We start from the raw sequence: 109757 nt of genomic DNA on the forward strand, positions 1-109757 counted from the left end.
GACGCCCAGAGCGGCTCGATGGCGCATCACTAATTACCTCAAGGTCATGCAGGCGGCGGTGTCTGAAAAGCCACTACTGAAGCCGATGGGAAAGGCCTTGGCGACCCTTGAGCGGCACGCCGACGCGGTGGTCAGGCGCTGGCACTCGGGACTGACGAACGCGAGACTGGAAGGGATGAACGGTCTTTTTCAAGCGGCTCGGTCACGTGCACGTGGCTATCGAAACGAGGCTAATTTCATCGCTATGATCCACTTGATTGGCAGCCCGGTGGGCCGGCTATTCGATCAGGCCAAATCCACATGAAGTGACGAAGAGCCCAAAAATCTATCGCAGGATTGCGAGATTGAAGTATTTGTGCAGAACGTTTGTGGCGCAAACCAAGTGCGCCAACAGTGTATGCTTTAAAAAAAGGGGGCAGCATGGAAAGTAGCTACAAGGGGTTGTACGTCCAGCGGGATGAGCGTGGGGAGATAATCAGTGTTCAAGTCGTGGATACGGGCGGTAATTCTCTCCCCCTCGATCCTGAAATATACATTGAGCGTGAGGTTGAGCCGCCCATTGATGAGCTCCCCGACCAGGCCAATAGCAATCCAACCGAGGATACATAACCAGGCGGTCAACCGGACGCCAAAAGCGGGGCGCTTTTGGTTCCCTCCGCTGGCGCTCCGGCGCCGGTTACCTCGGTGTTATGGGTTCACCGATTTAAGGAGAGTATCTTGTCGGATTTGATTTCTTCTGTTTCTACAGCGATTAGTCTCGCATCTCGTCTGCGCGAAATTAGTAAGAACATTGAGGACGCTGAATTTAAGAACCTTGTAGCGGATCTGAGCCTTGAATTGGCCGATGCAAAGATGAAGATCGCTACTCTGGTTTCTGAGAATGCCGAGATGAAGGAGAAGATCCAGGCACTCACGTCAGCAACAGGTGAAGTCTGTCCGAAATGCAACAACAGAACCTTTGAGCTGATCTCGACCAGACCACACCCCACGTTCGGTGAACTAGGCTCCAAAGAGCGCCAGTACGAGTGTTCGGGTTGCGGATTTTCCGAGGCGAAGATGGTTGACCCATAACAAGGCCATTAAGTCTATTTCGGGCTTTTGGCCCTCCACTGGACGCCCTTATCAGGGCGGCACTTATGGCTGGCGTTAGGAGTTTATGATGGGATTGCTTGATCTGATTTTCGGCTCAAAGAAAAAGGAGAAAGAAAAAAGCCATCCTCAAGGTAGTGAGGCCGGAGCAGAACTGACGTTCTTGGATAACTTCATCAGAATTCAATCCATCGGTTTCTTCGGACAGTTCAAAAAATCTCCTTCGGGCGAATGGATCGTTGGCTGGAGTGACAGCGACCCAGAAGGGGGCATCGGGGGGCATCGAGAAAGCGGTCACGGAAGATATATCCTCTACAACACGGTCGAAAAAAAGTTGATCCTCCAAGGTGAATTGGAACGGCCAAACTCCGCAGACGTAGCAAACAATGGCAGCTTTTCAGTCGAAGATTGGCATTTTGGTAGTGAATTGTCTGGCACCTTTTACGTGTTCTCATGTTCTGGTGAAGAACTTGTTAAGAAGAAGTTTTCAGCAAATATCCTGAATAGCGCAATTTCAGATAATGGTTTATTGGCTATTTGCCAAACCGCAAATGCCCGTTCTGGGAATGACGGTAATCTGTTGGTTGGCTTCCGCATAAAGGAACGAGATGATGTCTTCTCCATAAACCCCTCTACGGGGTGGGCCGAGGCATATGAGTTTGATGAGGAAGACTTTAGATTTGGCGTAGTACTGAAAGGGGTTGGAACTTTCTTCTACGGCTCAGATGGGGTTCTGTTGGACCCACATAAGTTTGATCTAGCTCGCTTGCGTAGCAATAGATACGAGATTTCTTTGATTGCCTCCCAGGAAATCGTCAAATCAGATCAATCAAGCCTGGAGCAAGTGGAAGAGGCTCTCAAGGCTAGCTCAAAAGCAATCCAAGCAGGAACTGAGCGCAACGATTACTGGAAGGCTATAGCTTTGAAAGTAAATGGTTTAGCGAATGAGCGGCTCGGCAGGGACGAGGATGCGCTTGCAGCATTTGATTCCGCTATAAAACTAAACCCAAAAATCGGTGTAAAGCGCAATGCCAATGCGATCCGAAAACGGCTCAACAACAAAAGCTCCTAACAAGGCGCATCAATTCACGGCCTGCGGCCGCCGGACGCCCTTTAAATTGCGGCTTCGCCTCCATTCCGTAGCCGCGCATGCTGGCAGCATTAGCACCTCAGTTGCGACGGCTGTCGTTCACATCATCCGCAAGCCAAGCCTTGATCAGCGATTGGTAGGGCACCCGCTTGTTAGCTTCGATTTTGAACTGATCAAGCAGTGTTTCCGGCGACGCCCTTTACATTTCACCCTTGGCTCCATTTCATTGGCGCGCATGCTGCAGGCATGGGGTGGCAGTCTAATAGGAGGATTGGATGTCTATTGATCCGATTGCAGTATGGGCGAATATGAAGTTGAAAATCTGGCCCGAACGGTACTGGATGTTAGCGCTAGGAGATGTATCCGCCTCTGATGCTGCTAGCGTGTTTGTCGAATGTGATGGCCGCTATAGCTGTTTGATTCGCGACCAAGCTGGTGTGTCGGCGATAGTCGAGGAAATAGCATTTGAACGTTTAAAATCCGAAGTCCCTGTCAGGGGTTACTTCGGTCCATTCCGTGTCGTTTCAACGGATGGAGACCTTCCATTCGACGTCATCGGATTCCTTCGTCCTGTTTTAGAATTGCTAAATAATGAAGGGATCAAGGCAGGCCCCCAGTGCGGTGCCGTGTTTGATCATCTATTCATTTACGAACGAGATGTTGAGCGTGCAAACGCTCTGCTAGAGAATTTCATTAGTAAGGCTCGGGATCAATGACCCTACCCCTCACCATGGTTATAAAATAATCAATTTTATTGGTGCGTGATGCGCAACGCACTATAATATCCTCATGATCAAATCATTCCGCCACAAAGGGCTGAAGCGGTTCTACTCCACCGGTAGCACGGCGGTCATACAGTCTGACCATTCCGATAAGCTGCGTATGCAGCTAGCTGCTCTGGATACCGCCTCGTCGGTGGAAGACATGGACATTCCCGGTTTTCGGCTTCATCCCTTGAAAGGTAAAGACAAAGGACGGTGATCGATTCGGGTTAACGGAAATTGGCGCATGACGTTCGAATTTCGAGACGGCAACGCTTACATTCTTGATTATGAGGATTATCACTAATGACGATGCATAACCCGCCGCATCCTGGTGAATTCATTCGGGAGGTATACCTGGAACCTTTTGGTATCAGTTCTCGTCAGTTGGCTTCCAGTTTAGGCGTCTCGCCCTCTACGCTGTCACGGTTGCTCAAAGGGAATAGCGGTATCAGCCCGGAAATGTCTTTACGTCTGTCGAAGGTTCTCGGGCGCACTCCGGAAAGCTGGCTGGCAATGCAGGATATGTATGATCTATGGATGGCTCGCGGCACACTTAATTTGGACGATCTTCACCCTTTGGATTTTGATGCCGCTTAACGAAAGCTACTCCTGAACTCTAGAGAGACCACCAACAAGCTATGAACTTACTCTTCCTCGGCACCTCCGCCGGTGTCCCCACCAAAAGCAGAAACGTCGCCGGGGTCGCGGTGCGCGAGAGCAAGGGGAAGGGCTGGTACCTGATCGATTGTGGTGAGGGCACCCAGCATCAGGTCTTGAACACCAAGCTGTCACTGAATGCATTGAAAGCCATATTGATTACCCATGTACACGGCGACCACTGCTATGGGCTGCCGGGCCTACTGGCGAGTGCGGCCATGAACGGCCGGACGGAGCCGCTGACCATTGTGGCGCCCGCGGGCATCAAGACATGGCTGGACGCCACCTTTGAGGCCACTCAGCTATCGTTACCCTTCGCCTTGGAATTTGTCGATTCTGATGATCTGCCAAGCGTTGAGTTTGAGAACATCGCGGTTGCCACTTATAGGCTTTCACACCGGGCGCCGTCTTATGCTTATGGGTTGACGGAGAGAAAGGTGGACGCTGCCCTGGACGTGGATAAGCTGACACAAAAGGGGATTCCCAGAGGGCCGTTGTGGGGGCAGTTGAAGCAAGGGATGGATATTGAATTTGCGGGCGAGCGGTTAAAAAGCCGTGACTTCCTGATCTCGAAACACAAGCCAAGGAAAGTGCTGATCGCCGGAGATAATGACCAGCCCGACTTGTTGTCGGAGGCGTGCGCAGGGGCGCGGGTACTGGTGCATGAAGCTACCTACACCGAAGCTATGGCCGAAAAGGCCGGTGACTTTGGGCATAGCTATGCCAAGCAGGTCGCCACGTTTGCCGAGTCGATACAGCTCCCCAACCTGGTGCTGACGCACTTCAGCCCCCGTTACCAGCCCAACCCCCATGCGTTGCTTTCCATTGAGGACATTCGCAAAGAAGCCCTGAGTGTCTATTCCGGCTCGCTTTATTTAGCGCGGGATTTTGGCGAATACACCCTGGATAAATCGGGTCACTTTTCTGAGGTAGAGGGCGAGTCGCTTTCTGCGCGTTGATCAGTCGTGATATCCAAGCTGATCTTCAGTCCAACTGCTTTCTCTGTATCAGCAAGCAAAAAATGCGAGACGTACTAGGCTGGTTGCGTTTATGCGTTTCGTGGTACAAGCCAGGGCTTGGCGTTGTTTGAGCCCTGATGACCGAACCCAGGAAGGAGAGCCCTTATGCAAAAGCTGAGAATTGACCTAGTGTCCGATGTGGCATGCCCGTGGTGTGCGATCGGCTACCGGCGCTTGGAGCAAGCGCTAGACACCCTTGATGGCGAGATCGACGTTGAACTCCACTGGCAGCCTTTCGAGCTCAACCCGGACATGCCGCCCGAGGGCGAGCCGATCCTGGAGCACTTATGCCGCAAGTATGGCAAGGATGCTGCCAGCATGGAGCAGGCCCAGCACGAGATTATGGCGGTGGCCGAAGAACTTGGGCTGAATTTTCGTGGCGCCCAGGAGCGTCGAGCGAACAATACCTTCGCTGCTCACCGAGTGCTGACGTGGGCTGCAACGCAGAATCTAGAGACGCCCCTGCAATTGGCATTATTTGATGCCTACTTCGGTGAGGCGAAAAACCCTTCAGATCCCACCGTTCTGCGAGAGAAGGCCATCGAGGTTGGGCTTGACGGGGATGCTGCCGAGGCAATCGCTCGGTCTGATCAGTACGCGGACGACGTTCGTGCGGCAGAACAGCGATTCATGGAAGCAGGCGTGAGCGCCGTCCCAGGATTCATTCTCGAAGGGCGCTACCTGATTTCGGGTGCCCAGCCCGCTGACGTGCTTGTTGATGCACTGCGTCAGGTGGCTGAAGAAAACGCTAACCGTTGATTGGCATGCATATCGACTTGGTCACACAGAGCAGCCTCAGAATCCCTTGCCTGCGGTGACTCAGGGCAATACGCAAAAGCCTGCGAATGGTTAACCATCGCAGGCTCTGTGTAAATCTCTATAAAAAAACAATTCTTCGCGAAGTGCTAGCGCAAACCCAGAAAGGAAAGAATCGCTATGACGATAACGACGGCACCAACGATGTAGACGATACTGTTCATCAGTAAATACTCCTTTTGTGAATCCGAAATCCCTGTCGCGCCATCATCCCTGAGGCGCACGATCTAGCTTACATTCGAGGCAGTCCATCGCCTTATCGCCAGAGTAAGTGGCGGGCGTCGTTTGGTCTGTTGGCTAGCGCACTTAGCGGTGAAATAAACCGACTGCCGTTGTCATCATCTCAACCTCAATCGATGAACTCTAATGTTTCTTGAACGGATTCAGCCCGTTGGCCTGCTGCACCATCAACTAGACAGCAAATTTTCACCCCGCCGTAAGCATCGAAAGTCTTTGTCGTCACTAGCCTCTTAGCGAAGCCCCCCTATGCTCAGTAAATCCCAGGTGGAATTAGGTAGGTTGATGCCATATTAATGTTGTGCTATACAACTGTTGATAGCAACAACAAATTGCACTGATCGCCAGCTCAACAACATGTCGATCAACTTCAACTGCAGGGTATGGAGCAACCCTTTATGCAGATTGCGAGTGCTCAGACAATCAACAAATGGAGAAAAGGCAGATGAGAAGCAGACAAATTCGCAAGGCATTCATGCAACTGGGAACTTTAGTGGTTACCAGCACATTACTGGTTAGTACGGCCAGTGCTAATGTTCAACTGAAGATGGCAGGCATCGTCCCCGAAGGCCATCCTGCCACTGAGGCCATGAACGAGTTCGCTGTCCGCGCCGCTGAGCAATCAGGTGGGGAGATCAACATCAGGGTGTTTCCAGCAAATCAATTAGGTGATTACACTCAAATCTATGAAGAACTGCGTCGGAACACAATCGAGTTCGCTCTGATTCCCGTACCCAGTCAGTTCGACTCCCGCCTAGAACTCCCGTCGCTGAATTACGCTGTGTCATCTTGGGAGCAAGCCGAGAGCATGATGGGCCGTGATGGCTTCATCTCTAAGGAGATGGAGATTCTTCACGCTAATCTAAACGTCAAACAACTCGGGGGACTTTATGCGAATGGGTTTGGGGGCATAGGGCTAACCGAGCTTCCCAACGATATTCACGATCCGGCTTCCGAAAAGGAAGTCTTGTTGCGTGTGCCACCTATGGATGTTTTTAAGGTAGCCATGGATGACTTGGGTTTCCAGACCGTCACCGTACCTTATGCTGAGCTATACAGTGCTCTACAAACTGGCGTGGCCGAGGGTTGGATTGGTGGTCAAGCTGAAATCAACTACACCAACTTTCGAGATGTGATCGATTACTACATTCCGGTCAATCATTTCTTCGAAAGTTACGCCTTCCTGATGAGTGAAAAGACTTGGAATGAGCTCTCCACAGAACATCAGGACATTATCTCGGGTATTGCCTCTGACCTAGTGGATAAGAGCTTCGAAACGGCACGTAAGAGTGAGGAAGCCTATCTCCAGCGCTTGGACGAGTCCGGTGTAGAGGTCGTGGAATTTAGCGACAAAGACCGCGAGCGCTGGGCAGAGTATGTCCGTGAAACCAGTTGGCCGAAATTATATGAACGGCTGAGTGAAGAGTTGGTTAACCGCCTTCGCGAACAATATTAGTCATCTCGACACACGGGTGCTGGGGGTTCCCATGCCCTCAGCACATGTTTCAAATGACTATAGGTCTACTAGCATGGATGTTCTTCACAAGATTGATACGCTCATCCTGCGTATCCAGGCCACTATTATGGTGGTGGCCAACCTATTCGTTCTATTTGGCGTCAGTGCAATTGCTTTTCAACGCTATGTCTTCAGCGGCAGTCTACATGGCCTAGATGAGTTGATCGTTATCGCTGCTTTCTGGATGTACTTTATCGGCGCGGCCTATGCAACACGCTATCGCCGTAACATTTCAGCGGACATCATCTCCGTCTACCTACGTGGCCGCCTACTTGGCGACTTGGTACAACTGCTGAGCACGGCCATTTCGCTGGGCTTGTCCTGCCTATTCACTTATTGGGGGTGGGAGCTTTTCAGTTGGAGCATGGCAGAACAAGGAGCAACTCCGGTTTTCAGCATTCCCAATGTGGTATTGCATACATCTATCTTTATCGGCTTCATCTTCATGACGGTCTATTTTGCCGTAGAACTCATCGGAAAGATTGCTGAGTACTGGCAAACCGGGCATATCGAGCCAGCCATCCTCAAAGAACAAGCACCCTCTTCGTCACGCACCATCGAGGAGGGGCGATAAAACATGAGTACTCTGGCAGCCATACTGATTCTCATCCTGGCGCTCATCATCGGTATTCCGGTGCCCTTCGCCTTCCTGGCATCCACGGCCTATCTCATCTTTCATTTCGGATACGACCCGAGTTTCTTACTGCCCTACGCAGCCAGCCGAATGAACTCCATTGTGATCCTGGCAATCCCTCTGTTTATTGTGGCTGGCGGCTTGATTAATCGCGGTAACATCGGCAACCACCTAGTAGATCTTGTGGAACTGCTTGTCGGGCGCGTACGCGGTGGTCTCGGTTCCGTGATGGTCGTAGCGTGCGCTGTCTTCGGTTCGATTACTGGCAGTGCGGCGGCCACGCTCACCGCTATCGGTACGATACTTTTCCCTCGCTTGAATGAGGCTGGCTATCCACGTGGACACTCAGCGGCACTCATGGCCAGTTCCTCAGTATTGGGTATGCTGATTCCTCCTAGCTCGATGATGATCATGTATGCCTGGATTGGCCGTCAGTCAGTGCTTGCGGCATTCCTGGCCTGTTTAACGCCTGGAGTGATTCTGACTGCGTTACTGTGTTGCGTAAACGTGTGGCTGATGCGCAACCAAAAGGGCCTGGTTGGCCACACTGCCTATGAATCTCCCCGGGCGTATGTGCGTGAATTCAGTCGTCGTACTAGACGTGCCACGCCTGCACTGTTCATGCCGTTTCTTATTCTAGGCGGCATCTACGGAGGGTTCGTCACTCCTACGGAAGCTGCTGGGCTAGCTGCACTCTATGCCATTCCTGTCGGTTTCTGGGTGTATCGTGGTCTCACCATCCGAGGGTTCATCGAGACAGTGCTGGATTCGGCCGTCATGACCGGCGTCATCATGGTGATGTTATTTGCCGTACTGATGCTCAGCCGACTTTATGTGATGGAAGGGGTGCCGACCCTGATCATGGATACTTTGACCCAGATCTCCAGCAATCCGTTGGTACTGATCCTGATGATAAACCTGTTCATGATCATCATCGGCATGCTGATGGACGACCTGAGTTCGGTGATGCTTTGCACCCCTTTGCTATTGCCACTGGTCATCCAGTTGGATATCGACCCCATCCAGTTTGCAGCCATCCTCGGCGTCAACTTAGGCATGGGGAATATCACGCCCCCGACAGCACCACTTCTGTATCTTGCCGGACAATTGAACCAGGTATCCATTACGGAAACCATGCGGCCAACACTATGCATGTTGCTGTTCGCATGGCTACCCACACTGCTGTTAACCACTTATGTCCCCGAGGTATCGCTCTGGCTTCCTCATCTCCTCCTGGGATAGCAATCACAAGGGCTGACAACGATGAAGAACACTGCGCTAGGCAACTCACTGTGGCACGCCACCGCGACCTCTGCTCCGACAACGGCTCCCCTGGAAAGCGACGTCCAGGCCGACGTTTGCGTGATTGGCGGGGGCTACACCGGCCTATCCACTGCCCTGCATCTAGCCAAGTCGGGATATAGCGTCACCGTGCTGGAAGCCGAGGAGATCGGTCATGGCGGCTCGGGCCGGAACGCCGGTCACTGCACACCGACGTTCATCATGATGGAACCCGATGACGTCAAACGAAAGTTCGGTGATCCCTGGGGGGAGCGTATCCTGAGACTCCAGGCTGATGCCGCCAACCAAGTCTTCAGCCTGATCAACCGCTATGAAATGGATTGTGAGGGACAACAGAACGGTTATCTTCAGGTAGCCCATAGCCCCGCCATGGAAGCCACGATACAGGCTCGCTGCAAAAGCTATGCTGCGCTGGGTAAGGATACGACGCTATTGAGCCGGGATGACGTCGCCGAGTTGACGGGCTCCGATAAGTATTTTGGCGGCTGGCTACATCCCGAGGGAGGACACTTGAATCCGCTGGGCTATGCACGCGAATTGGCCCGCGCCTCGCTTAGCGAAGGGGCGCGTATCTACACTCGCTCCCGAGTCACCAGAATCGAAGAACAGCCTTCAGGCTGGCGAGTCTCAACCACCTATGGTTCCGTCTCCGCGGGAAAAGTCATTGTTGGTACTGGTGCTTATACTGACGATTTCTGGCCACATCTCAAAAAGAGTTTTGTGCCTCTGACGGTTGCTTGCTTCGCCAGTGAGCCACTGTCCAAAGACATCAGGCAACAAGTGCTGCCGGGAAACCACCACCTGGTGGATACACGTAAAGACCCCTGCCTGTACAAGTACAACAAGGACGGACGGTTAGTGACGTCTGTCTTTGTTGAGCGGCGGCGAGGGCGTGATGCCGATTATACGAAACGGTTACTCACCGAACGCATGAAATGGCTACACCCCCAAATTGGGGATATGGATTGGTCTTATCACTGGTTTGGCGATCTGGATATGCAGCCCGATACCTTTCCTAGGTTGTTCGAGCTGGCACCCGGGATTGTCGCTGCTCTCGGCTACTCAGGTAGGGGGGTCCCAACAGCTACGGCTATGGGGTCAGTGCTCGCCGACTGGGCTCAGGGCGTCGCTCCTGAGGATCTTCAGGTTCCCTTGCAAGCACTGAAGACAGTCCCACAAAGTGGTTGGATTGTCCCCCGGCTATTATTGCCGCTCTATCGTTATCGTGATCGAAAACTAATCCGCCAAGCAGGGCTAACCGCCCCCACATTTTGAATATTAGGTCTCAACATGCCAGAGCACGCTGATAAAGAGAATACGACTGCCACCTCCGTACCCAGTGATGATGGAGAACTCACTTCGCCTGATTTTGGTTTTTTGGCTGACTTAATCAGCTTTCACTTTCGTCTACTGAGTATTGAGCTTAACCGATCCTATGATCGTTCTTTTGTAGATACTCCATTGTCAGGAGGAACCGGCAAGTTATCTACTTTGATCGTGGTAGCAAACAACCCAGGCGTTAGCCAGACCAATGTCGCTAAAGCCCTTGGGAAAGATCGCTCAGCTATGGTCAAGCTCGTCGATAACCTGGAGTCTAAAGGACTCATCACTCGGCGAACTGCTCCCCTAGAACGTCGGGCCTATGCCCTATACCCGACAGACAAAGGGCAAGCGCTGTTGGATGAGGCCAGTGATATTGCGCGTCAGTATGACCAGGATTTCTTTGCGGTATTGACGGATAGTGAGCGCGACGAGCTTGTACACATCCTTAAGAAACTACGCCGGCATCACGAGCCTGGTACAGCGGGTTTGTAGCGCCTGCTCAAGTTATCCCAGATACATTTCACCATAAGGATCTGTTGTGTTCGAAAGAAAACATGTCGATACAGTCGTCATAGGCGGTGGCATCATTGGTTGTGCCACCGCATGGTATCTACACAAACGTGGATTCTCAGTTACGGTCATTGAGAAGGGGCGAGTGGCTGGAGAGCAATCCAGTCGAAACTGGGGGTTTGTTCGCCAACAGGGTCGCGACCTCCGAGAGCTGCCTCTGATAATGAAGAGTCTGGAGAATTGGCGTGGCATTGACGAGGCACTCGGTGAACCCACCGGTTTTGTCACCTGCGGTAACTTGGCTGTCGCCCCCAATGAAAAGAAGTTGGCCGCGATGCGGGGGTGGGCCCGTGATGTTGCTGATTTTGGCCTGGAAAGTCGAGTGGTCACTGGTGCTGAGCTTGAGGCGCTATCTCCAGCAATGGCCCGTTCATACTCTGCGGCGTTATACACTCCTTCCGATGGTCGTGCTGAACCCAGCTTGGCTACACAGGGAATTGCCACGGCGCTAAAAAAAGTCGGCCAGGAGGTCGTCGAACAGTGCATGGTGGAAGACCTTCTATTGGAAAGTGGCAAGGTCGCCGGCGTTGTCACGGAAATGGGAGAAATCCGTTGCAGCAAAGTCGTCATGGCCGGTGGTGCCTGGTCAGGCCAGTTCCTACGCAAATTGGGCCTTTCCTTGCCCCAAAGTGATCTGCGCGTCACCGTAGGTCGGACAGAAGCATTTGCACACGGAATTGAAACTCCCACATGGCTTCCAGCCGTGGCTCTTCGTCCCCGTCAAGACGGCGGCCTTAGCTTTGCCTCCGGTTCCATCATGGACCATGATCTGAATATAGATAGTTTTCGATATCTAGGCCGTTTCCTTCCTAATTTCTTGATGAATTCCTCGAGCCTTAAACTGAACCTCAATAACCGGTTTATGGAACAGCGTCGGCATGCGCGAATCTATCGCACGGCTCAAAGGGATAGCTATCAAGCAATTCGCACGTTGGATCCCACTCCTAATCACTCGCTTATCGAGCAGACTCGAAACGCCATGGTAAAGGCCTTTGACTTCCCGGAGAACTTGGCCCTTGAAGAAACCTGGGCCGGACGGATTGACGTCATGCCCGATGCCATTCCGGTCATTGATCAAGTGCCTCAAGCGAAAGGACTGATCCTTGCCACTGGCATGAGCGGGCATGGTTTTGGTATCGGCTTGGGAGTTGGCGACGTCGTAGCTGAACTTGTAGATAGAGGGACAACCGAATTGGATCTTCGCCCATTTTCCCTCTCTCGATTCTCTGAACGCTACTTCGTTACACCCAAAAACCTGCTCTAAATCAGCGCCGTTTAAACGGATTCAGCCCGTTGGCCTGCTGCATCATCATGCGTTTGGCGAAGGGGATGCGCTCGGCGATATGCAGGCTGAGATCACCCAGTTGGCGCAGCGGCTTGGCGCCGGTAAACAGATGGTGGAAGCTGTCGGTGGCGGCAATCATCGCCTGGTTAGCCGCCCGGCGCTGGCACTCGAAGCGCAGTAGGTTGAGGTAGTCGCCGGGGTCGCGACCTTGAATGATAATCTCAGCGAGGGTGTCGGCGTCGTGCAGGCCGATGTTCAGTCCCTGGCCTGCCAGCGGGTGCACCACGTGGGCGGCGTCGCCGATCAGCGCCAGGCGTTTGCCGATGTAGCGTTTGGCGTGCTGGCGTTTGATAGGGAAGCTGGCGCGCGCCACGATACGGGTGAGCTTGCCCAGCCGCTCGGGGAAGGCGTCTTCGATGGCTGTCTTGAGCGCGTCATCGTCCAGTTGTTCCCGAGCTTTGGTGGCCTCGTCGCTGTCGTACCACACAAGTGATGCACGCTGGCCGGGCAGCGGCAGCATAGCCATGGGGCCGGTGGGCGTGAAGACCTGCCAACTGACGTCTTGCTGAGGCAGCTCGGTTTCCACGTTAATGATCATCGCCCGCTGGTGGTAGTCGTAATGGGTGACGCCAATGCTGGCTAATTCGCGCAGGGTGGAACGCGCACCGTCGGCCCCGACGATCAGCGCGGCGGTTAGCGTCTTGCCGTTATCCAGCTCGAGCAGGCGCGCATCGCCCGTGGTCAGGGTGCTGATCGGCGCGCACTGGGTATAGCAGGTCACGCCGGGGAGGTCGGCCAGCCGTTGCCAGAGGGCGTACTGGAGCGTGCGGTTTTCGACAAAGATGCCGAAGTCTTCCATACCGCTGTCAGCCGCAGAGAAAAGCGAGTGGCCGGTGCCATCCTGGTTGGCCACGTCGATGTGCCGGAAGGGGCAGCAGCGTTCCTCGGGCAGGTGGGCACCGCTGGCATTGATAAACTTAAGCGAGCGCGCATTCAGCGATGAGATACGCAGGTCGTAGTCGCCCTCGGGCGCTGCGGGGGCATCGCCTTGTTCGATCAGCCCGACCGATTGGCCCGAATTGCCCAGCCGGGCTGCCAGTGCGGCGCCGACCATGCCGCCGCCGACGATAATCACATCATGATCCTGCATCGTCCGTTGATCAGATCCTTGCATAAGTGGCTCCTCGGATAAAATGCCTGGCACAGAGTAGGCGTTGCCGTTGTCATACAGTATCGTCTAGCGAGAGCAGAATTGCCTAGGGGTGAACATTTGACGCAGGCAGTGGATATGACCAACAGCGTGGCCCAGGCAGGTGAAGAGCTGGCCGGCTTTATCGTGCGTTACCCAAAACTTTGGATTCTGACCGGCGCGGGCGTGAGCACCGACAGCGGGATTCCTGACTATCGCGATGCCGATGGCCAGTGGAAGCGTTCACCGCCGGTTCAGCACGGCGATTTCATGGCCTCTCATGCGGTGCGCCAGCGCTACTGGGCGCGGGCGCTGGTCGGCTTCAAGGCGCTGAGCGGGGCCCAGGTGAGCGGTGCGCACAAGGCGCTGGCCGCGTTGGAAGCCATGGGCTATGTGGAGCTGTTGGTCACCCAGAACGTGGACCGCCTGCATCAGCGGGCGGGGTCCAAAAAGGTCATCGACCTGCACGGTCGGGCCGATACCGTCAGTTGCATGACCTGCGGCTACCATATGATGCGTCACGCCATGCACAGTGAGATGGCCCACCTCAACCCGCGTTTTGCCGCCCTGGATGCCGGTCATGCACCGGACGGCGACGCGGACCTGGAAACCGATTTTTCAGACTTTACAGTGTTCGACTGCCCGCGCTGCGGCGGCATCCTCAAGCCGGACGTGGTGTATTACGGTGATGTGGTTCCCCCAGCAAGACGGCTCGCCGCCCAGGCTGGCTTGCAGAACGCCCAGGCGGTGCTGGCCGTTGGGACGTCACTGATGGTCTATTCCGGCTACCGCTTCTGCCGCGAGGCACACGGAATGGGCCTGCCCGTTGTCTCGCTGTCGCTAGGCGTGACCCGCGCCGATGCCATGCTCTCCCACCAGTGGCGCGCGCCGTTAACACCGGTGCTGGAGGAGGCAGTCCGTTGCCTTGAGGCGCGTTAGCGGGCCTTGGGTGCCGAACGTATCGCTTTCTATGGAGAAAAGTGTCTTCACGCGCCTCTTTGCCTGACCCCGTAGCTCGCCCGCTCGATCTGCTGTTTGGCATTGTCCCAAGGTAGTCGGCGTTTGCGAGCTTTCATTAAGTCAAGGGACGCTAACCCCTTCTCATGAGTTAAGAGCCCAAACTCAATCAGCTCAGCGAGCACCCATAGTGTGCCTCTTATATCGACACCCTCATGGCCAGCAAGGGCGCGGAGGTTACTATCTCCGGTGAGTAACGGGCAGGCTTCTTGCTTGGCTAAAGACAATGCTAGCCTGTCGTAAAAGCCTGGTTCATCGCCATGTGCTTCACCCAAGGCGAGTGCATAATCAACGTACTGGGACTCAACAACGAGTGTTTTTAATCCCATATTGAGTAGGTCTGGGCTGCCGTCCTTGATTTCCTCTTCATACAGCACGTCAGGCATAGCGAAGTCGTAAGGAAGCTGAAAGAGAGCTTCCAATATGTCCCCGGCTTCCAGATCAATGATGACGTTGGCGTCACTGATGAGTAACAGCATCAGCAGACTCCATAAAGCGTTCTCGGTAGAACCGCATTCTTGGGATGCCTAGCAGCTCAGCCGCTTTCGCCTCGGAAATGAGGTCTTCTGCCAATGCCCGATATACCAGCTGCTCAAACAAAGAAGGTGCTTCATTTGGCAGCGGCTCACCTGGCTCGTTAGTTCGCCATCCTCGAGCTGAAAACATGCGCATCGCCGCCTCGCGCGCCTCGTTGTGGATAACGCCGCATTGAAACGCACGCATCACCCAACCGGTCATCGAAAGGCCGTATTCATGCTTAAGATGGTAAAGCTCCTGTGGCTCCAGGCGCTTGCGCTGAGCGCCAAGCTCCTTGATCACCGAGTCTTTCGGGGCTAAAAACGCACCGGCAAAACGGTCGCAGGCCTTTTCTTCATTTGCGTCATCCACCAAGCGACCTGCCAAGAGCACGTGGGCCAATTCGTGTGCGAGAGTAAATCGCTGGCGATCCCCAGGCCAGCGGGAAGACACCACAATCACAGGGTAATATTGCCCTTCTGCTGTTGTTGCGGTGGCGGTCATCCCTGAAAACGCTTTGTGATCAACGTCGATGGCCATTACCAGCAACCCCAGGGGCTCAAGCTCAGCGGTCAGGTCGGCAATTGGGTTCAGTCCAAGTTTCCAAGCGTGCCGAACACCCTCGGCGATGCTTTCAATCTCGTCCAAATCTTCCACCCTGGGCGGCACAAAGGCTGGGACTGCGAAACGGGGAATGGGTAATTCGGGGAACGCATTAAGCAGTTCGACGCGCTTTTCAATCAGCTCGGTAATGCGAATTTGCACAGCGTCAGAACGTTTCTTTCCAAACGTGCTGCGTTTACGAAACTCTACATTCGACAACGTGACCGTTGACTTACGGAAAAAATATTCTGTACGCACGCCACACGCTTGAGCGATCTTGAGCAATTTAGAAGAGTCGGGTGTCGCCTTACCATTTTCATACTTCTGGATTGCCGCCTTGGAAACCTCAAGTTGTTGGCCCAACGCTTCAAGCGTCAGGTCAGCGGCAAGGCGTGCCTGATGTATACGTTGTCCTAACATATCGGTCACCCGGTTTACTTTTCATGTTTATTTCCCATAAAAGTAAACCTTGTGCCGATAAATAACCAGCAGAAAAAATTCACAGAACATTTATCCAGACTGGCACGGCTAGGACACTGATGAAAGCTTGCGTGATAACTTTCCGGCTGTTTCGATGTCGTTGACCGCTAGCGCGACTTAGAGACCCACGGGTTATCCTTCAGCCACAGCCGCCAGGGGGCGTCGCGGTGCTCTGGTTTTGCATAATCGATGCCCACCCGTGGGCCCGTGGCGATCGGCCCGGTGGCGAGGCCGTCATCCTGCACGGACTGGCTTATCCACAGTCGGTTGCCTTGGGTCATGTCATGGCCGTACAGCGCCTTGTCGATACCCAGCGCACGAGTAAGCTTGCCCGGGCCATTGCTTAGCTGCTTGCCCGTCGCCTGGCGGGTCGCACGCATCGCCGCCTCGTTGACTGTGGGCTCCACGGCGCGAATCAACACTGCACAGGGCGAATCTTCCGGTTCGGTGACCACGTTGAGCAGCCAGTGCATGCCATACACCAGGTACACGTAGGCGTGGCCCGCCGGCCCGAACATGGCTTCGGTGCGCGGCGAGCGGCGGCGGTGGGCGTGGCAGGCGGAGTCTTCAGCGCCGCAATAGGCCTCGGTTTCCACAATCCGCGCGGCGATCTGCTCGCCGTTATGCTCACGCACCAGCCAGCAGCCCAGCATATCGCGGGCGACCTCAAGGGTGTCGCGGTTATAAAACGCCCGCTCAAGCGGGGCAGGGTAATGGGCTGGGGCAATCGGCATGATATAGAGGCTTCGCTTCGGCGTTTACTTGAGTAAAATGCTAGGGTATTAGCTAACGAAAGCCAATAGACGCGGAGTTAATCGTGCTGTCATTTGAACATCGCTATGCCACCTTGCCCGAACCGCTGTCGGTGGAATGCGCGGCCACTCCCGTGGCGAACCCTGAACTGATCGCGTTCAATGCGCCGCTGGCCGCCGAGCTGGGCGCTGACGAAATACCCGATGAGACGACCCTGGCCGCGTGGTTCAGCGGCAATCAGACGATGCCCAATGCGTCGCCCCGGGCGCTCGGCTATGCGGGCCACCAGTTCGGCAACTTTGTGCCGCAGCTGGGCGACGGCCGGGCGCTACTGCTCGGCGAAGTCGTCGACCAGCACGGCAAGCGCCGCGACGTGCAGTTGAAAGGCAGCGGTCGCACACCGTTCTCCCGCGGCGGCGATGGCCGCTCGCCCTTGGGGCCGGTGCTGCGGGAATATCTGGTCAGCGAGTTTATGGCCGCCGTGGGGATTCCTACCACCCGCGCGCTGGCGGCCGTTACCACCGGCGAGCGTGTGGTGCGCCAACTGCCCGAGCCGGGTGCGGTATTTACCCGCGTGGCAAGCAGCCATATTCGCATCGGGACGTTTCAATTTATCGCTGCCCGCCAGGATGAAGCGGCGCTAAAGACCCTGGCGGACCATGTCATTGAACGCCACTACCCGGAGGCTGCCAAAGCAGACGACCCCTACATGGCGCTGCTTGAGGCGGTGGTTGCCCGCCAGGCGGAATTGATTGCCCGCTGGCTGAGTATCGGCTTTATTCATGGGGTGATGAACACCGATAACTGCAGCCTGGCGGGGGAGACCATCGATTATGGCCCCTGTGCTTTTATGGAGCAGTTCAATCCGCAGAAGGTGTATAGCTCCATCGATGAAGGCCGCCGCTATGCGTTTGCCAACCAACCGGCAATTGCCCAGTGGAACCTGGCCCGCTTCGCCGAGACATTGCTGCCGCTGATAGAGGGCGAGGGCGATGCGTTGGTCGAAAAAGCCACCGATGCCATCCGCCATTTCGATACGTTGTTTAACGCCGAACAGCGCCGCTTGCATGCCGATAAGCTCGGCCTGGAAGCGGAAAGTGACCAGGCCGAGGCGTTGATGGAGGGGCTGGAAAGCCAGATGCACCAGGGGCGGATGGACATGACTGCCACCTTTGATGTGCTGACACAATACGCCGCGTCGCCCAGTGACCAGCGTCATGACGACTTGCTGGCGCTAACGCAGAACCCCGAGGCGCTAGGCGAATGGCTCAGCCAGTGGCAAGCGGCCCAGGTGGCCAGCCAAAATACCGACCGCCTGGCGGCCATGCAGCGCGCCAACCCGGTGGTGATTCCCCGCAACCATCGCGTTCAAGAGGCCATTGATGCGGCGGTCGAGGGCGATTTTACGCCGTTCCACACGCTACTCGCGGTAGTGACCAAGCCGTTTGATGATTCCGTTGAAGCGCGCCGCTTGGCGGCACCGGCGACGGAAAACGAGCAGGTGCTGCGGACGTTCTGCGGTACCTGATGCTGTGATAAGCTGTGGTTTTCTACAGTGTATAAAGGTAGCCAGTGCGCAAAATTATTCACTGCGACTGTGACTGTTTTTTCGCGGCGGTGGAGATGCGCGACAACCCGGCGCTGCGCGATATTCCCATCGCGATTGGTGGCAGCGTGGAGCAGCGCGGGGTGGTCGCCACCTGCAATTACCCCGCCCGGGAATACGGCATTCACTCGGCGATGCCCATGGCCCAGGCGCTCAAGCGCTGCCCGCATTTGACGGTCATTCGCGGCGATATGGCCAAGTATAAAGCCGTCGCGCGGCAGGTGTTTGCCATCTATCGCGACGTCACCGAGCTTATCGAGCCACTTTCATTGGATGAAGCCTTCCTGGATGTCTCCGAGGTTACCCAGCATCACGGCAGCGCGACGCTCATGGCCGAGGCGATCCGTGAGCGGGTCAGCCGCGAGGTAGGCATTACCGTCTCGGCCGGTGTGGCACCGAACAAGTTTCTGGCCAAGATTGCCAGCGACTGGAACAAGCCCGACGGCCTGTGCGTGATCACGCCTGATGAGGTGGACGGCTTCGTACAGCAGCTGTCAGTGAAAAAAATCCACGGCGTTGGCCCTCGCACGGCAGAAAAACTGGCGGGGCTTGATATCCATACATGTGCCGATTTGCGCGCCCGTACGCTGACGGATCTGGTCGAGCACTTCGGCCGTTTCGGGCGGCGGCTGCATGAACTGAGCTGGGGGCGAGACGACCGACCGGTGAAAACCCACCGTGAGCGCAAATCGATCAGCACCGAGCAAACCTATTCCCAGGACTTGCCCACTCTTGAGGCCTGCCGCCATGAACTGCCGGGGCTGATCGAGGATTTGGAGCGCCGCTACGCAAGACTGGACCCGCCGCTCGGGGTGCGCGGGCTGATCGTCAAAGTTAAGTTCAACGACTTCACCCAGACCACCGTGGAACACGCTGACCCCGCACCCAACCTGGCCCAGTTCGAAACGCTGCTGAACGTGGGCTGGCACAGGGGCGAGCGACCCGTGCGACTGCTGGGCGTAGGCTATCGGCTGGCTGAGAATACGCAGGTGCAACAGCTGGCGCTGTTTTAATTAGCCTGTTAACACCTGGTCGGATTGACGCTGCGTACAGAGTGAATTAAAACAGATGTATGATAGATAGCTTCTCACCCCTGACTTATCGACTTCACCACGAGCCTTGCCATGCCTGCTGATACCTCGTCACGCCCTCGCTTAGTATTTGCCCATGCCAATGGCTTTCCCGGTCTGAGCTATCGCAGCCTGCTTGATCCGCTGGCCGAGTCCTTTGATCTGCATCCGCTGGATCGCCTGGGGCATCATCCGGATTACCCGGTCAATCATAACTGGGGCAACCTGGTGGATGAGCTGCTGAGCTATCTTCCCGATAGCGACACGCCGCTGCTCGGCGTTGGGCATTCGCTGGGTGGGACCTTGATGGCAATGGCGGCAGATAAGCAGCCCGAGCGCTTCTGTGGCGTGATCATGCTCGATCCGCCGTTGATGCTGGGGCGGGATGCCTGGGCGATGAAGGCCGCCAAACGCTTCGGGTTTGTTGACCGGGTGACGCCTGCGGGGAAAACCCTGGGCCGACGTACGGTATGGCCGAGTCGCGAGGCCATGGCCAACTCGCTGCGCCGCCGCGGGCTGTTTCGACGCTTTACCCCGGACGCGCTCAACGACTACATTGAAGCAGGAACCCGAGTATTGGCCGACGGCAGTGCCGAGCTGACGTTTGACCCGCGCATCGAGGTAGAGATTTTCCGTCATTTGCCGGACCACCTGACCCGTTTGCCGCGTCGGTTGAGCGTGCCGGTCGAAGTCGTGGCGGGGGAGCACTCGGACCTGCTGACGGCGTCACGTATCAAGCGTTTGCAGCGTTTCGGGGTGGCGGTCAGCCGTGTTCCCGGTACGCACATGTTCCCCATGGAGCACCCTGAGGAAACCCGCGACGCTATCCTGGATGTCTGGCACCGTCTGGCCAAGACGAGTCAGTCTTCCCACACAGCGTAAGGAGACGTTATGTATCTTTCCGTACAGCTTAGCTATTACCCGCTGGCCGAGGATTTCAAGCCGGTGGTGAAAGACGTGGTAAAACGCCTGGAAGCGACAGGTCTCGAAGTACACCCTAACCGGATGAGCACCCAGGTGTTTGGTGAATTCGACGAGGTGATGGCAGCACTGAGCGATGTCATGAAGTGGTCGTTCGAGACCCATGGAAAAGCGGTATTCACCGCCAACTTTCTAGAAGGCGACCGGCGGCCTCGTTAGATTGTTTTGTGCCAACCAGGCCGCCAGGAATGTACCATTCTTAGGCGGCCGCCGTTTAGACGTTGGTATAAGGTTTAATTATTTACTTGAACGCCTTCCCAGTCGACAAAGAGAGGACAGTGTGTCGCTCTTTAGTCCGTACGCGTCGCAATGGGACATAAATGATTCCCAAATGGCTGTAGTTTAATCCCTATACCAATCAAAATAGGGGTTAAGACAATGTTCCATCCTGCTGATTTAAATAATAAATTCCCCCATTCGGGTAAGAAGCTTTCGATGGCATTGGGGATGTTGCTCGTCAGTGGCTATGCGCATTCCCAGACGGTCAGTATGGACTTCTCTAATGAATATAACTCGACCTCTATTCACGCCCAAGGCGATGCTTATTTTATTGATAAGCTTGCCGAACTAACCGATGGCGATATCAGTATCACGTTACATACAGGTGGCTCGCTAGGCTTTAATTCCAGTGATCATTTTTATGGAGTGGCAGATGGTGTGGTTGAAATAGCGGATACACTCTCTGGCACCATGAGCGGCATCGACTCTTTATTTCTACTCTCTTCTCTCCCTTTTATCGTTGAGGATGTTGAAGATGCCCGGCGGCTCTATGAAATAGCTAGGCCCCACTACGAAGACATCTTTGCCGATAATAATCAGGTTCTGCTTTATGCGTCCCCTTGGCCCCCAAGCGGTATCTGGTCAGAAGACGAAATTACTGACCAAGATGATCTTGAGAACCTGAAAATTCGCACTTTCGACCGTAACGGTACTGAAACTTTTAGAAATGTCGGTGCTTCGCCGGTCAGCTTATCCTGGGCCGATGTAGTTCCCCAGCTGGCCACCGGCGGCATTGAGGCCGTATTAACGTCGGCCGAAGCAGGAGCCAATGCCAGCTTTTGGGAGCACCAGAACTACTTTGCAGGGGTTCAGTACGCCATTCCTCTTAATATGGTGCATATGAATCGCGACACTTTCGAGTCACTTACGGAGGCTCAACAGGAGGCGGTGATGGAAGCGGCCAGTATGACGGACCAACATAATTGGGAAACGGTTGAAACGCGTACTGAAGAGAACTACAAAACGCTTCGTGAGCACGATGTTGTGATAAGCGATCCCGCCCCAGATGAATTACTAATTCCCCTTAACGAAGCGGCAGGCAGCGTTATCGAAAGCTGGCTGGAGAATACTGGGGATGTCGGTGAATCTATCTTAGCCGAGTTTCGAGGCTCTCAATGAAGGTAGTCAATATCATTGAGTCTATCTCTAAAATGCTCAATAGAGTTGGTGCGTTAATTGCCGTGATCCTCATTATTTATATGCTGGGTCATATTCTATTAGAGATAGTGCTGAGACTGTTTGGCCACTCGACGTTTATACTTGATGAGTATATCGGCTATGCCGTGGCCACGATGTCATTTTTAGGCCTGCCCTATGTACTGGAGAAGGGTGGGCTGATACGTGTCTCGCTGCTTCTGGAGCGCTTTCCTGAAACCATGCGCTGGCCGCTGGAGCTATTTAGCAGCCTGGTAACGGCAGGCTGCTTTGTGTGGCTCTCGACCTTCTGGTTTCAGAACGTTCAGCGTAGCTATAGTCGCGGCACCGTCAGTGACACCATGGCTGAGACGCCTATCTGGCTGCCGGAGAGTGCCATCCTCATAGGCATGTGGTTAATTTCCATCACGCTGTTGGTCAGAGCCCTAAAAATAATGGTTCTGCGTTCAGGCTACTCGTCTAGCGTCAATTGAAGCAACGGCTAATAGGAAAGGCGTTATGGATATTTTTTGGTCGGCCGTCGGGGTCGGTGTACTGCTGTTGTTCTTTTTGTCGATGGGTACCTGGATTTTTGCGGCCATGCTGGCCGTTTCCATTGGCTCGCTTTGGCTGTTTGGCGACTTCGGTGCTGATCGTATTGGCCTGATTTTCTCGCGGATTCTCTACCGTGCCAGTAACAGCTGGGAGTTATCGGCCATCCCGCTGTTTATATTGATGGGTGAGCTGATTTTTCGCTCCAATATTTCCGAGCGGCTTTTTAAAGGGCTGGTACCGATCACCCGCCATTTGCCGGGCGGCATTCTCCACACCAACGTGCTTGGTTGTACGCTGTTTGCGGCGGTGAGCGGCTCCAGTGCGGCGACGACCGCGACGATTGGCAAAATCACCACTCAGGAGCTGAAGACGAGGGGGTATGATCGTAATCTATCGATTGGCTCGCTGGCGGGCGCCGGAAGCCTGGGGCTGTTGATTCCGCCTTCGATCGTCATGATCGTCTATGGCGTCCAGGCGGAAGTCTCGATTAGCCAGCTGTTCATGGCGGGTGTCGTGCCGGGTCTGTTAATCGCGCTGTTGTATAGCGTATATATCAGCGCGAGGTCCTATCTATCGCCGTCGTTGGCACCCAGGCAGGCAGCATCAGGCCAAAGCGTAGGGCAATCCATTTTGTTGTTGTTGCCCTTGCTGGTACTGATTTCGATTGTCATTGGATCTATTTACAGCGGTATTGCCACCCCCTCGGAGGCGGCTGCGGTAGGCGTTGCCGCGACACTGCTGCTGTTGGGCTATGAGGGGCAGCTAAGTAATCGGCTATTCGTTGAGGCGTTTAGAGGAACGTTAATCACCAGTATCATGGTATGCAGTTTATTGATTACGGCATCCCTGCTATCCACGGCGATGGGGTACCTGCACCTGCCCCGGGAGCTTGCGGAGTGGATTGCCGCGCAAAACTTTAGCCCGATGTCGTTGTTGCTGGCGCTGGCGGTTTTCTATGTGGTGCTGGGGCTTTTTCTGGACGGTATTTCAATCACCGTCATGAGTTTGCCGATTACGTTGCCGATCGTGCTAATGGCGGGGTTCGATCCCATCTGGTTTGGCATCTTCCTGATCATCATGATCGAGCTTGGACAGATAACGCCGCCGGTTGGGTTCAACCTGTTTGTGTTGCAAAGCTTGACGGGGGAAAGCATCAGTCGGGTGGCCCTGGCAGCGCTACCCTTCTTTCTGCTGATGTGCGTGGCGGCCTTGATCATCAGCGTATGGCCGGATATTGCCTTGTGGCTACCACGCTTCATGGCGCAATAAGCCGGTTAGGAGTCGCACCAAGTAAAACGCCGCCCGATTGGGCGGCGTTTTGGTCTGGTATAAAGATAACGCTTACACCAGCGAATCCAGGCAGGACTCGATAATATCCAGCCCTTCATTGAGGACGTTGTCTTCAATGGTGACGGGCATCAAGAAGCGGATGGTGTTGCCGTACATGCCGCAGGAAAGCAGGATCAGCCCTTCTTCACGTGCTTTTTTGCACAGCGCCGCGGCCATTTCTGGGTTGGGTGTACGGTCGGTCTTGTCGGATACCAGCTCAAACGCGGCCATGGCACCCATGTTGCGGCCGTTATCAACGCAGGCGAACTTGCTTTCCCAGTTGCTGAAGCGCTGCGCCAGCTTTTCGCCCAGCGCCTGGCTCTTCTCGAGAATGTTTTCTTCTTCAAACACTTCCATTACCGCAAGGGCAGCCGCACAGGCGGTCGGGCTGCCGGTGTAGGTACCGCCCAGGGAGTTGGGGCCGGAAGCGTCCATGATCTTGTCGGTACCCACGATCGCGGAGATCGGCATGCCGTCGGCCATGCTCTTGGCCATGGTCATGATGTCGGGCTCAACACCGCTGTGCTCGATGGCAAACATCTTGCCGGTACGGCCAAAGCCCGACTGTACTTCGTCGATGATCATCAAGATGCCGTGCTCATCGCAGATTTCGCGGATCTTGGTCAGGAAGCTGGTAGAAGCTGGGTAGAAGCCGCCTTCACCGAGTACCGGTTCTAGCACGATAGCGGCGGTATCTTTGGGGTTGGCATCGGTTTTCAACGCCATCTTCAAGCCGCGGATGGCTTCGTCTTCGCTTACGCCGTGGTAGGGCACGGGGTAAGGGGCGCGGAAAACGGTGCCCGGCATCGGGCCAAAGTCGGTCTGGTAGGGCGCGACCTTGCCGTTCATGGCCATGGTGTAGAAGGTACGGCCGTGGTAGCCGCCGTCGAAGCAGACTACGTTGGAGCGTCCTGTGGCGGCGCGGGCAACCTTGATGGCGTTTTCCAGCGCTTCGGCGCCGGAGTTGGCCAGCATGACCTTGGCGTGGCCGCGCACCGGCACGATCTGGCTGAGCTTCTCGGCGACTTTTACATAGCCTTCATAGGGCATTACCGTCTGGCAGGTATGCATCACCTTGTCGAGCTGGGCTTTGACGGCCGCTACGACCTTGGGGTGGCGATGGCCCACGTTCAATACGCCAATGCCGCCGGCAAAATCGATAAAGCGATTGCCGTCGGCGTCCCATACTTCAGCGTTTTCCGCGCGGGCGGCAAAGGCAGTGGCGGGGCTTGCGGCACCAGCAGCAACATACTTGTTTTTTAACTCGTTTAACTCGGCATTACTCATAGTTCAACTCCTGAGTGGATGGGGATAGGCTTCAGCCTAGTGCGCAATAGGCAGGATTACATGGATGAAGCGACCACAACGCGATTGCGACCCGACTGTTTAGCTTGATACATGGCTTTATCGGCATGATCAAGTAACCGGGTGGTGGAGGCCTCGACATAACCTGCCACGCCTGCGGAGAGCGTAACCGTCAAGGCCCGCTGGGTAAACGTTGTCTCGGCAACGGCACTGCGCACGCGTTCCATGGCCTGCCGCGCATTTTCGGCATCCACTTCGGGCATGATGACCAGAAACTCCTCGCCGCCCAGGCGAATCTGGATATCGGTCTCGCGCAGTGTCTCGTTCACTTTCGCCGTGACTTCTTGAAGAATATTGTCTCCGACGCCGTGGCCGTAGGTATCGTTGATCGCCTTGAAATTATCCAGATCAAACATCGAAACGCTGAGGGGACTTCCATAACGCGAGCTTCGACTTAGCTCCTGCTCCAGGCGCTGCAAGCCAGCCCGCCGGTTCAGCAGGCCGGTGAGTTCGTCATGGTGGGCAAGGTAGTGCAGGCGCTCGTTGGCTTTCTGAAGGCGCTGTTCCAGCCGCTTGCGCTGGGTGATATCGACAATGAAGGTGACTTTTCGCGGTTGCCCGTCGAAGCCGATGATGCGTGCGGCTTCGGCGATAATGGTATGCGTCTTGCCGCCTTTACCTATGACTTCCCACTCCTGACGTAGCTCATGTCTCTCCTCGCCCTCTATAAACGAGTCATGTAGGTCATGGAGCGTCTCGCGGTTGGCATCGGGAACTAGCATGGTGAAGTGCTGGCCCAGCAACTCCTCTTCAGCATAACCGTAAAAGTCACAGTAAGCCGGGTTGACCATTTCAAAATAACCATGGGGGTCGGTGATGCAGATACCCAGCGGCGCCGCCTTGATGACGTTTTCCGTATTGCGTTTCGATTGGTCCAGAAGCTGATGAATATCTGGCGATGCGGAACTAGTCATTGGGTACCTGCAAGCTGGCCTGTTGTGATTCGTCGCGCAGCGCTATCAGACGCTGCGTCAAGGCTTTGTCGTCAGCCAGGGCATTGACGGCAGGTCGCGCATAGTAGAACCCCTGCTGGCAGGGAATGCCTTCACGGGCCAGCCACAATGCCTCTGCGTGGGTTTCCACGCCTTCGGCAATCAGTCTGATGGCTAGCTCATCGGCCAGTTGAATGATCGAACGAAGCAGCGACTGGCGTCTATTATCATGGTCACAGTTCATCACCAGTTCGCGGTCTATCTTGATTTTATCGGGGACGAGGTCGGTCAGCAGATCCAGATTGGCGTAGCCGTTACCGAAATCATCCAGAGCCGTCCTGAACCCCATCGAGCGATAGGCATCGATAATATTGCATAGGTGCTGGCGATCGCGCACGCGCTCGGTTTCGGTAATTTCGAAGATCAGCCGGTCGGTCGGCCAGCCGACGCGCTGAGAAACATCCAGTGTCGCCTGGATGCAGGCCCTGGGTTCATACACCGCGTTGGGTAAAAAGTTGATCGACAGCGCCGTCGGCATTTCGAGGGCGCTGGCCATTTCGATGGCTTTTACCCGGCATGCCTGGTCAAAATGATAGAGCAGGCTATCGGTCACCTGGGAAATAACGCTCCAGGCGGACTCACCTTGCGGTCCGCGTACCAGGGCCTCATAGGCGTCAATCTTGGCAAGCGATACATCCACAATAGGCTGGAAGGCCATTGTGAAATCGAAGGGCAGTTCGCCTTCACAGCGTTTGCAGGTTCCGTTCACGCGCGCGCACTGACTCATCGTGTCTCCAGGTATCTGGCGCTCGCCAATAACAAAACAAGCGCTGCATTGCTTACTTAATCCAACAATAACAGGTCAGTGTTGAAAGTTGGTCAACTTTCCGTAAGCTTTTTGTATATGTATTGTACAGCATTTAATGGCAATGAACATCAGTCAAAAAAGCGCCGGGACAGACTGTTTTTAGAGTAGCCTAATAGGTCGTTGGGTAGTGTACGGTTGAATAGACGTTTAAATGAAATCGGTCAGACTCAGATAATACCCGCATTGCGCAGTGCCTGTCGCTGTTCAGTGGTAATGCCAATATCGGTCAGCACGTCGTCGGTGTGCTCGCCGAGATAGGGCGGCGCCGTGCTGGCGCTGATGGACTTGCCGTTCATGCGAATCGGGTTGGCGACCAGATCAACCTGGCCCGCCTGAGAGTGGGGCAGCGTCTGCTTCAGTCCACGCGCCTTGACGTGGGCATCGTCGAAGACCCGATCCAGGGTATTGATCGGGCCGCTGGGCACGCCCACGGCTTCAAACCTTGCCAGCCAGTCGTCGGTGGGGCGCTGGGCAAGCGCCGCTTCGAGGACGGGCACCAGTTGGTCCCGATGCTGAACGCGCATGCCGTTGGTGTCAAAGCGGGAGTCTTCAGCCAGGGAGGACAGTGAAAGCACCGTGCAAAAGCGCTTGAACTGCTCGTCGTTACCCACGGCGACAATCATGTGGCCGTCCTGGGTGGCAAAGGCCTGGTAAGGCACGATATTGGGGTGGGCGTTACCCAGCCGCTGGGGGACGTTGCCCGAGGTTAGATAGTTCAGGGCCTGATTGGCGAGCACGCCTACCTGAACGTCCATCAGCGCCATATCGATATGGCAGCCGACACCCGTATCGCGGCGCTGGTATAGCGCCGCGAGCACCGCGTTGGCGGCGTACAGACCGGTGAAAATGTCAGTAAACGCCACGCCGCTTTTGACCGGGCCGCCGCCGGGTTCGTCATCAGGTTTGCCCGTCAGGCTCATGATTCCGCCCATGGCCTGAATCATGAAGTCGTAGCCAGCGCGGTGGGCGTAGGGGCTTTCCTGGCCGAAGCCGGTGATCGAGCAATAGACAAGGCCTGGGTTGAGCGCCTTGAGGTTTGCGTAATCCAGGCCGTACTTCTTGAGGCCGCCGACTTTGAAGTTCTCGATCACCACGTCGCTGTCAGCCGCCATCTGCTTGATGAGCGCCTGACCTTCGGGCTTCGCCATGTCCACCGTGACCGAGCGCTTGCCGCGGTTGGCGCACAGATAGTAGGCCGACTCTTCGCTGCCCGCGAGCCAGGGCGGCCCCCAGTGACGGGTGTCATCGCCGCAGCCGGGACGTTCCACCTTGATCACGTCGGCCCCCATGTCGGCGAGCATTTGCCCGCACCACGGGCCTGCCAGCACCCGGGAAATATCGAGTACTTTAATGCCCGCCAGCGGTTTGGGAGATGCGCTCATAAACGTCCTTAGAAAAACGCCTGAATACCGGTCTGGGCGCGGCCTAGAATCAGCGCGTGCACGTCGTGGGTGCCTTCGTAGGTGTTGACCGATTCCAGGTTCACCATGTGACGAATGACGCCATACTCGTCAGAAACGCCGTTACCACCGTGCATGTCGCGGGACTGACGGGCGATATCCAGCGCCTTGCCGCAGTTGTTACGCTTGATCAGCGAGACCATTTCCGGCGCCCAGTTGCCGCTATCCATCAGGCGGCCCACCTGCAGCGCTGCCTGCAGCCCCAGGGTGATTTCCGTCTGCATGTCGGCGAGTTTTTTCTGAATCAGCTGGTTGGCGGCCAGGGGGCGACCAAACTGCTTGCGGTCCAGGGTGTACTGGCGGGCAGCATGCCAGCAGAATTCAGACGTGCCCATCACGCCCCAGGCAATGCCATAGCGGGCCTTGTTCAGGCAGCCGAACGGGCCTTTCAGGCCGCTGACGTTGGGCAGCAGGTTCTCCTCGGGCACAAAGGCATTTTCAAGCACGATCTCGCCGGTAATCGACGCGCGCAGCGAGACCTTGCCGTCGATCTTCGGCGTGCTGAAGCCTTCCACGCCGCGCTCGACGATAAAGCCCTTGATCTGGTTGTCGTGGGCGGCCGACTTGGCCCATACCACGGCGATATCGGCAATCGGGCTGTTGGTGATCCACATCTTGGCGCCGGTCAGGCGGTAGCCGCCGTCAACTTTCTCAGCCCGGGTAATCATGTTGCCGGGGTCGGAGCCGTGGTCTGGCTCGGTCAGGCCGAAGCAGCCGACCATCTCGCCGCTGGCAAGCTTGGGCAGGAATTTCTGCTTCTGTTCTTCGGAGCCGTAGGTCTCGATGGGGTACATCACCAGCGACGACTGCACGCTCATGGCGGAGCGGTAGCCGGAGTCCACGCGCTCGACTTCCCGGGCGATCAGGCCGTAGGCGACGTGATTGACGCCTGCGCCGCCGTAGTCGGGGGAAACGGTCGCTCCCAGCAGGCCAAGCTCGCCCATTTCGGTCATGATCTCGCGGTCGAAGCGTTCTTCACGGAAGGCGCTGAGCACCCGGGGCTGAAGGTTTTCCTGGCAGTAGTCGTGGGCGGCGTCGCGGATTTGGCGCTCTTCGTCGCTCAGCTGGTGCTCAAGCAGCAGCGGGTCGTCCCAGTTGAAGTGTGTCATGTGAACTCCTTGGTGCAGTCCCGCAGACGCCCGCAAGCGACCACGGCAATCACGTGGCGGTCGGTGTGTTGCTGCGACCAATGTATCGCCGTTATTTTAAAATATCTACATTTTTTTAAAACGCAGAATTTATTCGATGCCGCGTGCCTTGAGCACACGGGTGATGATGGGTACCGGCGTCATCAAATGGTCGCGCATCAGGATAGACGCTCGATCTGCATCCCGGGCTAGGATAACGTCGACCAGTGCCGCATGCTCCTGGCGCTTCTGTTCCAGGGCCGTGGGCGACATGACGGTTTCCTGCAGCCAGAGATGGCGGTAGCGCTCCACCTGATTGAACAGGGTATCGCGCATTTGCAGCAAATGCGGTGAGTTGCAGCCGCTGGCAATGGCCGTATGAAAGGCTTTGTGACGCAGATCCCAGCCGTCGAGCAGCTCATCCGGCGAGCTGATGGCGGTGACCTTGGCCAGTCGGTGCGCCGCTGCCAGTACGTCGGCTTCCCAGTCATCGTCGCCGCGTTCGATGGCCAGGCGCAGAATGAGCCCCTCAAGCTGCGCGCGGGCGTCGTAGATATCGTTGAGCTCGGCAAGCGACATGGGGGCAACGCGATAGCCCCGCTGGCTGATGGCCACGACCAGGTGGTCGGCCACCAGCTGCGATAGCGCCTCGCGCAGCGGGCCGGTGCTGACGCCGTAGTCGTCTTTGAGGCGGCTCATCAGCAGCTTCTGTTCCGGCGCGAAGCGGCCGCGGATAATATCGTGCTTGAGCATTCGGTAGGCGCGAATGGCGAGGTTCTGACGCGGCGCGTCTGGCTCCATGGCGTGTGGGCTCCCTGGTAAAGGCTGGATGATATCGGCACCAGCAGAATAACGGCTATTATCAGAAAATGTTAACAATGTGGCCTGGAGGAAGAGCTTGATGTGGGATTTCATCATTATCGGTGGCGGTATCCTGGGCATGTCCACGGCGATGCAGCTCCAGCAGACCTACCCCGATAAACGGCTGCTGGTGCTCGAAAAAGAAAGTGGCCCCGCACAGCACCAGAGCGGCCATAATAGCGGCGTGATTCATGCCGGCGTGTATTACACGCCGGGCAGCTTGAAGGCCAGATTCTGCCTCGAGGGTAACCGCGCTACCCGCGAATTCTGTGACCAGCACGACATCGCCTACAACATCTGCGGCAAGTTGCTGGTCGCGACGAACGAGGTCGAAAAGCAGCGCATGGAAGCGCTTTGGGAGCGCACCGCGGCCAATGGCCTCGAGCGTGAATGGCTGGAAGCCGATGCCCTGCGCGAGCGCGAGCCGAACATTACCGGCGTGGCGGGCATCCATGTGCCTTCCAGCGGGATTGTCGATTACGCCGCAGTGACTCGGGCCATGGCCGCTGACTTTCAGCGCCTGGGCGGTGAAATCCGCTATGAGGCGGAAGTGACGGGGTTGGAGGAACGTCGCCAGGTGGTGGTGGTGAGCACAGCGGAGGCGTCGTACACCAGCCGTTACCTGGTGTCGTGTTCGGGGCTGATGGCCGACAAGGTAATCCGCATGCTGGGGCAGAAGCCCGACTTCACGATCTGCCCGTTTCGCGGCGAGTACTACCAACTGCCCGAGCAGCATAATCACATCGTGAACCACCTGATTTATCCCATTCCTGACCCGACGATGCCGTTTCTGGGCGTGCACCTGACCCGCATGATCGACGGCAGCGTGACCGTCGGGCCCAATGCAGTGCTGGCTTTAAAGCGTGAAGGCTACCGTAAGCGTGATGTATCGCTTGCCGATATGGGCCAGATGTTGACCCATCCCGGTATTCTGAAGGTGCTGGGCAGGCACTTTCGGCCGGGGCTTGTGGAAATGAAAAATTCGTTGTACAAGCGCGGCTACCTGGAACTGGTGCGCAAGTACTGCCCCAGCCTGACGGCTGATGACCTGCTGCCTTACCCGGCGGGGGTTCGGGCCCAGGCGGTCTCCAAAGACGGCAAGCTGGTGGACGACTTTCTGTTCGTCAACACCCGGCGGACGCTCAATGTGGGTAACGCGCCGTCACCGGCGGCGACCTCGGCATTGCCCATTGGCGCGCATATCGTGAAGCAGGTCGCGGCGCTGCTGATCGATTGACCCCGGCGCTTAACCAAACAGCAGACGCAGCAGGATCGCGGCGATCATCGCAAGGGTCAGGTATTTGATCCACATCGCCCCCCGCGGGCTCATGTTGACCTTTACCGCCAGCCAGGCGCCGGTCATGCTGCCCACCGCCAGCAATAGTCCGTAGCTCCAGCGCACCTGGTCAAACCACATGAACATCACAAGGGCGGGGAGGCTGTAGACGAGAATGATCAGTACCTTGAAAACATTCACCTGAGCCAGGTCGATTTTCAGCATGCGGTACAGCACGATGATAAACAGCACGCCCACGCCGACCTGAATAAAGCCGCCGTAAATGCCGATCACGAACATGGCCAGATAAATCAGCGGGGTCAGTCGTTCCTTGGTGAGCGGGCGGGTATCCAGCTTGGGTTGCGGCAGCAGCATCACCAGAGCCGAGGCGGCCATGACGGCAATCAAGATCGCCTCGAACAGCGCATCGCTAACCTGCAGGGCGAGCCAGGCACCCACCAGCGAGCCGACCACGGCCGGCACCGAAAGACACAAGCTCAGGCCGATATGCGAGGCGCCTGCGCGTCTGAAATTGCTGATGGCGGACACGCTCTGCAACACGATGGCGACGCGGTTAGTACCGTTGGCCACCTGAGTGGGCAAGCCAAGAAACATCAATAGCGGCAGTGCCAGCATCGAGCCGCCCGCCGAGAGGACGTTGATGAATCCGGCGATAATGCCAATGCCCACCAGTGCGGCGGCTTCCCAGAGCATCATGCGCGGCGCCTGCCAGGGGTGTAGTGTCGATCAAGCATGGGTAGCTCCTTTCCAGAAATGTCGATAAGCCTTTAATCATATAAGCATCGCCAGCCAAACGCACGCAGCGGCTTTTTGCTTTGGCGAAACGTTGAAGCAAGGTTGGCCTTGATGCCAAGTTATTGGCATCAAACGGCGATTGCATGCTAATTTCATTGGGACCGCTTCCATTCGATCGGAAGCTGGATGTATTACCTGCCTATCGTCAACCATACCTATAAGTCCAAACAGGACGGAGGAAACGCTTATGCGAACGCTTTCTAAAGCTGCTGCCGCTTCACTCTTGGCCGTTGCGCTGCCTGCCAGCGCCCAGCAACTGTCTATCGCCACGGGCGGTACCGGTGGTGTGTACTACCCCATCGGCGGCGGTTTCGCCGAGATGATCAATGAGCATATCGAAGGCGCTCAGGCCACCGCCGAGGTAACCGGTGCGTCGGTTGAAAACATGGGCCTGATCATGCGCGGTGACGCCGATATGGCCCTGGCCCTGGCTGACACGGTCTATCAAGCCTATACCGGTACCGGCGACTTTGAAGGCCGCCAGATCGAGAATACCCGTGCGCTGGCGTCGGTATACCCGAATGCCGTGCAGCTGGTCACCCTGGCCGACTCGGATATTGAGTCACTGGCAGACCTGGAAGGCAAGCGGGTCTCCGTGGGGGCACCGGGTAGCGGTACCGAGCTGAATGCGCGCGCCGTACTGGAAGCCAACGGCCTGAGCTATGAAGACTTCACCCCCCAGCGGCTGAACTTCAACGAAACCGCTGACGCCATCCGCGATGGCGATATCGATGCGGGCTTCTGGAGCGTTGGGCCTCCCACCAGCTCTATCATGAACCTGGCCGCCACGCGGGACATCCGTCTCATCGGCCTTTCCGATGAAGAAATGGCCAATGCTCGGGAAGCCGTCGAGGTCTTTGCGCCTTACCAGCTGCAGGCCGGTCTTTACGAAGGCATGGACGAAGGAGTGCAGACCATCGGTATTCCCAACGTCCTGGTGGTCAACTCGGATATGGATGAGGACCTGGCGTATCAGTTGACCCAGTTGTTGTTCGAAAACACCGACGAACTGATCGCGGTACATCCGGCGGCGAATAATACCACCATCGAGTTCACCATGGGGTCCACGCCGGTGCCGCTGCATCCGGGCGCCATTCGCTACTTTGAAGAAGTTGACGCCGATATTCCGGATCGTCTACGTCCCTGATCCATACGCAGGCGGTCATCATGCAACAACCACGACGCCTGCCTTGGACACTGACCGTAAGGTTAGTCCCGGTCTTTGCGCTGGGGCTAGCCGGTTCACCATTAGCCGGAGCGGAGTCTACCTCTGCTCCGGCTAATGCGTCTGAGCTTCTGGTAGTGACCAGTGAGCAGGGCGAGCAGCTCTTCCACACGCCGATGCCCGAGGGCGCGCGCTGGTGCCTGAAATGGCAGCATTCGGTAGAGACGTTTACGGTCCTGGACTGTTACCGCAATCACGCGGGCGTGATGGAACTGGAGCGCAGCCACCAACCCGACTTTGCCGCTGGCCTGGGGCATATTAATGGTCGTGGCGAGCAGGTTTCCGATGGACAGGGCGGGTATTGGATCGAACATATCGACGAACCCGTTCCGGGGAATCAGTATGTATTACGTGTCGGCGCGCCTGCCGTTAACCACCGCCTGGTGTGGCAGCGTAATGGTCAGGCACACAGCTACAGCCTGAGTCAACGCGCCGCCGGGGAGCGGGTAACGCTGCGCCTGACCGAGTCGGCTGACGCTAACACGAAAAACTAATCAGCCAGATATATCGTCTGACGAGGACTCCATGAGTGAATCAAGACAACCTTCGGTGGTAATGCCCGGCGGCAATGTGGTTCAGCCACGCGCCGTGTTGTGGTGCATTACCATCGTGGCGGTAGGGCTTTCACTGTTTCAACTTTACTCGGCGGGCATCCAGCCGCTGGGGCTGTTTTATCAGCGCAGCATTCACCTGGCGCTGATCATGATGCTGGCCTTTTTAATGTTCCCGGTATTTGGCGGCGGGCGTCCCAGAGGCATTGTGGGCTGGGGGCTCGATGCGGTGTTTTTTACCGGTGCCTTGATTACGGGCGGCTATCTGGTGCTGTATCTCGATGAGATCATCAATCGGGCCGGTTTCTGGTCTCAGACCGACATCGTGGTGGCCTGTATCGCCACGGTCACCGTTTTGGAGGCGAGCCGCCGGGCTGTCGGTCTTAGCATGACCCTGATCGGGCTGATCGCGATTCTCTATGCGATGGCAGGGCCCCGCGGTGATCTGGCCTGGCTGGGGGAGTGGCTGCCCGGCATCTTGGGGCATCGGGGGTATAGCTTTGACCGTATTGCCGGTCAGCTCTACCTCGGCCAGGAAGGCATCTTCGGCCTGCCGCTGGGCGTTGCCGCGACCTATATCTTTATTTTCGTGCTGTTTGGCGCTTTTCTGGAAAGTACCGGTGCCGGCAAGTTTTTTATCGACATGGCTTACGCGGCGACCGGTCGCCAGCGGGGCGGGCCTGCCAAGGCGGCGGTATTGGCCTCCGCAGGCATGGGCTCCATTTCAGGCAGTGCAATCGCCAATGTGGTGACCACCGGTGCCTTTACCATTCCGCTCATGAAGCGCCTGGGTTACAAGCCCAAGCAGGCCGGTGGGATCGAGGCAGCAGCTTCCACAGGGGGGCAGATCATGCCACCGCTGATGGGGGCGGGGGCGTTCCTGATCGCTGAATATACCAACACGCCGTACCTGGAAATCGTCAAGATCAGTATCCTGCCTGCGATCATGTACTTTGCAACGGTTTACCTGTTCGTGCATATCATCGCGCTCAAGCAAGGCATGCAGGGCATGGCCAGAAGTGAGCTGCCCAAGATGCGCCAGGTGATGAAGGATGGCTGGCACTTCCTGCTGCCGCTGGGGGTTCTGGTATGGCTGCTGGCAATGAGTATGTCGCCGATGCGCGTCGGCTTTTATGCCGTTGTCACCATGGTGGCGGTGGCCGTATTGCGTTACGTGTTGTGGTTCTTCTTTGTGGCCCCTCGCCAGGGGGAAACCGTGACGGCTCGCAGCATTTTGGAGTTGGCCGCTGCGGGTTTCAAGAAACTGGTGGAAGGATTGGAGCTGGGTGCGCGCAATGCCGTCGCCGTCTCCATGGCGTGTGCCGTTGCAGGGATCATCGTGGGGATTGTCGGGCTTACCGGCCTGGGGCTTAAGTTCTCGTCCATGATGATGGCGTTTTCAGGCGGCAACATTGTACTCGCGCTGATCATGGTATTGCTGGCAAGCCTGGTTCTGGGGATGGGACTGCCGGTTACCGCCAGCTATATCGTCTTGATCGTGCTGGTCGGCCCGGCGCTGACCACAGAATTCGGGATTCCGCTGCTGGTCGCCCATCTGGTGGTGTTCTGGTACTCCCAGGACTCGAATGTGACGCCGCCCATTGCCCTTGCGGGTTTCGCCGGGGCCGCTATTGCGGGTAGTAAACCCATGGAAACGAGCTTCCAGTCGTGGAAGTTTGCCAAGGGCTTGTACCTGATTCCGCTGTTCATGGTGTTTAACCCGGAAATCATCGTGGGCGGGCCGGTGCCAATCGTGATCTGGAACGCGGTGATCGCCTTGCTGGCGCTTTGCGCCTTTGCCGCCGCGCTGGAAGGTTACCTGTTCACCCGCATGGGCTGGACGTCGCGGGTGGCGATCACTATCGCCATTATCGGCGTGTTCTACCCCAGCCTGATGGCGGAAGTGGCCGGAGTGGCAGTCATGAGCGCGGCGCTTATCGCCAACTGGCTGGCCAGTCGCCGGGAGTCTGCCGTCGCCACCTAGCCTGTTAATGGGCAGGCTGGTGTATTGATTCCGTCGCATAAAAAAGGCCTGGCGATATGCCAGGCCTTTTGCGTCGAGGTTGATAGGTTGGCTAGAAAATTGATTCCGCCGTGCCTGAGCCCTGTGAGCCGCTGGCCTCTTCCAGTTCACGGCTGATCTGGCTGTTCTGGTAGTCAGGCAGGTGGTCCTGGTGAAACAGCTCAACGATACCGCCGGGCTGTCCGTCGCGCAGGCGACGGCCACTATCGGGATCGATTCGTGCGGTGATAACCGTATCCGGGCGCTCGGGCAACGCCGAGGGAGAGCCCTCCAGGGCTTGCCCCATAAAGTCGATCCAGATGGGCAAGGCTGCCTGGGAGCCATACTCGGAGAGGGTCTCGTTGCTGTCCTTGCCCACCCAGACGGTGGTAACCAGGTTGTCGTTAAAGCCGGCAAACCAGGCATCACGCTGGCTGTTGGTGGTGCCGGTTTTGCCGACGATATCGTCACGCCCAAGACTCAGCGCGGCGCTTCCGGTGCCACTCTCGATCACGTCGCGCATCATATCGCGGAGAATGTACACCGCAGCAGGGTCGGCAACCCTCTCAGCAACAGGGTAGTCGTGGCCGTCTATCTCCACCGTCTCCTGGTCGTCATCGCACCCACGGCAGGCCACTTGTGGGCTTGCTTCGTCGAGGATTTCCTCCTCGTCGTCACCTTGGCGAGCGACCTTTTCGATAAACCAGGGCGACACCTGGAAGCCACCGTTGGCCAGCACCGAGTAGGCATTGGTCATTTCCATCGGTGTCAGCGTCGCACTGCCCAGTGCCAACGAAAGGCCGTTAGGCAGACGACCTTCGGCAAAGCCAAAGCCTTTCAGGTAGTCAAGCGTGTAGTTGATGCCCATGCTTTGCAAAACGCGGATGGTCACCAGATTGCGTGAGCGGGCCAGTGCCGGGCGAAGCCGTGTGGGACCCTGGAAATCGCGGCTCGAATTCACCGGGCGCCATAGCTCGTTGCTGCCGTCATCCATCACCACGGGAGCATCGTTGACCACGCTTGCCGCGTTCATGTCGCCCTCTTCAAGGGCGGCCAGGTAGATAAACGGCTTGAAGATGGAACCGGCCTGGCGCTGGGCCTGAACGGCGCGATTAAACTTGCTGGCGTTGAAGTCGAAGCCGCCCTGAAGCGCCCGAATCGCTCCGGTACGCGGGTCCTGGGCGACCAGCGAGCCTTCTGCATCGGGGCGCTGTGATAAACGCAGCTGGCCTTCCTCGTTTTCAACGACACGAACCAGGTCGCCGCGTACCGCGATCTCCTGGGCCGAGCTGGGCTCGGCACCGCGGCTGCGCGGGCTGAGATAAGGGCGGGCCCAGCTCAAGCCTTCCCACGGGATCTGGCGCAGTTCGCCGTCAACCAGCACGTCCATTGTCCGGCCGCTGCTCTCGACGACAATTGCTGGCTCCAGCAAGCCATAGCGAGGCGTGCGGTCCAGCACTTGAAGCCAGTTGCTGACGTCACCGTCGATACCCGCGATTTCCGTCTGGCTTCGTTCGGCTGCCTGGCGGGCGGTTTGGCGAATTTCCGGCGACTCGGCAAGCTCTTCTTCCAGGCCCCGGGTTTCGGTCTCTTCCTGGGCTTCGACCAGGCTTGCGGCAATGTCACGCTCCTCTGGCCCGCGCCAGCCATGGCGTCGATCATAGGCAATCAACCCATTGGCCAGAGCGCGGCGGGCGGTGGGCTGCAGCCCGCTGTCGATGGTCGTGTAAATTCGATAGCCGCCGGTATAGGCGTTGTCCCCGAAGCGGTCGACGGCGTATTGGCGGGCCATTTCGGCCACGTAGGACGCATCCACCTCCGGCACGGTGGAATGCCGTTCTGCGGTCACCGGTGCCTGGACGGCCTCACGATAGGTCTCGTCGTCAATGTGGCCCAGCTCGCGCATGCGGAAAAGGATCCAGTTGCGGCGAATCAGCGAACGTTCGGAGTTGGCCAGGGGGTTGAACGCCGACGGGGCTTTGGGCAGGCCGGCGATCATGGCGGTTTCGGCCAGCGTCAATTCATCCAGGGGTCTGTCGTAATAGGTGTCGGCCGCCGCGGCAATTCCGTACGCCCGGTTACCCAGGAAGATTTTGTTTACATAAAGTTCAAAAATTTCTTGTTTGTTTAGCACCTGTTCCATCTGCAGGGCGAGCAGTATTTCGCGGATTTTACGCGTGAAGGTTTGGTCCAGCGTCAGCAGATAATTGCGCGCCACCTGCATGGTAATGGTGGAGCCGCCGGACTGAATGGTCCCGCCGCTGCGCATCAGTTCCAGCGAGGCACGCGCCAGGCCGCGTGGGTCCACGCCCTGGTGTTCGAAGAAACTGGCGTCTTCGGCGGCAGTCAACGCGTTGATCATCTCATCGGGAATCGCCTCGAAATCGACTTCGATGCGCCGTTCTTCGCCAAACTCCCCGATCAGGCGGCCGTCACGTGTCAGGATGCGCAAGGGGGTGTGCAATTCAAAGTTCTGCAGCTGGCGAACGTCGGGAAGGCCGGGAGAGAAGTAGATAGCGGCGCCGACCAGGGCAAGAGCGACGGCACCGGTAAGCGAGACCAGAATGCCCAACAGCGACACAATAAGGGTGCGGAGAAACGTCATGAATGGAGAGTACCCGTGGGATGAATAAAAAAGAGACGGTATCTAAACGACCGTATCACGCAACTGGCTGCCATTATAGGAAGCCAAGGCGGCCGCCACCAGTGTTGATGTGCCATGATATGGCGTGAGTGTGACTCGGCTTAAAATCATGTAACCTCAAGCAACGCGATAGGCAAGCGACTTCGGACCCATAATGCGCTTACTCAAACCCCGCAACGGGTTGATCGGCGTCGACATTACGTCGGCGACTGTCAAGCTGCTCGAACTCAAGAACGCGCATCAGAACTTTCAGGTGCAAAGTTACGCGGTGCGTCCGCTCCGTGAAGGGGCAGTAGTGGAACGTCGCATCCGCGATATCGACGATGTCGCCCAGGTGCTCAGCCGCGCGGTAGAACATGCCAGTCCATCAACGCGTAAGGCGGCGGTGGCCGTACCGGCAAGCGCCGCGATCACCAAGACGCTCAGTTTTCCGCGCTCCCTCAGCGAAGACGACATCGAAGCCCGCATCATCGACGAATCTGACCGGCATATTCCGTTTCCGTTCAATGAGGTGGCGTTTGACTTTGAGTGCCTGGGCCCATCGCCATTCGACGATGATCAGCAGCAGGTAGTGTTGGTGGCCTGCCGCCAGCAGGATGTAAGCCAGTTAACCGAGACCCTAGAGCGCGCCGGGCTTGAGCCCGCCGCCGTTGAAGTTGAAACCTTTGCCATGGAGCGATCGTTCGAAGTGTTGCGCCGCCAGCTTCAGGTTGAGGACGACCCCGACGCCTGCGTCGGCCTGGTGGATATCGGGGCTAATATGAACGCCTTTCACGTCGTGCGCGGCGGGCACATCGTCTACAGCCGCGACACCGTCTTTGGTGGCCGCCAACTGACCGATGCTATCCGCGACCGTTACCAGTTGAGCATGGAAGAAGCCGGTTTTGCCAAAAAACGCGGCGGTCTGCCGGATGATTATCATGACAGCGTACTTAACCCGTTTCTGGAAACGGTCGTGCAGCAGGTGGGGCGCTCGCTCCAGCTTTACTACACCGCGGGGCGTCAGCATGAGGTCAAGCACATTGTGCTGGCGGGCGGGTCGAGCGTGATTCCGGGCCTGGCGGAACGTATCGCCGAGGATAGCGGCATGACGGTGACCATCGCCAACCCCTTCCAGGCCATGGCGGTCAACAGGCGCCTGGATGTCGAAGCGCTCACCAACGATGCCCCAGCGATGCTGACAGCAGGTGGCCTGGCCATGAGGGTTGGGCAATGAGCATCACCATCAACCTGTTACCCTGGCGCGAGGAACAGCGCGAACGGCGCACCCGGCGTTTTTACTACTTCATGGTGCTGATGTTGCTGTTAGGCGTCGCACTCGGCTGGGGCATTGCCAAGTTTTATTCAATGCAACTGGCTGCCCAGCAACAGCGCAATGCGTTTATCGAGACCCAGGCCCGGGAGCTGACAGAGGATATCGGCAACCTGGAAGGCTATAAGGCGGACGCCCTGCGGCTAGGGGAGCAACTGGTGCTGTTTCAAACGCTGCAAACGCAGCGGGCCAGCACCGTCGAGTTGTTCAATGCGCTCGCAAGCAGCGTTGCCAGCGGTGTGGTCTACCGGCAGGTGTCGCGCACCGGTGCCCAGGTAAGCATCGAGGGGAGCGCGGCCAGCGAACGGCAGGTGTCCGAGCAGTTACGCCGCGTCGCTGACAGTGGGGCGTTGGGCGTGCCATCGCTATCCGAAGTCGAGAGCGACGCCGAGGGGGGCGGCCGACAGTTCCGTTTCGACGTTGAGCAACCGTCACTGTCAATGTCCGCCGAGGAGCAGCCATGATCTGGAAGCGGGCGCGGTGGGCGCAGGAATGGCAACAGCTGCGCGATGTCGACTGGCGAGACCTGGATGTGAAAGAAGCCGGTGGCTGGCCATTGCTGCTTAAAGCGCTGTGCGGTGGGCTGGCCCTGCTGGTGGCCGTGTTGATCATGGAATGGTTGATCATCGGCGAGCGTCGCGCTGACTTGGCCAGTGCGCGGCAGCAAGAATCGCGTTTGCTTGGCGACTACCGTCGGCAGTCGGGTGAAGCGGCTCAGCTGCCCAAGATGCGCGAGCAGCTTGCCACCCTGGAAGACCAGATGGCGCGTATACGCGCCATCCTGCCCACCGATGCGGAGATTCCATCGTTGCTCGATAGCATCAGCGATGCCGCGGTGGATAACCGGCTGACGATCGAAACCATTCGTTTGCGCCCCACCGTTACCCAACGGCACTATGTGGAGCAGCCGCTGGATATACAGGTACGCGGCGACTTTCATCAGATTGCCCGTTTTGCCGCCGATATTGCCTCGCTATCCCGGCTGGTGACCCAGCACGACTTCACATTGGCACCCGTCGATAACAGCGGAGGCAACCTGCGGCTTTCCTTGCTGGCGCGTACCTACCGGGACCGGGAGGAAAATCCATGACGTCGTTGGTGCGCCGAGGTCTGGTGGCCGGATGGCTGGCGGCTTTACTCCTGTTGACGGGCTGCGCGGACCCGGCACTCCCGCAACTGGAGGCAAGCCTTGACGATATTCGGCAAAAGGCCAGCAGCGAGCCGGTCATGGTGATTCCCTACATACCGCTTTACCCGGCACAACGCTATCAGCACAGTGACGCGCGAAGCCCCTTTTTGCCGCCGCAATCGATACAGGACAACGCCTATGGCGTGGCGGGTGAAAATGGCCCGGACCCGCAGCGACCTGCCGAACCGCTGGAGCGCTTTTCACTGCAAGAGCTGCAGCTGGTTGGCACGCTACGCATGGGCGGGCGGCAGGTGGCCATGATTGCAACCCCTGAGGGCGAGGTGGTTAATGTCAGGGAAGGTAATTATATGGGCACCAACGATGGCCGCATTGTGGCTATTTCCGCCCAGGAAATTGAGATTCGTGAACGCGTTTACACCCAGCAAAATGGCTGGCAGACACGTCCTGCTTCGCTCACCATCGACGATGAGCGCTAAATGATGACGGGCATGCGCATCACGCAGCGACCCAAAGCAAGTGGATGGAGACCCATGGCAAACACCTTGGCAAGCCGTTTTCGGCAAAGCATGCTGGCAGCAATGATGCTACTTCCCGGCTGGGCGATGGCTTCGGTGCTCACCGACCTGGATGTGCGAAAGACGCAGAGCGGTGCTGTGGCGTTGGAGTTGCGCTTCAGCGGCGATGTGCCTGAACTCAACGGCTACCCGCTGGTGGATCCACCGCGTTTGGCGCTTGACCTTGCGGCTACCCGAAACGGCCTTGCCGAACGTCGAACCCGCGTTGACCTGGGCGGCATTGAGAGCATTACCGCGCTGGAGGGCAACGGTCGCACGCGCCTCGTACTCGACCTGGAGGCACCTCGCCAGTTTCGTTCGTCGGTGTCCGGTGACCGGCTGACGGTGACCCTGGCGGCCGCCGATGCATCGAATGAGGCGCCAGTCGAACGCCTTGAAACCGTTCAGGGGCCGCAGGTGCAGGATATCGACTTTCAGCGCGGTGAGGACGGGGCAGGACGCTTGCTGGTGACCTTTGATCGCGACAGCGTCAGGCCCGAGGTGCGTGAGGGTGGACGCAATGAGGTGATTGTCGATCTGGGGGAGGTGAATGTGCCCGACGCCCTCAATCAGGTTTATGACGTGACTGACTTTGCCACGCCGATCACACGTATCACGCCGCGCCGCGGGCAACACGGCAGCGAGCTGGTGCTGGCCACCGACGGCCCCTATGCCATGGTGTCATCCCAGTCAGGCGATCAGCTGACGGTGGAAGTTCAGCCTGTCAGCGAAGCTCCCCAGCAGGCCCGTATGGATCAAGGTGAAGACTACACCGGTGAGCGCCTCAGCCTGAATTTCCAGGATATTGAAGTGCGCGCCGTGCTGGCCACCCTCGCCGATTTTACCGGCTTGAACCTGGTGGCCAGCGACAGCGTCAGCGGGCGGGTAACCCTCAACCTTAACGATGTGCCCTGGGACCAGGCGCTGGACCTGATTCTCCAGAGCCAGGGGCTTTCCAGCCGTGAAAAGGGCAACGTGATAGTCGTGGCGCCGGCGAGTGAGCTGGCTGAGCTGGAGCGACAGGAACTGGAAGCCCGCGAACAGCAGGAAACGTTGGCGCCATTGATTACCGAGTTCATCGAAGTGAAATACGCCCGTGCCGAAGACCTGTCGCAACTGCTGCGCGGTGGTGATGGCTTCGGCCTGCTCACCGAGCGTGGTCGGGTCAGCGTTGATCAACGCACTAACACGTTGCTGATTCAAGACACCCCGGATCAGGTGCGTGAAATCGTGCGCACCCTGGACCGTCTGGATGTGGCCGTTCGCCAGGTGCAGATTGAAGCCCGTATCGTGATCGCCCGTGATACGGCTTCCCGTGAGCTGGGCATTAATTGGGGAGCGTCCAGTACCCGAGGTTTCCAGGAAAGTGACAGCGGTCAATTTATTGGCCGGGATATTAACCCGCAGGGCCTGAACCGCGCTCGGGGCGGGCTGGCGGTTGATTTTGGCAACGCGTCCGACGCGGGTGCCGGGTTCAGCTTTGGCTATCTGGCAGGCGATGTGTTGCTCGACCTTGAACTGCGCGCCCTGGAAAGCGAAGGCAAGAGCCAGACCATTTCACAGCCCAAGATCATTACCGCCAACCAGCGCACCGCCACCATCAGCCAGGGCGAGGAACGCGCCTTCCAGAGCGTCGATGGTAACGATAACCCGAACACCGAATTTAAAGAAGCCGAGCTATCGCTTGAGGTCACCCCGCAGATAACGCCGGACAACCGCATCATCATGGATCTGCTGATTCGCAACGACAGCTTCCGTGAATCCGAATTTGGCGGAGAGCCCCCTATCGATACCAACCAGATCGAGACACAGGTGCTGGTCGATAATGGTCAAACCGTGGTGCTGGGCGGTATTTTAACCACCGAGGAACTGCGCCAAGTCGCCAAAACACCGCTGCTCGGCGATATTCCCTTGCTGGGTCGACTGTTTCGCTATACCGAAGAGAGCAATGAAAAGGTAGAGTTGTTAGTCTTTATTACACCACGACTTCTTGATGATGGCTTAACGGTTCGCTGATGCAGGATTTACCCAACCTTTTTCTGATTGGCCCCATGGGGGCTGGCAAAAGCACGATTGGTCGACTGCTGGCAGCCGAACTATCGCGCGACTTTTTTGATAGCGACCACGCCATTCAAGCGCGCTGCGGGGCAGATATCCCGTGGATTTTTGATGTGGAAGGCGAGCAGGGCTTTCGCCAGCGTGAGATTCACATGATCGACGAGCTGACCCAACACCATCCCGTGGTCGTCGCGACCGGCGGTGGTGCGGTGCTGCGCGAGGAAAACCGCCGCGCACTCCGCGAGCGGGGCACGGTGGTGTATCTGTTGACCACTGTCGATCAGCAGCTCCGGCGCACGGCCAAAGACCGCAACCGCCCGCTGCTGCAGTGTGCTGACCGCGAGAAGGTGCTGAACGATATGTTCGCCGCCCGAGACCCGCTATATCGCGCCACGTCGGATATTACCGTGCGTACCGACCGGCGCAGTCCGCGGGCGGTGGTCAACGAAATTGTGCGACGCGTCCGGCGCCTTGTCGACCCTCTTGAACCCATAAACTCGTCAAACAAGGTATCCCCATGACCGCAGTTGAGGGCGTACAGCGTACGCTTGAGGTAGCGCTCGGCGAGCGCAGCTATCCGATCCTTATTGGTACGGGGCTTGTGGGCAGGCCCGACCTGCTGACGCCGTATCTGGCCGGTCAGCAGGTCATGGTGGTTACCAATGAAACCATTGCCCCGCTGTATCTGGCCCGCCTCTGCGATGGTCTGCCGGATGATCTTGAGGTGCGCACGGTCGTGCTGCCCGATGGCGAACAGTACAAGACCATCGAGCAGGTAGAGCGTATCTGGAATGCACTGTTGGAAGCGGGGTTTAATCGTCGCTGCACCCTGATCGCCCTGGGCGGCGGCGTCATTGGTGACATGGTCGGCTATGCGGCCGCCGCCTACCAGCGTGGCGTGGCGTTTATTCAGGTCCCGACCACGCTGCTGTCCCAGGTGGATTCTTCGGTGGGTGGCAAGACCGGCGTCAATCACCCGCTGGGTAAGAACATGATCGGTGCCTTCTGGCAGCCCAAGGCCGTGCTGGTGGATATCGGCACGCTGACCACACTGCCCGCGAGGGAGCTGTCAGCGGGGCTCGCGGAGGTGATCAAATACGGTTTCATTCGCGATGAGACCTTCCTGGCCTGGCTGGAAGCCAACATGGCGGCATTACGCCGGGTGGAGCCCGAGGTGATTGCCGAAGCCATCGCCCGAAGCTGCCTGATAAAAGCGGATATTGTCGCTGAGGATGAAACCGAGCAGGGCGTTCGCGCGCTGCTCAACCTTGGCCACACCTTTGGCCACGCCATTGAAGCGCACCAGGGCTATGGCAACTGGTTGCATGGGGAAGCCGTAGGCGCGGGGATGGCAATGGCCGCCACGCTTTCCCAAGCGCTTGGCTGGATCTCGACCGAAGACTGCGAGCGCAGCCTGGCGTTGATCGAGAGCGCCGACTTGCCTGTCCATGCACCGGCAGGCATGTCGAGTGACGATTTTCTGGCCCGCATGCGGCTGGACAAGAAGAATATCGATACCCGCTTGCGGCTGGTGCTGCTCGAGGCGCTGGGCAGCGCCTGCGTCAGCGATGCGGTGCCGCCTGACCAGCTAACAAGCCTGCTCGATCGCTACCCGCGGCGCTAGCCGCTGATTTTCCCTTGTATTGCACCTTGCCGACACCTCGCTTTGACCAAGCGGGGTGTTTTTCGGTGGTGCACAATAAAAGGTTATGCTTTAGCTAATCCGTATGCCTTATGCAGCATCGGCATGGCTAAAATGCGCCTTATTAGACTAAAGTCTAGTGATTTTGGTTTTTCGTTAAAATAGCGTTTAGCTGCATTGCAAGTGGTTGAAGGATATCGATTTTTTAATTGATCGGTTGTGCAACTACAGGATTTGGAAAGGGTTTTGAGGGTCCGGGAGGCGAGGAAAGATTGCGCAAAGCGGCTGCAAATCGCTATGCTGATCGGCCATTTTCCAATGGTAGCGAAGGCAAAGGCCGCCCTCCAGCAGGCCGGTGGACACCACTTAAAAAATCAATAACCCGCCTTTTTATCACAACCGCGCTACCAAAAAAACACGCTGACTAGACTAGAGGCACGCCCATGAATAGAGGTCTTCACCAGCCCGGCGAGTTTCGCGACAACTGCGGCTTTGGCCTGATTGCCCATATGGAAGGGCAGGCCAGCCACGATCTGTTGAAAACCGCGATCGAGTCCCTCACCTGCATGACGCACCGGGGGGGTATCGCTGCGGACGGTAAAACCGGCGATGGCTGCGGGCTGTTGCTTAAAATGCCCACTCACTTCATGCAGGCGGTGGCCAAGGATGCCTTGGGCGTGGAACTGGGCGAGCGCTTTGCCGTTGGGGTCGTGTTCCTACCCGATGATGACAAGCGGGCCGCCCGCGGACGCGACACTCTTGAAGACACGCTCAAGGCGCGCGGCCTGAACGTGATCGGCTGGCGCGACGTACCCACGGATTCCAGCGTATGCGGGCCGATGTCGCTTGATTGCCTGCCGCGTATCAAACAGGTCTTCGTGCAGCCGGGCAGCGGTGAGCACTTTGACGTTGACCTGTTCATGGCGCGCCGTTATGCCGAACAGGCAATGCGCGATGACGAAGACTTTTATGTTGCCTCGCTGTCGTCTGAAGTGGTGTCTTACAAAGGGCTGGTGATGCCCGAAGACCTGCCGGCCTTCTATACAGACCTCAACGACCCGCGTCTGGAAACGGCTATCTGCGTCTTCCATCAGCGTTTCTCGACCAACACCGCACCGCGCTGGCCGCTTGCCCAGCCGTTCCGTCTGCTGGCGCACAACGGTGAGATCAATACCATTCAAGCCAATCGCGGCTGGGCGAACTCGCGTAAAGCGAACTTCGTTAACGAACGCCTGCCGGACATCGCTGAACTGGATGAAATCGTCAATACCACCGGTTCAGACTCCTCCAGCATGGATAACATGCTGGAAGTGCTGCTTACCGGTGGCATGGAGCTACATCGTGCGGTGCGCATGATGGTGCCGCCTGCCTGGCAGAACGTGGAAACCATGGACGCCGAGCTGCGCGGCTTCTACGAATACAACTCCATGCATATGGAACCCTGGGATGGCCCGGCGGGCGTCGTGATGACCGACGGTCGCCAGGCTGTCTGCATGCTCGACCGCAATGGCCTGCGCCCCGCGCGCTGGGTGATTACCAAGAATGGCTATATCACCCTGGCCTCGGAAATCGGCACTTACGGCTATAAGCCTGAAGACGTGGTGGCCAAAGGCCGCGTGGGCCCCGGCCAGATGCTGGCGGTGGATACCCATACCGGTGAGGTACTGCACACCGAGGACATCGACAATCGGCTGAAGTCGGCGTATCCGTACAAGCGCTGGCTCAAGCAGGAAGCCAACTACCTGGAATCGGCGCTCACCGAGTTGGCGCGTTTCCAGAACATGGATGGCAATGCCCTGAACGTGCAGCAGAAGATGTTCCAGGTCAGCTTTGAGGAACGCGACCAGGTGCTGCGCCCGTTGGCCGAAAGCGGTCAGGAGGCGGTGGGGTCAATGGGCGATGATACGCCCATGGCGGTGCTGTCCAGCCGTCCGCGGCTGCTGACGGATTACTTCCGCCAGAAGTTCGCCCAGGTGACTAACCCGGCCATCGACCCGCTACGTGAAGCCATCGTCATGTCGCTGGAAACCTGTTGCGGCGCCGAGTTGAATGTTTTCAAGGCGACCCCGGAGCATGCCCACCGGCTGATCTTGACCACGCCGGTGCTGTCGCCGCGCAAATTTACCGCCCTGGTCAGTCAGGATGATCCGGCGTTTGCCAGTCACACCCTGTCGCTTGGCTATGACCCCGAGCAGCAGTCGCTCAAACAGGCGCTGACCGCGCTGTGTAAGGAAGCCGAAACCCATGTGCGGGCCGGTAAGGTCCTGCTGGTATTGACCGATGCCGATCTGCCCAAGGGTATGCTGCCGATTCAGGCCGTCCTGGCGGTAGGGGCGGTGCATACTCATCTGGGCCGACTCGCCCTGCGCCCCAACGCCAATATTGTGGTCGAGACCGGTTATGCACGGGATGCCCACCAGATGGCGGTACTGTTCGGCGTGGGCGCGACGGCGGTCTACCCATGGCTGGCCTACCAGGTGATGGCGGATATGCACCGCACCGGTGAGCTGACCGGCAACCCGGCAGATGCGCGGGAAAACTACCGTAAAGGCCTGCAGAAGGGGCTGTTCAAGATCCTCTCCAAGATGGGCATCTCGACACTGGCGTCTTACCGCGGTTCGATGCTGTTCGAAGCCGTCGGCCTCGACGACGACATCATGCAGATGTGCTTCCCGGGCATGGCGTCGCGCATCCAGGGCACCGGCTTTGCCGAGCTGCAGATGCAGCAGGCATTGCTGGCCAAAGACGCCTGGATTCCGCGCAAGGGCATCACCCAGGGCGGCTTGTTCAAGTACGTTCATAACCACGAGTATCACGCCTATAACCCTGACGTGGTGATGACGCTTCAGGCCGCCGTGCAGGAAGGCAGCTACGCCAAGTGGAAGAAATTCGCCCAACTGGTCAACGAGCGGCCGGTGGCGACAATCCGCGATCTGCTGGCCCTCAAGCCTGCCGAAACGCCGGTTTCGCTGGATGACGTCGAGCCGGTCGAAGACCTGCTACCGCGCTTTGACAGCGCGGGCATGTCGCTGGGCGCGCTGTCGCCGGAGGCTCACGAAGCCCTGGCCCAGGCGATGAACGAGGAAGGTGGCCGCTCCAACTCCGGCGAGGGTGGTGAAGACCCGGCGCGCTACGGCACGATTCGCAGCTCCAAGATCAAGCAGATTGCCTCTGGCCGCTTTGGCGTGACGCCTCACTACCTGGTCAATGCGGAAGTCCTGCAGATCAAGGTCGCCCAGGGCGCCAAGCCCGGCGAGGGCGGTCAGCTACCGGGCGGCAAGGTCAATCAGCTGATTGCGCGGCTGCGCTACTCGGTGCCCGGCGTGACGCTGATTTCACCGCCGCCGCACCACGACATCTATTCGATCGAAGACCTGGCGCAGCTGATCTTTGACCTCAAGCAGGTCAACCCGGACGCCCAGGTATCGGTCAAGCTGGTGTCCGAGCCGGGTATTGGCACCATCGCCACCGGGGTGGCCAAGGCCTATGCCGACCTGATTACCGTGTCCGGCTATGATGGGGGCACCGCCGCAAGTCCGCTGACCTCGATCAAGCACGCCGGGTCACCCTGGGAGCTTGGGCTGCCGGAAGTCCACCAGGCGCTGCGTATCAACAGCTTGCGTGACAAGATCCGCCTGCAGACCGACGGCGGTCTGAAGACCGGTTTGGACGTGGTCAAGGCGGCGATCCTGGGGGCGGAAAGCTTCGGCTTCGGGACCGCGCCGATGGTCGCGCTGGGCTGCAAGTACCTGCGCATCTGTCACCTGAACAACTGTGCCACGGGTGTCGCCACCCAGGACGACTTCCTGCGCGGCGAGCACTTCCGCGGTACCGTGGACATGGTCAAGAACTACTTCCGCTTTATCGCCGAAGAAGTGCGCGAGCTGATGGCCATGCTCGGTGTGACCAAACTCACCGATCTGATCGGCCGTACCGACCTGCTCGAAGTACTGGAAGGCAATACCGCCTCCCAGCGCAAGCTGGATTTGACGCCGCTGCTGACCAACGACTTCGTGCCCGCGGATGCGCCCCAGTTCTGCAAGGTGAGCCGTAACGTGCCCCACGATCCGGGTGCCAAAAACCAGGAAGTGTTGGCGGCATTGAAAGATGCCATCGAAAACCAGTCGGGTGGCGAGTTCGATTTCACCATTACCAACTGTGACCGTAGTGTCGCCGCGCTGACATCCGGCGCGATTGCCAAGCGCTACGGTGAAGAAGGCCTGGAAAACGCGCCGATCACCGCCCGCTTTACCGGCGTTGCTGGGCAGAGCTTCGGGGTGTGGAACGCCCGCGGCCTGAACCTGTATCTCGAAGGCGATGCCAACGACTACGTGGGTAAAGGCATGAACGGCGGCAGCATCGTGATTGTGCCACCGAAAGTCAGTGAATTTGAAAGCCATAAAACGGCGATCATCGGCAACACCTGTCTGTATGGCGCGACCGGCGGTACGCTGTTTGCGGCGGGTACGGCGGGTGAACGTTTCGGGGTGCGCAACTCTGGGGCGACGGCCGTTATCGAAGGCGCAGGCGACCACTGTTGCGAATACATGACCGGCGGCCTGGTCTGTGTCCTCGGTGAGACCGGGGTGAACTTCGGCGCCGGCATGACGGGCGGGTTTGCCTATGTGCTGGATGAAGAGCGCACCTTCGTCGACAAGTACAACCATGAACTGGTTGAGATTCACCGTGTTAACACCGAAGCAATGGAGGCGTATCGTCGCCACCTGCGCGAAATGATTGAGGCCTACGTCGCAGCGACAGGATCAGCACGTGGGGCGGCTATTTTGGAAGACTTCAGCGACTACGCGCGTCACTTCTGGCTGGTAAAACCCAAGGCAGCAAGCCTGGGTAGCCTGCTGGATCAGTCTCGGCGTCAGCCGGAATAACCGTTTTGTGCCCCTATCGCTGACAGGAGAGAAATCATGGCCAACCGTTTGAATAACGATTTCCAGTTTGTGGATGTGGGTCGTCAGGACCCGCAGAAAAAAGATGCGCGTAAGCGTGCCAAAGAATTTACTGAAATCTACGAGCCGTACAAGCCCACCGATGCGGCCAGCCAGGCACACCGCTGCCTGCACTGTGGCAACCCGTACTGCGAGTGGAAGTGCCCGGTGCACAACTATATTCCCAACTGGCTGCAGCTGGTGGTGGAAGGCAACATTATCGAAGCCGCCGAGCTGTCGCATAAAACCAACTCGCTGCCCGAGGTATGTGGCCGTGTATGCCCCCAGGACCGTCTGTGCGAGGGTGACTGCACGCTCAACGACGGCTTTGGGGCGGTGACCATTGGTTCGATCGAGAAGTACATTACCGATACCGCCTTTGCCATGGGCTGGCGTCCGGATATGTCCCAGGTCACCTGGACGGACAAAAAAGTGGCCATTGTGGGTGCCGGTCCTGCGGGCCTCGGCTGCGCCGATATTCTGGCGCGCAATGGTGTCAAGCCGGTGGTGTTCGACAAGTACCCTGAAATCGGTGGCCTGCTGACGTTCGGTATTCCCGAGTTCAAGCTGGAAAAGAACGTCATGGAACGCCGTCGTGCGGTCTTTGAGGAGATGGGCGTCGAGTTCCGGCTGAATACCGAGATCGGTACCGACGTTGAGTTCGATACCCTGCTCCAGGACTACGACGCCGTTTTCCTGGGCATGGGTACCTACAAGTACATGGAAGGCGGCTTCCCGGGCGAAGACCTGCCGGGCGTCTACAAGGCGCTCGACTTCCTGATTGCCAACGTCAACCGCTGCCTGGGCTTTGAAAAAGACCCCAACGATTACATTTCCATGGAAGGCAAGCGCGTGGTGGTCCTGGGCGGTGGTGATACCGCCATGGACTGCAACCGTACCTCGATCCGTCAGGGGGCCACCAGCGTCACCTGCGCCTACCGCCGCGACGAAGAGAACATGCCGGGGTCGCGCAAGGAGGTCGCCAATGCCCGGGAAGAGGGCGTCGAGTTCCTGTTCAACCGTCAGCCGGTTGCCGTTGTCGGTGACGACAAGGTCGAAGGCGTGAAGGTGGTGCGCACCCGTCTGGGCGAGCCGGATGAAAACGGTCGCCAGCGCCCTGAAGTGGTTCCAGGCTCGGAAGAGATTGTTGCCGCCGATGCCGTGGTCATTGCCTTCGGCTTCCAGGCAAGCCCTGCCCCGTGGTTTGACCCCGCCAATATCCAGGTGGACGAGCGTGACCGGGTGAAAGCGCCGGAGCATGGCCAGTACGCCTACCAGACCAGCAACGAGAAGATCTTTGCCGGTGGCGATATGGTGCGCGGCTCTGACCTGGTGGTCACCGCCATCTATGAAGGCCGCCAGGCAGCGGAAGGCATGCTGGATTATCTGGGCGTTTAATCCGGATTCCAGCACCGGTCTTGTAGGCGCCCGACTTGTCGGGCGATCGGGCCATCTACAAGCGATAACTTGCGGTGGCTTGATAATTGCTGATCGCTCAATAAATTGAGCTCCTACGAACCCCGGCGCACGCACCTAGCCCTGTAGGCGCCCGATTTGTCGGGCGATCGGGCCGTCTACAAGCGATAACTTGCGGTGGCTTGATAATTGCTGATCGCCCAATGAATTGGGCTCCTACAACCCCGGGTGCATGCACCCAAATTGTAGGAGCCTGACTTGTCGGGCGATCAGGCCATCTACTGGCTATCACCCTCGGCGCCTCGATCCCTCTTCCCGCCGTAATTGAGCCTTAGGTCGTACTCTGCTATTCTGTCGTCCCATCCTGGTGTGGCTTTCTGCCGTGCCTTTTGATCACGTTTCGACAGGTTTTTCATGACACGATATATCTTCGTGACCGGCGGCGTTGTGTCCTCTCTTGGCAAGGGCATCGCGTCGGCCTCGCTGGCGGCGATTCTCGAGGCACGCGGCCTTAAGGTCACCATGCTCAAGCTCGACCCCTACATCAACGTCGACCCGGGCACCATGAGTCCCTTCCAGCATGGCGAGGTATTTGTCACCGAGGATGGTGCCGAAACCGACCTTGACCTTGGTCACTACGAACGCTTTATTCGTACCAAAATGACCCAGGGCAACAACTTCACCACCGGCCGTGTCTATGAGCATGTGCTGCGCAAAGAGCGCCGTGGTGACTACCTGGGCGGTACCGTTCAGGTGATTCCGCATATCACCGACGAGATCAAGCAGCGCGTCTACGCCGGGGGCGAAGGCTTCGATGTGGCGCTGGTGGAAATCGGCGGTACGGTCGGCGATATCGAGTCGCTCCCCTTCCTGGAATCGATCCGCCAGATTCGCAGCGAACAGGGCGCCAACCGCGCACTGTTCATGCACCTGACGCTGGTGCCCTATATCAAGACGGCGGGTGAAACCAAAACCAAGCCAACCCAGCACAGTGTCAAGGAGCTCCGCTCCATCGGTATCCAGCCGGATATCCTAATCTGCCGCAGCGAAGTCGAGCTGGAAGAGAGCGAGCGGCGCAAGATTGCCCTGTTCACCAACGTGGAAGAGCGTGCGGTCGTGCCGCTGCAGGATGCCGATACCATCTACCGCATCCCGCTGATGCTTCACGAGCATGGGCTGGACGATATCGTCTGTGACAAGTTGCGTCTGGAAGCCGGTCCGGCGGATCTTTCCGAGTGGGTGAAGGTGCTGGATGCCAAGCTCAACCCGCTGAAGTCGGTCAGCATCGCCATGGTCGGCAAGTACATGGAATTGCTCGACGCCTACAAATCGCTCAATGAAGCCTTGACCCATGCCGGTATCCAGGGGCGCATCAAGGTCAATATTGACTTCGTCGACTCTGAAGATATCGAGCGCCATGGTACCGAACGGCTGGCCGGTAAAGACGCCATCCTGGTGCCGGGTGGCTTTGGCGAGCGCGGCGTTGAAGGCAAGATCATGACCGCTCAGTTTGCCCGTGAAAACAAGGTGCCGTATCTGGGGATCTGCTTAGGCATGCAGGTGGCCGTGATCGAGTTTGCGCGTCATGTGGCGGGCTGGGAAGATGCCAACTCCACCGAGTTCACCCACGATACCCAGCACCCTGTTGTCGGCCTGATTACCGAATGGCTGAATGCAGAAGGCAAGATCGAGCTGCGCGATGCAGCGTCCGACCTGGGGGGCACCATGCGCCTGGGCGGGCAGATATGCCGCCTCGCGTCGGGCAGCAAGGCACGTGAAGCCTATGGTGCCGATGAAATCGTCGAGCGCCACCGCCACCGTTTCGAGGTCAATAACCAGTTTATCGACGACCTGGAAAAGGCGGGGCTGGTGATTTCAGGCAAGAGCGTCGATCAGTCGCTGGTGGAAATGGTCGAACTGGCTGACCACCCCTGGTACGTCGCCTGCCAATTCCACCCGGAATTCACCTCGACACCCCGGGATGGTCATCCGCTCTTCTCGGGCTTTATCAATGCCGCCGTCGAACACAAAGCCGCGCGAGCACGTGCCCACGCGGCACCTCAGGAATAACCACGGGTCAGGAATAACAGGGGGAAGCATGGCTTCTCAAGAGACATTCCAAGAGCACCATATCAACGTTGCCGGCCTAACCGCCGGCAATTCTTTGCCTCTGATGCTGCTGGGCGGCATGAACGTCCTGGAGTCGGCTGAGCTGGCTGACGAAGTGGCCGAGACCTACGTCAAGGTGACCCAGAAACTGGGCATGCCCTATGTCTACAAGGCGAGTTTCGACAAGGCCAACCGCAGCTCCATCCACTCCTACCGTGGGCCGGGGCTGGAAAAAGGCCTGCAGATCCTGGCGGACATTAAAGCTCGCCACGGGGTGCCGGTGATCACCGACGTCCACGAGCCCTGGCAGGCCGCACCGGCAGCCGAAGTGGCCGACATTATCCAGCTGCCAGCGTTTCTTGCACGTCAGACCGACCTGGTCGTGGCCATGGCCAAGACGGGGGTGGCGATCAATATCAAGAAGCCACAGTTTTTGGCGCCGCATGAAATGCGTCATATCCTCACCAAGTTTCGGGAAGCCGGTAACGACCGCCTGATGCTCTGCGAGCGCGGCACCAGTTTTGGCTACAACAATCTGGTTGTGGATATGCTGGGCCTGGGCGATATGAAGCAAACCGGGTCGCCGGTGTTTTTCGACGTGACCCATGCGCTGCAGCGCCCCGGTGGGCGTGCCGATAGCGCCGATGGACGCCGTGCCCAGGTGGCGGAATTGGCCCGCGCGGGCGTCGCGGTGGGGTTGGCCGGGCTGTTTCTGGAAGCACACCCCGACCCGGACAATGCCAAGTGCGATGGCCCCTGCGCCTTGCCGCTGGATCAGCTGGAGCCGTTTCTGACCCAGCTCGTGCAGCTGGATGCGCTGGTGAAAGGCTTTGCGCCGCTGTCCATTCGCTGATGGCGCCGCCAAACGTGATACGTTAAACCTCCATTAGACCGACAACTAAGGACACTGTCATGACCAAAATCGTTGATATCCGTGCGTTGGAAGTACTCGATTCACGCGGTAACCCCACCGTTCAGGCAACCGTTCGCCTGGCAAGCGGTGCGGTAGGCGACGCCTGTGCCCCAAGCGGCGCTTCTACCGGCTCGCGGGAAGCGCTCGAACTACGGGATGGCGACAAGGCGCGCTACCTGGGCAAAGGCGTGCTCAAAGCAGTGGACGCGGTCAATGGCAAAATCCGTGAGGCATTGCTGGGGATGGACGCGCGTGACCAGCGTGGCCTGGACGACGCCATGCTGACCCTGGACGGCACGGACAACAAGGCCAACCTGGGCGCCAATGCCATTCTGGCCGTATCGCTTGCGGCAGCTAAAGCCGCTGCCAATGCCAAAGGCGTGCCGCTCTACGCGCATATCGCCGAGCTATACGGCCAGCCTGGCCAGTACCGCATGCCGGTGCCGATGATGAACATCCTGAACGGCGGCGAGCACGCGGATAACAACGTCGATATCCAGGAATTCATGGTCCAGCCGGTCGGCGCGCCCAGCTTCCGTGAAGGCCTGCGCATGGGCGCGGAGATTTTCCACGCGCTGAAAAAGGTACTGTCGGCCAAGGGGCTCTCCACCTCGGTCGGCGACGAAGGCGGTTTCGCCCCCAACCTGGCGTCCAACGCTGACGCGCTGGCGGTTATCAAGCAGGCGGTTGCCGATGCGGGCTACTCGCTGGGCAGCGATGTGACGCTGGCGCTGGACTGTGCGTCTTCCGAATTCTACAAGGATGGTCAGTACAACCTTGCCGGTGAAGGCAAAAGCTACGACGCCCAGGGCTTCACGGATTACCTGGCAGGCCTGTGCGCGGACTATCCGATCGTGTCCATCGAAGATGGCATGGATGAATCTGACTGGGACGGCTGGAAAGCGTTGACCGATAAACTGGGCGATAAGGTCCAGCTGGTTGGCGATGATTTGTTCGTGACCAACACCAAGATTCTCAAGCGCGGTATCGACGAGCAGATCGGCAACTCCATCCTGATCAAGTTCAACCAGATCGGTTCGCTGTCGGAAACGCTGGATGCCATCAAGATGGCTCAGGACGCGGGCTTTACCGCCGTGATTTCCCACCGCTCGGGTGAGACCGAAGATACCACCATCGCCGATTTGGCCGTGGGCACCTGTGCCGGGCAGATTAAAACCGGCTCGCTTTGCCGCAGTGACCGTGTTGCCAAATACAACCGCCTGCTGGTCATCGAGGATGAACTGGGCGACGTCAGCTACCCCGGAATCAAGGCCATTAAAGGCCAATAAGGCTAGAAATGGCAGCGGCTTTGTAAGAGATGTCTCAAGATTTTGTAAGAGATCTCTTACAAATGCCGTCGAAAATCGCTCGAAAGGCGTAAGAAAAACAGAAATTATGCACTAATTAAAATTTAGGTATCTGTTTTTAAAAGGTTTTTAAAAAAGGGCGGGCCATCGTGGTTCGCCCTTTGCTTTTTAGGACCACCTTGTGGTGTCAGGTGGTTCTGCCACAATGCCCATCAAGGACAAGGGGGGCAAGGATGTCGCCCACGCAGGATGCAACGGGATGCAGGTTGGTGCGCCGGGTGAAACAGAGATGTAAGCCCTGGCAAGGACAGCACCAAAGGAAGTTGACACAGGGAGTGGTCAAGAGGAAGTGCTTGGAGCGGGCGGCCTACGGGCCGCCTTTTTTTTGCATGCATGGCACATGTTTAAGATAAAAGGCCAACATGATTCAAAAGGCCAAGAGACCTAAAAAAATAGACCTAAAAATCAGTAGATAGAAAAAAACCAGCGTATTGGCTGGTTTTAATAGGATCGCTGTTAATGGTGCCGTGAATGGCTTCAGCGTTCCAGCTTCTCCAGCTTGCCGCTTTTTCCATCCCACTCTTCAGCATCGGGCAGCGGGTCTTTCTTCTCGGCAATGTTGGGCCACACTTCCGACAGCTCCGCGTTGATCTCAATAAACTGCTCCTGTCCCTCGGGCAGTTCATCCTCCGAAAATATCGCCTCGGCGGGGCATTCCGGCTCGCACAGCGCGCAATCGATACATTCGTCCGGGTGGATCACCAGAAAGTTGGGGCCTTCGTAAAAACAGTCGACCGGGCAGACTTCGACACAGTCGGTGTACTTACATTGGATGCAGTTCTCGGTAACGACAAACGTCATCTTGCTATCCCTCTTGCGGGACCAAGGGGACGCCCTTGGTCGTGGTCAATCGTGAATGGTTATAAATCAGCCGTTTTTTATAAGCTAAAAAGTATGGGCGACATTCTAGAGGTGCCCAAACGCGGCGGCAAGCGCCGTGGCGTTGTTCTGTTACGCGAATTTAAAGCAGCTCGCGCCATTGATATAACAGCGACAGTGCCTCACGGGGCGATAGCCCATCCACATCCGCGTTTTCCAGCGCCTCCACCACCGGGTGAGGTGCGCTGGCAAACAAATCATTCTGCTGAGGTGCCGTTGTTTGAGACAGCGGCATTTGGCGTTGTTCCTCAACGTCGCGCTGCTCAAGGGTCACCAGTTTTTCACGCGCCCGCTGGATGACCTGGCTGGGCACCCCCGCCAACTGGGCGACCTGCAAGCCGTAACTCTGGCTGGCGGGGCCTGACTCGATGCGGTGCATGAAGACGATGTTGTCGCCATGCTCGGTAGCCGTTAAGTGAATATTGGCCACGCCGTCGGCCTGGTCCGGTAGCCCGGTCATTTCAAAGTAATGGGTCGCGAACAGCGTCAAGGCGCGGGCACTGGCCAGGTGTTCTGCACTTGCCCACGCCAGTGACAGGCCGTCAAAGGTACTGGTGCCGCGGCCGATCTCGTCCATCAGTACCAGGCTGTGCTCGGTGGCATTGTGCAGGATATTGGCGGTCTCGGTCATTTCGACCATGAAGGTCGAGCGCCCGCCCGCCAGGTCATCCGAGGAGCCGATGCGGGTAAAGATACGGTCGATAGGGCCTATTTCGGCGGCGTCCGCCGGGACAAAGCTGCCGCTGTGGGCCAGCAGCGCAATCAGCGCCGTCTGGCGCATGTAGGTGGATTTACCGCCCATGTTGGGGCCGGTGATAATCAGCATGTGCTGCTCGGGGGTGAGGGTGACATCGTTGGGGACAAAGGGATGGTCACTCACCTGCTCGACCACCGGGTGGCGACCGGCGTGGATGGTCAGACCGGTGGCCTCCACCAGGGTCGGGCGTACCCAGTTGAGTGCCTCGGCGCGTTCGGCAAAGGCGCACAGCACGTCAAGCTCGGCCAGCGCCTGGGAGGTCCGCTGCAGCGCGTTGAGCTCCTCGTTGAGCGCGTTGAGCAACTGGTCGTAGAGCCACTTTTCCCGGCTTAGCGCGCGGGATTTCGCCGAGAGGGCCTTGTCTTCGAACTCTTTAAGCTCGGGGATGATAAACCGCTCGGCGTTTTTCAGCGTCTGGCGGCGAATATAGTCGGCCGGGGCCTGCTGGGCCTGGGCCCGGGGCAGTTCGATAAAGTAGCCGTGCACGCGGTTATAGCCAACCTTCAGGTTGGCAAGCCCGGTGCGTTCGCGCTCGCGCGTTTCAAGCTGCACCAGGTAATCACCGGCGTTTTCGGCCAGGCCACGGTGTTCGTCAAGCTCCGCGTCGTACCCCTGGGCGATGACACCGCCGTCGCGGATCACCACCGGCGGATTGTCGACCAGCGCCCGCTGGAGCGTGTCGGTGATCTCCGGGTAGGGGCGAATATGCGGGCGCAGGCTATCCAGCAGGCTGCCGTTTTCGACCTCGCCCAACTGCTGCTCCAGCGTGGGTAGGGTGGCCAGGGCATCGCGCAGGCGTGCCAGGTCGCGCGGACGGGCGCTATACAGTGCCACCCGGGCAAGAATGCGTTCGACGTCACCCACGTCGTTCAGGGTATCGCGGATGGCCAGGTAGTTGGCGTCCAGGCTTAATAGCGCAACGCCTGCCTGGCGACCCTGAATGACGTCGCGTTGGCGCAGCGGCCGATTCAGCCAGCGCTTCAGCAGGCGCGAGCCCATTGCCGTGGTGCAGGTATCCAGAACGCTGGCCAGGGTGTTGTCAGTCCCGCCCCCGAGGTTGATATCGATTTCCAGATTACGGCGGCTGGCGGCATCGATCACCACCGCATCGTCGCGGTTCTCGACGCTGATGGCCGTCACGTGGGGCAGGCGTGAGCGCTGGGTGTCCCGCGCGTAGTCGATCAGCACGCCGGCGGCGACCAGCGCGGTGGTCAAGTGGGCGCAGCCAAAGCCGCGTAAGTCCTGCACTTCGAACTGGTCGCACAGGCTGCGGGTCGCGCTCTGCAAATCAAACAGCCATTCACCCTGGCGGCGCAGGGCCCGGGTCTGCGACCATGCGTCGGGCAGGGTAAGGCTCTCGGGGACCAGCAGCTCAGCCGGAGACAGCCGCGTCAGCTCGGCCAGCATCTCGGCCTCACTGTCGACTTCCAGCACGCTAAAGCGGCCGCTGGAAAGCTCAAGCCAGGCCAGCCCCCACTGCTCGTTACCGGGCGCAACGGCCACCAGCACGTTGTCGCGCCGGGCATCCAGCAAGGCTTCGTCGTGCAGGGTGCCGGGCGTGACAATACGCACGACCTGGCGATCAACGGGACCTTTGCTTGTTGCCGGGTCGCCAATCTGTTCGCAGATAGCGACGGATTCACCGGCGGCTACCAGGCGTGCCAGGTAGCCCTCGGCGCTATGATAGGGAACGCCCGCCATGGGGATGGGCTTGCCGCCTGACTGGCCGCGCTGGGTCAGGGTGATATCCAGCAGCGCAGCGGCGCGCCTGGCATCGTCGAAAAACAGCTCGTAAAAGTCCCCCATCCGGTAAAACAGCAGTACCTCGGGGTGTTCGCGTTTGATCTTCAGGTATTGCGCGATCATTGGCGTGTGCGCGGGGCTGGGCTGTGACATGGGCGTCCTAATTAAGCGGGGCGCAAGCGCGTGGAACTTGCTGCCTGTTCTTTGAGCAACTGAAACGCAGTATTCTACGCTGAATTGACGATGCACATGAAGGAGCGACGATGTCACCCAGTGTCTCAAGCTTGATGAATCTGGACTTATCCCTGCTGGCCCAGCGCCTGGGGCGCCTTTGCCAGCAGGCGCAACTGGAAGTGACCGCGGCCGAGTCGTGCACCGGCGGCGGCATTGCCAGTGCGATCACCTCGGTGGCGGGTAGTTCGGCATATTTCACCACCGGCTACGTCACCTACGCCAATACGGCCAAGACGCGGCTTCTGGGCGTGCCGGAAACCACGCTGAACGCCCATGGTGCGGTCAGCGATGCCGTGGTCAAGGCCATGGTGGCAGGGGCCTGCCGGGAAAGCGGTGCCGGACTTGCGGTGGCTGTCAGCGGTGTTGCAGGCCCCGACGGCGGTAGCGAAGCCAAGCCTGTGGGGACCGTCTGGCTGGCGTGGGGCGATGCGGACCAACAGCAAGCCGAGCGGTTTGTTTTCCCCGGCGACCGTCAGGCCGTTCGTGAGCAGGCCGTGCGCCAGGCGCTGGCAGGCCTGATAGTGCGCCTGGCGGAAAAAGTGGGCGACGGCAGCGAGAAATAATCGCCCGAAACACTAGCTGAGGATTTGTTTAGCGGCTAATCTTTGGCATACTACTGGCTAATTATACAGCTTATGATGAGGATTGACTGAATGGCTCAGGATGATAATCGCACCAAGGCGCTCAACGCTGCGCTCAGCCAGATTGATCGCCAGTTTGGCAAAGGCACGGTCATGCGGCTGGGCGACGCTCCCCGCGTTGTCATGCCGTCGGTGTCCACCGGCTCGCTGGGTCTGGATATCGCCCTTGGTATCGGTGGCCTGCCGTATGGCCGGGTGGCTGAAATTTTCGGCCCGGAGTCCTCGGGTAAGACGACCCTCACGCTGTCGGTGATCGCGCAAGCCCAGAAGCAGGGCAAAGTCTGCGCGTTCGTGGATGCCGAGCATGCGCTGGACCCCAGCTATGCAGAAAAACTGGGGGTCAATCTGGACGACCTGCTGGTGTCTCAGCCGGATACCGGCGAACAGGCGCTGGAGATCACCGATATGCTGGTGCGTTCCGGCGGTGTCGATGTGATTATCATCGATTCGGTGGCGGCGTTGACCCCACGTGCTGAAATCGAAGGCGAAATGGGCGATGCCCACGTTGGCCTGCAGGCACGCTTGATGTCGCAAGCGTTGCGCAAGATCAGCGGCAATATCAAGAATGCCAACTGCCTGGTGGTGTTCATCAACCAGATCCGCATGAAGATTGGCGTGATGTTCGGCAGCCCCGAAACGACCACCGGCGGTAACGCGCTGAAGTTTTACTCAAGCGTGCGGCTGGACATCCGGCGTACGGGGTCGGTAAAAGTCGGCGACGAGGTCACCGGTAACGAAACCCGCGTGAAAGTGGTCAAGAACAAGGTGGCGCCGCCGTTCCGTCAGGCCGAATTCCAGATTCTCTACGGCAAAGGCATCTACCACGCCGGTGAAGTGGTCGACCTGGGTGTGCAGCAGAACCTGGTGGACAAGGCCGGTGCCTGGTACAGCTACAAGGGTAAAAAGATCGGTCAGGGCAAGGCCAATGCGGCCCAGTACCTGGAAGAGCACCCTGACGTCATGGAAGAGATCGAAAGCCAGATTCGCGCCCAGCTGCTTGCCCAGCCCGAGCCGAAGAAAGAAGAGGCTGCCAAGAAGGAAGAAGCGGCTGACGCCAACGCCGAAGACGACCTGCTTTAAGCCGCGAGCGTCAGCATGTTGTCATCCTCCCACGAAGCCACCCCACGCGAGGTGGCTATCCAATTGCTCGCGAGGCGCGAATACTCGCGCACCGAGCTTGAGCGCAAGCTGGAACAGAAGGCGTTTGCTGCTGAGGATATCGACACCTGCCTGGACGCCCTGGTCGAGCAGGGCCTGCAGTCGGATGAGCGGTTTGCCGAAAGTTTAATTCGCTCACGGGTGAATCGCGGGCAGGGCGTCATTCGCATCAAAGGCGAGTTGCGCCAGCGCGGTATCGACCAGGAAGTCGCCACGGCAGCGTTTGCGATTGTCGAGGAACGCGAGGCCGTCGACTGGTTCGAGCTGGCCCGTGATACCCTGGCGCGGCGCTTTTCATCGCCCGGTGACACCCCTAAAGAACGCGCTAAACGCGAGCGCTTTCTGGCGATGCGGGGGTTTGATTTTGACCAGATTCGCTACGCGCTGGATTGCCTGTAGCCTGCTTTATTGGGCGATTAACCCTTCTTTCTGACCGCTCTGCCACTAACTGCGGCTTTAGTCGTTTGACAACTGCGCTATAATGGCGTCTTTGCGACCCCAGCGGGTAGCGGCGACAGCGCCCTGGGGCATCACGCTTTATTGTTACGGATACCCTATGAAGAGCGCAGAGATCAGACAGGCCTTTCTATCCTTTTTCGAAGAACACGGGCACACCATCGTGCCCACGAGTTCGCTAGTGCCGGGCAATGACCCGACGCTATTGTTCACCAATGCGGGCATGGTGCCTTTCAAGGATGTTTTCCTGGGCCGCGACCCGCGCCCCTACGTGCGCGCCACCTCGGCACAGCGCTGTGTTCGCGCGGGTGGCAAGCACAACGACCTGGATAACGTCGGCTACACCGCGCGCCACCACACCTTCTTTGAAATGCTGGGCAACTTCAGCTTCGGTGACTACTTCAAGCGTGATGCCATTCGCTTCGCCTGGACCTTTCTTACCGAGACCTTGGGCTTGCCCAAGGACAAGCTGTGGGTAACGGTACACATCAGCGACGACGAAGCCGAGCGTATCTGGAAAGACGAGATTGGCATCGATCCTGAACGTTTTTCCAAGCTCGACGAAGATAACTTCTGGCAGATGGGCGATACCGGCCCCTGTGGCCCCAGTTCCGAAATCTTCTTTGACCACGGTCCCGAGGTCTGGGGTGGCCCGCCGGGAAGCCCGGAAGAAGACGGCGACCGCTATATCGAAATCTGGAACCTGGTGTTCATGCAGTTCGATCGCGACGCCGAAGGGACGCTCAACCCGCTGCCCAAGCCGTCCATCGATACCGGCATGGGCTTGGAGCGTGTCGCGGCCGTCATGCAGGGCGTGCACTCCAACTATGAAATCGACCTGTTCCAGAACCTGCTGCAGGCCGCCGCCAGCGCTACTGGTTACGCGGATACCACCGCGCCTTCCTTGCGGGTGATTGCCGACCACATCCGTTCCTGCACGTTCTTGATTGCCGATGACGTGCTGCCGTCCAATGAGGGGCGTGGTTATGTACTGCGCCGGATCATTCGTCGAGCGATTCGCCATGGCCACAAACTGGGCGCCACAGAGCCGTTCTTCCACAAGCTGGTTGACGCACTCGATGTGGAAATGGGCGATGCCTACCCCGAGCTGCGCGATGCACGCGAGCAGATCACCCGTGTCCTGCTCAAGGAAGAAGAGCAGTTTGCCCGTACGCTGGATCACGGCATGGGGCTGTTAAGCGCGGCACTCGATGACCTGCAGGGCGATGTATTGCCGGGGGAGACGGTGTTCAAGCTCTATGACACCTACGGATTCCCCTACGACTTGACCGCCGATGTGTGCCGCGAGCGCGAAGTGACGCTGGATGAAGAGGGCTTTCAGCGGGAACTGGAAGCCCAGCGCGAGCGTGCCCGTGCGGCCAGCCAGTTTGGCGCCGATTACAGCGCTTCCATCGAGCTGGACGGCGAAACCATCTTTACCGGCTACGACCGGCTGGAAGACCAATCCAGCGTGACCGCCCTGGTGGATACCGAAGGCAACGAACTGGCAGCACTGGAAGCGGGGCAGAAGGGCGTTGTCGTGCTTGACCGGACCCCCTTTTACGGTGAATCGGGCGGTCAGGTCGGCGATACCGGTTACCTGCATGTGGACGGTGGGCGTTTCCAGGTCACCGACACACAAAAGCAAAGCGGACACCATCTTCACCAGGGGATCATGGTCGAGGGCACCATGAATGTCGGGGCCAAGGTGCGCGGCGAGGTGGATGCCAGTCTGCGCTCGGCCACCGTTCGCAACCACTCGGCGACCCACCTGCTGCATAAAGCGCTACGCATGGTGTTGGGTGACCACGTTCAGCAGAAAGGCTCGCTGGTCAATGCCGAGCGCCTGCGTTTCGACTTCAGTCACTTCGAGCCCATGACCGCCGAGCAACTGGCCGAAGTGGAGCGGCTGGTCAACGAACAGATCCTGGCCAACGCGCCGACCAAAATCGAGCAAATGAGTCTGGATCAGGCCAAGGCCAAGGGCGCAGCGGCGCTGTTTGAAGCCAAGTACGCCGATAACGTCCGCGTGCTGACCATCGGCGCCGATGACTTCTCGATAGAGCTGTGCGGCGGTACCCACGTGGCGCGCAGCGGCGACATCGGATGTTGCCACCTGGTCAGCGAAGCAGGCATTGCCTCAGGGGTGCGCCGCATCGAAGCGATTACCGGCGAAAATGCCCTGGCGTATTTCCGCGAACAGGAAGCCCGCGTCCAGCGGCTGGGCGAGCGGTTGAAGACCAAGCCCGAGCAGGTTGAGGCACGTGTCGAAGGGTTGGTCGAGCGCAACCGGAGTCTGGAAAAAGAGCTTGAGCAGCTCAAGGCCAAGCTTGCCAGCGCCGCCGGGAGTGACATGCTCAGCCAGGCCCAGGACGTTAACGGCGTCAAATTGCTGGCGACCCAGCTCGAGGGCGTATCGGGTAAAGAGCTGCGCGGCGTTCTCGACCAGCTCAAGAACAAGCTGGGTTCGGGCGTGATCATTCTTGGCGTGGCCGACACTGACGCTGGCAAGGTCAGCCTGATTGCTGGCGTCACCAAAGACCTCACCGACCGTGTCAAAGCGGGGGAGCTGGTCAACCATGTGGCCTCTCAGGTAGGCGGCAAAGGAGGTGGCCGCCCTGATATGGCCCAGGCAGGGGGGAGTCAGCCCGACGCGCTTCCCGCTGCGTTGAACAGTGTACCGGCATGGTTGGAAAACACGCTTAGCTAAACAGAGAAGCCGGTGGCATTATTTGCTACCGGCTTTTTTGCTTCATACATTTCCAAATCACAGGAAAACGGCATATGGCACTATACGTTCAGAAGTTCGGCGGCACCTCGGTGGGCTCTGTCGACCGTATCAAGGCCGTGGCGGAAAAGGTCAAAGGCTTTCGCGACCAGGGCCACCAGGTGGTCGTGGTGGTCTCCGCGATGAGCGGCGAGACCAATCGCCTGACCGATATGGCGCACGCGTTAAACGACGACCCCGCCCCGCGCGAGATGGACATGCTGCTGTCCACCGGCGAGCAGGTGACGATCTCTCTGCTGGCGATGGCGCTCCAGCAGGCAGGTGTGGCGGCAACGTCGCATACCGGTGCCCAGGTGGGTATCCACACCGACAGTGCCTATACCAAGGCGCGCATCCAGCGTATCGAAACCGAAGACCTGAAAGCCGATCTGGACGCCGGTCAGGTTGTCGTGGTGGCAGGCTTCCAGGGTGTCGATGAGGAAGGCAATATCACCACCCTGGGGCGTGGCGGTTCAGATACCACCGGCGTGGCGCTGGCGGCCGCACTGGGCGCCGATGAATGCCAGATCTATACCGACGTTGATGGCGTTTACACGACCGACCCCCGTGTCTGCTCCAAGGCGCAACGGTTGGAAAACATTACCGTTGAAGAAATGCTTGAGCTGGCAAGTCTGGGCTCGAAAGTACTGCAAATTCGCGCGGTCGAGTTTGCCGGTAAATACAACGTTCCCCTGCGGGTGCTGTCGAGCTTTGAAGACGGCCCCGGTACCCTGATTGTTGCAGAAGCAGACAAAGACGAGGACTCCATGGAAGAACCGCTGATCTCCGGTATTGCCTTTACCAAAAACGAAGCCAAGCTAACCCTGCTCAACACGCCTGATGTGCCGGGTGTTGCCTCGCGCATTCTGGGGCCGATTGCCGACGCCAATATCGAAGTCGACATGATCGTCCAGAACGTGGCCCCGGCAGGCGATTACACCGACTTCACGTTTACCGTGGCCAAAGGTGATTACAAGGCCACCAAAAAGCTGCTTGAAGAAACCGTGATTCCAGGTCTGGGCGGCGGTGAGTTGCGGGGTGATGACAACATCGCGAAAGTATCGCTGGTGGGTGTTGGTATGCGTTCTCACGCGGGCGTGGCATCGAAAATGTTTCGCGTGCTGGCTGACGAAAACGTTAATATCCGTATGGTGTCCACCTCCGAGATTAAAATTTCGGTGGTGATTGACGAGAAACATATGGAGCTGGCCGTGAATGCCCTGCACAAAGCATTCGGCCTGGATAAGTCAGATATCGAATCTGAATAACATTAACGCCTTATACCTTCTACGCTGAAGGGTACTTGCCGCCGTGTGGTGGTGAGCTTTCTTTCAACGGGAGGTTAAGGTGTCATGGAGCCTGTGCCTTTGGTGGCAGGGGGTGCCATGCCGCATAATGGCATGGTACCGCCGCCGGCGGACACATCCCGTTGTATAAAACGTCTGAGAAGGAGATCAGCCATGCTCATCCTAACCCGCCGTGTCGGCGAAACCCTGATGATCGGGGATGAAATCACCGTCACCGTACTAGGTGTGAAGGGTAACCAGGTTCGTATCGGCGTCAATGCGCCAAAAGACGTGGCGGTTCACCGTGAAGAGATATACCAGCGTATTCAGCGCGAACGCAGTGATGAAAGTGAAGCCGAGTGAGCGCTGTTTGGCGGTGCGGTAGTGCCGTGTCATACGCGTAAGGTAAGGTCGGCGCGAAAAAAATCCGAGCAGGGCTGGACAACTTTCTGCTAAATCGGTAACATTCGCGCCGTGCCGTTAAGGAGAGGTGGCCGAGTGGCTGAAGGCGCTCCCCTGCTAAGGGAGTATAGGGTTTATAGCCCTATCGAGGGTTCGAATCCCTCTCTCTCCGCCAGCCGCACACCAAGGTAAGCGCCCGTAGCTCAGCTGGATAGAGTATCTGACTACGAATCAGAGGGTCGGAGGTTCGAATCCTCCCGGGCGCGCCACCTTTTTCAGATGTTGTTTTACCCGTGTTTTTAGATAGATAACGTGGAATAACATCCACGCGCCCGTAGCTCAGCTGGATAGAGTATCTGACTACGAATCAGAGGGTCGGAGGTTCGAATCCTCCCGGGCGCGCCAGATTCCAAACCCGTCCTTTTCAAGGGCGGGTTTTCTGCTTTCTAGTCAGGCTCAAGCGACTCGTGCTTGAGTCTCGTGCTCGTTTAGCGCCCCACTTAACGGTAGGGGCGCTTTTTTTATGCCGTCTCGGCCATGCGGGCTGGCACAACCAGGCTTTCCAGCAGGGTGTCCAGGTCGGTAATCCGCTTGACGCGCTGAAAGTGCAGGTTGGACTCCGCATTGCCCTGCCGCATCTGCGCAAGCCACTGTTTGACGAGCGATACCACCACTTTCTTCGGCAGCTGTTGACGCTGACGATGCGCATATTGCTTGAGAACGCTGGCGCGCATTGACCAGGTGGTGTCGGCCAGGCGCTCGCCGGTGCGTTGCCAGTGTCGTATCCTGGGCGCCAGCCAGGGGTCGGCCAGGGCACTGCGTCCCAGCATGACATCGCGGCATCCGGATAGTGTGCGCGCTTTCCAGTAGTCTTCCAGGGACCAGATATCGCCATTGGCCACCACCGGCAGTGAAACGCGGTGGCGAATCCTGGCGATCCATTCCCAGTGGGCGGGTGGCCGGTAGCCTTCGTCGCGGGTGCGCCCGTGAACCACAAGCCGAGCGGCGCCGCCGACTTCAGTGGCCTGGGCGCAGGCAATGGCCAGGCGGCGGTCAGAGAACCCCAGGCGAATTTTGGCTGTCACGGGGATTTCGCCGTCCAGGGCGCGAGCAACCGCTCTCACGGCCTGGTAAACGCGCTCGGGCTGGCGCAGGAGCGATGCGCCGCCGTCGTGACGGTTGACGAGCTTGGCCGGGCAGCCGAAATTAAGGTCAATGCTCCGCGCCCCGAGTGACAAGGCCTGGCGGGCATTGGCGGCGAGAGCTACCGGATCGGCGCCCAGGAGTTGCAGGTGAACAGGAATACCGCTGGGCGTGGCAACCTGGTCGCGGGCGAGTTCAGGACAGTGTTTGTAAAACACCCGAGGCGGTAGGCGGGCATCGACGACACGCACAAATTCCGTCACTGTCCAGTCAAACCCAGGCGTGACCGTCAGCAGCTCGCGCGTGACCGCATCGATCACCCCCTCCATGGGGGCTAGTCCGATTTCGCCTTTATGTAGTAAATTAACAACCATGACTTACACCATCGCGCCATTGCATTCTTCAGGGGGTGTGGCAGGTTAGTGTATTCCCAGTACTGCGCCAAGCGTCAATGGGCGGTCGCGTTGATGGTCTTATCCGTTACCAGAAAGGAGAAGCCTTATGCAGGACCCGGAACTATTACAGGAAGGCCTCGGGCTTATGGCGTTAGGCATGGGGTTTGTGTTTGTTTTTCTTGCGATTTTGGTTTTTACGCTGACCTTGATGTCAGGCATCATACGGCGCTTTCAGCCCACCCCTGCCCCGGTTGCCTCTGGTGACAGCGCCAAACCTAAGTCACCAGCAAAAAACCAGGACGATGAGACACTCGCCGTGATTAGTGCTGCAGTGCACCGTTATCGCTCGAAAAGACGTCGTTAACTTTCATCTTTTGTCGGGGTGCTCAGCCAAAACCGCATAAAACTTTGTTATTTTTACTACAAATAAACATTCCTTGACTACGAGCCAAGCCATGAACGAAACAAAAAGACCACTAGGCATTACCGATGTCGTGCTTCGCGACGCCCATCAGTCGCTGTTTGCTACCCGTCTGCGTCTGGCTGACATGCTGCCGATTGCCGAAAAGCTGGATAAAGTCGGCTACTGGTCCCTGGAAACCTGGGGCGGCGCGACGTTCGACGCCTGCATTCGCTATCTGGGTGAAGATCCCTGGGATCGCATTCGGGCCCTCAAGGACGCCATGCCCAATACGCCCCAGGCCATGCTGCTGCGCGGCCAGAACCTGCTGGGCTATCGCCATTACGCCGACGATGTGGTGGATAAATTCGTCGAGCGTGCCAAAACCAACGGTGTCGATGTATTTCGCGTCTTTGATGCGATGAACGACCCGCGTAATCTGGAACGCGCCATCAAGGCGGTTCGCCAGGTGGGCGGTCATGCGCAGGGGACCATTTCTTACACGGTTAGTCCGGTCCATACCCTGGATAGCTGGGTTGACCTCGCCAAGACCATCGCGGCCATGGGCGCGGATTCGTTGGCTATCAAGGATATGGCGGGTCTACTCACGCCTTACACCGCGTTTGAGCTGGTCTCGCGTCTCAAGAAAGAGCTGTCGATTCCCGTGCACCTGCATTGTCACGCCACCACGGGGCTTTCCACCTCGACCATTCTCAAGGCGGTCGAGGCAGGCATCGATAACGTCGATACCGCCATTTCGTCAATGTCGATGACCTACGGCCACAGTCCCACCGAATCGGTGGTGGCGATGCTCAAGGATACCGACCGCGATACCGGGCTCGACCTTGAACTGCTGGAAGATATCGCCAGCTACTTCCGCGGCGTGCGCAAGAAGTACGCTGCCTTTGAAGGCTCGCTGCGCGGCATCGACTCGCGGATTCTGATCGCCCAGGTGCCCGGCGGCATGCTGACCAACATGGAAGGCCAGCTCAAGGAGCAGGGCGCGGGCGACAAGCTCGACGATGTGCTCACCGAAATCCCCCGTGTACGCGAAGACCTGGGCTTTATTCCGCTGGTCACGCCGACCTCGCAGATTGTCGGCACCCAGGCAGTGATGAACGTCATGATGGGCGAGCGCTATCAGTCCATTTCCAAAGAAGTCCAGGCGCTGCTAAAGGGCGAGTACGGCGCTGCACCGGCACCCTTCAACAGTGAGCTGCAGCAACGCGTGCTGGAGGGTGGCGAGCCGATTACCTGCCGCCCGGCGGATAACCTCTCCCCGGAAATGGACAAGCTGGCCAGCGAACTGAAGGACAATGCCAAGGCCGACGGCATTCGCCTGGCCGAAGGCGAGCAGCAGGTCGACGACGTGCTGACTTACGCGCTGTTTCCGCAGATTGGTCTCAAATTCCTCAAGAACCGCGACAATCCCGACGCCTTTGAGCCCGAGCCCCAGGCAGCCGAGGCGGAAACGGCCAGCGTGCCTGCCAAGGCAGAAAGCAAGGCACCTGCCGTCAGTGACGGCCCGGAAACCTACACCGTCAAACTCAACGGCAAGGCGTTTGTCGTGGAAGTCGCTGAAGGCGGTGACATCAGCGATGTGAAAGAACAGGCCGCGGGCAGTGCCGCTCCGAAGGAAGAAGCACCGGCCCCCAGCGGCGAAGCCATCACCGCGCCGCTCGCTGGCAACATCTTCAAGGTCAATGTGCGCCCGGGCGATAGCGTCCAAGAAGGTGACGTGGTGATTATTCTTGAAGCGATGAAAATGGAAACCGAAGTGCGTGCCAGCAGTGCCGGGACCGTTTCGGCTGTTAGCGTCAGTGAAGGCGACAGCGTTGTCGTTGGCGATACGCTGATCGAACTTTAAGGACCCCTCATGGATAAATTACTGACCCTATGGCAAGGCTCCGGGCTTTATAACCTGGAGGTGGGCCAAGCCGTGATGGTGGTGGTGGGCCTGTTACTGCTTTATCTCGCCATCTACAAGAAGTTTGAGCCACTGCTGCTGGTGCCGATTGGCTTTGGCGGCATCCTCGCCAATATCCCAGAAGCCGGATTGGCGCTGTCCGCGCTGGATCAGGCGATTGACGTGGGGCGGCCGGTATTGCTGGAACAGATTGCCTCAGCGCTGGGTGGCAGCCTGGACAGTCAGGCGAATATCGAGAGCTGGCGCACGAGCCTTCAACAGATGATGGCCAATGGCGCATCGGCCGAGCAGCTAGCCACCGCAAAAGCCTTGGCCGAAGGGGCGGGCTATGGCGATGGCTTGCTGTACATGTTTTACACCGTGGCGATTACCTCGGGCATTGCACCGCTGATTATCTTCATGGGCGTTGGTGCCATGACCGACTTTGGGCCGCTGCTGGCCAATCCAAGAACGCTGTTTCTCGGCGCCGCCGCGCAGTTCGGCATCTTCGCCACGCTCTTCGGCGCCGTGCTGCTGTCGTCGATGGGCTGGATGGATTTCTCGCTCAATCAGGCGGCCGCCATCGGCATTATCGGTGGGGCGGATGGTCCGACATCGATCTACGTATCGAGCGTACTCGCCCCTGAACTGCTGGGTGCCATTGCCGTGGCCGCTTACGCCTATATGGCACTGGTGCCGTTGATCCAGCCTCCGATCATGCGCCTTCTGACCTCAAAGAAAGAGCGCGAGATCACCATGACGCAGCTGCGCCCGGTGTCGAAGCTCGAGAAAATCGTGTTTCCGTTGCTGCTGTTGATCCTGGTGGCGCTGTTTCTGCCCGATGCGTCGCCGCTGCTGGGTATGTTCTGCTTTGGCAACCTGATGCGCGAATGCGGCGTGGTCGAGCGGTTAAGCGACACGGCGCAAAACTCCCTGATCAATATCGTGACGATCATGCTCGGGCTGGCGGTGGGCTCCAAGCTCATGGCCGACAGCTTCCTGGCCGTGGAAACGCTGGGCATCATGGCGCTGGGGATCGTCGCCTTCGGGATCGGCACCACGGCAGGCGTGCTGATGGCCAAACTGATGAACCTGGTGAGCAAAATGCCGATCAACCCCTTGATTGGTGCGGCAGGTGTTTCGGCGGTGCCCATGGCGGCACGCGTGGCCAACAAGGTGGGGCTGGAGTCCAACCCGCATAACTTCCTGCTGATGCACGCCATGGGGCCGAATGTGGCCGGGGTGATCGGCTCGGCGGTGGCCGCAGGGGTAATGATCAAGTACTTAGGTTAGTCAGTGCTTAGGGTAAAAAAACACCTGACGCTCAGCAAAACGGCCGCACCTTCAACGGGCGGCCGTTTTTTGCCTAGGTGTTGATGGCCTGCGCGGCAATGGGCTGCTTCAGGCGGCTTTCCAGCGGTGTCAAATCGAGTTCCCAGTCACTCGGCCAGCCGATGGTGAGCGTGACTCCCTTTCCGTCATACTCGGCGTTGACCACGGGAATGGCCTGCTCCTCGCACCATCCGCGAGCAATGGATTCGTCGGCGAAGGGAAAGCATACCCGGTAGTGAACGCGTTGGATAACTTGCCGGGTTGCCAGGGTATCGAGTGCCTTGTTCACCGCTTGGGCATAGGCCCGGGCCAGCCCGCCGGTGCCCAGTTTGGTGCCGCCAAAGTAGCGGATCACCACGCAGCCGACCTCGCCCAACTGACTACCTTGAAGCGCCTGAAACATGGGGCGGCCGGCAGTGCCGCCGGGCTCGCCGTCATCGGAAAAGCCAATGCGCTGCTGCTCGCCCGGGGCGCCGGCAATGTAGGCCAGGCAGTGGTGGCTCGCATTGGGGTGTGCCTGCCTGGCGGCCTTTGTCAGTGCCTCCGCGGCATCAACCTCGGGGGTATGGGCTATCCAGGCAATGAAACGGCTCTTCTCGACCTCGACCTCGTCAATATGCCAAGTGCCTGGGGGCAGTTGGGGTACGCGATAACGCATGAATGTCCCGGCAATTTAGTGTGTCACGGGATGATGCTCAATTCCCATGAACATGCCAAGTACCTGAATATCGCGATTATGCAAAAACACTTCGGGGTGCCGGGCATCATCCAGCCACAGGTGTACGCCCGTCCGGCTAATGCATAGCTGCTTGAGGGCCAGGGTTTGCTGATTGATTTCGGCGATAACGGTCTCGCCCTGATGATCGTCCTGATAGCGCCGAATCACGATGACATCGCCATCGAACAGGTTGCAGTCGGCCATCCGGTTGCCGCGCACCTTTAGCGTATAGGTGTTACGGCGAGTCATTCGCGCTGCTGCCGACGGGGTTGCATAGGGGCTTGGCGTTGGGCGAGTCGTCGGTAATGCAGCGTTCATCGACATGTTCATCGGCTTTCTCCAAATCAGCGCCCGGTCCCTAGGCAAGATCTATCGGTAGACACGATACGGTTGTTAGGTTTTTACATGTTCTTTCATACAGTGTTTATTCAGTATAAACCTGTTTTTGCATACAGTGCCAGGAATAATTATCCAGTGGTTTGGCAACCCGACCTGAGCGAGGGTCGCAGGTTGGCGCGACTAGCGGGGAAATGGCTTTGAGTGTAGAGTTCAAGCCAGTATTCGATTGCGTGGGGTGGCATGTGTCGCTGAGTTTGCAAGGCCGTCAACTGGGGTGTGAGCGCGATGGCCGCTGGCTCTTCGAGGGGCTGGATATCGACGTCCATTGCGGTGATATATGGCACGTGGCGGGTCCCAATGGCAGTGGCAAAACCACGCTGCTAAAAGTGCTGGCCGGGCAGTTCAACGAGTTTTGCGGGGCACTCCACTGGCAAGGCAAGCCGCTGGGACAGAGTCGCGAGCACTTGGCCGCCAACATGCTCTACCTGGGGCATTCGCCAGGCGTGAGCGCGGGCCTGACACCGCTGGAAAACCTGGCCTGGTACGAGGCATTGCACGATGAATGCAGCGACGCGACGCAGCGCGAAGCCGCCCTTGCGGTCATGGGGCTTGAAGGCTTTGAAGATGTCCCGGTGGGGCATTTATCAGCAGGTCAGCAACGCCGCGTGGCACTGGCAAGACTGAGTCTCACGCCGCGTGCTCTCTGGATACTGGATGAGCCTTTTACGGCCATCGATCAGGCGGGCGTCGAGGCGCTGGAGGCGCAGTTGCTTGCCCATGCCCGGGCCGGAGGGGCCGTTGTGATGACGACCCACCATGTACTCGCTATTGACCATCTGCTGCGTCATGTTGCGTTGGGCTAAAGGAGCCAGAGTTGCCGCCTTCAGAAACCACACAGCGCGTTGCGGTACTGGCCGAACCGACCTCCAGGCGCCTCGGCGTCGCCTTTGGCGCAACCCTGTTACGTGACCTTAATCGCGTGCGCCGTCGGCGCGGTGAAGTGCTGAATCCGCTGGTCTTCTATGCCCTGGCGGTTAGTTTATTTCCCATCGGTATTTCACCCGAGGCCGAGCTGCTGGCCGTCATGGCGCCGGGGCTGTTATGGGTCACGGCGCTACTCGCCACGCTGTTGTCGCTGGATGGCCTTTTTCGCAGTGATTTCGATGACGGCAGCCTGGAGCAGATGATGCTTTCCCCTCAGCCGCTTGCGGCATTGAGCATCGCCAAGGTGGCCGCCCATTGGCTGGTTACCGGCTTGCCGCTGGCGCTCATGGCACCCCTGCTGGGCATCATGCTGGCACTGCCTTTCCATAGCATGGGGGTGTTGATGGCATCGTTAGCGCTGGGGAGTGCCAGCTTGAGCCTCATCGGCGGTATTGGTGCGGCATTAACCGTCGGTTTGCCCCGGGGTGGCGTGCTACTCTCGCTACTGGTTTTGCCGCTGTATATTCCGGTGCTGATTTTTGGCACCGGGGCGGTTCAGGCGGCTATCCAGGGCGATGCCGTACTGCCTCACCTGGCGATGCTTGGCGCCTTGTTGGCCGCGGCGCTGATATTTGCTCCCTGGGCCATTGCCGCGTCGCTGCGTATCAGTATTAACGGGTAGGGATGAGCACTGTATGTGGGGCTTGATACATAAGCTGGGGTCGCCAAAGTGGTTTTATTACCGGAGCGCAGCGCTGCAACCCTGGTGCTGGGGCGTGGCTACCGTGTTGCTGCTGGTCGGCAGCGTATGGGGGCTTGTCTTCGCCCCCGCCGACTACCAGCAGGGCAACAGCTTCCGCATCATTTATGTGCATGTGCCCGCCGCCTTTTTGGCCCAGTCGGTGTTTGTCGCCATGGCGGTTTCCGGGCTTGTTTTCATGGTCTGGAAAATCAAGCTTGCCGATATGGCGGCCGCGGCCATGGCCCCGCTGGGCGCGGCCATGACCTTTGTCGCGCTGTTTTCCGGCGCGGTGTGGGGCGTGCCCACCTGGGGCACATGGTGGATATGGGACGCCCGGTTGACGTCCATGCTTATTCTGCTGTTCTTATATCTGGGTGTGATAGCGCTGCGCGGCGCCTTTAGCCGCCGGGATAGCGGTGCGCGGGCAGCATCGGTGTTGGCCATGGTCGGCGTGATCAATATTCCCATCATCAAGTACTCGGTGGACTGGTGGTACACCTTGCACCAGCCCGCTTCATTTACGCTGACCTCCCGACCCGCGATGCCGATGGAAATGTGGCTGCCGTTGCTGATTATGGTGGTGGGCTTTTACGGCTTCTTTATTGCCCTTACGCTGACCCGTACGCGCAGTGAAATACTCCGTCGAGAAGCCAACACGCGCTGGGTGAAAGCGTTGCTTGAGGAGGTTAACTGATGGTGGCCTCGTTGGCTGAATGGGTGTCGATGGGCGAGCACGGTGTCTACGTGTGGTCTGCCTGGGGTATCACGGCCTTGTTTATACTGGGTCTGACGCTCCATGCCCGGCTTGAACGTCGACTATTGCTCAAACACCTCAAGCGGGTGGCGCGTCGGCAGACCGCACCCCCACAGCAAAGAGGGCATTGCGATGACCCCAAAGCGTAAGCGCAAGCTTTATGTGATCGTGACGCTGGTCAGCCTGGCCGCCGTGGCCGTTGGCCTGACGCTGTATGCGCTGCGGGCCAACATCAATCTGTTTTTTAGCCCGGTGCAGATCGCCCAGGGCGAGGCCCCCATGTCGCGCTCCATCCGTGCGGGGGGCATGGTGAAGGTCGGCTCGGTATCCCGCGATGCCGAGAGCCTTGATGTTGCGTTTACGGTTACCGACTTTGTGGGCGACCTGCAGGTTGATTACCAGGGCATTCTCCCCGACCTGTTTCGTGAAGGGCAGGGCGTGGTCGTGGTGGGCGAGCTGCAAGATGATGGTCGTTTTCGCGCCAAAGACGTACTGGCCCGACACGACGAGAACTATATGCCCCCCGAGGTGGCACAAGCCCTGGAAGAGGCCGGTTACTCGCCCGCCGATTTTCAGGCCAAGGCCGCCGAGGTAGGCCAGCAGCGCAAGGACGATACGTGATGCGCCAACACCTCGCCGTCGATTGTCGTGCTCAGCCGGAGTCCCCATGCTGACGCGGATATTGCCCGAAATAGGTCATTTCGCCCTGATCATTGCGCTACTGATGGCGGTGGTACAATCAGTGCTGCCATTGGCCGGGGCCGCAACGCGACGCCCTCTGTGGATGGCCTACGGGCAACCCATGGCCACCGGCCAGTTTCTGTTTGTGCTGCTGGCCTACGCCTGCTTGACGGCCAGTTACGCCATGGACGACTTCAGCGTGGTGAATGTCGCCAACAACTCCAATTCGCTGTTGCCCTGGTATTACAAGCTCAGCGCCGTATGGGGCAACCATGAAGGCTCGGTGCTGCTGTGGAGCCTGATGCTGGCGGGCTGGGGATGCGTTGCCGGCTGGTGGTCGCGGCGTTTGCCCAGGGACATGCTCGCCCGTGTGCTCGGTATCCTGGGGCTGATCAGCGTCGGCTTTCTGTTGTTTATCCTATTGACCTCGAACCCCTTCGAGCGGCATCTGCCTGACATCCCCGCCGATGGCGCGGACCTTAACCCCCTGTTGCAGGATATCGGTCTGATCATTCATCCGCCCATGCTGTATATGGGCTATGTCGGGTTTTCGGTGGTGTTCGCCTTTGCCATCGCCGCCTTGCTGGGAGGGCGCCTGGATGCCGCCTGGACCCGCTGGGCAAGGCCCTGGACCAACGCCGCCTGGGCGTTTCTGACGGTCGGGATTGCGCTGGGCAGCTGGTGGGCCTACTACGAGCTGGGCTGGGGCGGCTGGTGGTTCTGGGACCCGGTGGAAAACGCCTCGCTGCTGCCATGGCTCACCGGTACGGCTCTGATCCACTCGCTGGCGGTCACCGAAAAACGCGGCTCCTTCAAGAGCTGGACGGTACTGCTGGCGATTGCCACCTTTTCGCTTTCGCTGATGGGCACCTTCCTGGTTCGTTCCGGTGTGCTGACCTCGGTGCACGCCTTTGCCAACGACCCCTCGCGGGGGCTTTTCATTCTGGTGCTGCTGGCTATTACCGTCACGCTTTCCCTGATCGTATTTGCCCTGCGCGCGCCACGTGTCAGCCATGCCGTGCGGTTTAACTGGCTGTCCCGGGATGCCCTGCTGCTGATCAATAATGGCCTGCTGGTGACCGCGACGATGACGGTGCTGCTGGGCACGCTGTATCCCTTGATCCTGGATTCCCTGGGGCTTGGCAAGATCAGCGTGGGGCCGCCTTATTTCAATGCGCTGTTTGTTCCGCTGACGGTGATTACCTGCCTGTTCATGGGCCTGGGGCCGATGGCACAGTGGAAGTCGACATCGCCTGGCAAGCTGGTGCGCAAGCTGTGGCTGGCCGGATTGGTGGCGCTGGGGCTCGGGGCACTGGTGCCGCTGGTGTATCGCGGCGAATGGAACCTCTGGGTGACCTTGGGGTTGTCGACGGCGCTGTGGATAGGGCTGTCATTGAGCCGTGACCTGTTCGATAAAGTGCGGCATCGGCACTCGATATGGAAAGGGCTGCGCCGCCTGTCGCTGGCCTACTGGGGCATGGTGCTGGGCCATCTGGGGGTGGCGGTGACGATTGTCGGCGCCACGGTGGTCAGCCAATATGCGGTGGAGCGCAACGTGCGCATGTCGCCGGATATCAGCGTCGAGGTGGCTGGCTATCACTTTACCATGACCGAGCTCTTTGACCGGCGCGGTGCCAACTTTCTGGCCGACACCGCTGTCATTGAGGTACAGCGCGGTGACAGTCACCGCCGTTTCGAGATGCAGCCAGAAAAGCGGCTGTATCTGGCGACGGGCATGCCCATGACCCAGGTGGCGCTTAGACCGGGCCTCTTTCGTGATCTTTACGTGGCCATGGGCGAAGAACTGGACGACGGCAGCTGGGCGATGCGTATCCAGTACAAGCCCTTCGTACGCTGGCTGTGGCTCGGCGGTCTGCTGATGGCGCTGGGCGGTGTACTGGCGGTGTTCGACAAGCGCTACCGTAAGACGCGCCCGGCACGATTGACCCAGGAGGGACAGGCATGAAGCGACGCTGGCTCTTGTTTCTGTTACCCGTTGCGTTTTTAGGGCTGGCGCTGTTTTTCTTTGAGCGCCTGTCCCAGGACCCCGCTGATCGTGACTCGGCGCTGATGGCCCGCGACTTTCCCGCCTTTGAGGCCACGACGCTTGCAGACGAAAATCAGCGGGTTGATCAATCGTTGCTCAAAGGCCAGCTGACACTGGTCAACGTGTGGGGCGAGTGGTGCGCCGCCTGTCGCCAGGAAATGCCCCAGCTCCTTGACCTGGCGGACCGTGGCATCCGTCTGGTGGGGGTCAACTACCGGGATACCCGTGAGAATGGCCTGGCGTTTCTGAATGAGTTCGGCGATCCCTTTGCGGCCAATATTTTTGACCCTGAAGGTGACCTGGGTTTTGAGCTTGGCGTCATTGGCGCGCCAGAGACCTTTGTGGTCGATGCGCAGGGTATCATTCGCTACCACCATAAAGGCTATGTATCCCCCGAGGATGTTCGCAACCGTCTGCTGCCGGAGGTGGAAAAATGGCGCTAATTCGCGGCTTTGGCCTGGTAGTGCTGATGCTATGCGCGCTATCGGCGTGGTCGGCCGGTATCGAGCTGCGCGACTTTGACGACCCGGTGAAGGAACAGCGCTATCGCGACCTGACCGCCTCCATGCGCTGCCCGCTGTGTGAAAACCAGGCGATCGATGATTCCGATGCGCCTATTTCGGCGGACATGCGGGAACGCGTGTATCAGTTGCTTGACGAGGGTAAGTCGGACACGGAAATCATCCATCACATGGTGCAGCGGTTTGGCGACTACATTCTCTACAACCCGCGCCTGGAACAGCGTACCTATCTACTCTGGGGCTTGCCGGTCGGGCTCTTGGTGCTGGTGGGTGTTGTCGTCGCCTTGATCGTCAGAGCCCGTCGCCATGCCTCGGCGAAGGCGCTGAGCCCTGACGAGCAGGCGCGACTGGATGCCCTCATCGCGCGTAAGGAGTCGTCGTGACCCTGCTTTGGATTGCCCTTGCCTGCGCATTGCTGCCTGCGCTCTGGCTGCTGGTGCTGCCGTTACGCACGGCGCGCCGCTGGCGCGATAAACAGCTGGCATTCGAGCAGCATGACGCCGCCGCCGAGCAGAATGTCGCCATCTTCCGGCGGCGTCTGGCGGCGCTTGAGAACGCCCATGCCGACGGCAAAGTGGACGTCGCGCAATTGGCTGAAGAGCGTCTTGAACTGGAGCGCAGCCTGCTGGACGATACCGCCACCCTGCAGCGTCGGCCGCTCAAGCCTTATGCATCGGGGCGCTGGGTCGTGCCGCTGGTGATGCTCGCGCTGGGGGCAGGCAGCCTGGCGTGGTACCAGCAGAAGGGCGCGGCGGACGATCTCGTGCTGTGGACCATTGGTCAGGAGGTTCGCGAACACCCGGAGGGCTCACGGGAGATGTATATCGAGCGGCTTGAAGCTCAGGCGTTACAGCAGCCGTCGAACCCCAACCTGTGGAGCACGCTGTTTCCGCTATACCGGCAAACCGGCCAAGCGGATGACGCCGTGGCGGCGCTTGAGCGTTTGATCGCTCTGGAAGGCCGTCAGCCATCGCTGTTAGCCCAGCTCGCGCAGCTGCGCTTTTTCATGGCCGGGCGTGAGCTCACCGACGAGGTAAAGGGGTTGGTGGACGACGTGCTGGCGGAAGATCCCCGTCAGCCCACTGCCTTGGGTATACTCGGCATCCACGCCTTCGACGCTGGCGACTACGCGCAGGCGATCGACCGCTGGCGGCGTGCCGTGGCCAATGTTGAGAACCCGGATATCGCCGCATCGCTGCGCGAGGGAATTCAGGTGGCGCAATCGCGCCTGGGGGAAGAAGGCCGTCAAGTCGCGCAGGCAGACGGCCCGGGGGTGCGGGTCAGGGTGTCGCTTGACCCCGTTCTGGCAAGTCAGGTTGACGGTGATGATAAAGTCTTTATCGTTGCCCGCGATGTGGATGGCGAACAGCCACCGCTGGCGGTGGCTCAAGGCCTGGTCTCAGAACTGCCAATGACCGTCGTGCTGGATGACCGTGCGGCCATGACGGCCGATGCGCAGATATCGCGAGCGCGCGAGGTACGCCTGATGGTACGTGTTTCACCAAGTGGCCAGGCCAGCCCTCAGGCGGGGGATCTATGGGGTTCTGTCGAGCGGGTCGACGTTGGCCCGATTAACGCACGAGAGGCTACCAGGGTAACTATTGATCGTGTCTTTGAATAATCTCAACGTGAAGTCTCCATGCGTTTAACGTCAATACGTCTCGTCGGTTTCAAATCCTTTGTCGACCCGGTCACGGTGCCTTTTGACGGTAATATGACGGCGGTCGTCGGGCCCAACGGTTGCGGTAAATCGAATATTATCGACGCCGTGCGCTGGGTGATGGGCGAGTCGTCCGCCAAGACGTTGCGCGGTGAGTCCATGTCTGACGTCATCTTCAACGGCTCGACGGGCCGCAAACCGGTGGGCCAGGCCTCCATCGAACTGAAGTTCGATAACCGGGATGGTGCCATGGGCGGGGTCTACGCCCAGTACGCCGAAATCGCCGTGAAGCGGCTGGTCACCCGCGACGGCCAGTCGAACTACTTTTTCAATGGTCAGAAATGCCGCCGCCGGGATATCGCCGACCTGTTCATGGGGACCGGGCTGGGCCCGCGTTCCTACGCCATTATTGGCCAGGGGATGATATCGCGGCTGATCGAAGCCCGCCCGGATGATCTGCGTGCCACGCTGGAAGAGGCGGCGGGGATCTCCAAATACAAAGAGCGCCGCCGGGAAACCGAAAACCGCATGCGGCGTACCCAGGAAAACCTGGAGCGCCTGGACGACATCCGCGAAGAGCTGGATAAGCAGCTTGAACGCCTCAAGCGTCAGGCCGAGGCCGCCAAGCGTTACCAGGCATTGAAGCAGCAGGAATTCCAGCTAAAAGGCGAACTTGCCGTCCTGCGCGGGCGTGCCCTCCGGGCGGAACAGGCCCAGCAGGAAAGCCGCGTGCGCGACTTGGAAATCGCCGTCGAGAAAGACGTATTTGGCGTTCGCCAGTGCGAAACCCGCCTGGAGCAGGCCCGCGAGCAACACGATGAACTGGCCGAAGTCCTCGAACGCCATCAGCAGCAATTCTTTGAGACCACCACCCGCATCGCCCGTCTGGAGCAGGACCAGGCCCACCGGCGCAGCCGGGAAGCGCAACTGGCAAGCGACATCGAGACGGCGCGGCGAGACCTCGACGAGCAGCGCCAGGTCAGCGAAGGCGACCAGGAACGTCTGGCCGCCATTGAAGCACGGTTGGACGAATTGCTGCCCGAGCACGAAGCGCTCGACGAACAGCTGGAAACGCTGGAACAGGCCCTGGCCGATGCCAGCCCCTCTCTGGAGGCCGCCGAACAGCAGTGGGCGGATGCCGAAAGCCACTGGCGGGATGCCAGCCGCGAGGCCGAGCGCCGCCAGGATCAGTTGCGTGACCTCGAACAGCGAATTGCCCGCCTGCAGGCCGAACGCCAGCGCCGCCGTCAGCAGCGGGGCGAGCTTGCCGATGTCACCGAATTGCGCAGCGAGCACGCTGAATGCCAGGCCCGCAAGGAAGAGGCCGAGCAGCGCGCAGAGGCCTTCCAGGCCGAGCGAGACCAATGGCAGCAGCGCTACAGCGAAGCCAAGGCGGCTTACCAGCAGGCGACCCAGACCCGCGACCAACAGCGCGCCGAGTTGAGCCAGCGGCAGGGCGAACTTGCCTCGTTGCAGGCGCTGATTGATGCGGCGCTTGCCGACCACGACCCGCACCTCACCGAGGCGTTAGCCGCCCACGGCCTTGCCGAGGCGCCGCGGCTGGGTGAGGCCATCAGCGTTGAACCCGGCTGGGAGCGGGTGATCTCCTGGCTGCTGGCACCCTGGCTCAATGCCCGCCTGGTTGCCGTTGATCAGTTGCAGGCCCTGCCCGACGCGCTGGCCACCGACTGGTGCTTGATTGACCGGGCGTCCCCTGCCTTGCACGGCGGACAACGCCTGGACGCCCTGGTGAGCGGGGCGGGCGCGCTGGGTGAATGGTTGGCAAGTATTCACTATGCCGAGAGCAGCGCCGAGGCAGACGCGCTACTGGCCACGCTTGCCCCGGGGGAAAGCGTGGTCACCCGCGAGGGTGTGTGGCGCGGGCGTGGCTGGCTTCACCAGCAGGCCAATGGTGACGGCGTGGACGCGCTATTGGTCACCCGCCGCCGCTATGATGAGCTGGCGGCCCGCCGGGAGCAGGACGAAGAGGCGCTGGCGCTTGCTGAAGCCCAGTGCGAGGCGGCCAGTGAAACCATCGAGACGCTGGAACACACCCGCGACCAACAGGCGGAGGAAGAGCGTGCCCACGCTGCCACGCTTCAGCAGTTGGCGGTCACCGAACAGCGTCTTTCTCAGCGTCTGGAGCACCTGGAAAGCCGCGCCACTGAACTTGACGAAGAACTGAGTCAACTGCAGGAAGATGAAGCCGAGTTAGCGCTTACTCTCGATGAGCAGCGTGCCCGCTGGCATGAGGCCATGGAACAACTGGAAATGGCGGCCCAGGCCCGCGACGAATGCGCCGAGCAGCGGGATCAACAGCGCGAACAACGCGAACGGTTGAATCAGCAACATGCACCGCTGAAAGCCCGCCAGCAGGCGCTGGCGCTTGAGCGGGAACGTCTCAACACCGAGCTTAATAGCCTGCGTTCCCAGCAGTCGCGTAGCCGGGAAAGCGAAGAGCGCCTGACGCTGCGTATTGAAGAGCTGGAAGCATCGCGGGAGACCCTGCTGGAGCCCGACGAACTTGCCGCCGAGGAACTTGAAGAGCTGCTTCACCAGCGCGAACAGCAGGAGCAGCGTTTAAACGACACCCGCCAGCAAACCCAGACGCTGGCGGAGCAGTTGCGTAACGACGAACTGACCCGTCAGCAGCATGAGCGTAACCTTGAGCAAAGCCGCGAGCAGCTGCAGCAGCGCCGAATGGACGTTCAGGCGCTGGCGCTGAAAGCCGCCACCCAGGATGAGCAGCTGACTGAGCTGGGACACGATGTTGATGCGTTGACCGAACAGCTTGCCGACGACGCCACTGAAACGGCCTGGCAGGAACGTCTGGAAAGCACCACCGACAAAATTCGTCGCCTGGGAGCCATCAACCTGGCGGCCATTGAAGAATACGATCAACAGGCCGAACGGCGTGACTACCTGGAAGCCCAGCATGCCGAGCTCAGCGAAGCGCTGGAAACCCTGGAGCGCGCCATTAAACGTATTGATCAAGAAACCCGGGTGCGTTTTAGAGATACCTTTGACCGGGTCAATACCGGATTGCAGACCTTGTTCCCGAGAGTATTTGGCGGCGGCACTGCCTGGCTAACGCTCACTGGTGACGACTTATTGGAAACCGGTGTGGCGATCATGGCGCGTCCACCGGGTAAAAAGAACAGCACGATTCATCTTTTATCCGGTGGTGAAAAAGCACTGACGGCACTCTCGCTGGTATTCGCTATATTCCAGTTAAACCCGGCGCCTTTTTGTATGCTGGATGAAGTCGATGCTCCCTTGGATGATGCTAACGTTGGTCGCTATGCCAAGTTGGTAAAAGAGATGTCGGAAAACGTTCAGTTCATCTACATCACCCATAACAAAATTGCCATGGAGGCCGCTGAGCGATTAATGGGGGTCACCATGCAGGAGCCGGGGGTCTCGCGGATGGTCTCGGTAGGTATTGAAGAAGCGACAGCGATGGTGGATTAATGCTCGCAAGTGTTAACGTTATTAACTACCCTAACGGTTAATGATCCACATCCAAGCGTTAAAAAAGGTGACTCAAGGCGCTAAACTTATCTATATTATCCGGCGATGAGTGTTTTTGGCTTTCAGTAGTGTTAGACAATGCGGTAAAAACATCCGGTTTCCGGTGCTGGGCAGGGTGATGTTTAAAGGGCCGAGCTTGCATTGCTAACACGGGTTTCAATCGCAAAGGATGTTGCTATCGCGTAAGGTAGTTAATTAATGGACAGGCATTGGGGCACTTATCGCCGACGGTATAGTCGAATTTTTGCCTTAGATAACGTTAAAAACTGTGCGGTAACGTGAAAATTAGCAAAAAGTGGCCCTTTTCGTAGTAATCGCGCTATGCTTAGGGTAAGTATAGGTTTAACAGTAGTGATCTAATTTTCAGGCATCGCGCCTTAGCAACCGTCAAAATGACCCATGGAATGTTCAACATGGAATTAAGAGAGTGGCTAATCATTTTAGGGCTGGCGCTGGTTTCCCTCATCGTCATCGATGGGGTGAGGCGACTCCAGCGCCAGCGCCGTGTTCCTCGCCTTGACCAGTCTGTCGGCGAAACACCGTCAAGTCGTTCCAACGAGTTTGACGATGAGGCTAAAGAAGCCGAAGTCAACTGGGAGCTCCCCAACGGGGGAGCGCGTGTCGTGAAGCCCGCTGATTACAGCGGCCTCAATCAAAGGCCGAACCTGGAACGCCAAGAACACCCGGGTCCTTCAAAAATACTTTCACAGTTTAAACGCAGTACCTCCAAGGTAGGTTCTCCCGCCTCTTCAAGGGCTGAAGAGAGCCCAAGAGCTGAAGAGAGCCGGGATGAGCAGCCCGTCACCACGCGCACGGCCGAGTCACCAACGATGCGTGCCCAGCGCCCCGAGGTGGAAATGCCTGAGTCAACGGCAGAACCAGAAAGAAGCCATCGCGAACCTACGCTTTCCTCCCCAGACGACACCAGCCCAGTATCTAACGACACCGTTACCGATGGCAGCAGCGAACCTCGCCCCAGTCGTGAGCCTCATTTCAGCGCCACGGAGGAAAACGCGGCTGAACGTACGGCGTCCGCGCAACAAGATGCCCATGACGACAGGCCGGTATTGAGGGCCGAGCCGGAAGATGCAGCGTTCGCCAAACATGCCACCTCCGATGGCGCGCCGAAACGTCGCCACCTGCGCAACGATATTGCCGGTGAGTACCCCGATGAAGACGAAGAAGACACCTATCGTCTGGTCGACTTCGAGGAAATCGGTCGTTCACTGAGACAGAAAATGAACGACCACCGTAAAGCGCGGGCAAAGAAAAAAGCCGAGAAGGCACGTCGCGCTGAAGCATTGGCCAAACAGAAAGCAGAACGCAAGGCGCTTGAGGCCGAGCAGCGCCGGGCAGCCGAGGAGGCCGCCGAGGCGGAGAAAGCCCGCCTTGCTCAGGAGCAGGCGAAAGAACGCGAACTGGCCGCCCAGGCTGCCGAGGAAGAGCGTCTCGCCCAGGCGTCTGACACGGCCCGGTATGCCGCCGAGGAAGAAACTTATGACTCGGTAGAGCCACAAGCGACTCGGCACGAGCCTGAGGAAGGGGTCGTACGTACTCACCCTGCACTGGAAAAAGCATTGCGTCACGATGTCTGCGGTGAACACGCCAAGGAAACGTTGACCAATGCAGAAGAAATGATCGTCATCAGCGTGCTGTCACGCGATCCGGAAGGCTTTGACGGTGGCAAGCTACTGGAACTGATGATGGCCTGCGGCCTGCGTTATAGCAGTGCCATGGGGGTTTTCCACCGTTTCGAGACCGAAAGTGTCGACAGCGAGCTGCAATTTTCCATGGTCAATGTCGTCAAGCCCGGCACCTTCCCCATTGAAGAGATGGACGAGTTCGTGACGCCCGGCATTACCCTGCTCATGCCGTTACCCGGTGCTCAAGACAGCTCGTCAGCGTTCGAGGCCATGGTCGAAACCGCCATGGTGGTTGTGCGGCATATGGGTGGCGAACTGAAAGACGAGAACCATAGCGTGATGACGGCCCAAACCATCGAGTTTGCGCGCCAACGCGTACACGAGTTTGAACGCCGCCATCGCCTGCACCGCCATATGCAGGCCCACTGACAAGGCGCTTGTCACCCAGCACCCGTCCTCCTGCAGAGGGCGGGTGTTTTTATTTATAATACCGTTAACTTGTACTTTCGTTATTAGCCTGTCGATGAGAACCCGCTTCAATGAGTCAGCCTGCCCCCGATGTGCGGCAAGAAGTCAGCCAGCTTCGCGCCGAGCTGGACGATGCCAACTACCGCTACTATGTGCTGGATGAGCCCACGCTATCCGACGCGGACTACGACCGTAAATTTCAGCGTTTAAAAACCCTCGAGGACGAAAACCCAGCGCTCGTCACGCCGGACTCCCCGACCCAGCGGGTGGGAGCAGCGCCTGCCGATGGTTTCCCCGAAGTGGCCCACGCCATCCCCATGCTGTCCTTGGATAACGCCTTTAGCCGTGAGGATATCCATGCGTTTGCCGAGCGCGTTGCCGAACGCCTGGAGAAAGAGGCAGATGACATCGAGTTTAGCTGCGAGCCCAAGCTTGACGGCGCCGCGGTGTCGTTGGTTTACGAGCAGGGTGTGCTGGTAAGTGGGGCGACGCGTGGCGATGGCCGTACCGGCGAAGGTATTACCTCCAACCTGCGCACGCTGGGTTCGGTGCCCTTGAAGCTGATGGGGGAAAACGTCCCCGAGCTGCTGGAAGTGCGCGGTGAGGTGATCATGCGCCATGCGGGCTTTGAAGCGCTCAACGAACGTGCCCGGGAAGAAGGCAGCAAGGTATTTGCCAACCCGCGTAACGCAGCGGCGGGCAGCCTGCGTCAACTGGACCCGCGCATTACCGCTAAACGGCCTCTGGAGTTTCACGCCTACCAGGCGGCTCGTCTTGAGCCCGACCTGGGCGATACGACCCACAGCGCCTTGATGGCACGGTTAACAACACTCGGCTTTCGTACCAGCGCCGAGCTAACCACCATGAAGGGCCCCAAAGCCGTTGCCGATTACTGTGAACAGCTCGGTGAGAAGCGCGACCAGTTGGGCTACGATATCGATGGCGTGGTCATCAAGGTGAACGATCTGCGTCATCAGCGGGAGCTGGGCTTTGTCGCCCGGGCGCCGCGCTGGGCCGTGGCCTTCAAGTTCCCCGCCCAGGAAGAAGTCACCACGCTCAATGAGGTGGAGTTTCAGGTGGGGCGTACCGGCGCCATTACCCCGGTGGCAAGGCTGGAACCGGTAACGGTAGCAGGCGTGACGGTAGCGAACGCCACACTGCACAATGCCGATGAAATTACCCGTTTGGGCGTCATGATTGGCGATACCGTCGCCATTCGTCGCGCCGGTGATGTGATTCCCCAGGTGGTCCGGGTGGATACCGACAAACGTCCCGTGGATGCCCGGCCCATTACGTTTCCCGATCATTGCCCAGTGTGTGGCTCGCAGATCGAACGCCTGGACGACGAAGCGGTGGCCCGCTGCTCCGGGGGGCTATACTGCGCCGCCCAGCGCAAAGAAGCGCTGAAGCATTTCGCCAGCCGCAAGGCACTGGATATCGACGGTCTGGGCGAAAAGCTGATCGAGCAGCTCGTTGACCTGGACTGGGTGAAAACCCCGGCAGACTTGTTTCATCTGACCGTTGAGCAACTGCAAAGCCTGCCGCGCATGGGGGAAAAGTCATCCCGCAATTTGGTCAACGCCCTGGATAACGCCAAGTCGACAACGCTGGCGCGGTTCATCTACGCATTGGGGATACGCGAAGTGGGCGAAGCCACGGCGTCCAACCTGGCGAATCACTTCGGGACCCTCCAGGCATTGCAGGACGCCGACCAGGCAGGGTTGGAAGCGGTGAACGATGTGGGGCCGGTGGTCGCGGCTCACCTGTACACCTTCTTCCGCCAGCCGCATAACCTGGAAACACTGCAGGCGCTGATAGATGCCGGGATAACCTGGCAAGAGGCAGAGGTTACCCAAGGCCCCACGCCCCTTGATGGCCAGACCTGGGTGCTGACGGGTACCCTTGAGTCGATGACCCGGGATGAAGGCAAGGCGCGCCTCCAGGCGCTGGGCGCCAAGGTGTCAGGCAGCGTCTCCAAGAAAACCGCCTGCCTGGTGGCGGGTGAAGCTGCGGGCAGCAAGCTCACCAAGGCCGAGCAGATGGGTGTCGACGTCATCGATGAAGCGACCTTTATAGACCGTTTGGCAGAGTGGGAGCAGCGCTAATGAGCCGATTTATTGAAGTACCCGCCAGAATGCTGCCGCAGGAGACCCTGGATGCCCTGCTTGAGGCGTTTGTGACCCGGCAGGGCTACGACACGACCGATACCACCGGCGAGGGCATGCATGGCTGGGTCGCGCAGCTTAAAAAGCAGCTTGAGCGCAATGAGCTGATCATTGCCCACGACCTCGAGCTTGAGATGACCGAGGTGATGACCCTGGCCCAGTGGCGTTCCTTTGGCCGCGATATAGCCGACGACGAGGAGGAAGGCGACATCTAGGTCGTCGTTCCCCGAATAATCGCGCTGATAAGCCGCCGCCCCGGGTGCAGGTGATCCACCAGCGGCAACTCCAACGGCTGCGGGTCGTCGCTGATACGTGAGGCAATCACCTCGGCGCACAGCGGCGCGCTGGCAAGCCCGCGGGAACCGTGGGCGGTGGATATCCACAGCCCCGGATAATGCTCCCCCTGTGTATCAGGCACTTTCGAGGCGTCCTTGCCTAATGCTTGATACGCCGCCTGCCAGGCTTCAGCCACCGGCACCGGCCCTGCGTAGGGGCTTTTGTCCGGGCTTGCCGCGCGTACGGCGGCCCGGCCCTCGAGTGATTCAGGGCTGAGCTCAACCCCTGCGTCTTCAAGGGCCGCCACCCAGTCGGGCAATGCCTCGCGCAGTTCGTCAATATTGCGCTGGTGGTCGTCATGGGTGACGTGGCGGGTGGCGTTATTGGGCACAAAGCTGGCGCCAAAGGTCAGCACGCCATCCACAGGGGGCGACACATAGCCGCCAGCGCAAACCACGCGCTGAGGCGCTGGCACGTTTTCAGGCAGCGTCACTTCGCTGACCTGGCCGCGCACCTGCTGGAGCGGCAGTTGTGCGGTTTGCGCAAAGTGGTTGGCCAGTTGGGCGTTGGCGATCACGACCTGGTCGGCGCTCACGGTATCGCCGTTGGCCAGGTCGAGCTGCCAATGCTGCCCGTCCCGCTGCAGCTGCGTCACCTCCCCCTGAATAACACGGATAAGCGGATGAGCGAGCAGTTGCTCACACAGCGCCTTGGGGTGTACCCAGCCTGCCTGGGGATAAAACAGCGCCTGCCGGGCACTGATCGGTACCCCGGAAAGCTCGCTTAACCCTTCCGTATGAGCCGACACCACCGCTTCAGGCAGCGCATGGTACGCCATGAAGCGCTGCTGGCGGCGGGCTTCCTTATCGCTTAACGCCAGCTGTACCACGCCGCTTGGCTGCCAGACCGGCGTGTCCGTGGCTAACTGCCCAAGCCAACGCTGGGAATACATCAACCCGGCCAAATAGAACCGGCTTTGATGGTTTGTCTCGGCGGCCAGTTTGACGTATAGCGCCCCCTGGCGATTGCCCGAGCCGCCCGCGCCGGGTGCCTCACGCTCTACCACGCTGACCTTGATCCCGCGCCTGGCGAGGGCGGCGGCGACGCTGGCCCCGGCGATGCCCGCGCCAATCACCGCCACATGTCGGTTATCAAGGCCTGCAGGCGGCGTAAACCATGGCGTGGCGCCGCGACGCGTGTCGCTTGGGGGCACGTCAATCATGCCCGCCAGCATTTCCCGCTTGCGTCCAAAGCCCGGCACTTTTTGCCACCCAAACCCGGCGGCTTTCAGCCCGCGCTTGACGATACCGGCGCAGGTGAAGGTGGCGAATGTCGCGCCGGGACGCGAGCGCGCCGCCATGGCCTCAAACAGCTCAGGTTGCCACATCTCAGGGTTCTTGGAGGGCGCAAAGCCATCCAGAAACCAGGCGTCGACCTGGCCATCCAACTGCGACAGGCGCTCGGTGGTGTCGCCAAAATGCAGATCCAGCGTCACGCGTTCGCTCAGGTGCAAACGGTGGATGCCGCTGACCGCCTCGGGCCACTGGTCGCAAAGCACCTGTGCATAAGTGGCAAGCGACGGCCAGGCACTCAACGCGCGGATAAGCGAGGCGCGATCCAGAGGAAACTTCTCTGTGGATAACAGATGGAGTCGAGCATGGGCCGGTGCGTGCGTGTCAAAGCAGGCCCAGGCACACAGCATATTCAGCCCGGTGCCGAAGCCTGTCTCGCCGATCACGAAGGCACGCCTTTGCCGCCATTCGGCAAAACGGGTGGGCAGGCGATTGGCGTTGATAAACACGTGCTCGGTCTCGGCGCGGCCGTTCTCGCGGGAAAAATAAACGTCGTCGAAGGCGTCCGAGTGGGGCGCCGCGTCGTCCCAGGTGAGCGACGGCGACGTCAGCGCCGCCAGAGGCGGCAAAGGGTAAGGGCGTTGGGTCACGCAGTCATCCGTGTTGCAGAAAGATGGTTAAAAAATGACCAATTTGTGAATAGGGGCGTTATTCCTGGCTTAGGGAAATGCGTCCGCCGTGTTTTCACAGAGTTTTCCACAGCCTCTGTGAAAAAGCCGACGGACCCTCCATATTCACTCGCCAGGGTCAAGGCAAAACTTTCTTGAACGGTTTGACGGTCACCTGGGAATAAACACCGGCAATGACGTAGGGGTCGGCATCGGCCCAGCTTTTGGCGTCTTCCAGGCTGTCGAATTCGGCAATGACCAGGCTGCCGCTGAAGCCCGCTTCGCCAGGGTCGTTGGCATCAATGGCCGGGTGGGGGCCAGCAAGTACCAGGCGCCCTTCGTCGCGCAGGGCTTCCAGGCGTGCGAGGTGGTCGGGCCGGGCGGCCAGGCGACGTTCCAGACTGTTAGCCGTATCTTCACTGATGATGGCATATAGCATATGCATAACTCCTTGAATGAAAAAGGAACAAAAAGGCGGCCAAGGACGCCTTCAATTGACCGGACCGGTATAAGCGAGCACCATATCGCCTCAACCTAAACCTTATTCTGACAAACTCGCCACACGGCGTCATGCCTATGCCCCGACTTCCTGCTACGTTCGAGACCGACCAGCGTTACCCCGTTGATTTGCATATGCATTCGACGGCATCCGACGGCGCCCTGACGCCGACGCAACTCGTCACGCTGTGCGCCGAACGAGGGCTGACGCACATGGCATTGACCGATCACGATACCATGGATGGCGTAGCGGAGGCGGGCCAGGCGGCTGAATCCGCGGGCATTTGCCTGCTGCCCGGCTGTGAGTTATCCACTCGCTGGCAGGGTATCAATATTCACATGGTGGCGCTGATGCCGGGCGGCCTCCAGGGCCCGCTGGTCGAAGGGCTGATCCACCAGCGCGAGGCGCGTATCAAGCGCGCTGACGTAATCGCCGAGCGGCTTGAAAAAGCCGGTCTGATCGACGCCCTGGCCAAGGCCCGCGAGCAGGCGGGGAGCGACCGGCCGCTGGGGCGCCCCGACTTTGCCCGTGCGCTGGTGGCAGATGGCATGGTGGCCGATTGGGCCAGCGCCTTTAAACGCTTTTTGGGCAGTGGCAAGAAAGGCGATGTAAAGGCCCACTGGCCGGAAATCAGCGAGGCGGTGGGCTGGGTGGTGGCGTCGGGTGGCGTGGCGGTACTGGCCCATCCGCTGCGACACGGCCTGACCCGGCGCAAGCGTGGCCTGTTGATGGATACCTTTCAGGCCGCTGGCGGCCAGGCGGTGGAGCTGGTCAGCGGCCAGCAAAACCCGGACAGCACACGCGACCTGGCACGCCAGCTGGTGGAGCGCGAGCTATACGCCTCGATGGGCAGCGATTTTCACTTTCCCGGCAGCCACGCCGCCCCCGGCAGCATGAGTTTGATACCGCGCACCGCGGCGCCCCCTATCTGGCAGCATCCGCGTTTACGCCACCTGCTGGACGCACCGGCTGGGCCTCTGGCCGCTGCGTAAGCTAAGGTAGGCGGTAGGATCACTAATACCCACAGGCAGGAGTACGCCATGAGCCAATACTTTCAGATTCATCCCGAGAATCCGCAAAAACGCCTGATCGACCAAGCCATCGAGATTATCCGCAAAGGCGGCGTGGTGGCGTACCCCACCGATTCCGGCTATGCGCTGGGTTGCCACCTGGGCGAGAAAAAAGCCATCGAGAAAATCAAATGGCTGCGCTCGCTGGACGACAAGCACAACTTCACCCTGGTGTGTTCGGACCTGTCGCAGATCGGCACCTACGCCAAGGTCGATAATGACGTGTTCCGGCTGCTCAAGGCGCATACGCCTGGCCCCTACACCTTCATCCTAGACGCCAGCACCGAAGTGCCGCGCCTGCTGCTGCACCCCAAGCGGCGTTCTATCGGCGTTCGCGTGCCGGACCACCGCATCACCCACGCGCTTCTGGAGGCGCTGGGCGAGCCGCTGATGAGTGTCACCCTGATTCCCGTCGGCGAGGACCTGCCGATGAGCGACGCCGAGGACATCCGCGAGCGCTTTGGCGCACACCTGGATCTGATCATCGACGGCGGCGCCTGTCACCTGGACCCCACCAGCGTCATCGACCTGCGCGAACTGCCGCCCAAGATCGTTCGGGAAGGACGCGGGGATACCGCGCCGTTTAACATTTAAGTGGCTGGCGTTAAGCGCTTGAACGCTTAACGCCCTTAGCGTCTTTCTCCGCGCCTCAGGTGTCACCCGCCTGGGGCGCGTTTTTGTCTGTGCCTTCGCCGTTGTCGTCTTTCTTTTCTTCCTCTTTCTTTTCTTTCTCTTTCTTGCGCGGGTCTTCAGTGTCTTCATCCAGCCAGGTGCCGCAGCGCAGGCAGTAGTAGGCGCTTTTTTCGTGGCGGTCGTGGCCGCAGCCGGGGCAGGCTTCGTCCGAGTAGCGATCCTCGCGGATAGAACGGATGACCTGGGCAGAGAACACCCCGGTGGGCACGGCGATGATCGAGTAACCGAGCAGCATCAACACCACGGTGATGGATTTGCCGAGAGGGGTGGCCGGGACAATATCGCCGTAGCCCACCGTGGTCATGCTGACGATCGCCCAGTAGATCGACATGGGAATACTGGTGAAGCCGGCTTCTGGGGATTCGATCACATACATGAGCGCTGCAAACAGCGTGACCACCATGAAAATGCTGAAGAAGAACAGCAGGATCTGGCGCAGGCTGCGCTTCAAGGCGTCAATTAACAGCCGTGCTTCACCGACAAACTCCATCAGCCGCAGAATGCGGAAAATCCGCAACACCCGCAGAATTCTGACAATCACCAAGCCATGGGCGCCGGGAATGAGCAGGACCAGCCAGGTAGGCAGAATGGCGATCAGGTCGACAATGCCGTAAAAACTTTTCAAGTATTGGGTGGGCCGCTCGAGGCAATATATGCGCAGCAGCAGCTCGATGCTGAACAGCAGGGTAAATATCCACTCCAGGACATAAAAAAGCGTGCCGTAGCGGGCGGCATAAGCTTCGACGCTGCTCAGCAAAATCACGCCGACGCTGAGCAAAATCGCCAAAATCAAGCCGATGTCGAAGGCTTTGGCCCCTGGCGTGTTCGACTCGAAAATGATGTGGAAAAGCTTCGTGCGCAATCCTTCTGCGCCCGGGTGCAAGGGAAAGTTCATCAATACCGTCCTGAAGGTGCCGTTAAAGCCGTCAACGTCTAGCGTAGCGCGGTTTGATACGCCAGGCGATGGGCAAAGGCCAACGCCGCCTGTCCGTAGGCAAGGTTGGGCGGATCAGCGGTTTCCAACGCACGGCGCATGGTTTCAACGTCGAAGCGCGCCTGGTCGTTAAGCGTCGGGTCTGACGCCAGCGTGGTGAGCGCTGCCTGGGCGATAGCCAGGTGATCGGCGAGGTGGCTGTCATGGTAGGCATCCAGCGCCAGGGTGGCGCGGTGCATCCACTGGGCAGGCGTTGTTGCCTCGGGCAGTGGCCATTGTTGGGCGGCCAGGGCCGTGCCGCGGGCCGCCTTGCTGCTGTCGGAAGGGCGCAGGGGCACCTGCTCGGCAAGTGCCAGGGCCGTGGACCAGAGCGATTCAGGCTCGCCCTGTTTGAGTTCCAGCTCGGCCTCGCAAATGCTCGTCCGATAGCCGCCGCTGTGGATATCGCCCTGATCCAGCGCCAGTTCGATATGGCTTTCCGGCCCTGCCAACTGCCAGCTGTGGCGCACAAAATCGGTATTCAACTGCGCCACCAGGGCGGGGATCGACTCGGCGAGCGGCCCTTGAAAAGGCGGCAGTTCGGCCAGGCGCTGGGTATCCAGCTCAAGGGTCGGTACCGGCCATTCCCATTCCTGGCGCTCGGAAAACCCGCCGCCACCGTGACCCGCTGTCTTGACCGTCTGCAGCACCTGGTCATCCACCTGGCGAAGCCGCACGGCGATGCGTGCTTCTGCAAGCGCTCCCTTGGGCGTATCGAAATAGGTGTTGATAAGCGTTTGCCGTTTGGGTGTCAGCGACTGCAACAGGGGATGCTGGAAAAGCAACGCTGGCCCACCGGGGGCGAGGGCAAGTTTCAGTTCGATCTCGGTGGGTGTTGACATGACGCTAGCTACCCCTGTTCGATGAATTTTTAGTGAACTTTTCATGACGTCGCGCAGCACAGTCACTATACTGTCGCCGTTATTTCATGGCTTCCCGAAAACAGGCGTAAAGGCTTTATGGTTACCTCTAACCCCTTCTCCGCGATGTTTGGCCGCTCGCCATTCCAGCCGCTACTCGCGCATATCGTCAAGGCAAACGAATGTGCTGATCAACTTCTGCCATTCTTCGAAGCGACGCTGGCCGGCGATTGGGAGAGCGCCGGGCAACTGCGCGAAAACGTCACGCGCTTGGAGCACGATGCCGACGTACTCAAAACCGAGCTGCGTCTGAATCTTCCCAACACCATGTTCCTGCCCGTCTCGCGTTCTGATCTGCTCGACCTGATCAGCGTACAGGACAAGATTGCCAATAAGGTGCGTGACATTACCGGCATTATGCTGGGCCGTAAAATGACCGTGCCCAGCGAACTGGCCGACCCCATGCGTGACTATATCCGCACCAGTGTGGCCTGTGTGGCGCAAGCCCGCCAGGCCCTGGAAGAACTCAAGGACCTGTTGGAGTCAGGCTTCGGGCGCAACGTCTCGGATGTAATGCAAAACATGATTCGCGAACTGCATACCCTAGAGCACGAGGCGGACGGCCAGCAGGTGGCGATCCGCCGTCAACTGTTCAGTCTGGAAAGCGAGTTGCCGCCGGTCGATGTGGTGTTCTTGTACCAGATCATCGATTGGGTGGGCGAACTCTCTGACCGAGCCGAGCGGGTGGGCAGCCGCCTGCAGATCATGACCGCCAACTAAGTTGATCCCGACCTAATATCTGATCCCCCAAACAAGGGAAGCGTTATGCAGATCATTGCTCAGCACGGTGATATTTTTATCATCCTGGCCTGTCTTTTCGGCTTTTTCATGGCCTGGGGTGTGGGGGCCAACGATGTGGCCAACGCCATGGGCACGTCGGTGGGCTCCAAGGCCATCACCATCAAGCAAGCGATCATTATCGCCGTTATCTTTGAATTTCTTGGCGCCTGGTTGGCAGGTGGTGAGGTGACCGCCACCATTCGGGGCGGGATGCTTGACCCGGCATTATTGGAAGATAACCCCCAACTGTTGGTTTACGGGATGCTGTCGGCGCTGTTGGCGGCTGCTATTTGGCTAATGATTGCCTCGGCACGGGGCTGGCCAGTGTCAACCACCCACTCGATCGTAGGCGCTATCGTCGGGTTTGGTGCGGTGGGGTTGGGTATGGAAGCCGTCGCTTGGGGCAAGGTAGGCCAAATCGCGTCCAGCTGGCTGGTTTCACCCTTGCTTGCCGGTAGCATCGGCTTCTTGCTGTTCAAGTCTGTTCATCACCTGATTTTTGTGAATAGCGACCCCTTTACCGCCGCGAAACGTTACGTCCCGATGTATATCTTTCTGGTCGGTTTCGTCGTTGCCATGGTGACGTTAACCAAGGGGTTGACTCATGTAGGGTTAGATCTCAGTTTTGGCCAAAGCTTTGTGGTTTCCATCCTTATCGGGCTGCTTGTGATGGGACTTGGTATTGTGATGGAGCGCCGTGTGAAATACGTCCATAACGTCGATGACCACTTTGGTTATGCCAACGTTGAGCGCGTGTTTGGCGTGTTGATGATCTTTACCGCCTGTGCGATGGCCTTTGCCCACGGCTCGAACGACGTGGCCAATGCGGTTGGCCCGCTGGCCGCGGTGATCAGCGTCGTGCGCAGTGACGGGGTGATTGACAGTGCCGCGCTGGTACCCTGGTGGGTGCTTATACTGGGCGGTGGCGGTATAGTATTTGGCTTGGTGACCTATGGTCATAAAGTGATTGCGACTGTAGGTACCGGCATTACCGAGCTCACGCCGAGTCGGGGGTTCGCGGCCACCTTGGCGGCGGCCACCACCGTGGTGCTTGCCTCGGGCACTGGCCTACCGATTTCCACTACCCACACGCTGGTCGGGGCAATTCTGGGCGTTGGCCTGGCCCGCGGCATGACCGCGCTAAATCTGCGCGTGATCGGCACGATCGTGATGTCCTGGCTGATTACGCTGCCCGCCGGCGCAGGGTTGGCGATTCTGTTCTTCTTTATGTTCAAGGGCATGTTCGGGTAAGCGGCGGGCACGCAGCCACTGATATAGCCTGCCAAGGCACGAAGTACGCCCATCCAGCGGCATCTTCTTTATGCATAAGTGCATTAGAAGGTGCCGCTATTTTTTGCGCTCTGGTAAAGTAAGAGCAAGCTTTTTCATTCACCTGCTGCCGGAGAGCGGCCCCTTGGATACACGTTTCCCCTTTGTCGACTGGTTTCGTAATGCCTCCCCCTATATCAACGCGCACCGGGGGCGAACCTTTGTCATCTTGATTGAAGGCGAAGCCATGGCGTCTGGCCGAGGGGAGCAGCTGATCCAGGATCTGGCGCTGCTGCACACCCTGGGCGTGCGCCTGGTGGTCGTGTTCGGCATTCGCCCTCAGGTGAATGAAGCGCTCACCGCTGCGGGAGTCGAGCCCACGCGCCTCAATGGCCGCTGGGTCGCTGACCGCGCCGTCATGGCCCATGTCGAGCAGGTGGCGGCGCACCTGCGATTGTGGCTGGAAGCACGGCTTTCATTGGGCCTGCCCAGCACCCCGTTGCATGGCGTGGAACTCAGCGTGATCTCTGGGAACCTTGTCACGGCCAAACCCCTGGGGGTGCGCGAAGGCATCGACTTCGACCACAGCGGCGAAGTGCGCCGTGTGCGGGCAGATGCCATTCAAGGCCTGCTGGACAAGGGCTCGCTGGTGTTGCTGCCGCCGCTGGGATTTTCCAGCACCGGCGAGGTGTTCGACCTGGACGCCTCGGAAGTCGCCCAGCACGCCGCGGTGGCGCTCAAAGCCGACAAGCTGATTCTGCTGGGCGAGTCCGAAGGCCTGGAAGACGAGCAGGGCGCACTGCTGCGTCAGCTTTCTCCCGCTGATGCCGAGCCGCGCCTGCAGCAGGCTGTTCCAGGCAGCGAACTGGCCCGCCACCTGAACGCTGCCTGCACCGCCGCGCGGGAAGGCGTGGCCCGCACGCACCTGCTTTCCTGGCGCAACCACGACGCCTTGCTGGGGGAGCTCTTCACCCGTGACGGCGTGGGGACGATGATCACCCAGCACCGCTATGAGCAGCTGCGCCCGGCCACGCTCAACGATGTGGCGGGCCTGCTGGAGCTGCTGGAACCGCTGGAAAACCGGGGCATGCTGGTGGCACGCTCCCGGGAGCGGCTCGAGCACGAAATCGACGATTACATGGTCATCGAGCGCGACGGCATGGTGATCGGCTGTGCAGCGCTGCATGTCTTCCCGGATGCGGGCGTAGCCGAGCTGGCCTGCGTGGCCGTGCATGGCAACTACCGGGGCGGCGAGCGCGGCGAGCGGTTGGTCGAGGCCCTGGAACGCCGTGCCCGCCAGCGCGCAGTGCAGGAAATGTTCGTGCTGACCACCCACACCGCGCACTGGTTTGTGGAGCGGGGCTTCCGCGCCGCCAGCCTGGAAGAGCTGCCGCCGCTGAAGCGTGAAACCTACAACCACGCGCGCAAATCCAAGGTGCTGATCAAAACGCTGGCGGGGTAGTCAGGGCGAGAATGGCCGTGATGCGCTGTCATGCGGTATACCCGAGCGGTAATTTGTGAGCGTTAATCGTGCGATACGGTCCCTGAGCTTACCGATCGGGAATTTTAAGTATTTTTGTAGCGCCGTTTTACTTCCACGCTCAGTTTGCCTTCGCCTAGCTGTAGCTTGAGCTTCTGGCCGGGCGTGGTTTCTTCCGCGCTGCGCACGATCTGCCCCTGCTCGTCCTGGGCGATGGCATAGCCGCGCCCCAGTACCGCCAGCGGGCTGACCGCATTGAGCTCCCGGGCGGCACTGGTTAACCGGGCCTGGCGAGTTTCCAGCTGGCGCTGTATGGCAACGCCCAGGCGGCGACGTAACAGGCTTACCCGTTCTTGCTCGGCACGGTGCAGTTTGACCATGTCCTGGCTGGCCAGACGCCTGCTCAATTGGGATACCTGGGCTTTCTGCTGGGTGAGCGTTTGCTGCATGGCGCGGCTCAAGCGCTGGTGGAGCGCGGTTAAATGCTGGCGCTGGCGATTGAGCTGCTCGCCGGGGTGGCGCAAGCGAGCGCGCAGGGTATCCAGCCGCTGACTGTCCCGCTCCAGGCGTGCCTGCATGGCCCGCATCAGGCGGTTTTCATGGTGGTCAAGCTGGCGCTTGAGGGTGTGCTGGTCGGGCACCAGGCGCTCGGCCGCGGCGGAAGGCGTGGGTGCGCGCATGTCGGCGGCAAAATCCGCCAGGGTGATATCCACCTCGTGGCCCACCGCCGACATCACCGGCAGCCGCGAATGGAAAATTGCCCGCGCCAGGTGCTCGTTGTTGAACGCCCACAAATCTTCCAGGCTGCCGCCGCCGCGGGTGATCAGGATGGCATCGCGCTCCGGGTCCAGTCGCGCCTGGCGATTGAGCAAGGCCAGCGCCGATATCATCGCAGGCGCCGCCTCGGCTCCCTGTACCGGCACCGGAATCAGCGTGACATCCGCCAGCGGCCAGCGGGAGGCCAATACCGCCAAGACGTCGCGAATGGCTGCGCCCGTCGCCGAGCTTAAAATCAACAGCTTGCGCGGCGGAAAGGGCAGGGGACGCGCATTGGCAAACACGCCTTCGCCATCCAGTTGGGCTTTCAGGCGCTCGAACGCCGCCAGCAGCTCGCCCAGCCCCGCAGCCTGAACGGCCTCGGCAATCAGCTGGTAATCGCCGCGGGGTTCGAACAGCGACACCCGCCCGCGCAGCTTGACCTGATCGCCATCGCGCATTGGCGCAGACACAAACCGCGCCCGCTGACGAAACAGCGCACAGCGAATCTGCGCCCGGTCGTCCTTCAAGGTGAAATAAACATGCCCGGACGCGGGGCGCGAGACGTTGGAAAGCTCGCCCTCTACCCATACCTCGCCCACGTCGCGCTCGAGGGTCTGCTTGGCGCGCTGATTAAGCTGGCTGACGGAAAGCGCCTGGGGTGTGGAAGAGGACATGACGTTAAGCGCGCTCGGTGAGGAAGTGTTTCAACGCCGCCGGGTCGGGGACGCCCTGGATCGTTTCGCCGTCGATGATCAAGGTGGGCACCGACTGGATGCGCGCTTCGTCAACCGCGTGGCGCAGTGCCGCCTGATGGCGTTCGCGGTAATCGCCCTGTTCCAGCGCTTCCAGCACCGCCTGGCGCTCCAGCCCGACGGAATCGGCAATGTCGGCCAGCACGTTCGGGTCGCCAATATCGCGCTCCTGCTGGAAGAACGCTTTCAAGGTGGTCATCGAATAGGCGTGGCCGACGCCGTGGTCTTCCGCCATGGCGAAGACTTCAAAGGCCTTGTCGGTGCGCGGCTGCGGCGAAATATTGGGCAGCTTGATGGGCACGCCGAGTTTCTCGGCCATGGGGTAGACCGCCTCGCGCCACACTTTGGGCAGGTAAGGGTCTTCGACCTTCAAGGTGGGCACCGGCGCCGGGCGCAGCTCGAACGGGCGCCATTGGATGTCGACGTCCAGGCCTTCGGTGGCCTCGGCAAGCACCTCTTCGGCCAGCAGGCAGAAGGGGCAGACGTAATCGCTGTAAACAATGATTTTCTGGGTCAACACGCACCCCTTGGGTCGGTAAATGAGTCGGCTATCAGGCTACCATCAATCGTCATTATCCATTGGTATAAGCGTAATGGCGTCTCTGCATTGCTGGAACAGCCCTCTACCCGTTATAATGGGGGATTAACTTTTCACGCCCCGTCTTCCACTTCAAATTGGGTGTTGCCGCTATGCTACGTATGGCTCAAGAAGCACTTACGTTCGACGACGTACTCCTCCTGCCCGGTTATTCGGACGTTCTCCCCAAGAATGTTAACCTTAAAACCCGCCTGACCCGCAATCTCTCGCTTAACATTCCGCTTGTCTCCGCTGCGATGGACACGGTGACCGAAGCGCGTTTGGCGATTGCCATGGCGCAGGAAGGTGGCATTGGTATCATTCACAAAAGCATGACCATGTCGCAGCAGGCCGCTGAAGTGCGCAAGGTGAAGAAGCACGAAAGCGTGATCGTTAAAGACCCGATTACCGTCAGCCCCAAAGCCAAGCTCGAAGACCTGCTCGCCATGGCGCGCGAGTACGGGTTCTCCGGTTTTCCGGTGGTCGAAGGCGAAACCCTGGTGGGTATTGTGACCGAGCGCGACATGCGCTTCCAGCCCAACCATGGCGACAGCGTGGCCGACATCATGACCCCCCGCGATCGGTTGGTCACCGTGCCGGAAGGCACCCAGCTTGAAGAAAGCAAAGCCAAGATGCGCGAACACCGCATCGAAAAAATGCTGATCGTTGACGACGCCTTCCACCTGCGCGGCCTGGTGACCTTCCAGGACATCGAAAAAGCCCGCACCTACCCGATGGCCGCCAAGGACAGCGATGGCCGTCTGCTGGTAGGCGCTGCCGTGGGTACCGGCCCGGAAACCCCGGACCGCATCGCGGCGCTGGCCGAAGCCGGTGTCGACGTGATTGTGGTGGATACCGCCCACGGCCACTCCGAAGGCGTGATTGACCGCGTTCGCTGGATCAAGGAACACTTCCCGGCCATTCAGGTGATTGGCGGCAACATCGCCACCGCCGCTGCCGCCAAGGCACTGGCCGAAGCGGGCGCCGATGCGGTGAAAGTCGGCATTGGCCCCGGTTCTATCTGCACCACGCGGATCGTCACAGGCGTGGGTGTACCGCAAATCACCGCCGTCTCCAACGTGGCTGAAGCGCTCAAAGAGTATGACATTCCGTTGATCGCCGACGGCGGCATCCGTTTCTCCGGCGACCTTTCAAAAGCCATTGCCGCTGGCGCAAGCGCGGTGATGGTGGGTGGCCTGCTGGCCGGTACCGAAGAAGCCCCGGGCGAAGTGGAGCTTTACCAGGGCCGTACCTACAAGGCCTACCGCGGCATGGGCTCCATGGGTGCCATGTCCGAGAATCAGGGCAGTGCCGACCGCTACTTCCAGGATAAAGCCGAAGGCGCCGAAAAACTGGTGCCGGAAGGCATCGAAGGCCGCGTACCTTACAAAGGCGTGATGGGCGCCATCGTCCACCAGCTGATGGGCGGCCTGCGCGCCTCCATGGGTTACACCGGCTGCAGCACTATTCAAGAGATGCGCACCAAGCCGGAATTCGTGAAAATCACCGGCGCTGGCTTTAACGAATCCCACGTCCACAACGTGCAGATCACCAAAGAAGCTCCCAACTACCGGGTGAGCTAACCAGCGCTTTAGTTCAATAGCGGCGGGCATGGCTCGCCGCTTGCTTTTTGGCCTTACCGTGGCCCCGCCCCGCTTAACGAGATACCGCCATGAGTGACATTCACGCCCACAAGATCCTGATTCTCGACTTCGGCTCCCAGTACACCCAGTTGATCGCCCGCCGGGTCCGCGAAATCGGTGTGTATTCCGAAGTTCGCGCCTTCGATATCACTGAAGAAGAGATCCGAGAGTACAACCCCAACGGCATCATCCTTGCCGGTGGGCCGGAATCCGTCACCGAGCTGGATTCCCCGCGCGCGCCGCAGTGCGTGTTTGACATGGGCCTGCCGGTATTTGGCATCTGCTACGGCATGCAGACCATGGCCGAGCAGCTGGGCGGCAAGGTGGAAGGCTCCAACAAGCGCGAATTCGGTTACGCCCAGATTCGCCTGGACGAACCCACTGCGCTGTTCAACGACATCAAGGACCACGTGGACCACGAGACCGGCAAAGCATTGCTGGACGTGTGGATGAGCCACGGCGATAAAGTCGCCCAGGCGCCGGACACCTTCACCGTGACCGCCTCGACACCGAGCTGCCCGATTGCCGCCATGGCCTGGGAAGAGAAACAGTTCTACGGCGTGCAGTTCCACCCGGAAGTGACCCACACGCTTCAGGGCCAGCGCATTCTCGAGCACTTCGTGCTGGATATCTGTAAAGCCGAGAAGCTGTGGACCCCCGCGCAAATCATCGAAGACCAGGTACAGCGCGTTCGCGAGCAAGTGGGCGACCGCCACGTGCTGCTGGGCCTTTCCGGTGGTGTAGATTCCTCCGTGGTCGCCGCGCTGCTGCACAAGGCGATTGGTACCCAGTTGACCTGCGTCTTCGTGGACAACGGCCTGCTGCGCAAGGCGGAAGGCGACCAGGTCATGGAAACCTTCGCCAAGCACATGGGCGTGAAGGTCATCCGCGTGGACGCTGAAGACCTGTTCCTCGACAAGCTGAAGGGCGAAAACGACCCGGAAGTGAAGCGCAAGATCATCGGCAACACCTTCATCGACGTGTTCGACGATGAAGCCAGCAAGATCGAAGATGTGGACTTCCTCGCTCAGGGCACCATCTACCCGGACGTGATCGAATCCGCCGCCAGCAAAACCGGCAAGGCCCACGTGATCAAGTCCCACCACAACGTGGGTGGCCTGCCGGAAACCATGAAGCTCAAGCTGGTCGAGCCGCTGCGCGAGCTGTTCAAGGACGAAGTGCGCAAACTCGGCCTGGAGCTCGGCTTGCCCTATGACATGGTCTACCGCCACCCCTTCCCGGGGCCGGGCCTGGGCGTGCGCATCCTCGGCGAAGTTAAAAAAGAGTACGCCGACATCCTCCGCGAAGCCGACGCCATCTTCATCGAAGAGCTGCGCAACTCCGGCTGGTACGAAAAAACCAGCCAGGCCTTCGCCGTGTTCCTGCCGGTCAAGTCAGTCGGTGTCGTCGGCGACGGCCGCCGCTACGAATGGGTCATCGCGCTACGCGCGGTAGAAACCATCGACTTCATGACCGCCCGCTGGGCGCACCTGCCCTATGAACTGCTGGAGAAGGTATCCAACCGCATTATCAATGAGTTGGAAGGGGTTTCTCGGGTGACTTATGATGTTAGCAGTAAGCCGCCTGCTACTATTGAGTGGGAGTGATCCTGCGTTAGATAGCACCTTGCACTGAACAGTAATAAACACTCTCAAGCCCGCTTTCTAGCGGGCTTTTGTTATCTAACAGAAAATCATAAGTACAAATACAAATAATATTAAGAAAAAATTGAATTTTATATAATTATAGTGTAATTTTTTAGTACGCTCACATGCAGATTTGTTGATTGCGTTTCGCAATCTGTGACAACATCGTCTAAGTGACTCGCCTTCTCGGATTGCTCCATATTGCTTTCCTGAATTACTCGCTAGCGGCGCGTAAGAGTGCATGTGAGCTACTTCTTTTGGCTTTAATGAAAAAGAGTGTAATTTGATTCATAGACGAAACTATTTGCTTCTTAGAAAAGCCAAAACAAAACCTGAGCTAGCATCAATATTGGGTGTTTCAGCGGCTTTTCTTACCAGAACTTTGTACAGATCTGGTGTGAAGTCACACGTAAACTCACACTATCATCAATTCGATATTGCCAAAAAATCAGGTGGTGTCAGAACAATTAGTGCGCCATCAGATGAATTAAAAGATCTTCAGCGGAAATTGTCAGATTTGCTATTGGATTGTAAAGAGGTGATTTATCTTGACAAGAAAGTTGAATGCCTGCTTTCACATGGCTTTGAACGAGAAAGATCGATCATAACGAATGCGCGCATTCATCGTGGTAAAAGAAATGTATTAAATTTAGATTTGGCAGATTTTTTTGGAAGTTTTAACTTTGGCAGAGTTCGTGGATATTTCATTGCCAATAGGGAGTTTGAATTAGATCCGCATATAGCAACCGTTATTGCTCAAATAGCATGCTATAAAGATTCTTTGCCTCAGGGGAGTCCATGCTCCCCAGTTATTGCGAATCTCATAACAAATAGCCTGGATATAAAGCTGTCAAAGTTAGCTAAAAGCAATGGCAGCTCGTATACAAGATATGCTGATGATATAACTTTTTCGACTAGAAAGAAAAGTTTTCCCGCCGCCATTGTTAAAGATGTTAAAAGTATAACACTAGGTTCAAAGTTACTTGGTGAAATAAGGCGTGCTGGGTTTTCGGTAAACCCTACAAAGACTAGGTTGCAATTTAAGGATTCGAGGCAGGAGGCAACTGGCCTAGTTGTTAATAAAAAAGTAAGCGTTAAATCTGAATACTGGCGCTTAACCAGAGCTATGGCTCATTCTTTATTCAAAACAGGGAAATTTCAGATTGCCGAGCAAGATGGTTCTTTTAGAGATGGCCATTTATCAGAGCTAGAAGGTCGATTAACTTTTATTGATTCTATCGACTTTTATAACAACTTAGAAAAAAAGAAACAACCAGAATCAAAATTTGAACCTAAGATACACACGGGAATTAATAAATTTCGCGGAAAATTAAATTCAAGAGAAAAGGTCTATGGGAGGTTTTTGCAATACAAGCATTTTTTTGCAAATGAATATCCCACAATTCTAACTGAAGGTAAAACAGATAGTGTTTACTTAAAAAGTGCTTTAAATCAGCTGCAAGCTTCCTATCCTAATTTAGTTAATTTTAAATCATCTAAAGAGGAGTATTCACCAAAGCTAAAGTTTCCTGACTTAAATCGTAAGACAATGTACTTACTTGATATAGGTGATGGTGCAACATCTTTCTTAAGGTTTGTTCAAAGATATACTGATGATTTAAAGTACTTTGAAGGAAAAAAAGCTAAAAATCCAGTGATTCTAGTGCTTGACAACGACGCTGGACCTAAAGATTTATTAAATCATTTGGTGAAGAAGGTTAAATCATGTCCCGATGATATAGCTGTACTGAAGAGTGGTGGCTATATTCATTTGTTCCATAATTTATATCTTATTTTGACTCAACTAAATGCTGGTGGAAAAGATTCTGCTATGGAAGACCTGTTTGATGCTGAAACTCTCAGCACTGTGATTGATGGAAAAACATTTTCACCAGCCAAGCATATTGATGTAAGCAAGCATTACGGAAAGCATATTTTTTCTACTAAAGTTGTTCGCGCAAATAAAGAAAAAATCAACTTTGATAAATTTAAATACATCTTTAATGAGATCGAGAGAGTTAAGCTGCATTTTTCAACATTATGACAATTTTTTGTATTTTTTATTAGAGTGACTTAAGGTTCTTGGTAAGCTCTGAGCAGAAAAATTCTGCATTGTGTTTTCGAGCCTTATTGCTAAAGTTAAAGCATATGCTACATATAGAGAGGATTCTACCTGCATGCAACATAATGATTTTTGATCGTAGCATGGCGGTCTCAATGACCAAGTGCAACACTATTTTAGCGTGCTCGGGCCGCCGACGGATTTCTTGAGCACCTCGGCGTAGACTTCCAACGGCGTGCGCCAGTCCAGTGTCTTGCGCGGCCGTGTGTTGAGTGAATCGGCGATCTCGTCGAGCTCATCCTGACTGTAGGCCGATAGGTCCGTGCCCTTCGGCAGGTACTGCCTCAATAGCCCGTTGGTATTCTCATTGGAACTCCGCTGCCATGGGCTATGCGGGTCGGCAAAGTAGATCGCTATCCCCGTCTTCTGAGTGATCTCGGCATGTTTCACCATCTCTTTGCCCTGGTCATAGGTCATGGACAGAAGCAGAGCGCGCGGCAACTCATTGAGCTTGTTGAGGAAGCCAGCAGCCGCCGCTGTAGCCGTGGCGACGTCACCCCATCTTCAGTAGCAGCATCACTAACAGTTTTTTTGGTGATGTATTTTCCGCTAACCTTGCTGCCCGTGTTGGAAATGGCCGCGATTCTCTCGGTGCGTTATCGCTCGCTATTCCTATATATACGTCGGTAATTTGAACTCAAACGCATACTATAAAGTCTAATCGCTCCCAGCCACAATCAACATCGTCGCCACAATAGACAACGCTACCCCCGTCATGGTGGTGCCGCTAACCGCCTCCTTGCGAGTCAGCGAGCCAAACACGACTGGTATCAGTGGGTACATCGACACAATAACGATGCTGATAATGGCAAGCTGGCCTTTCTGCGATAACGCATACATCGTTAGCCCCAGTGCGCTGATACCGCCTGCCACCGTGGCGAAAAGCGGAAAGCGTTTTTGTGCTGGCTTGGCGCGTTGGTAAAACGGCAGTAAACACACAGCTCCGCTTAGCATGCATAGAGCGATGCCATACGACGCCGCGTGGTCGGGAACTTGCCCAAGGAAATGCAGTTGCAGGGCAAACCCCAAGCCTGCCTCGAGTCCGAATAATAGGCCTGTTCTGGTTATGCTGTTCATCCGCCCTGTGTTTATCCGGCCGCCGCCCGCCGTTAACCAGATGGCGGGCAGGGCGATCATCACGCCTAGCCATACCCAGGCATTGGGCCGCTCGCCCAGGAAAATCAGCGAGAGTCCAAGGGCAATGGTGACCATCGCGACAGCGCTAACAGGCACCACGATAGCGAAGGGCGCCCGTGATAATCCTTGGTAAAGCATCCATGCCCCAAGGGCGGAGCCGATGCCCGCCAGCGCGCCCCATATCCACACAGTTGGCTCCCAGGTGGAAAAGAGCAGTGCGCCCGCAAATCCGACAAGTGCGCCGCCTAGGTGCGTATAAAACGCAATATTAAGCGGCGGGTAAAAACGGGCGAGCAGGCCATTGATAAAGTGCGTGCTGCCGAGCAGCACCATGGCGCTCAGCGCAAGGGCGATAGACATGCGGGCTCCTGGTCACGATGATAAGGGAAGGGCCAGCATAGAAGTCGCTAACGTGCGGCTTGAAACTCGATTAGGTCATGGTCGCCATGAGGAGTTGTGATGATCAGAGGGGCGGATATCTCCATTGCCCAACTTCGCGCGCTGCTTGCCGTGGCGGAAGCGCAGTCTTATACCCGTGCGGCGGAGCGCCTTGGCGTTAGCCAGTCGGGCGTGAGCCATTCCATGCAGGCACTGGAGAAGCTGGCGGGTGGCCGGCTGATGATAAAAACCCCAGAAGGGCTGGTGCCCACTGCGTTAGGAGAGTTAGTGCTTACTAGCGCCAGGAAGGTTGTAGGTGAGCTTCAGGTATTAAGCCAGCAGGTGGGGCAGTTTCATAACGAGGCGGATGAAGCGCTGAAGATAGGTGTTATTCCCAGTGCGTTATCTGGCTGGTTATCGCCCCAGCTTGCGAGCTTCACGAGCCGCTATCCGGATGCCATCAGCCTTGTTCTGGAAGGCATGGAAGAAGAGATAAAGGAGTGGGTGGAAAGCGGCGTAATCAACATGGGTGTCACAACCGATGTCACTCAGCTTAATCTCACCTACTGGCGTGAGCACTTTGATTGGCAGCTATTAAAGAAGGACGAGATTGTTGCCGTGTTGCCTGCAAATCACCCACTCAGTAAACAAGCCAGCGTGACGGTGGCGGAACTGGCGGAGCACCCGCTTATTATGTCGTCAGGCGGTTGTGAGGCTCTGATCCAGCAGATATTTGCCCACTCGTTGGAGGAAGTCGATACCTTTCAGGTGGATTTCTGGGTTCGCGATACGCGAACGTTATTGCAGATGGTCGCTGGCGATGTGGGCGTGAGCCTGGTGCCCACATTGGCGTTAAATAATAAGCCGACGGCCAACGTGGTGACGCGGCCGTTATCTCCCCGGCGCGACCGGAACCTGATTGCCTTCTGGCCTAAGCGGCAGCCGCTTAATCAGGTTGGCCTGCAATTACTGAGGGAGTGCAAAGCTTAACGAGTTCTTCATTATATCTTGTGAATGTATTACGGGGAGATGGACATGGTAATCTGTCTCGTAACGATTGGCAGAGGTCTCCATGGTCAACAATCACCACGATACTGGCTACAAAGAGCTGTTCAGCTATCCGGAGTTTGTTCAGCAGCTTATCGAAGGCTTTGCCCCCGCTGAGATTGCCCAGTTAATGGACTTTTCTACTCTGAAAAGCCATAGCGGCCACTACATTACGCCTCTGTTCGAAGAAAAAATTGAGGACGTGGTGTGGTCAGTCAACATCAATTGGCAGGGCGTGACCCAAGAGGTGTACCTGTACATCTTGTTGGAGTTTCAGTCCTCGGTGGATCGCACTATGCCGGTTCGGCTGATGCACTACGCCGCTTGCTTCTACAGTGAGTTGCTCAAGCAGAAGGTCATCACACCCGGCCAGGGTTTACCGCCGGTGTTTCCGGTAGTGCTTTATAACGGCTCAGAGCGCTGGTCGGCATCGTTAGATCTCTATGACATGATCATGCCGGAACCGCCGGGTCTCCTGGGGGTCTATCAACCACGGATGCGTTATTATCTGGTCGATGAAGGGCGCTATACTGATGAGCAGTTAGGTTTGGTACAGTCGCCGCTAAGCGGGGTGTTCAGTATCGAGAAGGCTTCCACAAACCGCCAGGGGCTGCAGCAAGCCGTGGATCGAATTGTGGCGATTATTCAGGCCGACCCTCACAAAGAACGTATCGACAAGATTATTACCCGCTGGCTTAAACGCCACCTGCAGCGGCTCGGGGCTGAGGTCGACCTCAATCAGCTCAACAGTTTGGTGGAGGATAAAGACATGTTGGCAGAAAATTTGGAAAACTGGGCGCAGCAAGAGCGTCAGGAAGGCGAGAAGCTGGGTATTGAGAAAGGCGAGAAGCTGGGTATTGAGAAAGGCGAGAAGCTGGGTATTGAGAAAACAGCCCGTAATCTGCTCAAGTTGGGAGTGCTCAGCGATGAGCAGATCGCTGAAGCGACTGGTCTGGCGCTAGATGAAGTGGCGAAGCTGCGCATTGAGGGTAAGGGCTGATCCTTGCTTTCATTTCCGTATTTCCACTTCACACATGAAGTGACCCCCTCCAGAGCTGCACAGGCTATAGTGCAGCTATCAGGAGGATGATATGAGCAACGAACCCTCAGTCAAACGCTGGACCGCCAAGCGCAAAGCCGCTGTGGTCATGGATATCTTCAAGGGCAAGACCACCGTCGCTGAGGTGGCTCGACAGCATGACCTCACCGTCTCGGAAGTCGAGGGCTGGATGGAAGAAGCCCAACGCAACATGGAGAACGGGTTCCGAGCCCGGCCCAAGGATATCCGCGAGCAGTACGAGTCAGATCTGCGGGAAACCAAGGAGGCGCTGGGCGAGGCTCACCTGCAGATCTATGCATTAAAAAAGTTCAAACGCCTGCTCGACGAGGACGAGAACTCGTAAGGTCGTTGCAGGCGGAACTGGCCCAGGAGGGCCACGTGGTATCACTCGTCAAGCTATGCCAGTGGCTGGGGCTCCCCCGACGGACGCTGTACTATCGCCCCAAACCGCGTCGACGGGTGATCAATACCGACCTGGCCACTCGGGTAAAGCTGGCTCTGGAGCGATTCCCCACCTATGGCTATCGTCGTCTAGCGTGTGTACTGGGTGAGAACCGCAAACCGATCCAACGCATCCTGCAGCTGAAGAACTGGCAGGTACGCAAGCGACCGCAGGGCT

The 109757-nt window shown here is 58.3% G+C and carries 95 protein-coding genes, 3 tRNA genes and 3 pseudogenes; 76 read left to right on the top strand and 25 right to left on the bottom strand.

Annotated features, from left to right (window positions below; all coding sequences use genetic code 11):
- From BMX75_RS15890 to BMX75_RS15965, 15 genes and pseudogenes are all read left to right on the top strand, one after another.
- A partial coding sequence (locus BMX75_RS15890; protein WP_139197174.1) for a transposase occupies nucleotides 1-304 on the top strand: 304 nt, incomplete at its 5' end.
- A 116-nt stretch (nucleotides 305-420) separates the two neighbouring features.
- Entirely contained in the window at nucleotides 421-609 is a 189-nt protein-coding gene (locus BMX75_RS15895) for a hypothetical protein (RefSeq protein WP_092829582.1), read from the top strand.
- 108 nt (nucleotides 610-717) lie between these two features.
- Nucleotides 718-1071 carry a hypothetical protein gene (locus BMX75_RS15900; protein ID WP_092829584.1) on the top strand — a complete coding sequence of 118 codons (354 nt, stop codon included), beginning with the start codon at nucleotides 718-720 and terminating at the stop codon, nucleotides 1069-1071.
- A gap of 88 nt (nucleotides 1072-1159) precedes the next feature.
- Entirely contained in the window at nucleotides 1160-2161 is a 1002-nt protein-coding gene (locus BMX75_RS15905; protein WP_092829586.1) for a hypothetical protein, read from the top strand.
- A 293-nt stretch (nucleotides 2162-2454) separates the two neighbouring features.
- Nucleotides 2455-2895, top strand: a complete 441-nt coding sequence (locus BMX75_RS15915) for a hypothetical protein (protein WP_092829588.1) — start codon at nucleotides 2455-2457, stop codon at nucleotides 2893-2895.
- Between the two features lie 73 nt (nucleotides 2896-2968).
- Nucleotides 2969-3247 (top strand): annotated as a pseudogene (locus BMX75_RS15920) (type II toxin-antitoxin system RelE/ParE family toxin).
- Complete coding sequence (locus BMX75_RS15925) at nucleotides 3247-3540, top strand: HigA family addiction module antitoxin (protein WP_092829590.1); 294 nt, start codon at nucleotides 3247-3249, stop codon at nucleotides 3538-3540. Before BMX75_RS15920 ends, BMX75_RS15925 begins: the two are co-directional and overlap by 1 nt.
- Nucleotides 3541-3581: 41 nt before the next feature.
- A complete protein-coding gene (locus BMX75_RS15930) occupies nucleotides 3582-4559 on the top strand; it encodes a ribonuclease Z (RefSeq protein WP_092829592.1) in 978 nt (325 codons plus the stop codon).
- A 165-nt stretch (nucleotides 4560-4724) separates the two neighbouring features.
- Entirely contained in the window at nucleotides 4725-5378 is a 654-nt protein-coding gene (locus BMX75_RS15935; RefSeq protein ID WP_092829594.1) for a DsbA family oxidoreductase, read from the top strand.
- A gap of 739 nt (nucleotides 5379-6117) precedes the next feature.
- Nucleotides 6118-7128 (top strand): TRAP transporter substrate-binding protein DctP, encoded by a 1011-nt coding sequence (gene dctP, locus BMX75_RS15940; RefSeq protein WP_175474758.1) that lies wholly within the window; start codon nucleotides 6118-6120, stop codon nucleotides 7126-7128.
- A 73-nt stretch (nucleotides 7129-7201) separates the two neighbouring features.
- The gene (locus BMX75_RS15945; protein WP_175474759.1) at nucleotides 7202-7762 is read left to right on the top strand and encodes a TRAP transporter small permease; all 561 of its coding nucleotides are present in this window, start codon (nucleotides 7202-7204) and stop codon (nucleotides 7760-7762) included.
- Between the two features lie 3 nt (nucleotides 7763-7765).
- Nucleotides 7766-9064 (top strand): TRAP transporter large permease, encoded by a 1299-nt coding sequence (locus BMX75_RS15950; RefSeq protein WP_092829600.1) that lies wholly within the window; start codon nucleotides 7766-7768, stop codon nucleotides 9062-9064.
- A 21-nt stretch (nucleotides 9065-9085) separates the two neighbouring features.
- On the top strand, nucleotides 9086-10399 hold the full coding sequence (locus tag BMX75_RS15955; RefSeq protein WP_092829602.1) for an NAD(P)/FAD-dependent oxidoreductase: 1314 nt from the start codon (nucleotides 9086-9088) through the stop codon (nucleotides 10397-10399).
- A 15-nt stretch (nucleotides 10400-10414) separates the two neighbouring features.
- A complete protein-coding gene (locus BMX75_RS15960; RefSeq protein ID WP_092829604.1) occupies nucleotides 10415-10939 on the top strand; it encodes a MarR family winged helix-turn-helix transcriptional regulator in 525 nt (174 codons plus the stop codon).
- 46 nt (nucleotides 10940-10985) lie between these two features.
- Nucleotides 10986-12281, top strand: a complete 1296-nt coding sequence (locus BMX75_RS15965) for an NAD(P)/FAD-dependent oxidoreductase (protein WP_092829606.1) — start codon at nucleotides 10986-10988, stop codon at nucleotides 12279-12281.
- Between the two features lies 1 nt (nucleotide 12282).
- On the opposite strand, the gene BMX75_RS15970 is transcribed toward BMX75_RS15965, so the two are convergent.
- Nucleotides 12283-13476, bottom strand: coding sequence for a UbiH/UbiF/VisC/COQ6 family ubiquinone biosynthesis hydroxylase (locus tag BMX75_RS15970; protein ID WP_245748605.1), 1194 nt, complete (start codon nucleotides 13474-13476; stop codon nucleotides 12283-12285).
- A gap of 114 nt (nucleotides 13477-13590) precedes the next feature.
- On the opposite strand from BMX75_RS15970, the gene BMX75_RS15975 reads away from it, so the two are divergent.
- The gene (locus BMX75_RS15975; protein ID WP_092829608.1) at nucleotides 13591-14430 is read left to right on the top strand and encodes an NAD-dependent protein deacetylase; all 840 of its coding nucleotides are present in this window, start codon (nucleotides 13591-13593) and stop codon (nucleotides 14428-14430) included.
- Nucleotides 14431-14477: 47 nt separating this feature from the next.
- Here BMX75_RS15975 and BMX75_RS15980 read toward each other — a convergent pair whose 3' ends face one another.
- The 3 genes from BMX75_RS15980 to BMX75_RS15990 form a co-directional block, all read right to left on the bottom strand.
- Complete coding sequence (locus BMX75_RS15980; RefSeq protein WP_092829610.1) at nucleotides 14478-14987, bottom strand: PIN domain-containing protein; 510 nt, start codon at nucleotides 14985-14987, stop codon at nucleotides 14478-14480.
- A complete protein-coding gene (locus BMX75_RS15985; RefSeq protein WP_092829612.1) occupies nucleotides 14968-16047 on the bottom strand; it encodes a helix-turn-helix domain-containing protein in 1080 nt (359 codons plus the stop codon). The genes BMX75_RS15980 and BMX75_RS15985 overlap by 20 nt, the downstream gene beginning before the upstream one ends.
- A 167-nt stretch (nucleotides 16048-16214) precedes the next feature.
- The gene (locus BMX75_RS15990) at nucleotides 16215-16841 is read right to left on the bottom strand and encodes a DNA-3-methyladenine glycosylase (protein WP_092829614.1); all 627 of its coding nucleotides are present in this window, start codon (nucleotides 16839-16841) and stop codon (nucleotides 16215-16217) included.
- 83 nt (nucleotides 16842-16924) lie between these two features.
- Between BMX75_RS15990 and BMX75_RS15995 the strand changes: the two genes are divergently transcribed.
- The 7 genes from BMX75_RS15995 to BMX75_RS16025 all read left to right on the top strand — a co-directional run bounded on the left by BMX75_RS15995 (nucleotide 16925) and on the right by BMX75_RS16025 (nucleotide 23754).
- The gene (locus tag BMX75_RS15995) at nucleotides 16925-18388 is read left to right on the top strand and encodes a protein adenylyltransferase SelO (RefSeq protein WP_092829616.1); all 1464 of its coding nucleotides are present in this window, start codon (nucleotides 16925-16927) and stop codon (nucleotides 18386-18388) included.
- Nucleotides 18389-18432: 44 nt separating this feature from the next.
- Nucleotides 18433-19479 carry a DNA polymerase IV gene (dinB, locus tag BMX75_RS16000; protein ID WP_066321268.1) on the top strand — a complete coding sequence of 349 codons (1047 nt, stop codon included), beginning with the start codon at nucleotides 18433-18435 and terminating at the stop codon, nucleotides 19477-19479.
- 111 nt (nucleotides 19480-19590) lie between these two features.
- Nucleotides 19591-20418: an alpha/beta fold hydrolase gene (locus tag BMX75_RS16005; RefSeq protein ID WP_092829618.1), complete on the top strand. Its 828-nt coding sequence runs from the start codon at nucleotides 19591-19593 to the stop codon at nucleotides 20416-20418.
- A gap of 9 nt (nucleotides 20419-20427) precedes the next feature.
- Nucleotides 20428-20676, top strand: a complete 249-nt coding sequence (locus tag BMX75_RS16010; RefSeq protein WP_066321271.1) for a YkoF family thiamine/hydroxymethylpyrimidine-binding protein — start codon at nucleotides 20428-20430, stop codon at nucleotides 20674-20676.
- A 219-nt stretch (nucleotides 20677-20895) separates the two neighbouring features.
- A complete protein-coding gene (locus tag BMX75_RS16015) occupies nucleotides 20896-21915 on the top strand; it encodes a TRAP transporter substrate-binding protein (RefSeq protein ID WP_092829620.1) in 1020 nt (339 codons plus the stop codon).
- Nucleotides 21912-22424: a TRAP transporter small permease gene (locus BMX75_RS16020; protein ID WP_092829622.1), complete on the top strand. Its 513-nt coding sequence runs from the start codon at nucleotides 21912-21914 to the stop codon at nucleotides 22422-22424. Before BMX75_RS16015 ends, BMX75_RS16020 begins: the two co-directional genes overlap by 4 nt.
- A 25-nt stretch (nucleotides 22425-22449) precedes the next feature.
- Nucleotides 22450-23754, top strand: a complete 1305-nt coding sequence (locus BMX75_RS16025; RefSeq protein WP_092829624.1) for a TRAP transporter large permease — start codon at nucleotides 22450-22452, stop codon at nucleotides 23752-23754.
- Between the two features lie 72 nt (nucleotides 23755-23826).
- On the opposite strand, the gene gabT is transcribed toward BMX75_RS16025, so the two are convergent.
- From gabT to csiR, 6 genes are all read right to left on the bottom strand, one after another.
- On the bottom strand, nucleotides 23827-25101 hold the full coding sequence (gene gabT, locus BMX75_RS16030; RefSeq protein ID WP_092829626.1) for a 4-aminobutyrate--2-oxoglutarate transaminase: 1275 nt from the start codon (nucleotides 25099-25101) through the stop codon (nucleotides 23827-23829).
- 56 nt (nucleotides 25102-25157) lie between these two features.
- Complete coding sequence (locus BMX75_RS16035; protein WP_092829628.1) at nucleotides 25158-26093, bottom strand: GGDEF domain-containing protein; 936 nt, start codon at nucleotides 26091-26093, stop codon at nucleotides 25158-25160.
- Nucleotides 26086-26898, bottom strand: coding sequence for an EAL domain-containing protein (locus tag BMX75_RS16040; protein WP_092829630.1), 813 nt, complete (start codon nucleotides 26896-26898; stop codon nucleotides 26086-26088). The genes BMX75_RS16035 and BMX75_RS16040 overlap by 8 nt, the downstream gene beginning before the upstream one ends.
- Before the next feature lie 248 nt (nucleotides 26899-27146).
- Nucleotides 27147-28361 (bottom strand): CaiB/BaiF CoA transferase family protein, encoded by a 1215-nt coding sequence (locus BMX75_RS16045; protein WP_092829632.1) that lies wholly within the window; start codon nucleotides 28359-28361, stop codon nucleotides 27147-27149.
- 8 nt (nucleotides 28362-28369) lie between these two features.
- Nucleotides 28370-29548: an acyl-CoA dehydrogenase gene (locus BMX75_RS16050; RefSeq protein WP_092829634.1), complete on the bottom strand. Its 1179-nt coding sequence runs from the start codon at nucleotides 29546-29548 to the stop codon at nucleotides 28370-28372.
- 129 nt (nucleotides 29549-29677) lie between these two features.
- Complete coding sequence (csiR, locus tag BMX75_RS16055; RefSeq protein WP_082926099.1) at nucleotides 29678-30367, bottom strand: DNA-binding transcriptional regulator CsiR; 690 nt, start codon at nucleotides 30365-30367, stop codon at nucleotides 29678-29680.
- Nucleotides 30368-30467: 100 nt separating this feature from the next.
- Between csiR and lhgO the strand changes: the two genes are divergently transcribed.
- Complete coding sequence (gene lhgO, locus BMX75_RS16060) at nucleotides 30468-31664, top strand: L-2-hydroxyglutarate oxidase (protein ID WP_092829636.1); 1197 nt, start codon at nucleotides 30468-30470, stop codon at nucleotides 31662-31664.
- Between the two features lie 9 nt (nucleotides 31665-31673).
- Here lhgO and BMX75_RS16065 read toward each other — a convergent pair whose 3' ends face one another.
- A complete protein-coding gene (locus BMX75_RS16065; RefSeq protein ID WP_092829638.1) occupies nucleotides 31674-32420 on the bottom strand; it encodes a sulfite exporter TauE/SafE family protein in 747 nt (248 codons plus the stop codon).
- A 286-nt stretch (nucleotides 32421-32706) separates the two neighbouring features.
- Between BMX75_RS16065 and BMX75_RS16070 the strand changes: the two genes are divergently transcribed.
- From BMX75_RS16070 to BMX75_RS16080, 3 genes are read left to right on the top strand one after another with little or no spacing between them, the layout of a single operon-like run.
- Nucleotides 32707-33666 (top strand): TAXI family TRAP transporter solute-binding subunit, encoded by a 960-nt coding sequence (locus tag BMX75_RS16070; RefSeq protein WP_092829640.1) that lies wholly within the window; start codon nucleotides 32707-32709, stop codon nucleotides 33664-33666.
- A gap of 20 nt (nucleotides 33667-33686) precedes the next feature.
- A complete protein-coding gene (locus tag BMX75_RS16075; RefSeq protein WP_092829642.1) occupies nucleotides 33687-34238 on the top strand; it encodes a DUF1850 domain-containing protein in 552 nt (183 codons plus the stop codon).
- 31 nt (nucleotides 34239-34269) lie between these two features.
- The gene (locus BMX75_RS16080; RefSeq protein WP_092829644.1) at nucleotides 34270-36279 is read left to right on the top strand and encodes a TRAP transporter permease; all 2010 of its coding nucleotides are present in this window, start codon (nucleotides 34270-34272) and stop codon (nucleotides 36277-36279) included.
- 91 nt (nucleotides 36280-36370) lie between these two features.
- Here the strand turns inward: BMX75_RS16080 and BMX75_RS16085 are convergent, their stop codons facing one another.
- Nucleotides 36371-38902: a penicillin-binding protein 1A gene (locus BMX75_RS16085; protein WP_092829646.1), complete on the bottom strand. Its 2532-nt coding sequence runs from the start codon at nucleotides 38900-38902 to the stop codon at nucleotides 36371-36373.
- 193 nt (nucleotides 38903-39095) lie between these two features.
- On the opposite strand from BMX75_RS16085, the gene pilM reads away from it, so the two are divergent.
- The 12 genes from pilM to eno all read left to right on the top strand — a co-directional run bounded on the left by pilM (nucleotide 39096) and on the right by eno (nucleotide 56327).
- On the top strand, nucleotides 39096-40157 hold the full coding sequence (gene pilM, locus BMX75_RS16090) for a type IV pilus assembly protein PilM (protein ID WP_092829648.1): 1062 nt from the start codon (nucleotides 39096-39098) through the stop codon (nucleotides 40155-40157).
- Nucleotides 40154-40717: a PilN domain-containing protein gene (locus BMX75_RS16095; protein WP_092829650.1), complete on the top strand. Its 564-nt coding sequence runs from the start codon at nucleotides 40154-40156 to the stop codon at nucleotides 40715-40717. The genes pilM and BMX75_RS16095 overlap by 4 nt, the downstream gene beginning before the upstream one ends.
- A complete protein-coding gene (locus tag BMX75_RS16100) occupies nucleotides 40714-41343 on the top strand; it encodes a type IV pilus inner membrane component PilO (protein ID WP_092829652.1) in 630 nt (209 codons plus the stop codon). The genes BMX75_RS16095 and BMX75_RS16100 overlap by 4 nt, the downstream gene beginning before the upstream one ends.
- Complete coding sequence (locus tag BMX75_RS16105) at nucleotides 41340-41879, top strand: pilus assembly protein PilP (protein WP_092829653.1); 540 nt, start codon at nucleotides 41340-41342, stop codon at nucleotides 41877-41879. The genes BMX75_RS16100 and BMX75_RS16105 overlap by 4 nt, the downstream gene beginning before the upstream one ends.
- Before the next feature lie 54 nt (nucleotides 41880-41933).
- Nucleotides 41934-43973: a type IV pilus secretin PilQ gene (locus tag BMX75_RS16110; protein WP_092829655.1), complete on the top strand. Its 2040-nt coding sequence runs from the start codon at nucleotides 41934-41936 to the stop codon at nucleotides 43971-43973.
- Nucleotides 43973-44536, top strand: a complete 564-nt coding sequence (gene aroK / locus BMX75_RS16115; RefSeq protein ID WP_092829657.1) for a shikimate kinase AroK — start codon at nucleotides 43973-43975, stop codon at nucleotides 44534-44536. The genes BMX75_RS16110 and aroK overlap by 1 nt, the downstream gene beginning before the upstream one ends.
- Nucleotides 44533-45639: a 3-dehydroquinate synthase gene (gene aroB / locus BMX75_RS16120; protein WP_092829659.1), complete on the top strand. Its 1107-nt coding sequence runs from the start codon at nucleotides 44533-44535 to the stop codon at nucleotides 45637-45639. Before aroK ends, aroB begins: the two co-directional genes overlap by 4 nt.
- A 461-nt stretch (nucleotides 45640-46100) precedes the next feature.
- The gene (gene gltB, locus BMX75_RS16125; protein WP_092829661.1) at nucleotides 46101-50543 is read left to right on the top strand and encodes a glutamate synthase large subunit; all 4443 of its coding nucleotides are present in this window, start codon (nucleotides 46101-46103) and stop codon (nucleotides 50541-50543) included.
- Between the two features lie 36 nt (nucleotides 50544-50579).
- Entirely contained in the window at nucleotides 50580-51998 is a 1419-nt protein-coding gene (locus BMX75_RS16130; protein WP_092829663.1) for an FAD-dependent oxidoreductase, read from the top strand.
- Between the two features lie 432 nt (nucleotides 51999-52430).
- Nucleotides 52431-54086: a CTP synthase gene (locus BMX75_RS16135; RefSeq protein WP_092829665.1), complete on the top strand. Its 1656-nt coding sequence runs from the start codon at nucleotides 52431-52433 to the stop codon at nucleotides 54084-54086.
- 28 nt (nucleotides 54087-54114) lie between these two features.
- A complete protein-coding gene (gene kdsA / locus BMX75_RS16140) occupies nucleotides 54115-54978 on the top strand; it encodes a 3-deoxy-8-phosphooctulonate synthase (protein WP_092829667.1) in 864 nt (287 codons plus the stop codon).
- A 59-nt stretch (nucleotides 54979-55037) separates the two neighbouring features.
- The gene (eno, locus tag BMX75_RS16145; RefSeq protein WP_092829669.1) at nucleotides 55038-56327 is read left to right on the top strand and encodes a phosphopyruvate hydratase; all 1290 of its coding nucleotides are present in this window, start codon (nucleotides 55038-55040) and stop codon (nucleotides 56325-56327) included.
- Between the two features lie 555 nt (nucleotides 56328-56882).
- On the opposite strand, the gene fdxA is transcribed toward eno, so the two are convergent.
- Both fdxA and mutS read right to left on the bottom strand, forming a co-directional pair.
- On the bottom strand, nucleotides 56883-57206 hold the full coding sequence (gene fdxA, locus BMX75_RS16150; RefSeq protein ID WP_092829671.1) for a ferredoxin FdxA: 324 nt from the start codon (nucleotides 57204-57206) through the stop codon (nucleotides 56883-56885).
- A gap of 160 nt (nucleotides 57207-57366) precedes the next feature.
- Nucleotides 57367-59937, bottom strand: a complete 2571-nt coding sequence (mutS, locus tag BMX75_RS16155; protein ID WP_092829673.1) for a DNA mismatch repair protein MutS — start codon at nucleotides 59935-59937, stop codon at nucleotides 57367-57369.
- 110 nt (nucleotides 59938-60047) lie between these two features.
- On the opposite strand from mutS, the gene BMX75_RS16160 reads away from it, so the two are divergent.
- The 9 genes from BMX75_RS16160 (at nucleotide 60048) to BMX75_RS16200 (ending at nucleotide 67133) form a co-directional block, all read left to right on the top strand.
- Nucleotides 60048-60581 carry a CinA family protein gene (locus BMX75_RS16160; protein WP_092829675.1) on the top strand — a complete coding sequence of 178 codons (534 nt, stop codon included), beginning with the start codon at nucleotides 60048-60050 and terminating at the stop codon, nucleotides 60579-60581.
- Between the two features lie 90 nt (nucleotides 60582-60671).
- Nucleotides 60672-61739, top strand: a complete 1068-nt coding sequence (recA, locus tag BMX75_RS16165) for a recombinase RecA (protein WP_066321310.1) — start codon at nucleotides 60672-60674, stop codon at nucleotides 61737-61739.
- A gap of 15 nt (nucleotides 61740-61754) precedes the next feature.
- On the top strand, nucleotides 61755-62216 hold the full coding sequence (locus BMX75_RS16170; protein WP_092829677.1) for a regulatory protein RecX: 462 nt from the start codon (nucleotides 61755-61757) through the stop codon (nucleotides 62214-62216).
- Nucleotides 62217-62373: 157 nt separating this feature from the next.
- Nucleotides 62374-64983: an alanine--tRNA ligase gene (alaS, locus tag BMX75_RS16175; protein WP_092829679.1), complete on the top strand. Its 2610-nt coding sequence runs from the start codon at nucleotides 62374-62376 to the stop codon at nucleotides 64981-64983.
- Between the two features lie 74 nt (nucleotides 64984-65057).
- A complete protein-coding gene (locus BMX75_RS16180; protein ID WP_066321316.1) occupies nucleotides 65058-66308 on the top strand; it encodes an aspartate kinase in 1251 nt (416 codons plus the stop codon).
- A gap of 192 nt (nucleotides 66309-66500) precedes the next feature.
- Complete coding sequence (csrA, locus tag BMX75_RS16185) at nucleotides 66501-66689, top strand: carbon storage regulator CsrA (RefSeq protein WP_092829681.1); 189 nt, start codon at nucleotides 66501-66503, stop codon at nucleotides 66687-66689.
- Nucleotides 66690-66810: 121 nt separating this feature from the next.
- Nucleotides 66811-66903 (top strand) — tRNA-Ser (locus BMX75_RS16190).
- 17 nt (nucleotides 66904-66920) lie between these two features.
- Nucleotides 66921-66997: transfer RNA gene (locus BMX75_RS16195), tRNA-Arg, on the top strand.
- A gap of 59 nt (nucleotides 66998-67056) precedes the next feature.
- Nucleotides 67057-67133: transfer RNA gene (locus BMX75_RS16200), tRNA-Arg, on the top strand.
- Nucleotides 67134-67249: 116 nt separating this feature from the next.
- Here BMX75_RS16200 and BMX75_RS16205 read toward each other — a convergent pair.
- Entirely contained in the window at nucleotides 67250-68200 is a 951-nt protein-coding gene (locus tag BMX75_RS16205; RefSeq protein WP_092829747.1) for a tRNA dihydrouridine synthase, read from the bottom strand.
- A gap of 172 nt (nucleotides 68201-68372) precedes the next feature.
- On the opposite strand from BMX75_RS16205, the gene BMX75_RS16210 reads away from it, so the two are divergent.
- From BMX75_RS16210 to BMX75_RS16220, 3 genes are all read left to right on the top strand, one after another.
- On the top strand, nucleotides 68373-68630 hold the full coding sequence (locus BMX75_RS16210; RefSeq protein WP_092829683.1) for an OadG family protein: 258 nt from the start codon (nucleotides 68373-68375) through the stop codon (nucleotides 68628-68630).
- A gap of 91 nt (nucleotides 68631-68721) precedes the next feature.
- Nucleotides 68722-70533, top strand: a complete 1812-nt coding sequence (oadA, locus tag BMX75_RS16215) for a sodium-extruding oxaloacetate decarboxylase subunit alpha (protein ID WP_092829685.1) — start codon at nucleotides 68722-68724, stop codon at nucleotides 70531-70533.
- Between the two features lie 9 nt (nucleotides 70534-70542).
- Complete coding sequence (locus BMX75_RS16220) at nucleotides 70543-71865, top strand: sodium ion-translocating decarboxylase subunit beta (protein WP_092829687.1); 1323 nt, start codon at nucleotides 70543-70545, stop codon at nucleotides 71863-71865.
- Between the two features lie 73 nt (nucleotides 71866-71938).
- Here the strand turns inward: BMX75_RS16220 and BMX75_RS16225 are convergent, their stop codons facing one another.
- Both BMX75_RS16225 and BMX75_RS16230 read right to left on the bottom strand, forming a co-directional pair.
- On the bottom strand, nucleotides 71939-72562 hold the full coding sequence (locus tag BMX75_RS16225) for an IMPACT family protein (protein WP_092829689.1): 624 nt from the start codon (nucleotides 72560-72562) through the stop codon (nucleotides 71939-71941).
- A 15-nt stretch (nucleotides 72563-72577) separates the two neighbouring features.
- On the bottom strand, nucleotides 72578-72871 hold the full coding sequence (locus tag BMX75_RS16230; protein ID WP_245748606.1) for a LexA family protein: 294 nt from the start codon (nucleotides 72869-72871) through the stop codon (nucleotides 72578-72580).
- A 332-nt stretch (nucleotides 72872-73203) separates the two neighbouring features.
- Between BMX75_RS16230 and ccmA the strand changes: the two genes are divergently transcribed.
- The 13 genes from ccmA (at nucleotide 73204) to BMX75_RS16295 (ending at nucleotide 88312) form a co-directional block, all read left to right on the top strand.
- Nucleotides 73204-73824: a cytochrome c biogenesis heme-transporting ATPase CcmA gene (gene ccmA / locus BMX75_RS16235; protein ID WP_092829751.1), complete on the top strand. Its 621-nt coding sequence runs from the start codon at nucleotides 73204-73206 to the stop codon at nucleotides 73822-73824.
- 11 nt (nucleotides 73825-73835) lie between these two features.
- Entirely contained in the window at nucleotides 73836-74567 is a 732-nt protein-coding gene (gene ccmB / locus BMX75_RS16240) for a heme exporter protein CcmB (RefSeq protein WP_092829691.1), read from the top strand.
- 13 nt (nucleotides 74568-74580) lie between these two features.
- Entirely contained in the window at nucleotides 74581-75321 is a 741-nt protein-coding gene (locus BMX75_RS16245) for a heme ABC transporter permease (RefSeq protein ID WP_092829693.1), read from the top strand.
- A complete protein-coding gene (ccmD, locus tag BMX75_RS16250; protein ID WP_245748609.1) occupies nucleotides 75321-75530 on the top strand; it encodes a heme exporter protein CcmD in 210 nt (69 codons plus the stop codon). Before BMX75_RS16245 ends, ccmD begins: the two co-directional genes overlap by 1 nt.
- Complete coding sequence (gene ccmE, locus BMX75_RS16255) at nucleotides 75514-76002, top strand: cytochrome c maturation protein CcmE (protein WP_092829697.1); 489 nt, start codon at nucleotides 75514-75516, stop codon at nucleotides 76000-76002. The genes ccmD and ccmE overlap by 17 nt, the downstream gene beginning before the upstream one ends.
- Nucleotides 76003-76048: 46 nt before the next feature.
- Nucleotides 76049-78028 (top strand): heme lyase CcmF/NrfE family subunit, encoded by a 1980-nt coding sequence (locus BMX75_RS16260; RefSeq protein ID WP_092829699.1) that lies wholly within the window; start codon nucleotides 76049-76051, stop codon nucleotides 78026-78028.
- Nucleotides 78025-78552: a DsbE family thiol:disulfide interchange protein gene (locus BMX75_RS16265; RefSeq protein WP_092829701.1), complete on the top strand. Its 528-nt coding sequence runs from the start codon at nucleotides 78025-78027 to the stop codon at nucleotides 78550-78552. The genes BMX75_RS16260 and BMX75_RS16265 overlap by 4 nt, the downstream gene beginning before the upstream one ends.
- Nucleotides 78543-79013: a cytochrome c-type biogenesis protein gene (locus BMX75_RS16270; protein WP_092829703.1), complete on the top strand. Its 471-nt coding sequence runs from the start codon at nucleotides 78543-78545 to the stop codon at nucleotides 79011-79013. Before BMX75_RS16265 ends, BMX75_RS16270 begins: the two co-directional genes overlap by 10 nt.
- Nucleotides 79010-80251 (top strand): c-type cytochrome biogenesis protein CcmI, encoded by a 1242-nt coding sequence (gene ccmI, locus BMX75_RS16275; protein WP_092829705.1) that lies wholly within the window; start codon nucleotides 79010-79012, stop codon nucleotides 80249-80251. The genes BMX75_RS16270 and ccmI overlap by 4 nt, the downstream gene beginning before the upstream one ends.
- An 18-nt stretch (nucleotides 80252-80269) precedes the next feature.
- Nucleotides 80270-83761 (top strand): chromosome segregation protein SMC, encoded by a 3492-nt coding sequence (smc, locus tag BMX75_RS16280; RefSeq protein ID WP_092829707.1) that lies wholly within the window; start codon nucleotides 80270-80272, stop codon nucleotides 83759-83761.
- A gap of 473 nt (nucleotides 83762-84234) precedes the next feature.
- Nucleotides 84235-85893, top strand: a complete 1659-nt coding sequence (gene zipA, locus BMX75_RS16285) for a cell division protein ZipA (RefSeq protein ID WP_092829753.1) — start codon at nucleotides 84235-84237, stop codon at nucleotides 85891-85893.
- Between the two features lie 110 nt (nucleotides 85894-86003).
- Nucleotides 86004-88037, top strand: a complete 2034-nt coding sequence (gene ligA, locus BMX75_RS16290) for an NAD-dependent DNA ligase LigA (RefSeq protein ID WP_092829709.1) — start codon at nucleotides 86004-86006, stop codon at nucleotides 88035-88037.
- Nucleotides 88037-88312 carry a YheU family protein gene (locus BMX75_RS16295; protein WP_066321347.1) on the top strand — a complete coding sequence of 92 codons (276 nt, stop codon included), beginning with the start codon at nucleotides 88037-88039 and terminating at the stop codon, nucleotides 88310-88312. Before ligA ends, BMX75_RS16295 begins: the two co-directional genes overlap by 1 nt.
- Here the strand turns inward: BMX75_RS16295 and mnmC are convergent.
- A complete protein-coding gene (gene mnmC / locus BMX75_RS16300; RefSeq protein ID WP_092829711.1) occupies nucleotides 88309-90315 on the bottom strand; it encodes a bifunctional tRNA (5-methylaminomethyl-2-thiouridine)(34)-methyltransferase MnmC2/FAD-dependent 5-carboxymethylaminomethyl-2-thiouridine(34) oxidoreductase MnmC1 in 2007 nt (668 codons plus the stop codon). The genes BMX75_RS16295 and mnmC overlap by 4 nt on opposite strands.
- Before the next feature lie 157 nt (nucleotides 90316-90472).
- Entirely contained in the window at nucleotides 90473-90772 is a 300-nt protein-coding gene (locus BMX75_RS16305) for a YciI family protein (RefSeq protein WP_092829713.1), read from the bottom strand.
- A 131-nt stretch (nucleotides 90773-90903) separates the two neighbouring features.
- Here BMX75_RS16305 and BMX75_RS16310 point away from each other — a divergent pair, with 131 nt between their 5' ends.
- A complete protein-coding gene (locus BMX75_RS16310) occupies nucleotides 90904-91824 on the top strand; it encodes a PHP domain-containing protein (RefSeq protein ID WP_092829715.1) in 921 nt (306 codons plus the stop codon).
- Between the two features lie 48 nt (nucleotides 91825-91872).
- Complete coding sequence (locus BMX75_RS16315) at nucleotides 91873-92496, top strand: L-threonylcarbamoyladenylate synthase (protein WP_092829717.1); 624 nt, start codon at nucleotides 91873-91875, stop codon at nucleotides 92494-92496.
- A 55-nt stretch (nucleotides 92497-92551) separates the two neighbouring features.
- Here the strand turns inward: BMX75_RS16315 and BMX75_RS16320 are convergent, their stop codons facing one another.
- On the bottom strand, nucleotides 92552-93490 hold the full coding sequence (locus BMX75_RS16320) for an ion transporter (RefSeq protein WP_092829719.1): 939 nt from the start codon (nucleotides 93488-93490) through the stop codon (nucleotides 92552-92554).
- 38 nt (nucleotides 93491-93528) lie between these two features.
- A complete protein-coding gene (locus BMX75_RS16325; RefSeq protein ID WP_092829721.1) occupies nucleotides 93529-94410 on the bottom strand; it encodes a CYTH domain-containing protein in 882 nt (293 codons plus the stop codon).
- A 117-nt stretch (nucleotides 94411-94527) separates the two neighbouring features.
- Between BMX75_RS16325 and BMX75_RS16330 the strand changes: the two genes are divergently transcribed.
- The 3 genes from BMX75_RS16330 to argA all read left to right on the top strand — a co-directional run bounded on the left by BMX75_RS16330 (nucleotide 94528) and on the right by argA (nucleotide 97999).
- Nucleotides 94528-95208, top strand: a complete 681-nt coding sequence (locus tag BMX75_RS16330; protein ID WP_092829723.1) for a TIGR00153 family protein — start codon at nucleotides 94528-94530, stop codon at nucleotides 95206-95208.
- A gap of 45 nt (nucleotides 95209-95253) precedes the next feature.
- Nucleotides 95254-96519, top strand: a complete 1266-nt coding sequence (locus BMX75_RS16335) for an inorganic phosphate transporter (RefSeq protein WP_092829725.1) — start codon at nucleotides 95254-95256, stop codon at nucleotides 96517-96519.
- Nucleotides 96520-96682: 163 nt separating this feature from the next.
- The gene (gene argA / locus BMX75_RS16340) at nucleotides 96683-97999 is read left to right on the top strand and encodes an amino-acid N-acetyltransferase (RefSeq protein ID WP_092829755.1); all 1317 of its coding nucleotides are present in this window, start codon (nucleotides 96683-96685) and stop codon (nucleotides 97997-97999) included.
- A 104-nt stretch (nucleotides 98000-98103) separates the two neighbouring features.
- Here argA and xseA read toward each other — a convergent pair whose 3' ends face one another.
- Together xseA and BMX75_RS16350 are read right to left on the bottom strand one after the other, a co-directional pair.
- Entirely contained in the window at nucleotides 98104-99450 is a 1347-nt protein-coding gene (gene xseA / locus BMX75_RS16345; protein WP_092829727.1) for an exodeoxyribonuclease VII large subunit, read from the bottom strand.
- A 4-nt stretch (nucleotides 99451-99454) separates the two neighbouring features.
- Nucleotides 99455-100045 carry a DsbA family oxidoreductase gene (locus tag BMX75_RS16350; RefSeq protein WP_092829729.1) on the bottom strand — a complete coding sequence of 197 codons (591 nt, stop codon included), beginning with the start codon at nucleotides 100043-100045 and terminating at the stop codon, nucleotides 99455-99457.
- A gap of 173 nt (nucleotides 100046-100218) precedes the next feature.
- Between BMX75_RS16350 and guaB the strand changes: the two genes are divergently transcribed.
- The 3 genes from guaB to BMX75_RS16365 all read left to right on the top strand — a co-directional run bounded on the left by guaB (nucleotide 100219) and on the right by BMX75_RS16365 (nucleotide 105438).
- Entirely contained in the window at nucleotides 100219-101688 is a 1470-nt protein-coding gene (gene guaB / locus BMX75_RS16355; RefSeq protein ID WP_092829731.1) for an IMP dehydrogenase, read from the top strand.
- An 89-nt stretch (nucleotides 101689-101777) separates the two neighbouring features.
- The gene (guaA, locus tag BMX75_RS16360; RefSeq protein WP_092829733.1) at nucleotides 101778-103355 is read left to right on the top strand and encodes a glutamine-hydrolyzing GMP synthase; all 1578 of its coding nucleotides are present in this window, start codon (nucleotides 101778-101780) and stop codon (nucleotides 103353-103355) included.
- Between the two features lie 322 nt (nucleotides 103356-103677).
- Nucleotides 103678-105438: a retron Ec67 family RNA-directed DNA polymerase/endonuclease gene (locus tag BMX75_RS16365; RefSeq protein ID WP_092829735.1), complete on the top strand. Its 1761-nt coding sequence runs from the start codon at nucleotides 103678-103680 to the stop codon at nucleotides 105436-105438.
- Between the two features lie 189 nt (nucleotides 105439-105627).
- Here BMX75_RS16365 and BMX75_RS16370 read toward each other — a convergent pair.
- A pseudogene (locus tag BMX75_RS16370) lies at nucleotides 105628-106005 on the bottom strand (IS30 family transposase); the annotation flags it as partial.
- A 168-nt stretch (nucleotides 106006-106173) separates the two neighbouring features.
- A complete protein-coding gene (locus tag BMX75_RS16375) occupies nucleotides 106174-107013 on the bottom strand; it encodes a DMT family transporter (protein WP_092829737.1) in 840 nt (279 codons plus the stop codon).
- 99 nt (nucleotides 107014-107112) lie between these two features.
- On the opposite strand from BMX75_RS16375, the gene BMX75_RS16380 reads away from it, so the two are divergent.
- From BMX75_RS16380 to BMX75_RS16395, 4 genes and pseudogenes are all read left to right on the top strand, one after another.
- A complete protein-coding gene (locus BMX75_RS16380) occupies nucleotides 107113-108021 on the top strand; it encodes a LysR family transcriptional regulator (protein ID WP_245748610.1) in 909 nt (302 codons plus the stop codon).
- 82 nt (nucleotides 108022-108103) lie between these two features.
- Nucleotides 108104-109078, top strand: a complete 975-nt coding sequence (locus tag BMX75_RS16385; protein ID WP_092829741.1) for an Rpn family recombination-promoting nuclease/putative transposase — start codon at nucleotides 108104-108106, stop codon at nucleotides 109076-109078.
- Nucleotides 109079-109169: 91 nt separating this feature from the next.
- Nucleotides 109170-109481, top strand: a complete 312-nt coding sequence (locus tag BMX75_RS16390) for a DUF1153 domain-containing protein (RefSeq protein ID WP_092829743.1) — start codon at nucleotides 109170-109172, stop codon at nucleotides 109479-109481.
- A 35-nt stretch (nucleotides 109482-109516) separates the two neighbouring features.
- Nucleotides 109517-109757, top strand: a pseudogene (locus BMX75_RS16395) (hypothetical protein); the annotation flags it as partial.

The organism is Vreelandella subterranea (assembly GCF_900111305.1).
Taxonomy (GTDB): domain Bacteria; phylum Pseudomonadota; class Gammaproteobacteria; order Pseudomonadales; family Halomonadaceae; genus Vreelandella; species Vreelandella subterranea.

Bases quoted from the DNA above. Each gene is read 5' to 3' on its own strand.
- BMX75_RS16035 (WP_092829628.1), bottom strand. From the start codon at position 26,093: ATGACTAGTTCCGCATCGCCAGATATTCATCAGCTTCTGGACCAATCG.
- BMX75_RS16210 (WP_092829683.1), top strand. From the start codon at position 68,373: ATGCAGGACCCGGAACTATTACAGGAAGGCCTCGGGCTTATGGCGTTA.
- BMX75_RS16265 (WP_092829701.1), top strand. From the start codon at position 78,025: ATGAAGCGACGCTGGCTCTTGTTTCTGTTACCCGTTGCGTTTTTAGGG.
- BMX75_RS16170 (WP_092829677.1), top strand. From the start codon at position 61,755: ATGTTGTCATCCTCCCACGAAGCCACCCCACGCGAGGTGGCTATCCAA.
- xseA (WP_092829727.1), bottom strand. From the start codon at position 99,450: ATGTCCTCTTCCACACCCCAGGCGCTTTCCGTCAGCCAGCTTAATCAG.
- BMX75_RS16020 (WP_092829622.1), top strand. From the start codon at position 21,912: ATGAAGGTAGTCAATATCATTGAGTCTATCTCTAAAATGCTCAATAGA.
- BMX75_RS16230 (WP_245748606.1), bottom strand. From the start codon at position 72,871: ATGACTCGCCGTAACACCTATACGCTAAAGGTGCGCGGCAACCGGATG.
- BMX75_RS16220 (WP_092829687.1), top strand. From the start codon at position 70,543: ATGGATAAATTACTGACCCTATGGCAAGGCTCCGGGCTTTATAACCTG.
- BMX75_RS16050 (WP_092829634.1), bottom strand. From the start codon at position 29,548: ATGACACACTTCAACTGGGACGACCCGCTGCTGCTTGAGCACCAGCTG.
- BMX75_RS16135 (WP_092829665.1), top strand. From the start codon at position 52,431: ATGACACGATATATCTTCGTGACCGGCGGCGTTGTGTCCTCTCTTGGC.
- BMX75_RS16015 (WP_092829620.1), top strand. From the start codon at position 20,896: ATGTTCCATCCTGCTGATTTAAATAATAAATTCCCCCATTCGGGTAAG.
- BMX75_RS15915 (WP_092829588.1), top strand. From the start codon at position 2,455: ATGTCTATTGATCCGATTGCAGTATGGGCGAATATGAAGTTGAAAATC.
- BMX75_RS16095 (WP_092829650.1), top strand. From the start codon at position 40,154: ATGAGCATCACCATCAACCTGTTACCCTGGCGCGAGGAACAGCGCGAA.
- BMX75_RS16270 (WP_092829703.1), top strand. From the start codon at position 78,543: ATGGCGCTAATTCGCGGCTTTGGCCTGGTAGTGCTGATGCTATGCGCG.
- BMX75_RS16335 (WP_092829725.1), top strand. From the start codon at position 95,254: ATGCAGATCATTGCTCAGCACGGTGATATTTTTATCATCCTGGCCTGT.
- BMX75_RS16385 (WP_092829741.1), top strand. From the start codon at position 108,104: ATGGTCAACAATCACCACGATACTGGCTACAAAGAGCTGTTCAGCTAT.
- ligA (WP_092829709.1), top strand. From the start codon at position 86,004: ATGAGTCAGCCTGCCCCCGATGTGCGGCAAGAAGTCAGCCAGCTTCGC.
- BMX75_RS15935 (WP_092829594.1), top strand. From the start codon at position 4,725: ATGCAAAAGCTGAGAATTGACCTAGTGTCCGATGTGGCATGCCCGTGG.
- gltB (WP_092829661.1), top strand. From the start codon at position 46,101: ATGAATAGAGGTCTTCACCAGCCCGGCGAGTTTCGCGACAACTGCGGC.
- BMX75_RS16390 (WP_092829743.1), top strand. From the start codon at position 109,170: ATGAGCAACGAACCCTCAGTCAAACGCTGGACCGCCAAGCGCAAAGCC.
- BMX75_RS16110 (WP_092829655.1), top strand. From the start codon at position 41,934: ATGGCAAACACCTTGGCAAGCCGTTTTCGGCAAAGCATGCTGGCAGCA.
- BMX75_RS16105 (WP_092829653.1), top strand. From the start codon at position 41,340: ATGACGTCGTTGGTGCGCCGAGGTCTGGTGGCCGGATGGCTGGCGGCT.
- BMX75_RS16330 (WP_092829723.1), top strand. From the start codon at position 94,528: ATGGTTACCTCTAACCCCTTCTCCGCGATGTTTGGCCGCTCGCCATTC.
- BMX75_RS16325 (WP_092829721.1), bottom strand. From the start codon at position 94,410: ATGTCAACACCCACCGAGATCGAACTGAAACTTGCCCTCGCCCCCGGT.
- mutS (WP_092829673.1), bottom strand. From the start codon at position 59,937: ATGTCACAGCCCAGCCCCGCGCACACGCCAATGATCGCGCAATACCTG.
- smc (WP_092829707.1), top strand. From the start codon at position 80,270: ATGCGTTTAACGTCAATACGTCTCGTCGGTTTCAAATCCTTTGTCGAC.
- BMX75_RS16025 (WP_092829624.1), top strand. From the start codon at position 22,450: ATGGATATTTTTTGGTCGGCCGTCGGGGTCGGTGTACTGCTGTTGTTC.
- BMX75_RS15960 (WP_092829604.1), top strand. From the start codon at position 10,415: ATGCCAGAGCACGCTGATAAAGAGAATACGACTGCCACCTCCGTACCC.
- BMX75_RS15990 (WP_092829614.1), bottom strand. From the start codon at position 16,841: ATGCCGATTGCCCCAGCCCATTACCCTGCCCCGCTTGAGCGGGCGTTT.
- dctP (WP_175474758.1), top strand. From the start codon at position 6,118: ATGAGAAGCAGACAAATTCGCAAGGCATTCATGCAACTGGGAACTTTA.
- BMX75_RS16315 (WP_092829717.1), top strand. From the start codon at position 91,873: ATGAGCCAATACTTTCAGATTCATCCCGAGAATCCGCAAAAACGCCTG.
- BMX75_RS15930 (WP_092829592.1), top strand. From the start codon at position 3,582: ATGAACTTACTCTTCCTCGGCACCTCCGCCGGTGTCCCCACCAAAAGC.
- BMX75_RS16010 (WP_066321271.1), top strand. From the start codon at position 20,428: ATGTATCTTTCCGTACAGCTTAGCTATTACCCGCTGGCCGAGGATTTC.
- BMX75_RS16100 (WP_092829652.1), top strand. From the start codon at position 40,714: ATGATCTGGAAGCGGGCGCGGTGGGCGCAGGAATGGCAACAGCTGCGC.
- BMX75_RS15925 (WP_092829590.1), top strand. From the start codon at position 3,247: ATGACGATGCATAACCCGCCGCATCCTGGTGAATTCATTCGGGAGGTA.
- BMX75_RS15985 (WP_092829612.1), bottom strand. From the start codon at position 16,047: ATGTTAGGACAACGTATACATCAGGCACGCCTTGCCGCTGACCTGACG.
- guaB (WP_092829731.1), top strand. From the start codon at position 100,219: ATGCTACGTATGGCTCAAGAAGCACTTACGTTCGACGACGTACTCCTC.
- lhgO (WP_092829636.1), top strand. From the start codon at position 30,468: ATGTGGGATTTCATCATTATCGGTGGCGGTATCCTGGGCATGTCCACG.
- BMX75_RS15895 (WP_092829582.1), top strand. From the start codon at position 421: ATGGAAAGTAGCTACAAGGGGTTGTACGTCCAGCGGGATGAGCGTGGG.
- BMX75_RS16380 (WP_245748610.1), top strand. From the start codon at position 107,113: ATGATCAGAGGGGCGGATATCTCCATTGCCCAACTTCGCGCGCTGCTT.
- BMX75_RS16085 (WP_092829646.1), bottom strand. From the start codon at position 38,902: ATGACGTTTCTCCGCACCCTTATTGTGTCGCTGTTGGGCATTCTGGTC.
- fdxA (WP_092829671.1), bottom strand. From the start codon at position 57,206: ATGACGTTTGTCGTTACCGAGAACTGCATCCAATGTAAGTACACCGAC.
- pilM (WP_092829648.1), top strand. From the start codon at position 39,096: ATGCGCTTACTCAAACCCCGCAACGGGTTGATCGGCGTCGACATTACG.
- BMX75_RS16375 (WP_092829737.1), bottom strand. From the start codon at position 107,013: ATGTCTATCGCCCTTGCGCTGAGCGCCATGGTGCTGCTCGGCAGCACG.
- BMX75_RS16245 (WP_092829693.1), top strand. From the start codon at position 74,581: ATGTGGGGCTTGATACATAAGCTGGGGTCGCCAAAGTGGTTTTATTAC.
- BMX75_RS15980 (WP_092829610.1), bottom strand. From the start codon at position 14,987: ATGCTGTTACTCATCAGTGACGCCAACGTCATCATTGATCTGGAAGCC.
- BMX75_RS16260 (WP_092829699.1), top strand. From the start codon at position 76,049: ATGCTGACGCGGATATTGCCCGAAATAGGTCATTTCGCCCTGATCATT.
- BMX75_RS15905 (WP_092829586.1), top strand. From the start codon at position 1,160: ATGGGATTGCTTGATCTGATTTTCGGCTCAAAGAAAAAGGAGAAAGAA.
- kdsA (WP_092829667.1), top strand. From the start codon at position 54,115: ATGGCTTCTCAAGAGACATTCCAAGAGCACCATATCAACGTTGCCGGC.
- BMX75_RS16160 (WP_092829675.1), top strand. From the start codon at position 60,048: ATGTCACCCAGTGTCTCAAGCTTGATGAATCTGGACTTATCCCTGCTG.
- BMX75_RS15955 (WP_092829602.1), top strand. From the start codon at position 9,086: ATGAAGAACACTGCGCTAGGCAACTCACTGTGGCACGCCACCGCGACC.
- oadA (WP_092829685.1), top strand. From the start codon at position 68,722: ATGAACGAAACAAAAAGACCACTAGGCATTACCGATGTCGTGCTTCGC.
- aroB (WP_092829659.1), top strand. From the start codon at position 44,533: ATGACCGCAGTTGAGGGCGTACAGCGTACGCTTGAGGTAGCGCTCGGC.
- csrA (WP_092829681.1), top strand. From the start codon at position 66,501: ATGCTCATCCTAACCCGCCGTGTCGGCGAAACCCTGATGATCGGGGAT.
- BMX75_RS16205 (WP_092829747.1), bottom strand. From the start codon at position 68,200: ATGGAGGGGGTGATCGATGCGGTCACGCGCGAGCTGCTGACGGTCACG.
- BMX75_RS16045 (WP_092829632.1), bottom strand. From the start codon at position 28,361: ATGAGCGCATCTCCCAAACCGCTGGCGGGCATTAAAGTACTCGATATT.
- BMX75_RS16305 (WP_092829713.1), bottom strand. From the start codon at position 90,772: ATGCTATATGCCATCATCAGTGAAGATACGGCTAACAGTCTGGAACGT.
- BMX75_RS15950 (WP_092829600.1), top strand. From the start codon at position 7,766: ATGAGTACTCTGGCAGCCATACTGATTCTCATCCTGGCGCTCATCATC.
- alaS (WP_092829679.1), top strand. From the start codon at position 62,374: ATGAAGAGCGCAGAGATCAGACAGGCCTTTCTATCCTTTTTCGAAGAA.
- BMX75_RS16225 (WP_092829689.1), bottom strand. From the start codon at position 72,562: ATGCGTTATCGCGTACCCCAACTGCCCCCAGGCACTTGGCATATTGAC.
- BMX75_RS16310 (WP_092829715.1), top strand. From the start codon at position 90,904: ATGCCTATGCCCCGACTTCCTGCTACGTTCGAGACCGACCAGCGTTAC.
- gabT (WP_092829626.1), bottom strand. From the start codon at position 25,101: ATGAGTAATGCCGAGTTAAACGAGTTAAAAAACAAGTATGTTGCTGCT.
- recA (WP_066321310.1), top strand. From the start codon at position 60,672: ATGGCTCAGGATGATAATCGCACCAAGGCGCTCAACGCTGCGCTCAGC.
- zipA (WP_092829753.1), top strand. From the start codon at position 84,235: ATGGAATTAAGAGAGTGGCTAATCATTTTAGGGCTGGCGCTGGTTTCC.
- BMX75_RS16130 (WP_092829663.1), top strand. From the start codon at position 50,580: ATGGCCAACCGTTTGAATAACGATTTCCAGTTTGTGGATGTGGGTCGT.
- BMX75_RS16070 (WP_092829640.1), top strand. From the start codon at position 32,707: ATGCGAACGCTTTCTAAAGCTGCTGCCGCTTCACTCTTGGCCGTTGCG.
- BMX75_RS16075 (WP_092829642.1), top strand. From the start codon at position 33,687: ATGCAACAACCACGACGCCTGCCTTGGACACTGACCGTAAGGTTAGTC.
- csiR (WP_082926099.1), bottom strand. From the start codon at position 30,367: ATGGAGCCAGACGCGCCGCGTCAGAACCTCGCCATTCGCGCCTACCGA.
- aroK (WP_092829657.1), top strand. From the start codon at position 43,973: ATGCAGGATTTACCCAACCTTTTTCTGATTGGCCCCATGGGGGCTGGC.
- eno (WP_092829669.1), top strand. From the start codon at position 55,038: ATGACCAAAATCGTTGATATCCGTGCGTTGGAAGTACTCGATTCACGC.
- BMX75_RS16180 (WP_066321316.1), top strand. From the start codon at position 65,058: ATGGCACTATACGTTCAGAAGTTCGGCGGCACCTCGGTGGGCTCTGTC.
- ccmE (WP_092829697.1), top strand. From the start codon at position 75,514: ATGACCCCAAAGCGTAAGCGCAAGCTTTATGTGATCGTGACGCTGGTC.
- BMX75_RS16320 (WP_092829719.1), bottom strand. From the start codon at position 93,490: ATGAACTTTCCCTTGCACCCGGGCGCAGAAGGATTGCGCACGAAGCTT.
- guaA (WP_092829733.1), top strand. From the start codon at position 101,778: ATGAGTGACATTCACGCCCACAAGATCCTGATTCTCGACTTCGGCTCC.
- BMX75_RS16080 (WP_092829644.1), top strand. From the start codon at position 34,270: ATGAGTGAATCAAGACAACCTTCGGTGGTAATGCCCGGCGGCAATGTG.
- BMX75_RS16065 (WP_092829638.1), bottom strand. From the start codon at position 32,420: ATGATGCTCTGGGAAGCCGCCGCACTGGTGGGCATTGGCATTATCGCC.
- BMX75_RS16295 (WP_066321347.1), top strand. From the start codon at position 88,037: ATGAGCCGATTTATTGAAGTACCCGCCAGAATGCTGCCGCAGGAGACC.
- BMX75_RS16005 (WP_092829618.1), top strand. From the start codon at position 19,591: ATGCCTGCTGATACCTCGTCACGCCCTCGCTTAGTATTTGCCCATGCC.
- ccmD (WP_245748609.1), top strand. From the start codon at position 75,321: ATGGTGGCCTCGTTGGCTGAATGGGTGTCGATGGGCGAGCACGGTGTC.
- BMX75_RS15970 (WP_245748605.1), bottom strand. From the start codon at position 13,476: ATGCAAGGATCTGATCAACGGACGATGCAGGATCATGATGTGATTATC.
- BMX75_RS16040 (WP_092829630.1), bottom strand. From the start codon at position 26,898: ATGAGTCAGTGCGCGCGCGTGAACGGAACCTGCAAACGCTGTGAAGGC.
- BMX75_RS15945 (WP_175474759.1), top strand. From the start codon at position 7,202: ATGGATGTTCTTCACAAGATTGATACGCTCATCCTGCGTATCCAGGCC.
- BMX75_RS15975 (WP_092829608.1), top strand. From the start codon at position 13,591: ATGACCAACAGCGTGGCCCAGGCAGGTGAAGAGCTGGCCGGCTTTATC.